At 51.2% G+C, this 115,343-nt stretch carries 102 protein-coding genes, 2 tRNA genes, 1 other RNA gene, 7 pseudogenes and 1 riboswitch (2 of these 113 running past the window's edge); of the genes and pseudogenes, 85 read left to right on the top strand and 27 right to left on the bottom strand.

Going from position 1 to position 115,343, the window contains the following annotated elements; genetic code table 11:
• A protein-coding gene (ltrA, locus tag LA360_RS29385) for a group II intron reverse transcriptase/maturase (protein WP_160116354.1) crosses the window boundary here: on the top strand, window positions 1-1,089 show its 3' portion. The gene continues 327 nt to the left of window position 1, outside the view; the window shows 1,089 of its 1,416 coding nt (coding positions 328-1,416); its start codon lies beyond the left edge, outside the window; the stop codon is at window positions 1,087-1,089.
• Window positions 1,090-1,112: 23 nt separating this feature from the next.
• Here the strand turns inward: ltrA (LA360_RS29385) and LA360_RS29380 are convergent, their stop codons facing one another.
• A complete protein-coding gene (locus tag LA360_RS29380; protein WP_146774920.1) occupies window positions 1,113-1,337 on the bottom strand; it encodes a hypothetical protein in 225 nt (74 codons plus the stop codon).
• Window positions 1,338-1,558: 221 nt separating this feature from the next.
• Here LA360_RS29380 and ltrA (LA360_RS29375) point away from each other — a divergent pair, with 221 nt between their 5' ends.
• Window positions 1,559-2,974, top strand: a complete 1,416-nt coding sequence (gene ltrA, locus LA360_RS29375) for a group II intron reverse transcriptase/maturase (RefSeq protein ID WP_112482477.1) — start codon at window positions 1,559-1,561, stop codon at window positions 2,972-2,974.
• Window positions 2,975-3,068: 94 nt separating this feature from the next.
• Here the strand turns inward: ltrA (LA360_RS29375) and LA360_RS29370 are convergent, their stop codons facing one another.
• On the bottom strand, window positions 3,069-3,665 hold the full coding sequence (locus LA360_RS29370) for a prolyl-tRNA synthetase associated domain-containing protein (RefSeq protein WP_022201768.1): 597 nt from the start codon (window positions 3,663-3,665) through the stop codon (window positions 3,069-3,071).
• Between the two features lie 322 nt (window positions 3,666-3,987).
• On the opposite strand from LA360_RS29370, the gene LA360_RS29365 reads away from it, so the two are divergent.
• Window positions 3,988-4,356, top strand: a complete 369-nt coding sequence (locus LA360_RS29365; protein WP_022201767.1) for a RidA family protein — start codon at window positions 3,988-3,990, stop codon at window positions 4,354-4,356.
• Between the two features lie 116 nt (window positions 4,357-4,472).
• On the opposite strand, the gene LA360_RS29360 is transcribed toward LA360_RS29365, so the two are convergent.
• Both LA360_RS29360 and LA360_RS29355 read right to left on the bottom strand, forming a co-directional pair.
• On the bottom strand, window positions 4,473-5,741 hold the full coding sequence (locus tag LA360_RS29360; RefSeq protein ID WP_057572943.1) for a collagen-like domain-containing protein: 1,269 nt from the start codon (window positions 5,739-5,741) through the stop codon (window positions 4,473-4,475).
• Window positions 5,742-5,762: 21 nt separating this feature from the next.
• Window positions 5,763-6,866 (bottom strand): glycosyltransferase family 2 protein, encoded by a 1,104-nt coding sequence (locus LA360_RS29355; RefSeq protein WP_002594053.1) that lies wholly within the window; start codon window positions 6,864-6,866, stop codon window positions 5,763-5,765.
• 168 nt (window positions 6,867-7,034) lie between these two features.
• On the opposite strand from LA360_RS29355, the gene LA360_RS29350 reads away from it, so the two are divergent.
• The 7 genes from LA360_RS29350 to LA360_RS29320 all read left to right on the top strand — a co-directional run bounded on the left by LA360_RS29350 (window position 7,035) and on the right by LA360_RS29320 (window position 14,381).
• Entirely contained in the window at window positions 7,035-7,997 is a 963-nt protein-coding gene (locus LA360_RS29350) for a hypothetical protein (RefSeq protein ID WP_057572941.1), read from the top strand.
• A gap of 84 nt (window positions 7,998-8,081) precedes the next feature.
• Window positions 8,082-9,353: a phosphopyruvate hydratase gene (eno, locus tag LA360_RS29345; protein WP_022201763.1), complete on the top strand. Its 1,272-nt coding sequence runs from the start codon at window positions 8,082-8,084 to the stop codon at window positions 9,351-9,353.
• A 207-nt stretch (window positions 9,354-9,560) separates the two neighbouring features.
• On the top strand, window positions 9,561-10,508 hold the full coding sequence (locus LA360_RS29340) for a type I phosphomannose isomerase catalytic subunit (RefSeq protein ID WP_022201762.1): 948 nt from the start codon (window positions 9,561-9,563) through the stop codon (window positions 10,506-10,508).
• Window positions 10,509-10,645: 137 nt separating this feature from the next.
• On the top strand, window positions 10,646-10,900 hold the full coding sequence (gene secG, locus LA360_RS29335) for a preprotein translocase subunit SecG (RefSeq protein ID WP_002584694.1): 255 nt from the start codon (window positions 10,646-10,648) through the stop codon (window positions 10,898-10,900).
• A gap of 151 nt (window positions 10,901-11,051) precedes the next feature.
• On the top strand, window positions 11,052-13,292 hold the full coding sequence (gene rnr / locus LA360_RS29330) for a ribonuclease R (protein WP_089775686.1): 2,241 nt from the start codon (window positions 11,052-11,054) through the stop codon (window positions 13,290-13,292).
• Window positions 13,293-13,313: 21 nt separating this feature from the next.
• A complete protein-coding gene (gene smpB / locus LA360_RS29325) occupies window positions 13,314-13,781 on the top strand; it encodes an SsrA-binding protein SmpB (protein WP_002569629.1) in 468 nt (155 codons plus the stop codon).
• 21 nt (window positions 13,782-13,802) lie between these two features.
• Window positions 13,803-14,381, top strand: coding sequence for an HD domain-containing protein (locus LA360_RS29320; RefSeq protein ID WP_089775684.1), 579 nt, complete (start codon window positions 13,803-13,805; stop codon window positions 14,379-14,381).
• 68 nt (window positions 14,382-14,449) lie between these two features.
• On the opposite strand, the gene LA360_RS29315 is transcribed toward LA360_RS29320, so the two are convergent.
• The 3 genes from LA360_RS29315 to LA360_RS29305 all read right to left on the bottom strand — a co-directional run bounded on the left by LA360_RS29315 (window position 14,450) and on the right by LA360_RS29305 (window position 15,600).
• Window positions 14,450-14,521: transfer RNA gene (locus LA360_RS29315), tRNA-Glu, on the bottom strand.
• Window positions 14,522-14,684: 163 nt separating this feature from the next.
• Window positions 14,685-14,756, bottom strand: a tRNA-Glu gene (locus tag LA360_RS29310).
• 364 nt (window positions 14,757-15,120) lie between these two features.
• Complete coding sequence (locus tag LA360_RS29305; RefSeq protein ID WP_022201759.1) at window positions 15,121-15,600, bottom strand: hypothetical protein; 480 nt, start codon at window positions 15,598-15,600, stop codon at window positions 15,121-15,123.
• A gap of 362 nt (window positions 15,601-15,962) precedes the next feature.
• Here LA360_RS29305 and LA360_RS29300 point away from each other — a divergent pair, with 362 nt between their 5' ends.
• A complete protein-coding gene (locus LA360_RS29300) occupies window positions 15,963-16,337 on the top strand; it encodes a desulfoferrodoxin family protein (RefSeq protein WP_002594055.1) in 375 nt (124 codons plus the stop codon).
• A gap of 977 nt (window positions 16,338-17,314) precedes the next feature.
• Here LA360_RS29300 and LA360_RS29295 read toward each other — a convergent pair.
• Together LA360_RS29295 and LA360_RS31755 are read right to left on the bottom strand one after the other, a co-directional pair.
• A complete protein-coding gene (locus LA360_RS29295) occupies window positions 17,315-17,713 on the bottom strand; it encodes a PaaI family thioesterase (protein ID WP_022201757.1) in 399 nt (132 codons plus the stop codon).
• A gap of 304 nt (window positions 17,714-18,017) precedes the next feature.
• Window positions 18,018-18,995, bottom strand: a pseudogene (locus tag LA360_RS31755) (IS110 family transposase).
• Between the two features lie 100 nt (window positions 18,996-19,095).
• On the opposite strand from LA360_RS31755, the gene LA360_RS29285 reads away from it, so the two are divergent.
• The 9 genes from LA360_RS29285 to LA360_RS29245 all read left to right on the top strand — a co-directional run bounded on the left by LA360_RS29285 (window position 19,096) and on the right by LA360_RS29245 (window position 28,943).
• On the top strand, window positions 19,096-20,280 hold the full coding sequence (locus LA360_RS29285) for an acyl-CoA dehydrogenase family protein (RefSeq protein ID WP_002584685.1): 1,185 nt from the start codon (window positions 19,096-19,098) through the stop codon (window positions 20,278-20,280).
• A gap of 115 nt (window positions 20,281-20,395) precedes the next feature.
• A complete protein-coding gene (locus tag LA360_RS29280) occupies window positions 20,396-21,625 on the top strand; it encodes a CaiB/BaiF CoA transferase family protein (protein WP_225537841.1) in 1,230 nt (409 codons plus the stop codon).
• A gap of 39 nt (window positions 21,626-21,664) precedes the next feature.
• On the top strand, window positions 21,665-22,807 hold the full coding sequence (locus tag LA360_RS29275; protein ID WP_089774838.1) for an acyl-CoA dehydrogenase family protein: 1,143 nt from the start codon (window positions 21,665-21,667) through the stop codon (window positions 22,805-22,807).
• Between the two features lie 28 nt (window positions 22,808-22,835).
• Window positions 22,836-23,624 (top strand): electron transfer flavoprotein subunit beta/FixA family protein, encoded by a 789-nt coding sequence (locus LA360_RS29270; protein ID WP_057572523.1) that lies wholly within the window; start codon window positions 22,836-22,838, stop codon window positions 23,622-23,624.
• Between the two features lie 25 nt (window positions 23,625-23,649).
• On the top strand, window positions 23,650-24,660 hold the full coding sequence (locus LA360_RS29265) for an electron transfer flavoprotein subunit alpha/FixB family protein (RefSeq protein WP_057572522.1): 1,011 nt from the start codon (window positions 23,650-23,652) through the stop codon (window positions 24,658-24,660).
• A gap of 91 nt (window positions 24,661-24,751) precedes the next feature.
• Window positions 24,752-26,482: an AMP-binding protein gene (locus LA360_RS29260; protein ID WP_057572521.1), complete on the top strand. Its 1,731-nt coding sequence runs from the start codon at window positions 24,752-24,754 to the stop codon at window positions 26,480-26,482.
• A gap of 7 nt (window positions 26,483-26,489) precedes the next feature.
• On the top strand, window positions 26,490-27,047 hold the full coding sequence (locus LA360_RS29255; protein ID WP_002584679.1) for a hypothetical protein: 558 nt from the start codon (window positions 26,490-26,492) through the stop codon (window positions 27,045-27,047).
• Between the two features lie 97 nt (window positions 27,048-27,144).
• Entirely contained in the window at window positions 27,145-27,624 is a 480-nt protein-coding gene (locus tag LA360_RS29250; RefSeq protein ID WP_057572525.1) for a hypothetical protein, read from the top strand.
• A gap of 17 nt (window positions 27,625-27,641) precedes the next feature.
• Complete coding sequence (locus LA360_RS29245; RefSeq protein ID WP_022201749.1) at window positions 27,642-28,943, top strand: GntP family permease; 1,302 nt, start codon at window positions 27,642-27,644, stop codon at window positions 28,941-28,943.
• 105 nt (window positions 28,944-29,048) lie between these two features.
• On the opposite strand, the gene LA360_RS29240 is transcribed toward LA360_RS29245, so the two are convergent.
• The gene (locus LA360_RS29240; RefSeq protein ID WP_022201748.1) at window positions 29,049-29,936 is read right to left on the bottom strand and encodes a LysR family transcriptional regulator; all 888 of its coding nucleotides are present in this window, start codon (window positions 29,934-29,936) and stop codon (window positions 29,049-29,051) included.
• A gap of 289 nt (window positions 29,937-30,225) precedes the next feature.
• Here LA360_RS29240 and LA360_RS29235 point away from each other — a divergent pair, with 289 nt between their 5' ends.
• Window positions 30,226-30,411: a hypothetical protein gene (locus tag LA360_RS29235; RefSeq protein WP_022201747.1), complete on the top strand. Its 186-nt coding sequence runs from the start codon at window positions 30,226-30,228 to the stop codon at window positions 30,409-30,411.
• 17 nt (window positions 30,412-30,428) lie between these two features.
• The gene (locus LA360_RS32230; RefSeq protein WP_089774836.1) at window positions 30,429-30,677 is read left to right on the top strand and encodes an RHS repeat domain-containing protein; all 249 of its coding nucleotides are present in this window, start codon (window positions 30,429-30,431) and stop codon (window positions 30,675-30,677) included.
• A 242-nt stretch (window positions 30,678-30,919) separates the two neighbouring features.
• Here the strand turns inward: LA360_RS32230 and ssrA are convergent.
• Window positions 30,920-31,259, bottom strand: a transfer-messenger RNA (tmRNA) gene (gene ssrA / locus LA360_RS29220).
• A gap of 318 nt (window positions 31,260-31,577) precedes the next feature.
• On the opposite strand from ssrA, the gene LA360_RS29215 reads away from it, so the two are divergent.
• The 11 genes from LA360_RS29215 (at window position 31,578) to LA360_RS29165 (ending at window position 39,713) form a co-directional block, all read left to right on the top strand.
• Window positions 31,578-32,357, top strand: a complete 780-nt coding sequence (locus tag LA360_RS29215) for an SIMPL domain-containing protein (protein ID WP_057572519.1) — start codon at window positions 31,578-31,580, stop codon at window positions 32,355-32,357.
• Window positions 32,358-32,968: 611 nt separating this feature from the next.
• The gene (locus LA360_RS29210; RefSeq protein WP_330411331.1) at window positions 32,969-33,856 is read left to right on the top strand and encodes a DUF6017 domain-containing protein; all 888 of its coding nucleotides are present in this window, start codon (window positions 32,969-32,971) and stop codon (window positions 33,854-33,856) included.
• A gap of 17 nt (window positions 33,857-33,873) precedes the next feature.
• Window positions 33,874-34,086, top strand: coding sequence for a DUF5348 domain-containing protein (locus LA360_RS29205; RefSeq protein WP_112482483.1), 213 nt, complete (start codon window positions 33,874-33,876; stop codon window positions 34,084-34,086).
• Between the two features lie 45 nt (window positions 34,087-34,131).
• Complete coding sequence (locus tag LA360_RS29200; protein WP_092367233.1) at window positions 34,132-34,608, top strand: PcfB family protein; 477 nt, start codon at window positions 34,132-34,134, stop codon at window positions 34,606-34,608.
• Window positions 34,605-36,410 carry a VirD4-like conjugal transfer protein, CD1115 family gene (locus LA360_RS29195; RefSeq protein ID WP_112482485.1) on the top strand — a complete coding sequence of 602 codons (1,806 nt, stop codon included), beginning with the start codon at window positions 34,605-34,607 and terminating at the stop codon, window positions 36,408-36,410. Before LA360_RS29200 ends, LA360_RS29195 begins: the two co-directional genes overlap by 4 nt.
• A gap of 64 nt (window positions 36,411-36,474) precedes the next feature.
• The gene (locus tag LA360_RS29190; protein ID WP_112482487.1) at window positions 36,475-36,615 is read left to right on the top strand and encodes a Maff2 family mobile element protein; all 141 of its coding nucleotides are present in this window, start codon (window positions 36,475-36,477) and stop codon (window positions 36,613-36,615) included.
• Window positions 36,616-36,692: 77 nt separating this feature from the next.
• Window positions 36,693-36,764, top strand: a riboswitch (Fluoride riboswitch).
• 48 nt (window positions 36,765-36,812) lie between these two features.
• A complete protein-coding gene (locus tag LA360_RS29185; protein ID WP_112482489.1) occupies window positions 36,813-38,018 on the top strand; it encodes a cation:proton antiporter in 1,206 nt (401 codons plus the stop codon).
• A 4-nt stretch (window positions 38,019-38,022) separates the two neighbouring features.
• Window positions 38,023-38,367, top strand: a complete 345-nt coding sequence (locus tag LA360_RS29180) for a hypothetical protein (RefSeq protein ID WP_146774959.1) — start codon at window positions 38,023-38,025, stop codon at window positions 38,365-38,367.
• A gap of 149 nt (window positions 38,368-38,516) precedes the next feature.
• Window positions 38,517-38,939 carry a sigma factor-like helix-turn-helix DNA-binding protein gene (locus tag LA360_RS29175; protein WP_112482491.1) on the top strand — a complete coding sequence of 141 codons (423 nt, stop codon included), beginning with the start codon at window positions 38,517-38,519 and terminating at the stop codon, window positions 38,937-38,939.
• Window positions 38,932-39,129, top strand: coding sequence for a helix-turn-helix domain-containing protein (locus tag LA360_RS29170; RefSeq protein ID WP_075704895.1), 198 nt, complete (start codon window positions 38,932-38,934; stop codon window positions 39,127-39,129). The genes LA360_RS29175 and LA360_RS29170 overlap by 8 nt, the downstream gene beginning before the upstream one ends.
• A 104-nt stretch (window positions 39,130-39,233) precedes the next feature.
• Window positions 39,234-39,713, top strand: a complete 480-nt coding sequence (locus LA360_RS29165; protein ID WP_075704894.1) for an MGMT family protein — start codon at window positions 39,234-39,236, stop codon at window positions 39,711-39,713.
• A gap of 44 nt (window positions 39,714-39,757) precedes the next feature.
• Here the strand turns inward: LA360_RS29165 and LA360_RS29160 are convergent, their stop codons facing one another.
• A complete protein-coding gene (locus LA360_RS29160; RefSeq protein ID WP_158024444.1) occupies window positions 39,758-39,988 on the bottom strand; it encodes a hypothetical protein in 231 nt (76 codons plus the stop codon).
• Between the two features lie 396 nt (window positions 39,989-40,384).
• Between LA360_RS29160 and LA360_RS29155 the strand changes: the two genes are divergently transcribed.
• The 22 genes and pseudogenes from LA360_RS29155 (at window position 40,385) to ltrA (LA360_RS29050) (ending at window position 65,253) form a co-directional block, all read left to right on the top strand.
• Window positions 40,385-40,783: a plasmid mobilization protein gene (locus tag LA360_RS29155; RefSeq protein WP_002584975.1), complete on the top strand. Its 399-nt coding sequence runs from the start codon at window positions 40,385-40,387 to the stop codon at window positions 40,781-40,783.
• Complete coding sequence (locus LA360_RS29150; protein WP_002584974.1) at window positions 40,755-42,380, top strand: relaxase/mobilization nuclease domain-containing protein; 1,626 nt, start codon at window positions 40,755-40,757, stop codon at window positions 42,378-42,380. The genes LA360_RS29155 and LA360_RS29150 overlap by 29 nt, the downstream gene beginning before the upstream one ends.
• On the top strand, window positions 42,370-42,756 hold the full coding sequence (locus LA360_RS29145; RefSeq protein WP_004452819.1) for a cysteine-rich VLP domain-containing protein: 387 nt from the start codon (window positions 42,370-42,372) through the stop codon (window positions 42,754-42,756). Before LA360_RS29150 ends, LA360_RS29145 begins: the two co-directional genes overlap by 11 nt.
• A gap of 112 nt (window positions 42,757-42,868) precedes the next feature.
• A complete protein-coding gene (locus LA360_RS29140; RefSeq protein WP_074754406.1) occupies window positions 42,869-43,621 on the top strand; it encodes a phage replisome organizer N-terminal domain-containing protein in 753 nt (250 codons plus the stop codon).
• Window positions 43,618-44,460, top strand: coding sequence for an ATP-binding protein (locus LA360_RS29135; RefSeq protein WP_074754404.1), 843 nt, complete (start codon window positions 43,618-43,620; stop codon window positions 44,458-44,460). Before LA360_RS29140 ends, LA360_RS29135 begins: the two co-directional genes overlap by 4 nt.
• Window positions 44,461-44,474: 14 nt before the next feature.
• Window positions 44,475-44,663, top strand: a complete 189-nt coding sequence (locus tag LA360_RS29130) for a transposon-encoded TnpW family protein (RefSeq protein ID WP_020995296.1) — start codon at window positions 44,475-44,477, stop codon at window positions 44,661-44,663.
• A gap of 111 nt (window positions 44,664-44,774) precedes the next feature.
• Window positions 44,775-46,394 (top strand): recombinase family protein, encoded by a 1,620-nt coding sequence (locus tag LA360_RS29125; RefSeq protein WP_074754402.1) that lies wholly within the window; start codon window positions 44,775-44,777, stop codon window positions 46,392-46,394.
• 20 nt (window positions 46,395-46,414) lie between these two features.
• Complete coding sequence (locus LA360_RS32075; RefSeq protein WP_112482493.1) at window positions 46,415-46,576, top strand: Maff2 family mobile element protein; 162 nt, start codon at window positions 46,415-46,417, stop codon at window positions 46,574-46,576.
• A 75-nt stretch (window positions 46,577-46,651) separates the two neighbouring features.
• On the top strand, window positions 46,652-47,515 hold the full coding sequence (locus tag LA360_RS29115; protein ID WP_112482495.1) for a VirB6/TrbL-like conjugal transfer protein, CD1112 family: 864 nt from the start codon (window positions 46,652-46,654) through the stop codon (window positions 47,513-47,515).
• Between the two features lie 32 nt (window positions 47,516-47,547).
• Window positions 47,548-48,090 (top strand): MT-A70 family methyltransferase, encoded by a 543-nt coding sequence (locus LA360_RS29110; protein WP_112482497.1) that lies wholly within the window; start codon window positions 47,548-47,550, stop codon window positions 48,088-48,090.
• 27 nt (window positions 48,091-48,117) lie between these two features.
• Window positions 48,118-48,567, top strand: a complete 450-nt coding sequence (locus LA360_RS29105) for a PrgI family protein (RefSeq protein ID WP_112482500.1) — start codon at window positions 48,118-48,120, stop codon at window positions 48,565-48,567.
• A complete protein-coding gene (locus tag LA360_RS29100) occupies window positions 48,464-50,875 on the top strand; it encodes a VirB4-like conjugal transfer ATPase, CD1110 family (RefSeq protein ID WP_174713928.1) in 2,412 nt (803 codons plus the stop codon). Before LA360_RS29105 ends, LA360_RS29100 begins: the two co-directional genes overlap by 104 nt.
• Window positions 50,876-50,906: 31 nt before the next feature.
• On the top strand, window positions 50,907-52,853 hold the full coding sequence (locus tag LA360_RS29095; protein ID WP_112482504.1) for a C40 family peptidase: 1,947 nt from the start codon (window positions 50,907-50,909) through the stop codon (window positions 52,851-52,853).
• A gap of 22 nt (window positions 52,854-52,875) precedes the next feature.
• Window positions 52,876-53,139 carry a DUF4315 family protein gene (locus LA360_RS29090; protein ID WP_112482506.1) on the top strand — a complete coding sequence of 88 codons (264 nt, stop codon included), beginning with the start codon at window positions 52,876-52,878 and terminating at the stop codon, window positions 53,137-53,139.
• On the top strand, window positions 53,129-53,905 hold the full coding sequence (locus tag LA360_RS29085) for a DUF4366 domain-containing protein (protein ID WP_112482508.1): 777 nt from the start codon (window positions 53,129-53,131) through the stop codon (window positions 53,903-53,905). Before LA360_RS29090 ends, LA360_RS29085 begins: the two co-directional genes overlap by 11 nt.
• A 2-nt stretch (window positions 53,906-53,907) precedes the next feature.
• A pseudogene (locus LA360_RS29080) lies at window positions 53,908-56,001 on the top strand (DNA topoisomerase 3).
• Window positions 56,002-56,211: 210 nt separating this feature from the next.
• A complete protein-coding gene (locus tag LA360_RS29075) occupies window positions 56,212-56,367 on the top strand; it encodes a hypothetical protein (RefSeq protein ID WP_006771531.1) in 156 nt (51 codons plus the stop codon).
• A gap of 10 nt (window positions 56,368-56,377) precedes the next feature.
• Window positions 56,378-57,142, top strand: coding sequence for a hypothetical protein (locus LA360_RS29070; RefSeq protein WP_166433711.1), 765 nt, complete (start codon window positions 56,378-56,380; stop codon window positions 57,140-57,142).
• A gap of 467 nt (window positions 57,143-57,609) precedes the next feature.
• Window positions 57,610-62,292 (top strand): LPD25 domain-containing protein, encoded by a 4,683-nt coding sequence (locus LA360_RS29065; protein ID WP_112482511.1) that lies wholly within the window; start codon window positions 57,610-57,612, stop codon window positions 62,290-62,292.
• Between the two features lie 40 nt (window positions 62,293-62,332).
• Window positions 62,333-63,229 (top strand): hypothetical protein, encoded by an 897-nt coding sequence (locus LA360_RS29060; protein ID WP_166433713.1) that lies wholly within the window; start codon window positions 62,333-62,335, stop codon window positions 63,227-63,229.
• A gap of 3 nt (window positions 63,230-63,232) precedes the next feature.
• Complete coding sequence (locus LA360_RS29055; protein ID WP_003525496.1) at window positions 63,233-63,433, top strand: transposon-transfer assisting family protein; 201 nt, start codon at window positions 63,233-63,235, stop codon at window positions 63,431-63,433.
• 539 nt (window positions 63,434-63,972) lie between these two features.
• Window positions 63,973-65,253 carry a group II intron reverse transcriptase/maturase gene (gene ltrA, locus LA360_RS29050; RefSeq protein WP_002578445.1) on the top strand — a complete coding sequence of 427 codons (1,281 nt, stop codon included), beginning with the start codon at window positions 63,973-63,975 and terminating at the stop codon, window positions 65,251-65,253.
• A 398-nt stretch (window positions 65,254-65,651) separates the two neighbouring features.
• Here the strand turns inward: ltrA (LA360_RS29050) and LA360_RS29045 are convergent, their stop codons facing one another.
• From LA360_RS29045 to LA360_RS29025, 5 genes are all read right to left on the bottom strand, one after another.
• On the bottom strand, window positions 65,652-65,984 hold the full coding sequence (locus LA360_RS29045) for a DUF6050 family protein (protein ID WP_003525494.1): 333 nt from the start codon (window positions 65,982-65,984) through the stop codon (window positions 65,652-65,654).
• A 69-nt stretch (window positions 65,985-66,053) separates the two neighbouring features.
• Entirely contained in the window at window positions 66,054-66,692 is a 639-nt protein-coding gene (locus LA360_RS29040; RefSeq protein WP_112482515.1) for a class I SAM-dependent methyltransferase, read from the bottom strand.
• A 281-nt stretch (window positions 66,693-66,973) separates the two neighbouring features.
• Complete coding sequence (locus LA360_RS29035) at window positions 66,974-67,327, bottom strand: cysteine-rich VLP domain-containing protein (RefSeq protein WP_025491689.1); 354 nt, start codon at window positions 67,325-67,327, stop codon at window positions 66,974-66,976.
• Window positions 67,324-68,658 carry a relaxase/mobilization nuclease domain-containing protein gene (locus LA360_RS29030; protein WP_025491688.1) on the bottom strand — a complete coding sequence of 445 codons (1,335 nt, stop codon included), beginning with the start codon at window positions 68,656-68,658 and terminating at the stop codon, window positions 67,324-67,326. The genes LA360_RS29035 and LA360_RS29030 overlap by 4 nt, the downstream gene beginning before the upstream one ends.
• Window positions 68,619-68,948 (bottom strand): plasmid mobilization protein, encoded by a 330-nt coding sequence (locus LA360_RS29025; RefSeq protein ID WP_025491687.1) that lies wholly within the window; start codon window positions 68,946-68,948, stop codon window positions 68,619-68,621. The genes LA360_RS29030 and LA360_RS29025 overlap by 40 nt, the downstream gene beginning before the upstream one ends.
• A 380-nt stretch (window positions 68,949-69,328) precedes the next feature.
• Between LA360_RS29025 and LA360_RS29020 the strand changes: the two genes are divergently transcribed.
• The 13 genes and pseudogenes from LA360_RS29020 (at window position 69,329) to LA360_RS28960 (ending at window position 82,253) form a co-directional block, all read left to right on the top strand.
• Window positions 69,329-70,165: a tyrosine-type recombinase/integrase gene (locus LA360_RS29020; RefSeq protein ID WP_112482518.1), complete on the top strand. Its 837-nt coding sequence runs from the start codon at window positions 69,329-69,331 to the stop codon at window positions 70,163-70,165.
• A 335-nt stretch (window positions 70,166-70,500) separates the two neighbouring features.
• Window positions 70,501-70,785, top strand: coding sequence for a hypothetical protein (locus tag LA360_RS29015; RefSeq protein ID WP_225537840.1), 285 nt, complete (start codon window positions 70,501-70,503; stop codon window positions 70,783-70,785).
• Window positions 70,782-73,490 (top strand): annotated as a pseudogene (locus LA360_RS30155) (right-handed parallel beta-helix repeat-containing protein); the annotation flags it as partial. The gene LA360_RS29015 and the pseudogene LA360_RS30155, both read left to right, overlap by 4 nt.
• Before the next feature lie 37 nt (window positions 73,491-73,527).
• Complete coding sequence (locus LA360_RS29005) at window positions 73,528-74,502, top strand: DUF7601 domain-containing protein (RefSeq protein ID WP_112482522.1); 975 nt, start codon at window positions 73,528-73,530, stop codon at window positions 74,500-74,502.
• A 104-nt stretch (window positions 74,503-74,606) separates the two neighbouring features.
• On the top strand, window positions 74,607-74,894 hold the full coding sequence (locus tag LA360_RS29000) for an HU family DNA-binding protein (RefSeq protein WP_112482524.1): 288 nt from the start codon (window positions 74,607-74,609) through the stop codon (window positions 74,892-74,894).
• Entirely contained in the window at window positions 74,878-75,678 is an 801-nt protein-coding gene (locus tag LA360_RS28995) for a class B sortase (protein WP_112482526.1), read from the top strand. The genes LA360_RS29000 and LA360_RS28995 overlap by 17 nt, the downstream gene beginning before the upstream one ends.
• A 155-nt stretch (window positions 75,679-75,833) precedes the next feature.
• Entirely contained in the window at window positions 75,834-76,808 is a 975-nt protein-coding gene (locus LA360_RS28990) for a hypothetical protein (protein WP_112482528.1), read from the top strand.
• A gap of 279 nt (window positions 76,809-77,087) precedes the next feature.
• Complete coding sequence (locus tag LA360_RS32225; RefSeq protein ID WP_330411310.1) at window positions 77,088-77,261, top strand: hypothetical protein; 174 nt, start codon at window positions 77,088-77,090, stop codon at window positions 77,259-77,261.
• Window positions 77,240-77,530: a sigma factor-like helix-turn-helix DNA-binding protein gene (locus LA360_RS28985; RefSeq protein WP_330411311.1), complete on the top strand. Its 291-nt coding sequence runs from the start codon at window positions 77,240-77,242 to the stop codon at window positions 77,528-77,530. Before LA360_RS32225 ends, LA360_RS28985 begins: the two co-directional genes overlap by 22 nt.
• On the top strand, window positions 77,527-77,766 hold the full coding sequence (locus LA360_RS28980) for a helix-turn-helix domain-containing protein (RefSeq protein ID WP_025491679.1): 240 nt from the start codon (window positions 77,527-77,529) through the stop codon (window positions 77,764-77,766). The genes LA360_RS28985 and LA360_RS28980 overlap by 4 nt, the downstream gene beginning before the upstream one ends.
• 428 nt (window positions 77,767-78,194) lie before the next feature.
• Window positions 78,195-78,398, top strand: a complete 204-nt coding sequence (locus LA360_RS28975) for an excisionase (protein ID WP_112482530.1) — start codon at window positions 78,195-78,197, stop codon at window positions 78,396-78,398.
• 79 nt (window positions 78,399-78,477) lie between these two features.
• Window positions 78,478-79,755 carry a tyrosine-type recombinase/integrase gene (locus LA360_RS28970; protein ID WP_112482532.1) on the top strand — a complete coding sequence of 426 codons (1,278 nt, stop codon included), beginning with the start codon at window positions 78,478-78,480 and terminating at the stop codon, window positions 79,753-79,755.
• 230 nt (window positions 79,756-79,985) lie between these two features.
• Window positions 79,986-82,253, top strand: a pseudogene (locus LA360_RS28960) (bifunctional diguanylate cyclase/phosphodiesterase).
• Window positions 82,254-82,459: 206 nt separating this feature from the next.
• Here the strand turns inward: LA360_RS28960 and LA360_RS28955 are convergent.
• The 6 genes from LA360_RS28955 to LA360_RS28930 form a co-directional block, all read right to left on the bottom strand.
• Window positions 82,460-83,806 carry a uracil-xanthine permease family protein gene (locus tag LA360_RS28955; RefSeq protein ID WP_022201743.1) on the bottom strand — a complete coding sequence of 449 codons (1,347 nt, stop codon included), beginning with the start codon at window positions 83,804-83,806 and terminating at the stop codon, window positions 82,460-82,462.
• 15 nt (window positions 83,807-83,821) lie between these two features.
• Window positions 83,822-84,772: a carbamate kinase gene (arcC, locus tag LA360_RS28950; protein WP_022201742.1), complete on the bottom strand. Its 951-nt coding sequence runs from the start codon at window positions 84,770-84,772 to the stop codon at window positions 83,822-83,824.
• A gap of 129 nt (window positions 84,773-84,901) precedes the next feature.
• Window positions 84,902-86,095 carry a knotted carbamoyltransferase YgeW gene (ygeW, locus tag LA360_RS28945; RefSeq protein WP_002584668.1) on the bottom strand — a complete coding sequence of 398 codons (1,194 nt, stop codon included), beginning with the start codon at window positions 86,093-86,095 and terminating at the stop codon, window positions 84,902-84,904.
• A 369-nt stretch (window positions 86,096-86,464) separates the two neighbouring features.
• Window positions 86,465-87,781, bottom strand: a complete 1,317-nt coding sequence (locus LA360_RS28940; RefSeq protein WP_002584667.1) for a YgeY family selenium metabolism-linked hydrolase — start codon at window positions 87,779-87,781, stop codon at window positions 86,465-86,467.
• Between the two features lie 57 nt (window positions 87,782-87,838).
• A complete protein-coding gene (gene dpaL / locus LA360_RS28935) occupies window positions 87,839-89,047 on the bottom strand; it encodes a diaminopropionate ammonia-lyase (protein WP_022201741.1) in 1,209 nt (402 codons plus the stop codon).
• 24 nt (window positions 89,048-89,071) lie between these two features.
• The gene (locus LA360_RS28930) at window positions 89,072-89,737 is read right to left on the bottom strand and encodes a helix-turn-helix transcriptional regulator (RefSeq protein WP_002584665.1); all 666 of its coding nucleotides are present in this window, start codon (window positions 89,735-89,737) and stop codon (window positions 89,072-89,074) included.
• Between the two features lie 273 nt (window positions 89,738-90,010).
• Here LA360_RS28930 and ssnA point away from each other — a divergent pair, with 273 nt between their 5' ends.
• From ssnA to LA360_RS28895, 7 genes are all read left to right on the top strand, one after another.
• Window positions 90,011-91,342 carry a putative aminohydrolase SsnA gene (ssnA, locus tag LA360_RS28925; RefSeq protein ID WP_022201740.1) on the top strand — a complete coding sequence of 444 codons (1,332 nt, stop codon included), beginning with the start codon at window positions 90,011-90,013 and terminating at the stop codon, window positions 91,340-91,342.
• A 180-nt stretch (window positions 91,343-91,522) separates the two neighbouring features.
• A complete protein-coding gene (gene ygfK / locus LA360_RS28920; RefSeq protein WP_022201739.1) occupies window positions 91,523-94,507 on the top strand; it encodes a putative selenate reductase subunit YgfK in 2,985 nt (994 codons plus the stop codon).
• 139 nt (window positions 94,508-94,646) lie between these two features.
• On the top strand, window positions 94,647-95,192 hold the full coding sequence (locus LA360_RS28915; protein ID WP_022201738.1) for a 4Fe-4S binding protein: 546 nt from the start codon (window positions 94,647-94,649) through the stop codon (window positions 95,190-95,192).
• A 16-nt stretch (window positions 95,193-95,208) separates the two neighbouring features.
• Window positions 95,209-97,791, top strand: coding sequence for a selenium-dependent xanthine dehydrogenase (gene xdh / locus LA360_RS28910; protein ID WP_089774833.1), 2,583 nt, complete (start codon window positions 95,209-95,211; stop codon window positions 97,789-97,791).
• A 73-nt stretch (window positions 97,792-97,864) separates the two neighbouring features.
• Complete coding sequence (locus LA360_RS28905; RefSeq protein ID WP_057572515.1) at window positions 97,865-98,440, top strand: GNAT family N-acetyltransferase; 576 nt, start codon at window positions 97,865-97,867, stop codon at window positions 98,438-98,440.
• Window positions 98,441-98,558: 118 nt separating this feature from the next.
• Complete coding sequence (gene hydA, locus LA360_RS28900; protein WP_022201736.1) at window positions 98,559-99,941, top strand: dihydropyrimidinase; 1,383 nt, start codon at window positions 98,559-98,561, stop codon at window positions 99,939-99,941.
• Between the two features lie 177 nt (window positions 99,942-100,118).
• Window positions 100,119-100,304: a hypothetical protein gene (locus tag LA360_RS28895; RefSeq protein ID WP_112482534.1), complete on the top strand. Its 186-nt coding sequence runs from the start codon at window positions 100,119-100,121 to the stop codon at window positions 100,302-100,304.
• A gap of 141 nt (window positions 100,305-100,445) precedes the next feature.
• On the opposite strand, the gene LA360_RS28890 is transcribed toward LA360_RS28895, so the two are convergent.
• Both LA360_RS28890 and LA360_RS28885 read right to left on the bottom strand, forming a co-directional pair.
• Complete coding sequence (locus LA360_RS28890) at window positions 100,446-100,625, bottom strand: hypothetical protein (protein ID WP_081031229.1); 180 nt, start codon at window positions 100,623-100,625, stop codon at window positions 100,446-100,448.
• Window positions 100,626-100,873: 248 nt separating this feature from the next.
• Entirely contained in the window at window positions 100,874-101,920 is a 1,047-nt protein-coding gene (locus tag LA360_RS28885) for a LacI family DNA-binding transcriptional regulator (protein WP_022201734.1), read from the bottom strand.
• 498 nt (window positions 101,921-102,418) lie between these two features.
• On the opposite strand from LA360_RS28885, the gene melB reads away from it, so the two are divergent.
• From melB to LA360_RS28870, 3 genes and pseudogenes are all read left to right on the top strand, one after another.
• Window positions 102,419-103,777, top strand: coding sequence for a melibiose:sodium transporter MelB (melB, locus tag LA360_RS28880; RefSeq protein ID WP_022201733.1), 1,359 nt, complete (start codon window positions 102,419-102,421; stop codon window positions 103,775-103,777).
• Between the two features lie 4 nt (window positions 103,778-103,781).
• Window positions 103,782-105,731 carry a beta-galactosidase gene (locus LA360_RS28875; protein ID WP_022201732.1) on the top strand — a complete coding sequence of 650 codons (1,950 nt, stop codon included), beginning with the start codon at window positions 103,782-103,784 and terminating at the stop codon, window positions 105,729-105,731.
• Window positions 105,732-105,961: 230 nt separating this feature from the next.
• Window positions 105,962-107,535, top strand: a pseudogene (locus LA360_RS28870) (IS1182 family transposase).
• A gap of 313 nt (window positions 107,536-107,848) precedes the next feature.
• Here LA360_RS28870 and LA360_RS32220 read toward each other — a convergent pair.
• Window positions 107,849-108,683: pseudogene (locus tag LA360_RS32220) on the bottom strand (IS91 family transposase); the annotation flags it as partial.
• 693 nt (window positions 108,684-109,376) lie between these two features.
• Between LA360_RS32220 and LA360_RS28860 the strand changes: the two are divergent.
• The 6 genes and pseudogenes from LA360_RS28860 to LA360_RS28845 all read left to right on the top strand — a co-directional run.
• Window positions 109,377-110,717, top strand: a complete 1,341-nt coding sequence (locus LA360_RS28860; RefSeq protein ID WP_022203323.1) for an ATP-binding protein — start codon at window positions 109,377-109,379, stop codon at window positions 110,715-110,717.
• Window positions 110,696-110,926: a type I restriction-modification system subunit M N-terminal domain-containing protein gene (locus tag LA360_RS32065; protein ID WP_081031224.1), complete on the top strand. Its 231-nt coding sequence runs from the start codon at window positions 110,696-110,698 to the stop codon at window positions 110,924-110,926. The genes LA360_RS28860 and LA360_RS32065 overlap by 22 nt, the downstream gene beginning before the upstream one ends.
• The gene (locus LA360_RS32060; RefSeq protein ID WP_081031225.1) at window positions 110,910-111,362 is read left to right on the top strand and encodes an N-6 DNA methylase; all 453 of its coding nucleotides are present in this window, start codon (window positions 110,910-110,912) and stop codon (window positions 111,360-111,362) included. The genes LA360_RS32065 and LA360_RS32060 overlap by 17 nt, the downstream gene beginning before the upstream one ends.
• On the top strand, window positions 111,359-111,724 hold the full coding sequence (locus tag LA360_RS32055) for an HsdM family class I SAM-dependent methyltransferase (RefSeq protein ID WP_330657260.1): 366 nt from the start codon (window positions 111,359-111,361) through the stop codon (window positions 111,722-111,724). Before LA360_RS32060 ends, LA360_RS32055 begins: the two co-directional genes overlap by 4 nt.
• Window positions 111,725-111,773: 49 nt before the next feature.
• Window positions 111,774-112,607 (top strand): restriction endonuclease subunit S, encoded by an 834-nt coding sequence (locus LA360_RS31740; RefSeq protein ID WP_243285757.1) that lies wholly within the window; start codon window positions 111,774-111,776, stop codon window positions 112,605-112,607.
• 333 nt (window positions 112,608-112,940) lie between these two features.
• A pseudogene (locus LA360_RS28845) lies at window positions 112,941-113,394 on the top strand (hypothetical protein); the annotation flags it as partial.
• 191 nt (window positions 113,395-113,585) lie between these two features.
• On the opposite strand, the gene LA360_RS28840 reads toward LA360_RS28845, so the two are convergent.
• The gene (locus LA360_RS28840; protein WP_022202786.1) at window positions 113,586-114,371 is read right to left on the bottom strand and encodes an IclR family transcriptional regulator; all 786 of its coding nucleotides are present in this window, start codon (window positions 114,369-114,371) and stop codon (window positions 113,586-113,588) included.
• Window positions 114,372-114,581: 210 nt separating this feature from the next.
• Between LA360_RS28840 and ilvD the strand changes: the two genes are divergently transcribed.
• Window positions 114,582-115,343, top strand: the 5' end (the start) of a protein-coding gene (gene ilvD, locus LA360_RS28835) for a dihydroxy-acid dehydratase (RefSeq protein ID WP_022202787.1). Its footprint extends 918 nt past the window's final position; 762 of the gene's 1,680 nt are visible here — the first part of the coding sequence; the start codon lies at window positions 114,582-114,584; its stop codon lies beyond the right edge, outside the window.

Genomic DNA, 115,343 nt, shown 5'->3' with positions numbered 1-115,343 from the left:
CCAGTCCGAAGGGTAGAAATACCCAAAGAGGAGAAAGGAAAAACAAGGAAACTGGGGATACCCACAGTGGTAGACAGGGTAATCCAACAGGCAATCGCACAGGAACTGACGCCCTTATATGAAGAACAGTTCTCTGACAACAGCATCGGATTCCGTCCCGGCAGAGGGGCGCATGACGCACTGGAAAGATGTAGGAAATATATCAACGAAGGATATGTCTACGTGGTCAGCATGGATTTACAATCCTACTTTGACACGGTGAACCACAGCAAGCTGATAGAGGTGCTGTCGAGGACGGTGAAGGACGGGAGGGTAATCTCGCTGATACACAAGTACCTGAAAGCCGGAGTAATGGAGGACGGAGGATTTCACGCAACGACCGAGGGCGTGCCGCAGGGAGGCCCGCTAAGTCCCTTATGTGGAAATGTCATGCTGAATGAGTTGGACAAGGAACTGGAGCGCAGGGGACACAAGTATGTGAGGTATGCGGATGACTGCCTGATTCTGTGCAAAAGCAGGAAAAGCGCAGAGAGGACAATGGAAAACATTGTGCCATTCATCACAGGAAAACTGTTTCTGAAAGTCAATCTTCAGAAAACGACAGTGAGCCACGTCAGCAAGATAAAATACCTGGGCTACGGCTTTTACCGGCATAAAGGGAAATGCCGCATGAGGATACACCCGAAGTCGGTGGCAAAAATGAAGAACCGGATACGGGAGCTGACAACCAGAGGGAACAAATGGAGCAATCAGGAGAGGGAAGAAAAACTCCGAAGCTATGCAAGGGGATGGATTAACTATTATCGATATGCAGACATGAAAAGCCTGATGGAACAGACGGATGAGTGGCTGCGCCACAGAATCCGAGCGGTGTACTGGAAACAATGGAAGAAGGTACGCACAAGATATAAAATGTTGCGGGCGTTACATTTACCAGAGTGGAAGGTGCATGAGATGGCGAACTGCCGAAAGGGAGTGTGGAGAGCGGCGGGAATGCTCAACTCGGCACTCACCAAAAGAATCATAGTGGACAGACTTGGTTATCCCGATATGACTGCCCACTATCTGAAAGTCCGAGTAAACTATTGAACCGCGTAGTACCGAACGGTACGCTACGTGGTGTGGAAGGGGAGGTTAAAATCTCCCCTATCCGATGTGCGCCCGGCGGGCGCACGTTCTAACGGGTGAAAGTCCCTGACCCGCCCGGCAGTGGGAAGGGTGCAGCCAATGGCAAGGGCGTCATCGTGAGGTGGGGTCTGAAGGAAGCCGGAGGCAAACCACTGGCCTGTAAAAGTTGTCCGGATAGGCTGTGAAGCGTGGATGAGGTTGCCTAACAAACTAAAGTCCAATAACTGCACGGAACGCCAGCAGTAAACGGGGCAGGTATAAGTGGGAAAGAACGTGTGAGTACCCGGGGAGGTTTCACGGACGTGAAAGTGGCGATAAAACATTCGCTGTCACGGAGTAAAGCTTGCCGTGAGAAGTCAGCAGAGGTCATAGTACCGGGCGGTCGCAAACGCACCGGGAAGGACTGAACAGTAGGAGGTGTCGTTACCAAATGGAAACCGGACATGGAATTAAGTACAGACAACTTCATATTGAGGACTACCTGCGAGAGATACCTGCGGAACAGGGAAGGGAAACAGGAGAGTACGCCCATGAAAGGATTACCGGGAACCCCGACACCAACACGGACTTTCGGACGGACAACCTGCTAGATACGATTCTTAGAAGCGACAATCTAAATGCCGCCTATAAGAAGGTCAAAACGAACAAAGGCGTTGGTGGGATTGACGGAATGCAGGTGGATGAACTTCTACCCTGCCTGAGAGAACACCAGTCCGAATTGGTCGAGCAGGTGAGGGAAGGCAAATACAAGCCAAACCCAGTCCGAAGGGTAGAAATACCCAAAGAGGAGAAAGGAAAAACAAGGAAACTGGGGATACCCACAGTGGTAGACAGGGTAATCCAACAGGCTATCGCACAGGAACTGACGCCCTTATATGAAGAACAGTTCTCTGACAACAGCATCGGATTCCGTCCCGGCAGAGGGGCGCATGACGCACTGGAAAGATGTAGGAAATATATCAACGAAGGATATGTCTACGTGGTCAGCATGGATTTACAATCCTACTTTGACACGGTGAACCACAGCAAGCTGATAGAGGTGCTGTCGAGGACGGTGAAGGACGGGAGGGTAATCTCGCTGATACACAAGTACCTGAAAGCCGGAGTAATGGAGGACGGAGGATTTCACGCAACGACCGAGGGCGTGCCGCAGGGAGGCCCGCTAAGTCCCTTATGTGGAAATGTCATGCTGAATGAGTTGGACAAGGAACTGGAGCGCAGGGGACACAAGTATGTGAGGTATGCGGATGACTGCCTGATTCTGTGCAAAAGCAGGAAAAGCGCAGAGAGGACGATGGAAAACATTGTGCCATTCATCACAGGAAAAGTGTTTCTGAAAGTCAATCTTCAGAAAACGACAGAGAGCCACGTCAGCAAGATAAAATACCTGGGCTACGGCTTTTACCGGCATAAAGGGAAATGCCGCATGAGGATACACCCGAAGTCGGTGGCAAAAATGAAGAACCGGATACGGGAGCTGACAACCAGAGGGAACAAATGGAGCAATCAGGAGAGGGAAGAAAAACTCCGAAGCTATGCAAGGGGATGGATTAACTATTATCGATATGCAGACATGAAAAGCCTGATGGAACAGACGGATGAGTGGCTGCGCCACAGAATCCGAGCGGTGTACTGGAAACAATGGAAGAAGGTACGCACAAGATATAAAATGTTGCGGGCGTTACATTTACCAGAGTGGAAGGTGCATGAGATGGCGAACTGCCGAAAGGGAGTGTGGAGAGCGGCGGGAATGCTCAACTCGGCACTCACCAAAAGAATCATAGTGGACAGACTTGGTTATCCCGATATGACTGCCCACTATCTGAAAGTCCGAGTAAACTATTGAACCGCGTAGTACCGAACGGTACGCTACGTGGTGTGGAAGGGGAGGTTAAAATCTCCCCTATCCGATGAAAGCTTTTACATGCTTCCCGCGTATATTATTCTGCATATGGCAAATCCACAACCGTGTGAGGATGGCCAAGGGCCGGAAGAATTTTTTCCATCAGGTCCGAGGTCCTGAACCTTAGGCTGGAAGTGTTGATGCATGGATGACACGCAAAATATTCGCCCTCCAGTATATCCTTGTCAATCAGAAGCCTGACGCGGTTTTCTCTGTCATTCATCAGACCCATGACTGAAACGGAGCCTGGAGTGATATCCAGGAAGGATTCCATAAATTCCGCTTCCCCAAAGGACAGGCGGGCGCTTCCAATCTGTTTGGACAGGACGGCTGTCTTGAACTTTTTATTGCCCGGCATGAGCAGCAGGTAAAAATCGGTTTTCTGGGCATTGCGCAGGAAAAGGTTTTTACAGATTTCCGTGCCCAGAAGCTGGTCTACCTCGCGGCAGGCTTCAATGGTGGGAAGGGCGTCGTGGTCCACACGGACATAAGGGACCTGGAGGGAATCCAGCAAATCGTAGGTGCGGATTTCCTTTTCCTCCCGTCCGGATGTGTCGGCGGGACGTCCCTCATAAAGAGTATGGTCAATATGGTATGCGGGAACAGACTCCCCTGTATCGTTAAGATTTGTCATTTCTATACCTCTGATTTATTGTTGGTGTGTTGGATGTGAATGCGATTAAAACATTTCAATTATAGCAAACGGGACGCGGAATGTCCATAGATGGGACGCCTGATTATGAATATACATGGGTTGGGATGAGGCTTATGAACGGCATTGCATAAAAATTATGGACAGGGTGATGCTGAACGGGTGTTTACAGGGTTTTAGGGATATATTGCCGTATCTGTATTGCATCGGCTGGCAATATCTGATATAATAAGGAACAGTTGAATGTGGACGCGATAACATTAAGGAGACATTTGTCCCAATTACAAATATGGAGGTATTTCAGATGAATATTCTTAGTACGGACAAAGCACCGGGTGCCATTGGGCCTTATTCCCAGGGATATGAGGTAAACGGGGTTGTTTATACATCAGGACAGATTCCCGTGAATCCGGCAGACGGAACCGTGGCAGAGGGAATCGCTGCCCAGGCCGAGCAGAGCTGCAAGAACGTGGGGGCAATCCTGGAGGCAGCCGGCACTGGATTTGACAGGGTGTTTAAGACCACTTGCTTCCTGGCCGATATGAATGACTTTGGCACGTTTAATGAGGTGTACGCAAAGTATTTCGTGTCCAAGCCTGCCAGAAGCTGCGTGGCTGTCAAGACCCTTCCAAAGGGCGTGCTCTGCGAGATTGAGGCAATTGCTGTCAAATAAATAGAGAGAGAAGCCGGGATATTTGGGGCATCTTCAATGATATAAGCGGATTGTGTAAGGCCGCCGGATGATTTCCGGCGGCCTTAACATTTCCGGTTAATAGATACTTCTGATGGTTATGCGGTGGTGCGGATATTGGTGCTGTCACCCAGACGAATAATAGTCAGGGATGCATTCTCAAAGGAGTATCCGGCATCTCTGGTTACAACCTTTAGGGTACCGGTGCCGGTTACCGGGAACGGCGCATTGATGGAAAGGGTTACCTCCTCATTGGAGGCAGTGAAGGTGTGGCGTGCCACTGCTCCGGTTATGGGGGTTTCGTTCAGCGTGAGCCGCACCGTGAGTGTAGATGGAATGGTGGTCCCTTCATCAATCAGGGCTGTGCCGGTGAAGAATGCCTGATAGATGCCGGTCTGGGTAATCGGCACATCGGGGGAACCGGCAGTATGGGTAATGGCGGTTCCGGACACCAGCGGGGTCTCATTGAAAATCAGGGCTCCGTTAGCCGAAGTGGGCTGGGTGATGGTATCTACTGTAGCCAGGACTTCCGGGGCTCCTCCACCTCCGGGTTTACCGCGGGGAATAACGAAGTCAAAGACGGCTTCTTCTGTGGTGCCTGAATTGGTTACAGTTGCCTCTGTGCCAGGATCGCATGTGGTTACGGTTCCTATGGTGATGGTGGCCGCGGCGCCAGTGGGTCCGGTCGGGCCCATTGGGCCGGTTACGCCGGCCAGTCCCTGAGGCCCTGTGGTGCCGGTGATGCCCTGAGGTCCCTGAGGCCCGGTGGTGCCGGTGATGCCGGTGATGCCCTGAGGCCCCTGAGGCCCTGTGGCGCCGGTGATGCCCTGAGGTCCCTGAGGACCTGTGGCGCCGGTGATGCCCTGAGGCCCCTGGATGCCCTGAGGCCCGGTTGCACCCTGAGGTCCCTGAGGCCCCTGGATGCCCTGAGGCCCGGCTGCACCCTGAGGTCCCTGTGGGCCCTGGCTTCCGGTGGCGCCTGTATTACCGGCTATGCCCTGAGGTCCTGGAAGTCCCATAGGTCCCTGAGGCCCCCGTGGCCCTGTCTCACCGGTGAGTCTCCTGGGTCTCATTGCCCCCTGAGCGCCTGTTGGTCCGGCTGGTCTCTGTGGTCCTCTGGGTCCCGGCCAGCCGCCGGGAAAACGGCCGTTACCTGGGCATCCGTTATCTGTCTGAGTCATGCGGTCGCCGCCACAGCCGTCGCAGCCCGGTAAATCATCTTCCGGAAATCTTCCTGAACCTGGGAAACAATTGCCGTCAGGGCAGCCGCCATTACCCGGAAAACCGTTGTTTCCGGGGTATCCACATGGTCTGCGTTGTTCTATATTATCATTTCGATTCATTCCGTTGGGAAAATTAAAATACATAATAACTTCTCCTAGACTTTTTTATTGTGCGGAGGACTGCCCCTCCGCCGGATGTTTCAATATGCGTTCAAAGTAGGTCTGGTTCTGCCTGACAGATGGGTGTTCAGGTTTAAGCTTTTGTGATTTCAGGTGATAATGCCATGCCCTGCGGTAGTCACCCAGACGGTCATAGCATACACACAGCTGAATGGCGGGCAGGAAACCATAACAGTCCTTCCGGACAAAGGCGCCTGTCTGTTCCGCGGGCTGGGACGATAATGCCTGGGTATACCAGTAAGCAGCCTCTTTGTATTTTTCGTCCATCATTTTCATCCGTCCCAGTTCACAGCAGGCTTCACCGCGGGGAGTGTCATATAAGAAACTCTTTAAAAGTGCTTCCATGGCTTTTTCCGTATGCCCTAGATGCTCCTCGCACAGAGCCAGATGGAGACAGGCATCTATCTTGTTTTCCACCCATCCCTCCGGTTCCTGCAGAAATGCCCTGAAAGCCCGTACAGCATCTTCATAGCGTTCATGGTAATACAGCTCTCTGGCGTAGTAGAACTGGTGTCTGGGTTCCAGAAGTTCTCCCTGGTTCAGCATGGTTTCGTATATCCTCAGGTTGCGGTCCTTATCCCCGGCGGCCTCCTTACGGTGCTGAATTTCAATATCAGTATAGAGGATGCTGCCGGCAGGGGTTACGGCTTCATGTACCCGGCCCTGCCACTGGAAGCCCTTGTGGTTCCTTAAGAGGCGCTCCCTGTAATAGGAAAAGGAGGTTCTTCCGTTTTCGTCGAAATCAGTGAGATATTTCATCATCACCACATCCACGGAAGGGTCCAGGTTTTCCTTCAATTTCATTAAACGGGCAGCCTGTTCGGGCTCCATCACATCGTCCGCGTCCATCCACATCCAGTAGTCCATCACCGCCTTTTGGCAGGCGGCGTTCCTGGCAGCGGCGAAATCATCCGTCCACGGAAAATCGTAGACCTCATCCGTATAGCGGGCCGCGATTTCCTTTGTCCGGTCCGTGGAACCGGTATCCACAATTACAATCTGATCAGCCACATTGGACATGGTCTTCAGGAGCCGTTCCAGAACAGCCTCCTCATTTTTTACAATCATACAAAGACTAATGGTTATCAAAAGCAATCCCCCTGTATATCTGTTTCATTATGGGCCGGATGTCCATTAACACCCCGGCATACTATACTATATGAAAATGGAACAAGTTTGGTGTACCGGAGGATGACAGAAGACGTTGACATGTGCTATAATAGGAAAACAGACGTAAGCGGGAAGGAGGAGGTTCAAATGAGGAAAAGAGGGGCGTATGCCGTGCTGGCGGGAGCGGCTCTGATTATGGCCTGCGCGCTGTCCTTTACAGCCTTTGCAAAAGAGGAAAGGACACCGGTGGGGAAAATTAAACTGAATTTCACATCGGGTATCCAGGCAGGAGAAAACGGAGGAAATGTGGACGTAACCCTGGAGGATGGGGAGTGTTCCATTGAGAGCGTGGACATTATAAATGAGGGTGACATCTGGGTAGGCGGGGATAAGCCAAAAGTAGAGATATGGCTTTCCGCCGACAGTGACTATTACTTTAAGAAATCGGGAAAGAGTGCGTTTTCATTTTCCGGCGATACGGTTAAGTATGTATCCAGTTCCACTAAGAATGATAAGGAAGAAATGGTCCTGGTGGTAAGGCTGGACAAGCTGGATGAGGATGATGAGGACCTGGATGTAAGCGGTCTGATGTGGGATGAAGATAACGGGGTGGCCCACTGGGACGATATGAGCCTGGCTAAGAATTATAAGGTCCGCCTGTGCCGGAGGGGAGGCAATTCCAATGAGGACGGCATCGGCGCCACCTATACGGTGAAGGAAAACAGCTACGATTTTTCCGGCAAGTTCCCAAAGGCAGGCACCTACTATTTTAAAGTCAGGGCCATGGATTCCAGGAACAACGCCGGCGACTGGCAGGAATCCCCATACATCGAGATTACGGAAGAGAACCTGACCAGGGTGAACGGCCAGTGGCTCAGGGATGATCGTGGCTGGTGGTACCAGAAGGGAGACGGCACGTACCCGTCAAACGGCTGGCTGAATATCAACTATAAGTGGTATTTTTTTGACCAGGAGGGATATATGAAGACCGGCTGGATATCCTGGGAGGATAAGCTGTATTACTGCGACCCGTCGGGAGCCATGCTGGTATCCACGGTTACACCGGATGGATTTACCGTGGGCGCGGACGGAGCCAGGCTTGGTCAATAAAAAGACGGATTTCCATACATATAATGTTAAAAAATGGCTATCCTTATATCAATGATAAGATTGATATGAGGAGGTCATTTTTTTATGGTAAACGAACTGGAGATAGAGGCGGTAACCGGCAGAGAGATACTGGATTCCAGGGGGAATCCCACGGTGGAGGTGGAAGTGTGCCTGACAGGAGGCGCCACCGGCAGGGCGGCTGTTCCCTCCGGCGCATCCACCGGCAAATTCGAGGCAGTGGAACTTCGGGACGGAGGGAAACGATACAACGGACTGGGAGTTAAGAGCGCTGTAGAGCATGTGAATACAGTGCTAAGCGAGGCGGTCCTCTTTGAAAGCGCGTTGGAACAGAGACATATAGACCGTCTGCTCCTGGAGGCGGATGGAACGGAGAATAAGGGAAAGCTGGGGGCCAATGCTATTCTGGGCGTGTCCATGGCTGTGGCCAGGGCTGCTGCCAATGGGCTTAGGATGCCTCTTTACAGGTATCTGGGAGGAATCCATGCATCCGCTCTCCCCATTCCCATGATGAACATTCTAAATGGAGGAAAACACGCGGACAACACAGTGGATTTGCAGGAATTCATGATTATGCCTTACGGGGCCTGCTGCTTTGCGGAGCGTCTGAGGATGTGCGCGGAGGTCTATCACACATTAAAGAAGCTTCTGAAGGAGGAGGGCTACAGCACCGGAGTGGGGGATGAGGGCGGTTTTGCGCCGGATCTTAAGGACTCCGAGGCAGTGCTTGAATTTCTGGTAAGGGCCATGGAAAAGAGCGGCCTGAAGCCGGGCACAGATATGAAGATTGCCATTGACGCGGCGTCCAGTGAGCTCTATGATGAAGCCAGCGGCATGTACCTGTTTCCGGGAGAAAGCCGTATGGCGGGAAAGGAAATCCGCCGCAGCGCGCGGGAAATGGTGGACTACTACCGCCGTCTTGTGGATGCGTTTCCCATCTGTTCCATAGAGGACGGACTCCAGGAGGAGGACTGGGAGGGATGGAAAATGCTCACCGGGGAGCTGGGAAGCCGTATCCAGCTGGTAGGGGATGATTTGTTCGTCACCAATACAAAGCGGCTGTCAAAGGGCATTGAGCTGGGGGCAGGCAATGCCATCCTGGTGAAGGTAAATCAGATAGGTACGCTGACAGAGAGCTTTGAGGCTATCGAGATGGCTAAGAGGGCCGGATTCGGCACCATTATATCCCACCGTTCCGGCGAGACAGAGGATTCCATCATTGCGGACATTGCAGTGGCAGTCAACGCGGGACAGATTAAGACCGGCGCGCCCTGCCGTTCTGACCGCGTGGCCAAATACAATCAGCTGCTGCGCATAGAGGAAAACCTGGAAGGTTAGAGCGTATTTAAAAAAGCATTACCGTTATCTGCCCGCCCCGCAGGGGCCTGCAATGGCAGGGGATGGGAGAGAGGATGGGGCCGGGCATTGCTTTGCTCGGAAAATCCCCTCCCTGTCCCATTTAATTCTTGACAACCGGAAAAAGCAGGGTATGATGTAAGAAGATGCATTGAATGCATCAAAAAGGGGAAAAATAAGGAGAGAGACATGAGGGAATTACTATTTATGGAACCTGTTTTTAAGGAGGCTATCTGGGGCGGCACCCGTCTTAAGGATGTGTTCGGTTACGATATCCCCAGCAGCCGCACGGGAGAGTGCTGGGCCATCAGCGCACACAAGAACGGAGATTGCCGTATTGCCGGCGGAACATGGAAAGGACAGAGCTTAAGCTCCCTGTGGGAGAGCCACCCTGAGTGGTTTGGGGCTGCGGCAGGCTGTCATAGGGAATTTCCATTGCTGGTAAAGATTATTGATGCCAGGAATGACTTAAGCATACAGGTCCATCCGGATAACGCATACGCCGCGGAGCATGAGAACGGCTCCCTGGGCAAGACCGAATGCTGGTATATCCTGGACTGTGACCCGGATGCCGCCATTGTGATTGGGCACCATGCTGGGAATAGGGATGAAGTTAAGCGGATGATAGAGGAAAAGCGCTGGAAGGATTTCATACGTGAAATTCCTGTCAGGAAGGGAGATTTTTTCCAGATTAATCCCGGATGCGTCCATGCCATAAAGGGCGGTACCCTGGTGCTTGAGACCCAGCAGAGCAGCGATATTACATACCGCGTCTACGATTACGACAGGCTGTCCGACGGAAAGCCCAGGCAGCTCCATATAAAAGAGAGCATTGATGTGATAGAAGCGCCCTTTAGGGAGGACCAAAACGCTTTGCCGGCAGTTGTGAAGGAGACGGACAGCGGTAGAAAAGTACATCTTGTGACCTGCGCTTACTATACCGCGGATAAGATAGACACCACAGGCCGTTACACGGAGAATTTTGGGGACAGCTTTGCAAATGTGAGCATCCTGGACGGTGAGGGAAGTGTAAACGGCATCCCGGTATCAAAGGGACAGCATTTCATCGTACCTGCCGGATTCGGGGATGTTATTTTTGAGGGCGCCCTTTCCATGATTTGTTCCCAGGCCGTTTAAATGGGGATTCCTGAATAAAGCTGCGGTATCTTTACGGTGTCCTGCCTATAAAAATATAGGAAAACGGGTTGTGTTTTAGGACAAAGTATGGTAAAATATTTTTGTTTGACTATAAGAAAATGAAGAGGTGCAGGCGGATGTCAGTAATACATGTTATTTTGTCAATCATATATGTAATTCTTGGTGTTGCAATATCAGTGGTTATCCTGATGCAGGAAGGTAAGTCCAACGGGCTGGGGAGCGCAATTGGCGGAATCTCCGCAGACAGTTACTGGAGTAAGAATAGAGGCCGTTCCATGGAAGGTGCGCTGGAGCATTTTACCAGGTATGGGGCCATTGCATTCATGCTCATTACCATTGCCCTGAACGTGATACTTAAGGTCATGGGGTAATTAAGATAACAGATAAGTGACGAAAACACCCTTGTATTCATATAAGGGTGTTTTATTTCATTCAGGCGTATTTTTGCCTGTTTTCGGACAGGCGGGACATTTTTGAGAAAGAGGTAATATGGAAAAAGAAATATTGGAACAGAAGGGAAAAATGCTGGAAGAGGTGATGAATGACAGGTCCTATGTGCCCATGAAGGCAAAGGAGCTGGCCATGCTTCTGGGCATCCCAAAATCACAGAGAGATGAACTGGCACAGGTACTGGATTATCTGGTGTCAGAGGGCAGAATCGGAATCTCAAAGAAAGGAAAATATGGAAAACCGGAGGTTTTTTCCGTTAACGGCATATTTTCAGGCCATCCCAAGGGTTTTGGATTTGTGACTGTGGAAGGCATGGGGCAGGATGTATTTATCCCTGAGGACAGGACAGGAGCGGCCCTTCACGGGGACCGGGTACAGATTGTGGTGGAATCCCAGGACCGGGGAGACGGCCGAAGGGCTGAAGGTTCTGTGCTTAAAGTGCTGGAGCATGCCAACAAAGAGGTGGTTGGGTATTACCAGAAAAGCAAGGGCTTCGGGTTTGTCATTCCGGATAACCAGAAGATTTCCAAGGATATTTTCATTCCCCAGGGCTGTGATATGGGAGCTGTCACCGGACATAAGGTGGTGGCGCGGGTTAAGGACTTTGGAGACGCGAACCATAAGCCGGAGGGAGTTGTGACCGAGATTCTGGGTCATGTCAATGATCCGGGAACAGACATACTGTCCATTGTGAGAGCCTATGGACTGCCGGAGGAGTTTCCGCCGGAGGTCATGGACGAGGTGGAAGGGTGCCCGGATGAGGTGGCTGTGCCCGGCCCGGCAAGGGATGAAGAAACCTGGGACGGACCTTACGGCATTGGGGACCTGACATCGCCGGCAGACTGGACCGGAGATTTGGCAGGCCGTCTGGATTTACGGGGGCTTCGCACGGTCACCATTGACGGAGAGGACGCCAAGGACCTGGACGATGCGGTAACTCTGTGCAGGGACGGACAGGGCGGGTATATCCTGGGAGTCCACATTGCGGATGTGGGCCACTATGTAAAAGAAGGCCGTCCCCTGGACAAGGAGGCGTTAAAGAGGGGAACCAGCGTCTATCTGGTGGACCGGGTGATTCCCATGCTGCCCCACAAGCTGTCCAATGGAATCTGCTCCCTCAATGCAGGCACGGACCGCCTGGCCTTAAGCTGCATCATGGAACTGGATGACCAGGGAAATGTGCTGGATCATAAAATCGCGGAGACAGTGATTCATGTGGACCGGCGTATGACGTATACGGCGGTGAATGCCATTGTCACGGACGAGGACGAGGCTGTTATGGCTGAGTATGAGGGTTTTGTGCCCATGTTCAGGCTGATGAAGGAGGTATCTGATATCCTCAGGGAAAAGCGGAGGAAAAGGGGAGCCATTGACTTTGACTTCCCGGAGAGCAAGATTATCCTGGACGCCCAGGGAAAGCCGCTGGAAATCAAGCCCTATGAGCGCAATGCCGCCACAAAAATCATAGAGGATTTCATGCTGGCAGCCAATGAGACAGTGGCGGAGGATTATTTCTGGCAGTCCCTGCCCTTCCTCTACAGGACCCATGACAATCCTGACCCGGAGAAGATGAAGCAGCTGGGGACCTTTATCCATAATTTTGGATATTTCATCCGTCTTCAGCAGGGGGAGATTCATCCGAAGGAATTACAGAAGCTTTTGGATAAGATAGAAGGTACTCCTGAGGAAGTGCTTCTTTCCAGGCTGACCCTGCGCTCCATGAAACAGGCTAAGTACACCACCCTGTGCTCCGGTCATTTCGGTCTGGCCGCCAGGTATTATACGCATTTTACCTCGCCCATCCGCAGATATCCGGACCTTCAGATTCACCGTATCATAAAGGAAAGTCTGAAGGGCGGACTGGGAAACAAGAGGGTCAGCCATTACGAAGCCATACTGCCGGGAGTGGCCATGCAGACTTCGGCCCTGGAGCGCCGTGCAGAGGAAGCGGAGCGTGAGACGGACAAGCTTAAAAAGTGCGAGTATATGTCCAGGTTCATCGGGCAGGAGTTTGACGGCGTCGTATCAGGCGTCACCAACTGGGGGCTGTATGTGGAGCTGCCTAACACGGTGGAGGGGCTGGTCCGCATAAGCGAGCTGAGGGACGATTATTATATATTTGATGAACAGCACTACGAACTGGTGGGTGAGATGACCAAGAAAACATTTAAGCTGGGTCAGACCATACGGGTCCAGGTGGTGTCTACGGACCGTCTGCTGAGAACAGTGGATTTCATCCTGCCCAGGGACTGGGACAGGAGCGCGGGCAAGGAAGCTTCCGTGCAGGGCTGTAAATCCCATATGCAATCATGACATGAAAGAAAGGGAAATACCATGGGGAAGGAAAGTATTAAACTGGTTGCGAACAATAAGAAGGCATACCATGATTATTTCATTGATGAGAAATACGAGGCGGGAATCGAGCTTTTTGGCACGGAGGTAAAATCCATTCGCATGGGAAAATGCAGCGTAAAGGAAGCCTTCGTGAAGATTGACAGGGGTGAGGTGTATGTGTGCGGTATGCACATCAGCCCTTACGAGAAGGGAAATATATTTAATAAAGACCCCCTGCGCGTCAGAAGGCTTCTGCTGCATAAATATGAAATCATGAAGCTGAACGGCAAGATTGCGGAGAAGGGCTATACCCTGGTGCCTCTCCAGGTATACTTTAAAGGAAGTCTGGTGAAGGTAGAGGTGGGCCTGGCCCGCGGTAAGAAGCTCTATGATAAGCGGGCGGACATTGCCAAGAAGGACCAGAGAAGGGAACTGGAAAAGGAGTTCAAGGTAAAAAATCTGTATTAGGGATTGGAGTGAGAAGGTATTATGAGGATTGGCAGGAATGAGCCCGGTGAAGTGGAGGAATACACAGATTTCATAAAGGAGGCTGAGGGCCTTAAGTCCACCCTGCGCACTGCCTGGACTGCTGAGGGACGGCAGGAGAGCACAGCGGAGCACTCCTGGCGGCTGGCTTTGTTTGCCGGGGTGATGTGCAGGGAATTTCCGGAACTGGACTGGGAGAAGGTGCTGATGATGTGTCTGGTTCACGACCTGGGGGAACGGTACAGCGGAGATATATCGGCAGCGCTGAGGCCGGACGCCGATGATAAGCTGAACCGGGAAAGAGAAGATATACAGCGGATATGCAGTTTTTTGCCAAAAGAAGGGGCAGGGGAGGTGTCCGGGCTGTGGGAGGAATACAGCCAGGGCATTACCCCGGAAGCCAGATTGGTAAAGGCCCTTGATAAGGCCGAAACCATTATCCAGCACAGCCAGGGAAGAAATCCGGCCGGGTTTGATTATGCGTTCAATCTGGACTACGGTAAGGAATACTTTGACCGGGATGAACGGCTGGAAGCCCTGCGCGGCCTGATTGATGCAGAGACAAGGAAGCGAATGGAATAACATTGAAGGAACGATAAAGAATAATGGAAAACAAAAAAAGCAAGCAGTTAAATCCGCTTGCTTTTTCATGACCTGACCGGGAATCGAACCCGGGTTTACGCCGTGAGAGGGCGTCGTCTTAGCCGCTTGACCATCAGGCCTTGTCTGCATATCTCAGCGACAGCTTGTTTATGATACCATAAAGTTTTTAGTTTGTCCAGTATTTTTTGAAAAATGTAATTCACTTCATTTAACTATTTCTTACAATGCTTTGGAATCAGCGGAAAAACAAAAAAGCAAGCAGTTAAATCCACTTGCTTTTCATGACCTGACCGGGAATCGAACCCGGGTTTACGCCGTGAGAGGGCGTCGTCTTAGCCGCTTGACCATCAGGCCTTATCTGTGCATCTCAGCGACAGCTTGTATATAATATCATATAAATTTCAGTTTGTCCAGTACTTTTAATAAAAAAGAAGAGAAAAAAGCAGAGAAACATTTTAGGGGGAATTGTTGGAAAAAAATGGGATAGCTAAAGACGGAAAAGTAAAATGACCAGTCGGGGAACTGGTCATTTTAGGAGAAGGTATTTCGTTTCTTATGGGGTGTAACAAAAACTATATAATGTATTGGGGGGGTTACGTTAATTATAATAGCATACGCTATCAAAAAAGTGTGCACAAAGTTTGCAGAATGAAAAAAAGTATTTTATGCATTCTTACAATGGTCTTGTGAAAATGAAAAAAAATGATTCCTTACAGGTCTATGAACACAGCACTATGACCCGGTTGGGAGCTGTCTGGGGCGGTATGCTCTTGGTTGTAGCCGCATAATATACCAGCAGAAAATGATTTGCCGGGAAACAGAAATAGGGCTGGCCGTTTAAGGTTGATAAAACTGTGGACTGATACAGGTTCAGCTTCAGCGATTGGTCAGAAGCAGTGAGGGTTTCATCAAACCAGGAAAGGTTTACATCCTCCTCTGGCCTGACTACGGCGATTAAAACAGCCTGGTATTGAGGCGGATAGATGAGGGGGACCGGCAGGGTGTTATCATAAAAAGCTGCAACACGCATACCTGGCATCAGGCGCATGGTGTCCACCACAAAGGTATCGTCGGAGAGAATCATGTTGACGGGCTGGCCCTCAACACTGAGGGTTATAACCTGGGTACAGCAATCCCCTTCCTGTGTGGAAATGTTGGTAATGACCCCGACTACGGGAGTCAGATTTTCATAGTTCATAAAAAATATCCTTTTTTAATTATCATATGCGGGGATATTAAAAAGAATCCAAAAAGGTGAACAAAAAAGGAGGAGGCCGGAAGGACTTCATCCCTCCGGCCGAGTATTATGAAAAAAAGTTTAATTAGCATTAGCTCTTTACATAAATTAGTATACCCGCAAAATGTGAGGAAAATTTTATGATTCTGTAACGGAATTATGAACAGAATGTGAGAAGTTTGTGAATAGACGGGCAGGGCAGATGGTCAGGCTGATTAAGGTCATTATTTCTGCTATGTTATTGTTAATTTTCCGCCATTGTCTTGCAGTAAGACAGAATTGTGATAAACTGAATTCAGACCATACATAAAAGGAGGTACAACATGAAATTTTATATTTGTAATCACTGTGGCAACATAATTGCCTATGTGAAGAGCAGCGGTGTCCCGGTTGTCTGTTGCGGGGAAAAGATGCAGGAACTGGTACCAAACACCACAGACGCAGCAGTTGAAAAGCATGTGCCTGTTATTCAGATAGATGGGGCTAAGGTCACTGTCACAGTAGGCTCTGCGGAGCACCCCATGATTCCGGAACATTACATCCAGTGGATTGCTCTGGCTACCAGGCAGGGAAATCAGAGAAAAGAGCTGGAGGCAGGACAGAAGCCGCAGGCAGAGTTCATGCTCTGTGAAGGAGATGAGGTAGAAGCCGCATACGCATATTGCAATCTGCATGGTTTGTGGAAAGCAGAACCTTAATCCGTCAGAACTGTCGGGAATGATATCTGGATGGTGCGCATCCGGCTGTCTGACGCAGTACTATGTAAGCGGACATAATCAAACGTAATCAGACATAAACAAACATAAATAAACATAATCAAACAGCGTTTTGGCCGATATGGTACGAAATGCTGTTTGTTTATATACACCCGGGCAGAGCGGCCAATGGAATCATTGGCTGCGGTGCCGGTAAAGTAAAATGACCAGACGGGGAACTGGTCATTTTAGGAGAAGGTATTTCTTTGTTGGGGTTAACAAAAACTATAATGTATTGGGGGATTTACAATATTCCCATCAATAAACCCTGCGCCGATTCCCTGGTGCGCCTTTAGCCTGCCGGCGTATGTTCCATTTGCCAGATAAGTAAGGGAGGGACAGAAAAAAATCAGGGATGCGGCTTCCAGGGTAAAATCCGCATTAAAGAAACAGGATCTGAATGCATTGGCGGATTTATGCAGCTTTCCACTGGCCATATCATACGCATCCGGTGAACTGGCTGAGCTCAAAAACAAATTTTCTTACAACTCTTTAGATGTGGATGACATGATGGGGGAAGAAATACTGTATGATGACACATATAATTGAGATAAAGGCAGTCAGGCCCATTAACATCAGGCGGTTGCCTTTCAGCAGGACGGTTCTTAAGATGGGATATGAGGTATTCCATGATGTGGTCCAATTGTTCCACGGCCTGTTCTGTTATTACGAGTTTATAATCCATATTTTTCATTCAGATCCGTCAGTGCGGTCCTTGCCTCCTGCGATCTGCTCTCCTCTATCTGTTTTTCTGATCGTTCTAGTGCTCCATCCGGCCAGAAACCATACTGCCAGCACTGCCTATTTTGCCTTCTGGCGTTGTCGTCAGTCAGCGGGGGAACCACTCCGCTTCCTTCCTCCGCCTTGCAGCCTGACAAAATATTCAGCACTGGCAGTATGGTTTCTAACTGGATGGAACACTAGATCGGCGCGATTAAAAACATCGTAAAGCTTGCGGATGCCACCAGCTTGCCAGCGTCGTTGGTGACAGTTACCTGATTGACCACGGTTTTCCGGCCCTTGTGTATGGCGTTGGATTCTATATAGATGGTTCCGGTATTAACCCCTCTTAAGAAATTGATGCTGCTGCATTCCGTGACATTGACGGTCTCGTAGGCGTAAGTAGACATTCCTGCCGCCGTGTCGCAGAGGGAGAATAAAAAACCGCCGTGAACATTTCCGTAAAGATTTAAGGCTTTCTGAGTAATTTCCACGGAGAGCTTTGCGTGGCCCGGAGAGACCTCAAGGAGCTTAGCGTTTTCTATGCCTCCGATCGGATGAATATGTCTTAGAATGCCGTCCATTATCTCTGATCTCATGGATGCATACCTCCTTCAGGCTATACTATATCATTACAATAATCCATTTACAACGGGAAAAAGGAATTATAGGTTTTAACTATCAATTAACGGAGTTATTGCGGACAGAGCCGATTGGATGTTTCCTTCGCAACAGGCTATAATAGATTTGTCAAGATTGTTAAAAAAATATTTAACAAGAATAAATAAGCCCGCTAATAAAAAGTCAAGCCTAAATTGATGGTTTTTCAAATTATTTAAGGAGGTGATTTATGGTATCACAATAAGACCGCCATTGTAGCCGGCCTCAAAAAATAATATGCGATTATTCGGATTTGGCCTGAGCGGCTATGCGCGCTTTTACTTTGCCGTGATAAATCCGAAGAAACTTGTTGGCACCGGCTGCCATATAGACAAGATATGGCTTGCCTTCAGACCGCTTCTTGTCAAGGAGCTGATACACCCGATCATCTGCCGGAGATTTCTGAAGCAGCGATGTCATAATCAGGAATAAGGTTTTTCGCAGCCGTGACGGTCCGCATTTTGATGCCGGATAACTTTTGGAACGGAAATAACCGGATTCATTGATTTCGGGATCCACTCCGGCAAAGGCAGTCAGTGCTTCCCGGTGGGTACAGTTCTTCCGGTTTACCGGACTGAAAGTTGTATCCGTTGCGTTTGCAGAACGCCTGGTAACGCTCCGTAAATGCTTTTAGGCCAATTTTACGGACGCAGTCCACATGCCAGAAAGCTTCCGCATAATCAGGCCATTTCTCGCTGCCGTCATCACGCGCAGGGCCGGAAAATAATGAGTTCACACCGGGATAGGTCATATCCAGAAGCGAGATCAGATTTGTCAGGGCAGCGACTTTCTGCTATGTAAAAAAGTCCATCTGTGAATTAAGGGTTTTAAGTTGTGTGCGGGTAGTATCCATAGTTGAATATTGCCGTAAAGAAGCCCGGTTGTCAAGAGCATAGCGGACAATTTTCCTGGAATCAGCAGGATCCGATTTACCTTCCGTAAGGTGTTGTTGCAAAAGTTCTTGATCAGGTGTGGATTCACGGCACTGCCAAAGATCCCGGCATCATGGAGGGAATGGAGGATTGGCTCGTGATACCGACCCGTGCATTCCATGACCACCCTGGTCTCGCCATCAAGGTGTTGTATGAACCTGGAAAGGTTATTTAAGGAACTGGAAGAGTGGACAACATCGAAAGGATTTTTAAGCACAGTACCGCCAGGCTGCAGGACTGAAACGGTACTTTTGCCTTTAGAAACATCAATACCGACTGCATTTAACATAGTAAGTGATCTTTCTACAACTTAAACAATGGAAAGGTTAGTGCTAACTGGCTGTTAGGTATCTAACCACCACAAAACCTATTATAGGAGGATATAACAAATGAGCAAGTTATCAAATGAGGAATTCCAGGCGTATTTAAAGCAGATCCGTGAGCTGGCAGAGGGTCCCCTTGAGGAAATCCAGAAGGAAGTGGAAGTAACCAATAAGTTTCCTCAGGAGTTCTACGACCTGGCAATCGAGAATGATTTATACCGTTGTTCCCTTCCAGAGGAGTACGGCGGATACGGATTGAATGAGCTGGAGATTTTACAGGTTCAGGAAGAGTTCTCCAGAGGACCGGGCGGAATGAGAATGCATCTTCACTATGCGATGGATTTAAACTGGAGAATCCTGGAGGATTACGGCAGTGAAGAAGTAAAGGCAGAATATATGCCTAAGTTCCAGAACAAGGAAGTATTTACCTGTTTTGCTCTGACAGAGGCGACCGGCGGTACCGGCGCTGACTTACATACTATGGCAGTGAAAGACGGCGATTCTTACGTATTAAACGGCGAGAAGACACTGATTTCCCATACCGACTGCTGCGAATTCGCTTACGTAATTGCAGTAACCAATCCGGAATCTGATAAGAATGACAGACTGTCTGCATTCTTCGTACCGTTAGACACTCCCGGATTTGAAGTTATCAACATGCCTCATATGATGGGATGCCGGGGAGCCGGCCATGGCGAGCTGAAATTCACAGACTGCCGCATCGACAAGAAATACCTTCTGGGCAAAGAGGGACAGGGACTGGAAATTGCAATGCACTCCTTATCCGTATCCCGTGCCCATATTGCTGCCAGCAACCTGGGAATGGCACAGAGAATGCTGGAACTGTCCTTACAGTATGCCGCTGACCGCGTAACCTTCGGAAAGCCAATCGGAACCCGTCAGGCGATCCGCTGCAAGATTGCCGATATGTCCATGATGGTACACGCTCTCCGCTGCATGGTTTACGATTTTGCAAAATCTTATATGGAGAATCCAACCGGCGAATATATCGAAGAAAAAGCTGCTATGTGTAAGCTGTACAGCATCGATACAACCAGAAGAGTCAGCGATGAAATGCTGGAGATCTTCGGCGGTGTCGGATACTTTGAAGACTGCAAGTACGGCCCGGTTGAGCGTCTCTACCGTGACTGCCGCGCCATGTGGTTAGAGGAAGGCGCTCCGACCGTACAGAGAATCACAATTTCCAGAAATACCATTAAACACGGCGCTCATATCGAATACGTTGTCTAAACCGTATTAATAGGTGTTCCGGGCAACCCGCTTTGAAAACGAAGATATCTGACACAAAAGGGTCATCAGGTTCACACTCCGGACCTGTGGGCCCTTTTCCATATATGGAGGGAAAATGATGAAACCATTAGAAGGCGTAAAAGTAGTGGATTTAACCACGTATCTGGCGGCTCCTACCACGGTTCGCGTACTTGGCGAATGGGGAGCCGACTGTATCAAGATCGAATCTCATAAAGGAGATCCTGCCAGGACTCAGGGCGCCGTGTTTAACATGCCGTTTACCGACGACGAGAACCTGGCTTTTGATGTGGCAAACTTAAATAAGAAATTTATCACTCTGAACCTGAAGACGGAAAAAGGTCTGGAGATTTGTTATAAGCTTCTGGAGGAAGCGGACGTATTTGTGACCAACACGAGAACGAAATCCTTAGTGAAGCTGGGACTGGACTACGATACCTTAAAGGAGAAGTTCCCGAAACTGATTTTCGCCCAGGTCCTGGGATACGGTGAAAAGGGACCGGAAAAGGATACAGCGGGCTTCGACGTGACCTGTTACATGGCGAGAGGCGGCGTGTTCGGAACCACGGTAAACCGCGGCGACGCCCCCATGATTCCTACCAACGGTTTTGGAGATTTCCAGGTTGCCATGTCTCTGGCATCCGGCATCTGCGCGGCCCTGTACCGCAGGGAGAAAACCGGCGAGGGAGACAAGGTTACCATCGGACTGCATCACGCGGCTGTCTATGCGCTGAGCACAGGCCTGATCTCCGCACAGTATGGAAATCAGTACCCTAAGAGCAGAAAAGAAGTTTCCAATCCATTTAACAATGTATTCCGCACCAGAGACAACAAATGGGTCTGCATCTGCTGTCCGGAATATGACCGCGACTATGAGAAGATGTTCACACTCCTTGGCTGTCCGGAAATGCTGGAAAAAGAGCAGTACCGTCACTGCGCGGATGTCAACAACAACCATCTGAATAAAGACGTGACCGATGTGCTGGATGGCGCCATTGCGAAGATCGACAGAGATGACTTGATGAAGATGTTAAAGGAAAATGATATGCCGTGTGAAGCCGCGTATGAGCCGCTCGATATCTATGAGGATGAGCAGGCGTGGGCCAACGATGTGCTGACAAAGATTCCTTATCCGTCAGGCGGAAAGATCATGCCGACCAACCCGGTAGGCTTCGCATCTCTGGGAAAGCCGGACTATGTGATCGGAGGAATGCAGGGCGCGCATACGGTGGAGATTATGAAGCATCTGGGATACAGTGATGAGCAGATTGAAGAGATCATTGCCTCCAAAGCCGCAGAAGGCGCAACAGGACTGAAACCTCTGTAATGAAAAACGAACAACCAGAAAGGGGAACGTGAAAATATCATGAGCTTACTTTACACCGAAGAACAGAAAGCGCTGCTTGCTCTGGTAAGGGAGATGGCAGAAAATGAAATAAAACCTCATGTAAAGGACGCGGACGAGAAAGGGGAGTGTCCGAGAGAGCTGTTTAAATGGGGATTTGATATGGGACTTCACATGCTGGAGATCCCGGAGGAATACGGCGGAACCGGTTTGAGCTATGAGACCACCGCCATGATTTTTGAGGAGCTGGCGAAGGTGGACGCGGGTTACGCCATCACCTTCGTAACCACGTTTGTGGCGCTTAGAAATGTAATCCTTGCAGGAACGAAGGAGCAGGGACAGTATTTTGCAGATAAGATTGCCCCCGGCCGGTTTGCCGGATTTGCCCTGACGGAGCCCAATGCCGGTTCCGACCCCGCGGCTATGCGCGCCACGGCGGTGAAGGACGGGGATGAATATATTTTAAATGGAACCAAGACCTTTATCACCAACGGCGCCCTGGCGGATGTCTTCGTGGGATTCTTTAAGACGGATCCGGCGGGGGGACACAGAGGCATATCTGCTTTCATCATTGATGCGGATGCGAAGGGCGTTACTGTGGGAGCCCATGAGAACAAGATGGGTCTTAGGCTTTCCAACACCACGGATTTGATTTTCGATAATGTCCGTGTGAAGGCTTCTTCTATGGTAGGACCTGAGGGCTCCGGGTTCAAGCTGGCTTTAAACGCTCTGAACTTATCCAGAGCCTTTGTGGCCACGTTGGCTGTGGGGATCATGCAGCGGGCGCTGGATGAATCTGTTAAGTATGCGAAGGAAAGAAAACAGTTTAATACTCCTATTATTAAATTCCAGATGGTACAGCAGATGCTGGCCGATATGGCAATTAAGATTGAAGCATCCCGATGCCTCGTCAATAACACCATGCGGATGATGGATCAGGGAATCATGGTGCAGAAGGAAGGCTCTATCTGTAAGACGTTTGTGTCCGACTGCACGCAGGAGGTCACCTCCAATGCAGTCCAGATATTTGGCGGATACGGCTACAGCAAAGAGTATCCGGTGGAAAAACTTATGAGAGACTGTAAAGTGTTCCAGATATTTGAGGGAGCCAACCAGATCCAGAGAATGACGATTGCTAACGTATTAAATAAGGAATATAAGTAAAACGCGTTCGTGACGAGGAGGAATGAAGATGAATATCGTTGTTTGTATAAAACAGGTTCCGGATACCACTGAGATCAAGATCGATCCGGTGAAAAATACGCTGATTCGTACCGGCGTGCCGAGTATCATGAACCCTTTTGATAAAAATGCGCTGGAAACCGGTCTTCAGTTGAAGGACCGTTACGGCGGAAAAGTGACCGTGATTTCCATGGGACCGCCTCAGGCGAAGGCGGTGCTCCGGGAAGCGCTGGCTATGGGAGCGGATGAGGCGTATCTGGTTACCGACCGCGCTTTTGGCGGTTCCGATACGTATGCTACCAGTTATATTCTGTCTCAGGCGATTAAGAAGCTGGGCGGGTTCGATGTAATCCTGGGCGGCAAACAGGCCATCGACGGAGATACGGGACAGACGGCTCCCAGCATTGCAGAGCATCTGGGGGCAGTCAGGTTGACGTATATTCTCAATATGGAAATCGAGGGCGGCAAGGTGGTCGCCAGACGCCAGGTGGAAGAGGGCATGGAGGTCATTGAGGCCAGCCTTCCGGTGCTGTGTACCGCGACTAAGGAGAGCAACAAACCCCGATACGCTACCATTAAAGGAGTGCTTAATTCCTTAAAAGCAGAGATCGGAGAGATCACTCTGGCGAGCCTGCCGGATTCCGATACCACCAAGATGGGCTTAAAGGGCTCCCCGACAAAGGTAAAAGCAACCTTTACCCCAAAGAGAAATGCAAACTGCATGAACATTGAAGGCAATAGCCCGGCGGAGACCGCAGGGACCCTGATTGACAGGCTGACAGAGGCAAAAGTACTTTAAGGACGGCAAAAGGAGGTCGCGAGAGATGAGTTTTGATACATGTAAGGACGTATGGGTATTTATCGAATGCTTCCAGGGTCAGCCCAAAAGCGTGGGCCTTGAGCTGCTTGGCCAGGGACGAAAGCTGGCGGACGGCTTAAAGCAGAAGTTATGCGCCGTGGTCATCGCAAAGGATGTGGATGAGGCGATGAAAGAGGCCGGAGAGTACGGCGCGGATAAGATATATGTGGTAAAGGGAGACGAATACGAGAATTACTCCGCTGACGCTTATGGAAATGTATTCTTGAAGCTCTGCGAAAAGTATGATCCCAATACGATTCTGGTGGGAGCAACCGTAAACGGCAGGGATTTGGGCTCTAAGATTGCAGTCAGCCTGCGTACGGGGCTGACCGCGGACTGTACGGCGCTGAGCGTCGATGAGGAGAGCGGAAATGTGGTCTGGGAACGGCCTGCATTTGGCGGAAATCTTTACGCACAGATCCTGTGCAGCGAGACAAGGCCGCAGATGGGAACCTGCAGACCTGGCGCGTTTAAGAAGCCGGAAAGGATTCCGAATAACAAGCCGGAGATCATCATGGAATCAATCCACACGCCGGAAAGCGAGATCAGGACTAAGGTAATTGATTTCATTAAAGCGTGTGAGGACAACGATATTCCGCTTCAGGACGCGGAGGTGATCGTATCCGGTGGCCGCGGCATGAAGAACGGAGAGAATTTCAAAGTCTTAAAGGAACTGGCAGACGTACTTGGCGGAACGGTCGGCTGCTCCAGAGCGGCGGTTGACTCCGGCTGGATGCCGCAGTCCAAACAGGTTGGGCAGACGGGAACCACGGTAACTCCGAAGATCTACTTCGCCTGCGCCATCTCCGGCGCTGTCCAGCATGTGGCGGGCATGAGCGGCTCCGGGACCATTGTGGCAATTAATAAGGACGATACGGCGCCGATCTTTGAGGTGGCGGATTACGGCATCGTAGGCGACGTGTTTGAGATTGTTCCGGCTCTTGTGAAGGAGTTAAAGGCAAGGCAGCAGGGATGATGAAAGTTTTCACAGGGCATAACCGCAGTACATGCGCTGAAGGCAGGCGTGGTCCGGCAGGATGCGCGCAAAAAGGTATAGGAGACGGGGCATGATTGATGAGATGAAGATCAATGCCATCCAGCGGGAAAAGTATCTTTCCAAAGGTTACTGGAAGGATATCACGCTGCTGGACTGTTGGAAAGAATCCGTGAAGAAGTATTCCGAACGGGAATATGTGGTGGATGACAGGGGGAATCGGTATACCTACCGGCAGATGGATGAGGCCGCGTCGAAAGTGGCGGCCTTTCTCCGGAAGCAGGGTGTTTTGCCGGGAGACGCGGTATCGTTCCAGCTCCCAATCTGGAGCGAGTTCGTGGTGGTGACTATCGCCTGCTTTATGACCGGGGCCGTAGCCCATCCCATCGCCATGTCCTATGAGGAAAAGGAACTGATACGGAGCATGAATTTAACGGAGTCAAAGGTTTACTTCGGACCCTCCTTTTTTCATAAGACGGATTATGCGAGCCGGATTCTGGCTGTGAGAGAACGCATTCCGTCGCTGTCCTGCGTCGTCATCGTGGGCGGTGAAAAGCCGGAGGCCGGCGGGGTATTGGCGTTTGAGGAAATTCTGGACCGATGGGATGCAAAGACTGGGCGGACGGATACGGAACATGCGGAGACGGACCAGAGGGAAACAGACCAGACAGAAACAGACCAGAGGGAAACAGATCAGACGGAAACAGACCGGACGGAGACAGAGAGCGGGCGGACAGGAGAGGATCTGGCGCTGATTCTCTGCACCTCAGGGACGACCAGCGGGACGAAGGGAGTACTGCTTACCCACAATAATATCCGTTACAGCGAGGAGGTATTTACCAGAGAACTGGGACTGACCTGTGAGGACATCATGTTTATGCCCGCGCCGTTAAACCACGCAACGGGCTTCCATCACGGGCTGATAACCCCCATGCTGATCGGGGCGAAGGTGGTGCTTCAGCAGAAGTACCGCTGCCGGGAGGCCATTGATCTGATGAACCGGGAGCGGTGCACCTTCTCCATGGGCGCTACGCCATTTATCTATGACATTCTCCGGGAACTGGAGAACGGCGGCGGAGAACTGCCGTTTCTGAAGCTTTACCTCTGCGGCGGCGCTCCGGTGCCGGGATATATGGTACAGAAGGCGTGGAGCTTCGGAATCCTGCTCTGTGAGGTCTACGGCTCGACGGAAAGCGTCCCCCACGTGTTTGTACGGCCCGATGAGGCGCTGGAATTAAACGGGACCACTTCCGGACGTCCGATGGAAGGCGTTGAAATCCGCGTCGTGGACGACGAGGGAAACGACGTGCCGCCGGGAGTACCGGGAGAAGAGCTTTCCAGAGGTCCCAATGTGTTTGTGGGATATTTAAAGGATAAGAAGATTACGGATGGCGCGCTGGATGACGACGGGTGGTTTCACAGCGGGGATCTGTGCGTAAGGGATGAAGCCGGCAATATTCACATTATTGGACGAAAGAAAGATATGATCGTCCGCGGCGGAGAGAATTTGAATTCCAACGAGATTAATGACTGGCTGGAAGGCTGCCCGGGAATGGGCGACCATACGGTGATCGGAATGCCGGATGACCGGCTGGGCGAGAGAATCTGCGCCTTTGCCGTGCCGCTGCCGGGATTTGAACATCTGAAGCTGGAGGACGTGACCGGCTGGCTCTGCCAGAACGGAGTCCCGAAACGGTTTTGGCCGGAGAGGCTGGAGCTGATCGACCGTATTCCCCACACGGGCAGCGGAAAGGTGAAAAAGTATCTGTTAAAAGAGGAACTGGAAAAAAGAATGAAGGGTTGATATCGCAATGATTGAGCAGAAATTTGGACCGAGAAGGTGCCGGGATACCCGAAAACCACGCGCGGATCAGTGTCCGGATGTTGTATTTTATCGCTGCAGAAGCTGTAACAGCTTATTTCCAGTTACCGGAGGCCAGGCGCTTTTAGAGAAGAAAATTCTCTGCTGCAATGAGGAAGCAGAGCGCCTGGCGCCAACGGATGCCCAAGGGGCAAAGGAGCTTTTGGAACTGAGCTACCAGATTACGGGCGGCTATAACGACAACGCCGTAAAGGTATCCTGGAAGACGAAAAGGCAGGAATGCGTTCCGCAGTGGATTTATCTGAAGACCTTCACCGGCGGTTATTTAAAATACGTGATGAAGGAAAAACGTTCCCCCATGGTATTTGCACTGGCAGATACGGATGCGTTCTGCTACTGTGATGAAGATCCCTGCCTGGAATGTGTGTTTCGCTGTAAAAGGGGTTTTGCGGTTTACGCATATTCTGAGGGAACGGGGCTTTTGGAAATGCCGTTGGACCGAATGACGGCCCACTGGCAGACACGAGAAAAGGAAACGGAAAAGTAGGGGGGAATACGTGAATCATGCCCAGCTTTTTAACAATAAGAAAACGCTGTGCTGGGCGGTAGTTCTCTCGGTGATTGTAAACTGGATTTTCCTGTAGATGAACGCCGTCAATCTGGCGGGAAACTACAGCGCGGTATACGATGGCTGGGCAAACGGAAAAGCCGTATATATAATTTTGGTGGTACAGAACGGCTGGGCGGGCGGCGCTGTCAAGGCTATTTCCCTGACGCCGCTTACCGTAGCAATCTTTTTCGCAGCAATCTCCACGGCGATCAACTATGCGCAGGGCTTTAACGACCGTGTTCTGAACGGGTATCAGAAAAGGACCGGGGAAGATCCGGAGGTTTCCAAAGCTAAACGCAACCGGCGGGGAGCTGTCCTTACCTTTGTCTATATCTGTCTTACCTGGGTGATTTCCCAGGCAGGGCTTACGGCACTGGTATCCAAGGGACTGACCGCGGCATCCTATATCAATTTATTCACCCCCATCCTTCCCACGGTGATGAATGTGATAATCGGATGGCCGGACGGAGCGTATGACAGCGGCAGGAAGGTGCAGGCCGGAACTGAAAAATAAATGATGGAGGTATTTTTATGTTAGCAACAGTGGGTCTTATTTTTGCCATTGCTCTCCTGGTGGTTATGATCATCAAGGGGATTGACATGATAACTGCTACCGTAATTACGGCGGTAATTATCTTATTAAGCAGTCAGCTCAGCCTGTCCGACGGTCTTCTTACCACATTCTCCGGCGGCGCCGGTGGTTTCGTAACTTCCTGGTTCCTGATTCTGGGTATGGGAGGCATCTTCGGACAACTGGTGCTGGAAACCGGGCTGGCAACGAAAATAGCCAAATGGCTGACACAGAAGCTGGGAGCTAAGATGGTTGGTCTGGTTATATTGATCTGTACTTTTTTTATCACACTTTTAGGCATCAATGGATATATCATGGTGTTTGTACTGTATCCGATCGCAGATAATCTGCTCCGTGAAAATAAGATGGACCGCAGGCTGCTTCCGTTCATGCTTCTGGGGGGCGGAGCTTCCGCCAATGGATTCATGTACACCCTGGATATCTGTAACGTACTGCCCAGCGGTTATCTGGGAACGTCTCTGGGATCGGCGCCTTTCTTATCGCTTGTGTTTACCGTAATCGTGGCTGTGTGCTACTTCGTATATTTCAACTATGCCCAGGCCCAGAGCCACAAAAAACATACGAATGAAGAACTGCTGGCCATGTATGCCGACTCCAATAAGATTATGAGCGATGAAGAACTTCCTGGTATCGGAATGTCGGTGCTTCCGTTCGTTGTAGTGTTTGGCATTGTAGTGGCTACCTCCAGCTGGGGAACCTCCACGAGTATCCTGTTTTCTTTGACCGTGGGCATTCTGCTGATTATAGCGACACAGTTTAAGCATATTGAAAATATTAAATCCTCCGCGAAAACGGGCGCAGGATCAGGACTGAATTCTATGCTGACGGTTGCGGCGGTTATGGGACTTTCCAAGGTGCTCAGTCTGTCGCCTGCGTTTAAAGAACTGCAGCAGGCCGTTTTGGCCATGAATATGCCGGTGTATTTAAAGGCTTATTTCGGAACCGCGGTACTGACTGGTCTGACCGGATCCGCAATCTCCGGCGAAACCATATTCCTGGAGAGCTTCGGCCAGGCGTTTGTGGATATGGGAGTCAATGTCCAGGCTCTTCACAGAATCGTGGCAGAGTCGGCCCTGATTTTAAATAAGCTGCCTAACTCCTCCGTGGCGATTCTTACAATGTCCATCTGCGGGTGTAGCTTAAAGGAGAGCTATAAGCACGTGATTCTGGGAACCATGATTCCAGCGGCTGTAGCGGGTCTGGTTATCGCTTTGATGGCTACCTTTGGTATTACATTTTAAGAATTGTGAGTATGGAAAAAGGAACCGTTCCTCTGGTTCAGAGAGCAGAGGACGGTTCCTTTTTTGCGTTTTGTGTGACAGCTATGCGGCAGGTGTGAAGGAATCTTACTCCGGCATATTTAAGCAATGGGCGACCATGAAGTTCGCAAAGGCTTCCACGGCTGAAGTGATGAAGTTTTTACTGCTGTATACCATATAAATCATGCGGGTATCTTTTGGAACATCAAGAAGCCGGACCTTGGAAAGATTACTGAACTGCCTCAAAAAGGGGGTATCTGCCACAATGGCCACTTTTGAGGAGTTGGAAATCCTGCCGGCAATGGAGATTTCGTCGTCATAGGAATAGACGGCCTCCACTCCTTTTTTTTTCAGCAGCTTGTGGACGACCTTGCCGATGGGGATTGTATCCCGGTAGGTGGTCAATCTGTAACCATTTAAGTCAGACAGATACATGGCGCCGCGGTCTGCCAGCGGATGGTTGTTCTGGACAATGGCGATTAGTTCCTGATAGGTGATGGGGACGAAGACCAGGTCGGGCATGTCGTCCACCATGGAACAGAAGCCGATGTCATATTTACCGCCGGAAACGCCCTGAGCCACCTCAATGGACATTCCATGATAGATATTAATCGTGGTTAGCGGATTCTTCTCGTGATAAAGCTCCAGCGCTTCCGGTAAAAAGTCACCTAACAGGGTGGGGATGCATCCGATATCGATAGAGCCGCTGATATGACCTGATTTCTCCTTGATCAGAGAGATGCCGTGCTCCAGGATACCTAAGGATTCGCTGACGTACTGGTAAAATTCTTTCCCGTATTTGGTAAGCTGGATATTACGCCCCTTTTTCTGGAAAAGGGATACCCCAAGTTCTTTTTCCAGGGATGCGATGGAATCGCTTAAGCTGGGCTGCGTAATATAAAGTGCCTTGGCTGCCTCCGTATAATGCTGGACTTCAGCCAGTTTTCGAAAATAGTATAGTTGTGGTAAGTTCATAATACACTCCAATAAATTGATATACTTATTATACAGGATGAACAAAGAAAATGCCAGTAAACAGCGAAAAAATTCCGGCTGTATTCTAATTACAGTCAGAAAATCTAATTTACATTTGTCCGAAAAATTACAATGGAGGTCAATTTATCACAATCTATTTCAGGAGACGATTTCCTATTCTGACCGCCATATGAGTCCACGCAATCTCTATCTGATCCGGCAGCCGGGACGCAGTCTGATGGTGGATACCTCTTTTCGGTTTGAACAGGATTAGGAGATACCGCGCGGTATGGTGGAGGCGCTTGGAGTGTCCTATAAGGATCTGGACGTGTTTATTACCCACGACCATCCGGACCATATGGGGCTGAACGTCTTCAACGGTCAATCCAAATGCCTCCAGGATCAGCCCTATGATACTATCCGATTTCTGACAGGGCCCTATCTTTATGTACGCCTCTCCAGAATATGGAAGTAACATCATCTATGCGTTGATTGCCACCGGGAATTTGCAATTACAAGCCTTGTTACAGGCGGGATGATACCGCTTTCAGAGGTAAAAGACGAGACATTTGCCAGCGGAATGCTGAGGCAGGGGACCTGGTATCCGCCACGAACCCGGCAGGTAATGAGCGCCGGTATGAGTACGATGACAGCCATGCCATGACGGCCTGGTACGATGAGAACGGGAACTGTATCACGAAGAACATGTATGATGACAAGCACCGCGTGGTGGTCCGGTAAAGAAGAACAAGTATTTAATGCGTATGACATCGAAGAATATCCAAAATCAGAAGCAGGGGATAGGTATGTGTAACAAGAATAATAATACCAAGACACAGCAGATAAATCGGGCTGCAATTCCAATGAAAACAGCCTAAAAAGTAATCAAAAAAGGTAATCAAAATCCTAAAAAGGTTATCAAGCATTTCTAAAAAGAAAATGCCGGAATTCCTTATAAAATAAGGAAAAACCGACATCATTCAGCATGGAGCTGAGGGGAATCGAACCCCTGTCCGAAAATCAATTCCCTGTTCTTCTACTATCATAGTCCTTTATTTGACATTCCCTCTGCCATCAGAGAAAGGACACCCGGATGGTTTCAGTAGCTTCATCATACGCCCATATGCTCAAAGCTTTGCATACGTCGTTTCCCACATAGTCGATGCCAGGGTCTTAAAGTGCGGGTGCTCTAAGTCTGACAGCTGCCATTAGGCAGCGATTGCTAATTCGTCGTTAGCGTTTATATTTATTTTTGCCATTTAACCCATCGCATGGGGATAGCTTCACCAGCTGCATGACCCCCGTCGAAACCAGTACAACCCCTGAATATTCAGTGCTGCGCTTATCTGGTATGCTAACGAAATCCCGCGCTCACTCTATATTAGCAGTTTCCGGCGCCGCTGTCAAGGGCAGTGACAAAATATAGACAGGCAGGATACGGAGATAGCGGAAAGTTATAGCAAGAGCAGCAGGCATTGCCAGAAATAAATTCGTAGAAACTTTGTAATGAAACATACCTCTATAATTAAGAGAAAAGAAATACCAGAATTCTCTCTTTCTGGTAGTATAAGGATAGGGCATATTAGTACGCCTGTATCATATGAATGGATTCCGATGAAAACAGAAAAGAGGGAGGCAATTATGAAACATTTTATGAAGAGGACAGTATACACAGCGGGTATCAGCGCGGCAGTGGCCGCCGCAGCCTTAGGGCTGGGCGGATGTGCGGCAGGGACGCAGATGCCGGACACGTTGAAGGTACAGAATGTAGATGCCGCAGAGAATGTGATTACGGTGACAGGGCGTGAGGAGGTAAAGGTGGTGCCGGACATGGCCCGGATTGAATATGCCGTCTATACCAGGGAGGATACGGCCGCTGCCTGCCAGGAGAAGAATGCCAGTGACCTGAACGCAGCCATTGAGACATTAAAGGGCCTGGGAGTGGAAGAAACTTCCATACAGACATCTTCCTATGGTCTGAGTCCTATCCGCAATTGGAATTCGGATAAACAGGAGATAATCGGATATGAGATGACGACCAATTTGACAGTATCCGACATACCTATTGACAATGCAGGAACCATCATCACAAAGTCAGTGGCCGCGGGAGTCAACGGTATTAATTCCGTCAGCTATTTTTCCAGCAGCTATGATGCCAGCTATCAGGAGGCGCTGAAGGGAGCCATGGCCGTGGCCCAGGCCAAAGCACAGGCTCTGGCGGAGGCCGGCGCAAAGACATTGGCCGGTGTGGTCCATGTGGAGGAATTCGGCTATCAGCCGGATACCAGATATGCTTCCTATAATTCGGGGGGTTCTGCCAAGATGTCAGCTGTGGCTTTGGAAGATGCAGGCGCTCCTGTAATGCCGGGCCAGGTCAGTGTGGAAGCCCAGGTGACGGTTTCATATGAGCTGAATGAGTAGGTTATATATAAACCGGCTGAATAGAAAACAAGTGAAATAACGCCTTGTGTATACCCCGGAAATTGTATCATATAGCAGCATGTGGTACTGTTTCTGGGGATATTTGTCATTGATATTTGTTCTAACAACTCTGATTGTCTCAAAAAAGCCCGGAAATACGAGCAAATCATGGGATAAGGACACCGAATTTACTACCCATTTACTACATTCGGAGGGAGCCTTGACACGCTGTCCTTTCCTATGAAGCCTACTATCCCAAACAGCGCACATCGAAAAATCGAATACAACACCGCAGATGGCGGCGTTCTCTTTTCCCTTTGGGGAGATCAGGACGCCGCTTTTTTGCGCCCAAATAGAGAAAGGAGCGACCGCCTATGTACTTTACTTCCGGCAGTGACCGGGCCTTTGAACAGCTCATGCAGACGAGGCCGGGCGCAGATCATTTTGACAGCGGCGAGGCCGGAGCGCCGCAGGACTGCGGCACTTGCCGCTTTTACCGCCCGCACTGGAAATATCAGTTTTGCATCTACGCAGAATGCCCTTACCAGCCGGGCAAGCTCACCGCCCTTGACGGCGCGGTGAAATTCCAAGTGAAAGGAGCTGATGACGAGATGGCAGTTTTTCGCGTGGAGAAAAACCAGGGCTACACGGTGATGTCCAACCACCACCTGCGGAACAAGGACTTGTCCCTGAAAGCCAAGGGCCTGCTGTCGCAAATGCTGTCCTTACCGGAGGATTGGGACTTTACGCTGAAAGGCTTATCCCTCATCAACCGGGAACAGATTGACGCGATCCGGGCGGCTGTCCAGGAGCTGGAACAGGCCGGGTATATCGTCCGTTCCCGTGAGAGAGACAGACAGGGGCGGCTTCGCGGGGCGGATTACATCATTTACGAGCATCCCCAGCCTGTGCCGGATTCACCTACATTGGAAAATCCAACATTGGATAATCCAACGCAGGAAAAGCCTACGCAGGAAAAACCAACGCAATTAAATAAAGATAAACAAACTAAAGACCCATTAACTACGGATGGATTAACTACCGATTCCATTCCTATCCTTTCCCCTCCCTCTCCTTTGGGGAAAACAGCGGCTGCGCCGCCGGAACGGAAAGGACCGGGAGCGAAGTCACAGAGCGCCGTAGCGGTTTATCGGGAAATTATCATGGACAACATCGAGTATTCCCATCTGGTGCAGAACACCCGACTTGACCGGGAGCTGTTGGATGAAATCGTGGACTTGCTGGTGGAAACCGTATGCAGCGCCCGAACGACTATCCGCATTGCCGGGGACGATTACCCCGCCGAGCTGGTGAAATCCAAGCTGATGAAGCTAAACAGTTCCCACATGGAGTTTGTCTTTGACTGTATCAGCAAAAACACCACGGAAATCCGAAATATCAAGAAATATCTGCTGGCGGCTCTGTTCAACGCCCCAAGCACCATCAACGGCTATTACACGGCACTGGTGGCCCACGATATGAACACCGGCAAAATCTGAAAAAGGAGGACAGCCCTATGAAACAGGGAACTTTGATTTTTGACGAGCAGGCAGACCGCTATGACATCCGTTTTGACCTTTCGGACTACTACGGCGGCCTGCACTGCGGAGAAATCTTTGATGTACTGGTAGGCGGCAGATGGAGGCCCACCCGCATAGAAATGGCTGACAACTGGTATCTGGTGGGTATCCGCACCGACGACCTCTCCGGCCTGCGGGTGCGGATCTAAGCTGTACTGCCTGCCTGCTTTGACTTTCCAAAGGAGGGATAGCAGTTGCAGGAAGAAATCGAACAGAAAACCATCGCATTAGCGGTTAAGACAGGCAAGCTCACCGGCCAGGTATTGCAGGCGGCCATGAAGAAATTTCTGGCTGCCCGTCAAACAGCCAAGAGTAACCCCCACCAAGGCAGACAGAGCTTGCGGCAGCTCAAAAAGGGCGGTTGCGCCCTGTCCAATATTGAAATCACCGATGCCAACATCGGACTGTTTCGGCCCTGCGCCAAGAAATACGGAATTGATTTCACCCTGCGGAAAGACCGCACCACCCATCCGCCCCGGTATATCGTGATTTTCAAATCCAAGCAGGCGGACAATCTGGAACAGGCGTTCAAGGAGTTCACGGCCAAGAAGCTCAAACAACAGGAACGCCCCTCCATCCGAAAGACCCTATCCGCCCTGAAACAAAAGGCTGCGGCCAAGACGCAGCAGCGGGCCAAGGAGAAAGTCAAGGAAAGGGGGCTGTCACGATGAAGCCGGAAATGAAAAAGCTGATAATCGCCAACCTGCCCTACCTGCTGTTTGTTTACCTGTTCGGCAAGCTGGGACAGACCTACCGGCTGGCGGCTGGGGCGGACTTGTCGGAAAAGCTGCTGCACCTTGCGGACGGCTTTTCTTTTGCCTTTGAAAGCGCCGCCCCCAGCTTCCACCTGTTCGATCTGGCGGTGGGTGTGGCCGGTGCGGTGGCATTGCGTCTGATGGTGTACTGCAAGAGCAAGAACGCCAAGAAATACCGCAAAGGCGTAGAATACGGCAGTGCCCGTTGGGGCGGCCCCAAAGATATCGCCCCGTACATCGACCCGGTGTTTGATAACAACATTCTCCTGACCCAGACGGAACGCCTCACCATGAACAACCGCCCCAAAGACCCCAAGACCGCCCGGAACAAAAACGTGCTGGTCATCGGAGGTTCCGGCAGCGGCAAGACACGATTTTTTGTGAAGCCGAACCTGATGCAGTGTACCTCTAAGCTCTATCCGGTTAGCTTCATTGTCACCGATCCGAAAGGGGGCCTGATCGGTGAGGTGGGCCAGCTCCTTGTGCGAAGCGGCTACCGGGTCAAAGTGCTGAATACCATCAATTTTTCCAAGAGTATGCGGTACAACCCATTCCGCTACATTCATTCGGAAAAAGACATCTTAAAACTGGTCAACACCCTGATTTGCAACACCAAGGGAGAGGGCGAAAAAAGCGCCGAAGATTTTTGGGTGAAGTCGGAACGTCTGTTGTATTCGGCCCTCATTGGCTACATCTGGTACGAAGCGCCGGACGATGAAATGAATTTCACGACGCTGCTTGAAATGATCAACGCAAGCGAAGCCCGCGAGGACGACCCGGAATTTCAATCCCCGGTAGACCAGATGTTTGAACGGCTGGAAGAAAAAGACCCGGAACACTTTGCGGTGCGCCAGTACAAAAAATTCCTGTTGTCGGCAGGCAAGACCCGCAGTTCCATTTTGATTAGCTGCGGGGCCAGATTAGCGCCATTTGACATCCGGGAAGTGCGAGAGCTGATGGAGGACGACGAGCTGGAGCTTGACACCATCGGGGATGAAAAAACGGCCCTGTTCCTCATTATGAGCGACACGGACGCGACCTTTAACTTCATTCTTGCCATGGTGCAGAGCCAGCTTATCAACCTCTTATGCGACCGGGCCGACGACAAATACGGCGGGCGGCTGCCCGTCCATGTGCGGATGATTCTGGACGAGTTTGCCAACATCGGCCAGATTCCCAACTTTGACAAGCTGATCGCCACTATCCGAAGCCGGGAAATCTCGGCTTCTATCATTTTGCAGAGCCAGTCACAGCTAAAGGCCATCTACAAGGATGCCGCGGAAATCATTTCCGACAACTGCGACTGTACGCTTTTCCTGAGTGGAAGAGGTAAAAACGCCAAGGAGATCGCGGATGTGCTGGGCAAGGAAACCATTGACAGCTATAACCAAAGCGAGAACCGGGGCGCGCAGACCTCCCACGGACTGAACTACCAAAAACTCGGAAAGGAGCTGATGAGCCAGGACGAAATCGCAACGATGGACGGAGGCAAGTGTATTTTGCAGGTACGCGGGGTGAGGCCGTTTTTCAGTGAGAAGTACGATATTACACGCCACCCCCGCTACAAATACCTCTCGGATGCCGACAAACAGAACACCTTTGATGTGGACAGGTACTTGTCATCCCTGCGCCGGAAAAAACGGCGCGTAGTGTCGGAGGATGAACCCTTTGACCTTTACGATATCGACCTGTCGGACGAAGATTTGGCCGCCCAGTGAAGCGGCTTTTTTCCTGTAATCAATCAAATTTGTTCGCCGGAAACCGGCAGAAAGTGAGGCATATATGGAATTTTTCAATAGTGCAGTGGATACGTTACAGACCATCGTTGTGGGCCTGGGCGGGGCGCTCTGTGTATGGGGCGGCGTCAATCTGTTGGAGGGATACGGGGCCGACAACCCCGCCAGCAATGCTCATGTGTCGTAAAGAAACACAGAAAAATTTGATAGACAGTCCTACTATATCCGTAAAAAAATGTTTACAAATGGAGCGCACAGAGTTATACTTGTTGTGGGAATGAAGTTCTCCCTTGGGAAACCTAAACCGCTTTTTAAGCTGATGACTTCTGCGATTTTTCGGACGCAGATGTTGTCAGCTTTTTTGCGTCCAAAGGAGGAATATTCATGTTAACATCGCTGGCTTTCATTTTTCTTGTCGGGTTGTCAATGGCTGCAATTTGCCAAAGGCTCAAATTGCCCCGCATTATCGGTATGTTAATTACAGGTATTGTGTTGGGACCCTATGTTCTTGACCTGCTCGACCCGTCTATCCTATCTATCTCCGCAGATTTGCGGCAAATGGCACTAATTATTATCTTGCTCAAGGCAGGGCTTTCTCTCAATCTGTCTGATTTGAAAAAAGTGGGACGGCCCGCAATTATGATGTCTTGCGTACCGGCAAGCTGCGAAATATTGGCCTTCGTTCTTTTTGCACCGTACATTTTAGGGATCACAAGAATAGAGGCTGCTGTCATGGGTGCAGTTCTCGGTGCGGTTTCTCCGGCAGTAGTTGTACCACGGATGGTACAGCTTATGGACACAAAATACGGAACCGACAAAAGTATCCCGCAGCTTATCATGGCTGGGGCATCCTGCGACGATATTTATGTGATTGTGCTGTTTTCAACTTTTGTCAGTATGGCACAGGGCGGCAGCGCCAATCTTATGGACTTCGTTAACATACCGGTTTCTATTATTTTGGGTATTGTTTTAGGGGCGATTACAGGATTTCTGCTCAGCATGTTTTTTGAAACGGCCTACGCACATAAGCATTATGTTCGGAACAGCATGAAAGTGATTGTTGTTTTGGGTGTATCATTCCTGCTCATGGCGATTGAAACTTGGTTAGAGGGTATCATATCGGTATCTGGACTGCTGGCTGTTGTGAGTATGGCATGTGTACTCAAAATAAAAAGCATTGCCTTTGTATCTAAGCGTTTGTCTGAAAAGTTTGGGAAACTTTGGCTGGCAGCAGAAGTACTGCTTTTTGTGCTGGTAGGTGCTGCTGTTGACATTCGCTATACCATGAATGCAGGGATTGCGGCGGTGTTGATGATTTTTATTGCCCTCGCTTTCCGGTCGGCAGGCGTTGCACTTTGCTTGATAAGAACGCCGTTAACAGTGAGAGAACGCCTTTTCTGTATGATTGCCTACCTTCCGAAAGCCACTGTCCAAGCAGCGATTGGTTCCGTTCCCCTTGCTATGGGACTACCTTGTGGCCAAATCGTTCTGTCTGTTGCTGTCCTTGCTATTCTAATTACAGCTCCTTTAGGTGCATTAGGAATGGATATAAGCTATAAGCGTCTGCTGAAAAGAGAGGGACGGTTGTGAAGGTATGAAGATATACCGAGAAAACTGCGGTACAGTTTTTTTGAAGGGGCAGCACAGTTGCATAATAGAAACAGTAGAAGGAATAAATGAAATATTTATCACCGTATCAGCGGGAAAACTTCGGCTTAATCATGGATGTTTTACTCCCGACGGAGGAACATGGCTTTCTGCCCCGGCTGGAGAAAGAAAAGCGCATTACAACTTAGAAGCTCCACAAAAATATCACATCATTGTCGATATTCAAAAATCATTTGGACGGTTGGATAGAATTAATATTGTAAATTTAAGGCTCTTAAAATCAGCCATGTTTCAATATGAAGTCGTTAAGCCTTGTTTTAACAGCAAATAGCAAAGCCAGCCGAGCCAGTCAACGGTCAAGATGAACGGCGCATACGCGCCGCCGTTGACAGCCCCGCCCGCCTTTGCTGGTAGGCAATCAAGGGGGCGACAGCAAGGAGTGCTGCCGCCCCGCACTATTATCAGAGAGGGGGAATTTCCATGACCGACCAGATAGCCTATCAAGAATATATCCAGCGCAGGTACAGCGCCTTTTGCAAGACTGTTATCCGCTGCGCCGCCCTGGACAAGATTTTGCAGCTTAAACGGCAATGGGAACGGCAAGTTTCCCTTGACTATCTGATGAACGAGAAGTTTGTCCAGTTTGCCGCGCCGGAGCCGGACGAGGAATACCCCTTTACCGTCTGCGGTCAGACCGTCCTGCTCTGCAACGCCGCCCTTGCCGCCGCGCTTTCTGTCCTGCCGGAACAGACGCAGGAAGAAATCCTGCGTTATTACTTTCTGCGCCAGCCGCAGCGAGTGATCGGCGCGCACATTGGCCGGTCACGCAGCACAGCGGGGCGGCATATCCAGCTTGCCTTGCAGCGGTTAAGGCAGCTCATGGAGGGAAACGACCATGAGTAAACTTCTCCCCTATGAAACAATCGTTAAAGCCCATGAGGGCGACCCGGACGCAATCGACACGGTTCTTTCCCACTACGCCGGATATATCCGCTACTTCTCCAAAATAAACGGACAGGTCAACTCCGAGGTGGAGGACTATGTGAAGCAGCGGCTCATTGCCGCGCTGTTCAAATTTCGCTTTGACCGTTGAGTTATATCCAATGTCAGACAAGAAAAAAATCAAGCTGATTTTCAAACCGTCTCATTGCATGGAATAATCTGCTCCACTATAATTAAGGCAGGAGGTGTTGAGAGATGGCGAATGAAGATAAAAAAGATTTTAATGCCATGCTACATGATAGCAAGGATATGCCTAAATTTCAGATTATTACCGACCAGAAAAGCATTGAGAAATATGGCGGAAGCAGAATGTATTTTGCCCCACCAATCGAATATGATAAAGTGATGAAACTAATTCCTTATGGCAAAGTAATCACTGTCGGAAAAATCCGTGAATATTTTGCTAAACTGAATGGAGCGGATTTCACAGAGCCTATTACAGCCGGGATTTTTGTATCTATTGCAGCATGGGCGAGTTACCAGCGTTCTGAAGATGAAACCCCGTATTGGCGAACCTTAAAGGCAAACGGGGAATTGAACGCAAAATATCCCGGCGGTGTAGAGGCACAAAAGGAAAAGTTGGAAGCGGAAGGCCACACAATTATTCAGAAAGGACGCACAAATATAAAGTATTTTGTAAAGGACTATGAAAGTATTCTTTTTGATTTGAGATGAGAAGTTTTTATTTGCTAAACGCGTTATCGTCATACCAGCCAGCCCTAAACTTTCAAAACTGAATACCAGCCGCCACCGGCGACCAGCGAAAGCAGTAAGTCTGAAAAAGATTTGCTGCTTTTTTTGTTGCCCGTTCTGGCTCCCGGCCATTTTGCCCCCTGCCGGTTGTAGTAGTAAATGAGGGGAGAAATTTTCCCGCCCGGATATTTGGCATTTTCAAAATCTCTCCGTTGTAGGAAGTGAAAGCAAAATTTTTCTGTCCCGCCGGTTGCCAAAATCCCCGTTCCCGGATTACTAAGGCAAAAGAAATTTTGAAAAATCTCTGTCCAGCGGGTAGCTGACGGCTTTTCAAATGTATCTTTAGCGGAAAAGAAAAATAGCGCAGCCAGCGGGTAGCAAAGCCCCTCTGCGGAGTAATATTGGCGAAAGAAAAAAGGCAGCGAACAGCGGGCTGAAAGCCCCGCCCTGTTCGCTCTATGTACGGAAAAGCCCGGACAGGGCCAGTCTGCGGCTTACTTAGAGCAAGTTTCTACCACGGTGCCAAAATCCGCAATTCTGCGGTTTTGCCCCTCGCGGGAAACTTGTTGGGGAGTGCCTTCCCCAAACCCTGCTATGCGGCTTGCGCCGCTTATCCCCGCCGCGCTCATGCGGCAAGAAAGGAGGTCACGACCATGCGAAAAAAATACAACACACCCCACCGCAGCCGCGTTGTGAAAACCCGGCTGACCGAAGATGAATACGCCGACTTCACAGCGCGGCTTGCGCCCTATGGTATCAGCCAGTCGGAATTTCTCCGGCAGGCGATCCGGCGTACCACCATACGCCCCGTACTCCATGTGTCGTCGGTCAATGACGAACTGCTCTCCGCTGTCGGGAAGCTCGCAGCCGAGTACGGCAGGATCGGCGGCAACCTCAACCAGATTGCCCGGTATCTGAACGAGTACGGCGCGCCCTATCATGCGTTGTCCGGCGAGGTACGCGCCGCCATAGCCGACCTTGCCGCCCTCAAGTATGAAGTCTTAAAGAAAGTAGGTGACGCGGTTGGCAACACTCAAACATATCAACTCTAAAAACGCCGACTACGGAGCCGCCGAACAATACCTGCTCTTTGAGCATGACGAATTTACCATGAAGCCCGTCCTTGATGAAACCGGCAGGCTTATCCCCCGCGAGGACTACCGGCTGTCTACGCTGAACTGCGGCGGGGAGGATTTTGCCGTTGCGTGTATGCGGGCCAATCTCCGCTATGAGAAAAACCAGCGGCGGGAAGATGTGAAAAGCCACCACTACATCATCAGCTTTGACCCGCGGGACGGGCCGGACAACGGCCTGACCGTAGACCGGGCGCAGGCGTTGGGGGAGCAATTCTGTAAAGAACATTTCCCCGGCCACCAAGCCCTTGTCTGCACCCACCCGGACGGGCATAACCACAGCGGCAACATTCATGTGCATATCGTCATAAACAGCCTGCGGATTGAGGAAGTGCCGTTCCTGCCCTACATGGACAGGCCAGCCGACACGAAAGCCGGCTGCAAGCACCGATGTACCGACGCTGCCCTGCGCTACTTCAAATCCGAAGTCATGGAGATGTGCCACCGGGAGGGGCTTTACCAAATCGACCTCTTGAACGGCAGCAAGAACCGCATCACCGACCGGGAGTATTGGGCGCAGAAAAAGGGACAAGCCGCGCTGGACAAGCAGAACGCCCCCATGATTGCCGATGGTATCACGCCCCGGCAGACCAAGTTTGAAACGAACAAGGAAAAGCTGCGGCAGACCATACGGAAAGCCCTTGCCACCGCCGCCAGCTTTGACGAGTTTTCCTCTCTGCTGCTGCGGGAGGGTGTGACCGTCAAGGAGAGCCGGGGGCGGCTGTCCTATCTCACGCCGGACAGGACAAAGCCCATCACCGCCCGGAAGCTGGGCGACGATTTTGACCGCACCGCCGTCCTTGCCGTTTTGGAGCAGAATGCCGCCAGAGCCATAGAAAAGGCCGCAGCCATACCTGAATACCCCTGGCAGGAGAAACGCGGCATACAGCCCGCAAAAGCCCCTCAAACCGCCCCCAAACAGGACGGAGTGCAGCGGCTTGTGGACATTGAGCAGAAAATGGCCGAGGGCAAAGGCCGGGGCTATGAACGCTGGGCGAAGATACACAATCTGAAGCAGGCCGCCAAAACGCTGTCCGTCTACCAGCAGTACGGCTTTACTTCCCCGGAGCAGTTAGAAGCCGCCGTTGATACCGCCTATGCGGAAATGCGCCAGACCAGCGGCGAACTGAAAGCACTGGAAACCAAGCTGCAAGGGAAAAAGGAGTTGCAGCGGCAGGTGTTGGCCTACGCCCAGACCAAGCCCGCCCGCGACGGGTTGAAAGCGCAGAAATCCGAGAAAGCCCGCGCCGCATACCGGCAGGCCCATGAGAGCGATTTTATCATAGCCGACGCAGCCGCCCGGTATTTCAAGGCGCATGGCATTACCAAGCTGCCCGCCCGGAAAGCGTTGCAGGCCGAGATCGAGCAGCTTATCTCCGAGAAAGACGGCCTGTATAACACCTATCACGAACAGAAGCAGCGGTTCAAGGAGTTGCAGACCGTCAAGCGGAATATCAACCAGATTTTGCGCCGGGACGAGCCGCACCGCAGAAAGGAGCAGAGCCATGAGCGATAACCTGCCCCGCATGGACTACCGCCAGCACCGGCGGGCGCGGCGGCTGGTACATGAGTGCTGTAACTACGACGAGGGGAACTGCCTGCTGTTAGACGACGGGGAGCCTTGCGTGTGCGTCCAGAGCATTTCCCTTTCCCTCATGTGCCGCTGGTTCCGTGTGGCTGTCCTGCCCCTTGACGGGGAGCTGTCCGCAGCCCTCTTATACCGGGGGAGCCGGAAACGGTGTGCCGTCTGCGGAGCGGCCTTTGTCCCCAAATCCAACCGGGGGAAATACTGCCCCGACTGCGCCGGGCGCATGAAGAAAATCCGCGCCGCCGAGAGAAAGCGGAAACAAAGGCAGAGATGTCACGCTTTAGAGCCTTTCAAACCCGCATAAATCAAGGCTTTTTTCGTGGGTGTCAAAGGGTACGCGATACATTTATCCTTTTCCCCCGGAAACGGCGTTCTAAATGCGTACAAACACCCCAAATCCACCCAAAGGAGGAACCATGTCAGACAACCGAAAATACTACTACCTCAAGCTGAAAGAGAATTACTTTGACGAGGACGCCATTGTGCTGCTGGAAAGTATGCAGGACGGTATCCTCTATTCCAACATCCTCTTGAAACTGTACCTGAAATCGCTGAAAAACGGCGGGAAGTTGCAGCTTGATGAAAATATCCCCTACACCGCGCAGATGATTGCCACCATTACCCGTCAGCAAGTCGGCACCGTAGAACGGGCCTTGCAGATTTTTATGAAGCTGGGGCTTGTGGAGCCGTTACAGAACGGCGCACTGTATATGAGCAACATTGAACTACTGATCGGCCAATCCTCTACCGAGGGGGAGCGAAAACGGCGGGCAAGGCTGGCTTTGCAGGAGCAGAAAGCCTTGCCAAAGGCCGGGGCGGACAAATGTCCACCATATCAAGCGGACATTTGTCCGCCAGAGATAGAGATAGAGAAAGAGATAGAAAAAGAGAGAGAGCGAGAGTTAGATACGGGACAACCCGCCCGCGCCGCCTATGGCCGGTATGAAAATGTTTTTCTTTCGCAATCGGAACTGGACGGGCTGAAAGCAGACCTGCCCGGCAAATGGGACTATTACATTGACCGGCTATCCTGCCATATCGCGTCCAGCGGCAAGCGATACAAGAGCCATGCCGCCACCATCTACAAATGGGCGCAGGAGGACGCAACTAAGAAAGCCCCGAAAAAGGGCATACCAGACTACTCATGCAAGGAGGGCGAGAGTTTATGAAGAACGAAATCAACGCTGTTTTGGAGAATATGACGGCCACCACCCCGGAGCCGGAGGACTACACCGGCGAGGACGGTTTGCTGTACTGCGGCAAGTGCCGCAAGCCGAAAGAAGCCTATTTTGCGCCGGATAAGGCCGCTATCTTCGGGCGCGACCGCCACCCGGCAGAGTGCGACTGCCAGAAAACCGCCCGCGAGGAACGGGAAGCCGCCGAAAAGCGGCGCAGGCACCTTGACACCGTGGAAGAACTGAAACGCCGGGGCTTTACCGACCCCGCCATGCGGGACTGGACTTTCGAGAATGACAACGGCAGGAACCCGCAGGCCGGGCTTGCCCGCCGGTATGTGGAGCATTGGGAGGATATGCGGACAGACAATATCGGCTGCCTGTTCTGGGGCGGCGTAGGAACCGGGAAAAGCTACCTTGCGGGCTGTATCGCAAACGCCCTCATGGAGAAAGAAATCCCCGTCCACATGACGAACTTTGCCCTGATCCTCAATGACCTTGCCGCCAGCTTTGAGGGGCGCAACGAGTACATTTCCCGCCTTTGCCGCTATCCGCTGCTGATCCTTGACGACTTTGGCATGGAACGCGGCACCGACTACGGGCTGGAACAGGTTTTCAATGTGATTGACAGCCGTTACCGCAGCGGCAAGCCGCTGATCGTCACGACCAACCTCACGCTGGACGACCTGCGAAACCCGGAGGACACCGCCCATTCCCGGATTTATGACCGGCTGCTTTCCATGTGCGTCCCGGTACGCTTTACCGGCGACAACTTCCGGCAGGAAACCGCCAAGCGGAAAATGGAGAGCATGAAGAAACTGATTACCGACTGAAAGGAGTATTGCCTATGGCAGATAACAAGCAGCACGACACCCGCACCGCCCGCCGCCCCGACTGCGTGACGGAAATCCGCATGGGCAATTCCGTCCTTGTCGTGTCCGGCTATTTCAAGAAAGATACCACGACCACCGCCGCCGACAAAATGGCGCGGGTACTGGAAGCGGAAGCCGCTGCTACGCAAAAACCGGCAATTTGACCGACTGTAAAGAAGCAAATTTAACGCTTTTGCCGCTGTACAGCCCCCGCTGTTCCGTGGTACAATGAAACCACGGAATAGTGGGGCTGGCTGTCGGAAACGGAGGATTTTATGTTAAGACAAGCCACCCAAAACCTCATTACCGCCCTTTATCCGAGATTGTCCCATGAGGACGAGCTGCAAGGCGAGAGTAATTCCATATCGAACCAAAAAAGGATACTCGAAACCTACGCAAAACAGAACGGCTTTACCAATCTGCGCTGGTACACCGACGACGGTTATTCCGGCGCGAACTTCCAGCGGCCCGGATTTCAAGCCATGCTTGCGGACATTGAAGCCGGGAAAGTTGGTACGGTCATTGTCAAGGACATGAGCCGGTTAGGGCGAAACTACTTGCAGGTAGGGTTTTACACGGAAATGCTGTTCCCTCAAAAGGGCGTGCGTTTTATCGCTGTCAACGACAATGTGGACAGCGCAAACGGCGGCATGGACAATGATTTTACCCCTCTGCGAAATCTGTTCAACGAATGGCTGGTGAGAGATACGAGCAAGAAAATCAAGGCAGTTAAAAGAGCAAAAGGCATGAGCGGCAAGCCCGTTACCAGCAAGCCGGTGTATGGCTACCTCATGGACGAGGACGAGAACTATATCGTTGACGAGGAAACCGCGCCGGTTGTCCAGCAGATTTACCAGCTTTGCCTTGCGGGGAACGGCCCGACCAAGATTGCCCGTATGCTGACGGAACAGCAAATCCCCACGCCGGGGACGCTGGAATACCGCAGGACAGGCAGCACACGCCGCTACCACCCCGGCTATGAGTGTAAATGGGCGACGAACACCGTCGTTCATATCCTCGAAAACCGGGAGTACACCGGCTGTCTGGTAAACTTCAAGACGGAAAAGCCCTCTTACAAGACCAAGCACAGCGTAGAAAATCCCATTGAGAAGCAGGCCATTTTTGAGAACCACCATGAGCCGATTATTGACACGGAAACATGGGAGCGTGTGCAGGAGTTACGCAAGCAGCGCAAACGCCCGAACCGCTATGACGAAGTGGGGCTGTTCTCTGGTATGCTGTTCTGCGCCGACTGCGGCCATGTGATGTACCAGCAGCGGTATCAGAACAAGAACCGCAAGCAGGACTGTTACATCTGCGGCAGCTACAAGAAGCGCACCCGCGACTGTACGGCGCACTTTATCCGCACCGACCTGCTGACCGCCGGTGTCCTCTCCAATCTCCGGCAAGTGACGGAGTATGCTGCCAGGCACGAGAGCCGTTTTGTAAAGCTGCTGATCCAGCAGAACGAAATCGGCGGCAAGAGAAAGACCGCCGCAGCCACCAAGCAGCTTGAACAGGCGCAGGAGCGGATTGCCGAAGTGAGCCGCATTATCAAGCGGCTGTATGAGGACAATGTGAACGGCAAAATCAGCGACGAGCGTTTCATGGAACTGTCGGCAGACTATGAGCAGGAGCAGCGGGAACTGAAAGACCGCACCGCCGCATTGCAGGCGGAACTGGACAAGTCGCAGGCGGCCACCGTTAACGCCGAGAAATTCATGGGGATTGTCCGCAAGCACCTTGCCTTTGAGGAATTGACACCCACCCTCTTGCGGGAAATGATTGAGAAAATCGTCGTGCATGAGTGCAGCTATGACGAGAACGGCACCCGCAGGCAGGACATTGAGATTTATTACAGCTTTGTCGGCAAAATTGACTTGCCCGAAGCCTAACGCCCGACCTATCCGACACAATGGCCAAGTGCCGGATAGGAACGGCAAAATTTTTTACACTTCTATTACTTCTTTATCGCACATCAGCAAAGAGCCAGGGCATCAAGCAGCTTGTCGCGGGCGGAGGCGTTGCCCTCATTGGTATGACCCTTGTCCCGCTGCTGTCCGGACTGCTGGGATAATCGTTTTATTTACCTGCAAGCAATACGCCGCGCCCTCCTGCTGTTTGGAGGGCGCGGGAAAGGAGGGATACGCACATGATTGATGATTTAATCGGGGAATGGATCAAAGGCATCCTGATTGACGGAATCAAAGGAAACCTGTCCGGTCTTTTCAGTACCGTGAATACCAAGGTCGGGGAAATCGCGTCGGATGTGGGCAGCACGCCGCAGGACTGGAACGGCGGCATTTTCTCCATGCTGCAAACCCTGTCCGAAACGGTCATTGTCCCCATTGCGGCGGCCATTCTCGCCCTGGTGATGTGCTATGAGCTGATTGAAATGATCGTGGAAAAGAACAACATGCACGACTTTGATACGTCCCTGTTCTTCCGCTGGATGTTTAAGAGCGCCTTTGCCATCCTCATTGTGACAAACACATGGAATATCGTCATGGGCGTCTTTGACGCCACCCAGGCCGTCGTGAACCAAAGCGCCGGTGTCATCATCGGGGAAACCAGCATTGACTTTGATACCCTGATTCCGGATCTGGAAACCCGGCTGGAAGCCATGGACATCGGCCCTCTGTTGGGCTTGTGGTTTCAGACCCTGGTTGTGGGGCTTACGATGCACGCTTTATCCATCTGCATTTTCCTTGTCACCTACGGGAGAATGATTGAAATATACGCCGTGACCGCGCTGGGGCCGATTCCCCTTGCCACGCTGGGCAATTCGGAGTGGCGCGGCATGGGCCAGAACTACTTGAAATCCCTGTTGGCGCTGGGCTTCCAAGCGTTCCTGATTATGGTTGTTGTCGGCATCTATGCGGTGCTGATTCAGGACATCGGCACGATGGAGGACATTTCCGGTGCGATCTGGGGCTGTATGGGCTACACGGTGCTGCTGTGCTTCTGCCTGTTCAAGACGGGAAGCATCAGTAAAGCAGTGTTTACCGCCCACTGACCTTACATTTTTTACGCAGGAGGGAAATATTTATCGAGGAACCGCAGAAATATCACATCATATACGCCGATCCGCCGTGGCGGTATGAATGTAAACGAACAGGGGCGGCGGAGCATCACTATCCCACCATGAGCATTGACGAGCTATGCGCCCTGCCGGTTAAGAGGCTGGCGGAAAAAGACTGCCTGCTGTTTTTGTGGGCCACGTTCCCGCAGCTTCCAGAGGCATTGCAGCTCATTAAGGCATGGGGCTTCACGTTCAAAACGGTGGCCTTTGTCTGGCTGAAACGGAACAGGAAAAGTCCCACATGGTTCTATGGGCTGGGCTACTGGACGAGAGGCAACGCGGAAATCTGCCTGCTTGCCAAACGGGGCAAGCCCAAACGCCACAGTGCCGGTGTCCATCAGTTTATTATCTCCCCGATAGAGGAACATAGCAAAAAGCCGGACGTGACCCGTGACAAGATCGTGGAACTGGCGGGCGATCTCTCCCGCGTGGAGCTGTTTGCCAGACAGAAAATGCCAGGATGGGATGTGTGGGGCAACGAGGTAACAAGCGACCTGACCCTGACTTGATTTTTGAAAGAAACGAGGTGATGATATTTGGCTTATGTCACTGTCCCCAAGGATTTTACCAAGGTGAAATCCAAGGTGGTATTCGGGCTGACGAAACGCCAGCTCATTTGTTTTGGCGGTGCGCTGCTGGTCGGCGTCCCGCTTTTCTTGTTGATCCGGGGCTGCATCCCCACCAGCGCGGCGGCGCTCCTTATGGTGTTTGCCATGCTTCCGGGCTTTCTGCTGGCGCTGTATGAGCGCCACGGCCAGCCCCTTGAAGTGGTGGTATGGCAGATCATCCAGTGCTGCTTTATCCAGCCCAAGGAGCGCCCCTACCAGACCAACAACGCTTACACTGCCCTTGTGCGGCAATTCCAGATGGAACAGGAGGTAAATGCCATTGTTCAAAAAGCAAAGAAACGAAACAAGTGCAAAAGCGCCGTTCAAACTCACCCGCGCAGAAAAGAAAGAGATTCAGGCCGTCATCCGCAGGTATAAGGGCGACGGAAAGCCCCACTCCGCACAGGAGAGTATCCCCTACGAGGCCATGTATCCAGATGGGGTTTGCCGTCTGACGCCCCGCAGGTTTTCCAAGTGCATCGAGTTTTCAGACATCAGCTATCAGCTTGCCCAGGCGGACACCAAGGCGGCCATCTTTGAAAGCCTGTGCGACCTTTACAACTATCTGGATGCCTCTATCCACATCCAGTTTTCCTTTCTCAACCACAAGATTGACCCCAGGCAGTACGCCAAGAGCCTTGAAATCCGGGCGCAGGGGGATGATTTTGACGACATTCGCACGGAGTATTCCGCCATCTTAAAAGACCAGCTTGTAAGTGGGAACAACGGACTGGTCAAGCGGAAGTTTCTTACCTACACCATCGAGGCGGACAGCCTGAAACTGGCCCGCGCAAGGCTGCGCCGTATTGAAACCGACCTGTTGGGCTATTTCAAGAGCATGGGGGCCGTGGCGTGGGGGCTGGACGCAACGGCCCGGCTGGAAGTCATGCACCGCATGTTCCACCCGGACGGGGAGCCGTTTTCCTTCGATTGGAAGTGGCTGGCTTCCTCCGGCCTCTCCACCAAGGATTTTATCGCCCCGTCGTCGTTCCGTTTCGGGAACGCCCGGATGTTCGGGCTGGGCGGCAAGTACGGGGCCGTGAGCTTCTTAAATATCCTGTCCCCGGAGCTGTCGGATGAAATGCTGGCAGACTTCCTCAATGCGGAAAACGGCATTGTGGTGAACCTCCATGTGCAGGTCATCGACCAGAGCGAGGCCATAAAGACGGTGAAGCGCAAGATTACCGACCTTGACGCCATGAAGATTCAGGAGCAGAAACGGGCCGTCCGCAGCGGTTACGACATGGATATACTCCCCAGCGATCTTGCCACCTACGGGCAGGACGCCAAGGAGCTGCTAAAGACCCTGCAAAGCCGGAATGAACGGATGTTTCAGCTCACCTTTCTTGTTCTCAATACAGCCGATACCCGGCAGGCGCTGGAAAACGATGTGTTTTGGGCCGCAGGCGTAGCGCAGAAATACAACTGTTCCCTTGTCCGGCTGGACTACCAGCAGGAGCAAGGCCTTATGAGCAGCCTCCCATTAGGGGCCAGCCATATCCAGATTGAGCGTTCTTTGACGACTTCCAGCGTGGCCGTGTTCGTCCCCTTTGTGACGCAGGAGCTGTTCCAGGATGAAGAGGCCATGTATTACGGCATCAACGCCAAGACCGGCAACATGATTATGCTGGACAGAAAGCGGGCGCGCTGCCCCAACGGTTTGAAGCTGGGTACGCCGGGAAGCGGCAAGTCCATGAGCTGCAAATCCGAAATTTTGAGTGTGTTCCTGTGTACGCCGGATGACGTGTATGTATGTGATCCAGAGGCCGAGTATTATCCCCTTGTAAAACGGCTGCATGGACAGGTGGTGAAGCTGTCACCCACCAGCAAATCCTATGTGAACCCGCTGGACATCAACTTAAATTACAGCGAGGATGAAAGCCCGCTGGCCCTAAAATCGGACTTTGTTTTATCGTTTTGTGAACTGGTGATGGGCGGCAAGAACGGGCTGGACGCCATCGAAAAGACGGTCATTGACCGGGCGGTGCAGGTGACCTACCGGCCCTATCTGGCAGACCCCAAACCGGAGAATATGCCCATCCTGTCCGACCTGCACAAAGCCCTGTTAGACCAGCATATCCCGGAGGCCGACCGGGTGGCCCAGGCCCTTGACCTGTATGTGAACGGCAGCTTAAACGTGTTTAACCACCGTACCAATGTGGACATTGAAAGCCGGATTGTGGCCTTTGACATCAAGGAGCTGGGCAAGCAGCTAAAGAAAATCGGGATGCTGATCGTCCAAGACCAGATTTGGGGCCGAGTGACGCAAAACCGCAGCCAGGGCAAGGCGACGTGGTTCTTTTGTGATGAATTTCATCTGCTGTTGCGGGAGGAACAGACAGCGGCCTTTTCCTGCGAGATTTGGAAGCGTTTCAGGAAATGGGGCGGCATCCCGACAGGTGCCACGCAGAACGTCAAGGATCTGTTGTTATCGCCGGAGATTGAAAATATTTTGGAAAATTCGGACTTCATCTGCCTGCTCAACCAGGCGTCAGGCGACCGGCGCATCCTTGCGGAGCGATTGAACCTATCTCCACAGCAATTACGGTATGTGGAAAATTCTGAACCCGGCGAGGGGCTTTTGATTTATGAAAATGTTGTTCTGCCCTTTAAGAACCCCATCCCAAAGCACACCCAGCTTTACCAGATCATGACCACCCGCTTAGGCGAGGGGGCCACGGTATGAGGTGCGGGGCCGCAAAAGGAGGTGACGCGCCATGAAGCCCTTAAAACCCCGTGATAAGGTGACGCAGCGCATGACCCGCGCCGGGCTTACACTGGACAACCAGACCACCGGCGAGAGCATGAACATTTCCAGCCGAGAGGCCGAACCGGAATACACGGCCAAATCGGGCGGCACAGCGGAAAAGGCGCTGGAACGAGCTGTGGACATCCGCGACCGGCATAAGGCAAAGCAGGCGGCCCGGCATGGGGAACGTATTGCAAAGGAGGCCAGCGGCCCGGCCTCCCGTCCGCAATTTACCGCCGAGGAACGGGCCTCCCCGGAGCTGGCCCCGTATATCAGGCAAGCGGAGAAACGGGCTGACCGGCTGGATGCTGCAAAAAGCGCTCTCCCCAAAAAGCGCGTGATTGCCAAGGCAACCGTCTACGACGAGACCAAGGGAAAGGCCAGAAGTAAACTTCACTTTGAAAAAGTGGAGAAACATCCGCCAAGGCTCAAACCCAATCCGGCCAGCCGCCCGGTGCAGGAGGCGGGGCTATATCTCCACGGGAAAATCCATGAGGTGGAGCAGGAAAATGTGGGTGTGGAGGGCGGTCATAAGGCGGAAGAACTGGCCGAGCGCCAAGCGGGCAAGGCGCTGAGAAATGCCAGACGGCGGCATAAGCTGAAACCCTACCGGGCCGCAGCCAAGGCGGAACGAAAATCCATGGCCGCCAATGCCGAGTTTGTGTATCAAAAATCCCTGCGGGACAACCCGGAACTGGCGCAGGCGGTGAGTAATCCCATTTCCCGCCTCTGGCAGAAACGGCACATCAAACGGGAATACGCCAAGGCCGCACGGGCTGCGGGCCGGGGCACGGCAGGCAGTGCAAAGACCACCGCATCAGCCGCCAGGAAAGCCGCAGAGAAAGGAAAACAGGCCGCGTCCCTTGTGGCCCGTCACTGGAAAGGGGCGCTGCTGATCGGCGGCGTGGGCTTGCTTCTCATGCTGATTATGGGCGGCCTGCAATCCTGTACCGCCATGTTTGGCAGCGCCGGGACGGGGCTTGCGGCCACCTCCTATCTGTCCGAGGACAGCGATATGCTGGGGGCCGAGGCTTCCTACGCCGGGATGGAAGCTGATTTACAGTACGAACTTGACCACTACGAAACTCTCCATCCCGGCCATGACGAGTACCGTTTTGAACTGGACGAGATCGGCCATGACCCCTATGTGCTGACCTCTATCCTTTCCGCGCTCCACGGCGGAGTGTTTACGCTGGACGAGGTGCAGGGCGATCTTGCCATGCTCTTTGAGCAGCAATACACCCTGACCGAGCGCGTGGAGGTGGAGATCCGCTATCGGACGGTTACGCACACAGACAGCGACGGCAACGAATACGAGGAAGAAGTGCCGTATCGCTATTCTATCTGCTATGTGACACTGAAAAATGCGGATTTGTCCCACCTGCCAGTCTATCTCATGAACGAGAAACAACTGAGCCTGTACGCGGCCTATATGCAGACATTGGGCAACCGGCCAGACCTCTTTCCAAGCGGCAGCTATCCCCACGCCTCCACCGTCAAGGAGCCGACCTACTATGAGATTCCGCCGGAGGCGCTAAAGGATGAAGCCTTTGCGGCCATGATTGCGGAGGCGGAAAAGTATGTGGGCTTTCCCTATGTCTGGGGCGGCAACTCCCCCAGCACCAGCTTTGATTGTTCCGGCTTTATTAGCTGGGTACTCAATCACAGCGGATGGAGCGTCGGGCGGCAGACGGCGCAGGGACTTTATAACCTCTGTACCCCCGTTACAGCGGGGCAAGCCAAGCCCGGCGATTTGGTGTTTTTTGTCGGCACCTACGATACCCCCGGCGTTTCCCATGTGGGGCTGTATGTGGGCAATTCGGTGATGCTGCACTGTGGAAATCCGATCAGTTACACGAACTTAAATTCAAGTTACTGGCAATCCCATCTATTTTGTTACGGGCGTCTACCCTGACGCCAGAAAGGAGTTTTAGATTATGGCAGTAAATAAACTTGACCGTATTGAAAAGGACATTGAGAAAACCAAGGACAAGATTGCGGCGCTGCAAAAGCAGCTTCGAGAGCTGGAAGCGGCGAAAACCGAACAGGAAAACTTGCAGATCATCCAGCTTGTGCGGGGCCTGCACATGACGCCCCAGGAATTTACCGCCTTTGTCCGGGATGGCGCGTTGCAGGCACCCCTGGCCCCACAGCCGGATTTTGAGCAGGACGAACAGGAGGAAACCGCCGATGAAGAATAAAGCCATTCGCATGTTCACCGCAACACTGGCCGCTGTGCTTTGCATGGCGGCTTTTTCCGTCACCGCCTATGCTGGAGGCGTTGACCCTGATCCGCAGCCATTGCCGGAGGAAACGGAGGAACCCACCACCGGGGGGATTGAGATGGAGCCGGAGGACGTCCCCGTCACACCCAAGGGAAATGCGGCTCTGGTGGATGATTTTTTCGGGGATAAGCAGCTTATCACCGTCACCACCAAGGCCGGAAATTACTTCTATATCCTGATTGACCGTGCCAACGAGGACAAGGAAACCTCCGTGCATTTCCTGAACCAAGTGGACGACGCCGACCTGCAAGCGTTGTTGGAGGATGGCGAACAGGAGCCGCAAGCCTGCACCTGCACGGAAAAATGCGAGGCCGGAGCCGTCAACACATCCTGCTCGGTTTGTGAAAATAACCTGACCGCCTGCACCGGGCCGGAGCCGGAACATGATGACGAGGAAAAACCGATAGCTCCGGAGAAAGAAAACGGCGGCATGGGCGGCCTTTTGGTGTCCTTTGTGGTGGTGCTGCTGGGCGGCGGCGCAGCCCTCTACTTCCTGAAATTCAAAAAGGAAAAAGCCGACGCCACGGGCAATGACGATCTGGCCGAGTATGACTTTGGAGAGGACGAGGACGACGAGGACGAACCGTCCCCGGAGATGGACGACGACACCGGCGAGGTGGAGGCCAGACCGTTAGACGACGATTTGCTGGATGAAGATGAACCGAAAAAGGAGGATGAATAATTATGGCTTCACATATTCTTGTAATTGCAGAGAAACCAAGCGTGGCCCGCAGCATTGCGGGCGTGATCGGCGCGAACAAGAAACAGGACGGCTACTTTGAGGGAAACGGCTATCTGGTGAGCTGGTGTATCGGCCATCTGGTTTCCCTTGCCGACGCCGGGGCCTATGATGAGAGTTTCAAGAAGTGGCGCTATGATGACCTGCCGATTCTGCCGCAGGAATGGCAGTACATCATCCCGGACGAGAAGAAAAAGCAGTTTGAAGTCCTGCGTTCCCTGATGGAGCGTCCCGATGTTACCGGCCTTGTGTGCGCCACTGATGCCGGGCGCGAGGGGGAGCTCATTTTCCGTTTCGTCTACCAGATGGCGGGCTGCAAAAAGCCGTTCAAACGGCTTTGGATTTCCAGCATGGAGGACGCGGCCATTAAGGACGGCTTTGCCCACCTAAAACCAGGAACCGACTATGACAACCTGTATCAATCGGCCCTTTGCCGGGCGCAGGCGGATTGGCTGGTGGGGATAAACGCCACAAGGCTTTTCTCCATCCTCTACCACAAGACCCTGACCGTGGGCCGGGTGCAGACGCCGACCCTTAAAATGCTGGTTGACCGGGAGGCCAAAATCAGCGGCTTCAAGAAAGAGAAATACCACGTTGTCCATATCGCAGCGGGCGGCATAGAGGCGGCCAGCAGTCGCATTTCCAACCCCGAAGAAGCGGACAGCCTGAAAGCGGCTTGTGCCGGGGCGCAGGCCGTTTGCGTTTCCGTGGCGAGGGAGAAAAAGACGGAGCAGCCACCCCGCCTCTATGACCTTACCACCTTGCAGCGGGAGGCCAACCGGCTCTTTGGCTTTACCGCCAAGCAGACCCTTGATTACGCCCAACAGCTCTATGAAAAGAAGCTGCTGACCTATCCCCGCACCGACAGCCAGTATTTGACCGATGATATGCAGCCCACTGCGGAAAGCATCGTTTCGAGCCTCTGGCCGCTGCTTCCCTTTGTGGCGGGGCTGGATATTTCCCCGCAGTTTAGCCGGGTGCTGAACAGCAAAAAGGTGAGCGACCACCACGCTATCATCCCTACGATGGAGTTTGTGCAGAAAGGCTTTGACGAGCTGGCCGAGGGCGAAAAGAAACTGCTGTCCCTTGTGTGCTGCAAGCTGCTGTGCGCCGTGGCCGCGCCCCATGTGTATGAGGCCGTCACCGCCACATTCACCTGCGCCGGGAATGAATTTACCGCCAAGGGCAAAACTATCCTGACGCCGGGATGGAAAGAGATTGACCGGCGCTTTAAGGCTTCCTTTCAGACCGATGCCGACGAGAACGTGCCGGAGCTTGCGCGGGAGCTGCCGGAGCTGGCCGAGGGCCAGACCTTTGACAAAGTGGAGGCTAACGCCACCGAGCATTTCACTACGCCGCCCAAGCCCTACACCGAAGATACGCTTTTGTCCGCTATGGAACGGGCCGGGGCCGAGGATATGCCGGAGGATGCCGAGCGCCAAGGTTTGGGAACCCCGGCAACCCGCGCTTCCATTCTGGAAAAGCTGGTGCAGATGGGCTTTGTGGAACGCAAAGGCAAACAGCTACTTCCCACCAAGGACGGTCGCAACCTTGTATGCGTCCTGCCGGATGTGCTGACCTCTCCCCAACTCACCGCCGATTGGGAAACCAAGCTGACGGCCATTGCCAAAGGCGAGGCCGACCCGGAGGGCTTCATGCAGGGCATTGCAGAAATGACAAGGGGCCTGATCGTGGGCTACTCCTAGATCAGCGAGGACGCGCAGAAGTTGTTTCAGACCGAGCGTGTGGTTATCGGCAAATGTCCGCGCTGCGGCGAAAGCGTCTACGAGGGAAAAAAGAACTACTATTGCGGAAACCGGGCCTGCCAGTTTGTCATGTGGAAGAATGACCGCTTTTTTGAGGAACGGGGCAAGGCGTTCACGCCAAAAATCGCCGCCGCGCTCCTTAAAGACGGAAAGGCAAAGGTAAAGGGCCTGCGTTCCATGAAAACCGGCAAGACCTATGACGGCACGGTGCTTTTGGCCGATACTGGCGGCAAATATGTGAACTACCGCGTGGAACAAAGGGGCAAAAACTAAAGAAAAGCAAGCATAGGGAGTGTAGCCACACACCCGGAAAAATCCCTGTCCCGGCCATTCTGCCGGGTCGGGGATTTTCTCTTTGGGGAAGCCCCAATCCCCTGTATGACGGATGCTCTGGTAGGACTAATTTCATTCAGATTTACTTTTCAAAATCGGATAGCCCTGCTATACTATGCGTAAAGAGCATATCATGCAAGGGAGGCACCAATGAAACAACCAGATAAAAAACAACGTTTTCATGGTATGGCTGCGATTGGGATGGGGCTTGGCCTGCTGTTCGGGATTTTATGGGAGAACCTCCCGCTTGGACTTTTGATGGGAGCGTCATTGGCTGGCTTTGGAAATATGACAACGAAAAGGTAGGTGGATGATTATGAACGGACAGATGTATCAGATATGCTCCATAGTGGCAGCCGCCAGAAGGGCATTAAAAAACCGCAGCTCGATTTGTTACATACCCGCAGACTATGAGAACCCCTCACAATTTCTGTGTTTGACGGGGAGTGGAGGCTTACCATATACCGCTCACGATGTATCACAATGGTATGAATATCTCAAAGAGCAACATTTGACAGATATTCAACTCTATTGCCCTACTTCTGTCAGAGATCGCAGCCTGTTAGGGTTTTCCAATACGACCCAGGCAAGTATAGTGTGTTTTTTTAAGGGAAATCGAATGACCTATTTTATTGCTGATTGGAAGTTTGATTCCAAAGAGCGAAAGTGGAATGTCCTCTATACGGAACATCCATGGAATGACCCGCCGAAAGCATGGCCACGTTTTGAAAATAACACGCAAGCGTTCCGAAGTGTCTTGCACGATATTCAGGACTTGGCGCACCGGCTTGGATTTGAAGGCTTTGCAAACATCTTTTATCAAGCAGGAACGATTTTGGACGGCGGCAAGGAATATCCCGATAAAGCATATGGCCTTTCACTGCCGCCACTACCGAACGATCACTTGCGTGTGTTTGAGGCAGCCAGCCGAGCGGATGTATTTGGAGCGATGGGATCATGGAATGATTCGCCTCCGTGGGCAGCGCACGAAAAAGGATTGGAGCAGGAGTATGAAACACTGTCTGCGGAACTGTTGAAACAAATCCGGTTTGGATTATTATATGCCATCAATGAATGGTAGTCCGTCTGCTCTATGCGGATGTCCTACTTGTTGGAAGCGTTCAGCTTGTCAAAATAAACCGGATCGATTAGGCTGAATGAGGTGAGATAATGTATACGAACAGCAGAGAAAACGAAGTACGATTACTGAAACAGTTATGGGCAGGGCTTCCAACCATGTGTCCCAAATGCCGCCAAGCGGAATTAGTGCATCTTCATAAGAAAGCGAAAAAGAGTAATATAGATTGGAAGTGCCCTGCCTGCGGAGAAATTTACCGCACCATAAACATGCTGACGGAGTTACCAGATTCTTAAAAGTCCGTATGACCTTAGACTTGAAATATCGACACACATTTAAAACAAAGGGCGTGTAGGCCCTCTTATTCACAATTAAATACCAGCCGCCCATGGGCGGCATCACCCAGCAGGAAATCTTTCAAAGGTTTCCTGCTTTTCTTATGCCATTATTTAGAAAGGAAGTGAAACTAAATGTCTTATAGCTCTTACGACTACGACAACTTAGAAACTGCCGACACCATGAAAATTGAGCGCCGGATTTACTTTGAAAGCGGCAAGTCCGATCTGTCCGAGCTTGTGAAGCTCCCCCTTGCGGAGCTTCTTTCCCTGCGGGCGGAAAGCGCCGCCGCAGAACAGGAAGTGTTTGACCGTTTGAAAACGCAGGCCGCCGCATGGGAGGAACAGGCCGGAAAGACCCTGCTTCTGGACAAAGCCCTGGAATATGCCCGGACACTTCCCGTCACCCACACTGCCAACCAGTGGGAGCAGCCGGATCATTACCGGCATATCCGCAGCAACATGGTTTATCAGATGTATTATTCCATTTCCGAGAACACCCGGTACGACAGGGCCGCCCAAGCCTCCGTCTCTTATTCCTGGACATTAAGCTGGAGCCTGCGCACCAACGCGCCGGGCACCTATCGGCAGGCCCGGATCGCCGGACAGGATCGGAAAGTCTTTGCCAGCCGGGAAGCACTGGACAAATATCTGAATGGCCGTATCAAGGCCCACGCCCATTACTTTACGGAAATCTCACCGGCCATCCCCAAGGAATACGCCGACTGTTTCAAGGTCAACGGCTGCCTGCTTCCCGGCTACACCATCGAGGGGGAGGAACCGGCAAAAGCCGCAGCACTTCCCACACAGGAGGAAGCCGCACAGCCGCCGCAGACCGCAGCCACCCCGGAAAGGAGGGAACCTGTGAACGAAGTATTTTCCATTTTTCTTGATAACCGCGCTGAGGCGCAGACCGGCGGGCCGCATGGCTACTGGCTTTCCCTGCCGACTTCCGCCGAACAGGTACAGGAAGCCCTAAAGGAAATCCATATCACCGCCGACAACCAGCAGGACTTGTTTATTGGCGGCTTTTCCGCCCCGGATGGGCAACCGCTGGAACTGCCTGAGGAATTGATACAGGCTGCCAGTGTGGACGAACTGAACTTCCTTGCCGTGCAGCTTCAAAAGCTGGACGATGTGGAACGTTCACAGTTAAACGCCATCATGCAGTCCCCAGAGAAATTTCAGACCATTGGACAGGTCACTGACTATGCCGAAAACACCGATTGCTTTACCCTCATTGACGCCAAAGACTACTGCACCTTAGGGGATTACTACTTGAATCATTCGGGCTTGATGGTGATTCCCGATGCATGGAAACCGGCCATTGATACCGAACGGTTAGGCCAGTTTATCGCCCAGGAGGAACAAGGCGCATTCACCGAGTACGGCTACCTTCTGCGAGCTGGGGAGGAATGGCAGCGCGTCCATGAGGGCCAGCCAGTGCCGGAGGAATACCGGGTGATGGCCTATCCTGCGTCGGAAATCTTGCGGGAGGAAAGCAAAGTGCAGCCGGAGGCGGCAGCGCCCGCAAAGTCCCCGCAGCCTGTCACCCCCATTCTCTTAAACGGCCAGAACAGCGCCGAGCGCATGAAAGAGATCACCGACCGGCTGGAAACCGGCATACAGGAGCTTTTCGAGAGTGAACGCTACAAAGCCTATCTCACCACCATGTCCAAGTTCCACAGTTACAGCTTCAACAACACCCTCCTGATCGCCATGCAGGGCGGACAGCTTGTGGCGGGCTACAACAAGTGGCGGGACGATTTTCACCGCAATGTGAAGAAAGGCGAAAAGGCCATCAAGATACTGGCCCCGGCCCCGTTCAAGGCGAAAAAAGAAGTGCAAAAGCTGGACGCACAGGGCAGGCCGGTGATGGGAAAAGACGGAAAGCCTGTTACCGAAGTACAGGAAATACAGGTTCCGGCCTTTAAGATCGTTTCCGTCTTTGATGTGAGCCAGACCGAGGGGGAACCGCTGCCCTCTATCGGCGTGGAAGAACTGACCGGCAGCGTGGAACGCTACGGGGAATTTTTCAAGGCACTGGAACAGATCTCCCCGGTTCCCATTGGTTTTGAGGACATTCCGGGCGGTTCCCACGGCTACTACCACCTGACGGAAAAGCGGATCGCCATTCAGGAGGGCATGAGCGAATTACAGACCCTAAAGACGGCCATCCACGAGATCGCCCATTCCAAGCTCCACGCCATCGACCCGGAAGCCCCGGCCATAGAGCAGGCCGACCGCCCCGACAGCCGCACCCGCGAGGTGCAGGCTGAAAGCGTGGCCTATGCCGTCTGCCAGCACTACGGGCTGGACACCTCCGATTATTCCTTTGGCTATGTGGCCGGTTGGAGTTCCGGCAAGGACTTGAAAGAGCTGAAAGCCTCCCTTGAAACCATCCGGGCCACCGCCCATGAACTGATTAGCACCATTGACGGCCACCTTGCCCAGCTTCAGCAACAGCGGCAGACCCAGCAGGAACAGCCGCAGGCCGCACCACTGGAACAGGCCGCCGAGCAGCCAGACCCGGACAGTGTATTTTCCAAGCTGTCCCCGGAGCAACAGCAGGAAATGACCGACAGCGTAAAAGCCATGCTGCAAACCCTCATTGAAGCGGATTTGAAATCCACCGGCGAAGTGTCGCAGGGAACCAAGGAGGCGGCGCAGGCGCAGGGCTTTACCATTGCCGGGGATGGAACGCTGGAACAGGCAGAAGTCCCGCAGGAGGCCGCCTACCGTCTGGAAAACGGCGATTACCTGTATATCCAGACATCGGAAACCGGCTATGATTACACACTGTATGACCCCGACTACAAAGAACTGGACGGAGGCCAGCTTGACAACCCCGACCTGTCCCTTGTGGAAGCTGGAAAAGAAATCCTTGCCATCCATGAGCGACCGGATAGGACGATGGAACCCTTGACCGGCGACGCTCTGGCCGGTTTTCTGGAAGCCGCTGAACAGGCCAACGCCATTCCCCAGCCGCAGGCGTGGAACGGGATCGACGGCCTTTTGAATGGAAAGCCGTTCATGCCGGAGGCGTCCCCGGCGGACCGGGCCGCCGCCCTGATCGAGCTGGCGGAGAAAAACGCCCCGCGTTTGGGCAGCGAGGAACGGCAGTTGATCGTGGCCTATGCCGAGGCCATGGATGATACCGAAAAGGCGATTGGGCTTATCAACCGCCTGTGTGAACAGGGCTATGAAATGCAGCACGGTCACATGGATGATTTTATGAAAAGCCAGATTGAAAGCGAGATTGCCGTTGCAAGGGCAGAACAGACAATCGCCCATGACCCGGCAGCGGAGCCGATTGTTACGATTCTTTGGAGTGAAAGCCCCCATTTAAAAGACGGCCAACAAATGCCGTTGCACGAGGCCGAGGCCGTTTTCGGGGCGCTGGACAGTTCCAAACGCTTGGAACGGGAACATCCAGACCACGCGGGGAGCTGGTACGATAAAACCAAGTTCCGCATTGATTTTACGATGCAGGGCCAGCCGGACAACTACGAGGGGCGGCAGGATTTTGGCGACGGCGATGGTTCCCTGATCGAGCATATCCAAGGTTATCACGAATACTACGCGCAGGATGAAAGCTGGAAAAACCATGTGCTGCACCACGAGGGGCCGGAGGCATGGGAGGCAGACAAGGCCCAGCGGGAAATGCTTCTCAATGAGTTTATCCCTTATATGAAGCAGCACTGTACCCTTTCCCGTATGGAACAGGAAGCCCAGCGCCTTTTACAATCCGGCGATTCCCTCCCGCCAGAGCAGACCGCCTATTTGAACGCCCTTGTAGACTATGTAACGGAGTGCCGCCCACTTCTCAATCAAGGCCAGTATCAGTTGCCGGAGCCGCCGCAGCTTTCCGACTTTGATAAGAACTTGCAGGATTACAAGGAGCTGGTACAGGCCGAGGTCGCACAGGAGGCCGGGGCCGCCGGTTTGACGGTGGAGGAATATATTGCTTCTGGTTCCGATGCCCCGGCGCAGCCTAACTTTTCCATCTACCAGGTACCGCGCGGCCCGGAGGGGCGCGACTTCCGCTACCGTTCCTATGAGGGCTTGCAGGCGGACGGGCTTTCCGTAGACAGGAAAAATTACCAGCTTGTCTACACAGCCCCGTTGGATCAGAACACCTCTCTGGACGAGATTTACCATCGCTTCAATATGGAACATCCCACTGATTACACGGGACGTTCTCTCTCTCTGGGGGATATTGTGGTATTCCGGCAGGACGGGAAACAGACTGCCTACTATGTGGATAGCGTCGGTTATCGGGAGGTGCCGGAATTTTTCAAGGAGCAGGGACAGCCGCTTACCCCCGACAAACTGGAAACGGGCGAAACCGTTAAAACGCCGAGGGGGACTTTCTATGTAACCGCCATGAGCCGGGAACAGATGGAGGCCGCCGGGTATGGATTCCACCACCAGTCGGAGGACGGCAGGTATCTCATTATGGCAAACGGCACAAGGGCCTTTGCTATCCCCGCCCAGCAGGAAAGTCATATCAAGACGGCGGAGATGTCCACCGAGCAGAACTACAACATGATTGACGGTATACTGAACAACGCCCCGTCTATGGAAGAACTGGAAGCCAGAGCAAAAGCCGGAGAACAGGTTTCCCTTTCGGATGTCGCTGCGGCAGTGAAAGCAGAGAGACAAACAGAAAAACAGGCCCACAAGAATGCTAAGGCCAACCATAGCACGAAAAAGCCCTCCATCCGGGCGCAGCTTGCGGCGGCTAAAAAGGAACAGAAGAAACAGTCCCCGGCGCGGGAGAAGTCAAAGGATATGGAGGTGGGAGGCCGTGAATAAGTTTGAGAATGTGGATGTTCTGGCCGCGCTGGAACAGATCATGCGCCAGAATACCGCCTTTTATCAGGATGATTTTGAGATTGACAAAGACATGCTCCGTAAGGCCGCCGCCAGTGATAAGGCCGAAGATAAAACCCTGCTGTGGATGTCGCGCCCCTCCGGGACGTACTGTTTCCGGGAACGTGACGTATTCTTGAAGGACACCTGGCAATACAACACATGGAAATTTAATGGGGAGCAGACCCGCGACCATGTTCTTGCCTACGCCGTGGAGCTGACCGGCAAAGTGGGCGGGAAAATCCGTGGAACTCTCTATGAGCTGGACTACCAGCAGCATTTCCGGCACGTTATAGCCGAGGCGGTAAAAGCGGACAATCTCATTTTGCATTATGAAAAGGGCGACAAGGAGCAGCCCGCCGCGCAGTATTTTAACGGGAGCCCTGACCCCAAGTTGGGGGCGTTCCTGCGGTATGAGGCCAAGCCCAACGAGCCGGAAAACCTGCGTGAAGTGCTGCGGCAGGAGCAGAGAAGCCGGGAGCCGCTTGCCCCCGGCGACTTCAAAAGCCACGTCGCTGTCCTGCGGAATGGACTGATTATGAGGGAGGCCCGGCGCATAGTGGCAGGAATGAAAGAGCTGTCCGCCCCCAACAGCCCAAACAAGACACATTTCATGGTGGAGCTGTCCCCATACTTTGTGCAGATCGCGTCCAGCAAGGACACTGACCGCCTCTTTTCCATGCTGCCTTATAAATCCCTGTGCTTTACCGGCATGAGAGATCGGCATGGGCTGTATGCGGTGATACACAAGGACGAAAACCGGGAGAAAGAGGTGCGGAGGCCCCGTGCCTCCATCCGCAGACAGCTTTCCGAAACGAAACAGGCTAGTGCCCCGAAAAAGGCCCCGCCCCACACCAAGAAAAACGAATTGGAGGTATGAGGAATGTATTTCACCGTAGAAGAAGAAAACATGATTGGTATGTATCATAAGAGTGACCGGCGCAGGACAGCGGGAGCAATCCAGGCCGTTCTGCCAGAGGTGAACGAGGATATGGCGGCGCTGGCCCGTCAGTCCCTTGATAAGCTGGAGGCCATGAGCGACGCCGCCTTTGAGGCGCAGCGGTTCTATTTCACAGGCGAATAACCCAAGCAGGCAAAAGCGCCGGGCGCGGGGGCTATATAGCCCTTGCGTCCGGCGCTTTTGTTTGCCCAGCATGGGCGTTTTCTAATGGGTGAAAGTCCCAAGTGCGCGTAGGCAACAACGAAGCACATAGCCGAACAGCAAGGGTGTCCGCCGTGAGACGGAATCTGAAAGAAGCTGTAAGCAAACCTCTGACCTGACGGACAGGAACCGCATATAAGGCTCGGAAATACGGATAAGGTGGCAAAAGGCACTGAAGTCCAAAAGGTTGCCGGAAGTACGAGTAAATGCGGCAGGTACATGGAGGAAAAGAACACGCACCTTAACTGGGGAGGTCTCACAGGCGGTCTCATTAGCCGTAGTAACAACGAATTGTGAGAAGTCAGCAGAAGCCATAGTAGTGAGGAAGTTCCTGTAATGGGGACGGAGCGAAGGGCTGAACAATCAATCAGTTGAAGTACGTTCCACTTCGTAGCCGGAGCATACGCCTGTCGATGACTTCAAAGGCGGCAAAGGCAAAAGGGGCAGAAAGGAAACAACGCATGGACACAAGCAGTCTCATGGAGCAGATATTAAGCAGGGATAATCTAAATGCGGCGTATCTGCAAGTCGTAAGGAATAAAGGAGCGGCAGGCGTGGACGGGATGACCGTTGAAGAACTTGGCGCATATCTTTCGGAAAACGGCGAAAACATTAAGGAACAGTTGCGGACGAGGAAGTATAAGCCGAAGCCAGTCCGCAGGGTGGAGATACCCAAACCCGATGGTGGTACAAGAAATCTTGGAGTGCCAACAGCAGTAGACCGCTTTGTACAGCAGGCGGTGGCACAGGTGCTTACCCCGATATTTGAGGAGCAGTTTCACGACCACAGCTATGGATTCAGACCCAAGCGGTGTGCACAGCAGGCAGTCCTTAAAGCATTGGAAATGATGAATGACGGACACAACTGGATAGTGGATATCGACCTAGCGAAATTCTTTGACACAGTAGACCATGACAAGCTGATGACGATTTTCGGACGGACAATAAAGGACGGAGATGTCATATCGGTGGTAAGAAAGATTCTGGTCAGCGGCGTAATGATTGATGATGAGTATGAAGATACGGTAGTCGGCACACCGCAGGGTGGAAATATCTCGCCGCTGTTAGCAAATATCATGTTAAATGAGCTGGACAAAGAACTGGAAGCAAGGAGGCTGGATTTCGTCCGGTATGCAGATGACCTTATTATAATGGTCGGGAGCAGACAGGCGGCAGAGCGGGTAATGAAGAGCGTGGCTCGGTTTATAGAGGAAAAGCTTGGACTGAAAGTGAACGCGGAAAAGAGCAGGGTTGATAAACCAAAGGGCATTAAGTATCTGGGGTTTGGATTTTACTATGACTCATTTGCCAAAGGGTACAAAGCCAGACCACACCCGAAAGCGGCAGCAAAGTTCAAGGCGCAGATGAAGAAATATACAAGCAGGAGCTGGGGAGTGGGCAATGGTTATAAAATTGGGAAACTCAACCGGCTTATCCGAGGGTGGATAAATTATTTCAAAATCGGAAGCATGAAAAGGCTGTGCGCAAAAATGGACGGACAGATTCGGTATCGACTGCGCATGTGCATATGGAAACACTGGAAAACGCCAAAGAACAGGGAAAAGAATCTTATCAAACTTGGTCTGCCGCCAAATGCGGCACATGGCATTTCATATGCCAAAGGATATGCCAGAGTGTGCAGAAGCTGGAATCTCCACATTTGTATCAGTAAAGAGAGACTAGCTAAGTTTGGTCTTGTATCCATGGAAGACTACTACGCCGAAAAGGCTGTTACATGTTAAGTTGATTGAACCGCCGTATACCGAACGGTACGTACGGTGGTGTGAGAGGTCGGAAGGCGAAATAATCGCCTTCCTCCTACTCGATTTTCGCGTGTCATACCAATCCATCCCGTTTTGATACATCAAACGTGACCGTTTGCAGCAGTGCAGGGATTATTCGCTTTGGCTGCTCTTTCGTTTCAACCTTCCCGATATACAGGCTGCGGCAGAATCAGGCAAACAAGGAGAAAGAAGCTACGCTGCCATTTGTAGAAAAAGTAACCTCTGATTCCGGGGGGAATGATAATAACACGCAGATATACTCCCGACTAAGAAAAAATCCCCCATATTTCAGGGCTTTTCCCCGTTGCTTTTTCTACGTATTCCCTGACATTTTAGAACTCAACCAGAAATCCAACTCAATTTGTGAGCAATCGGTAAATGGTAAGAGGAATATACCATACAGCAACCACCAGACGCCAGGTCAGGATGACCCCGCCGATCAGGCCGCCTATTATAAAGTTCACCGCAATAATACCAACCGAACCGCCTAAGTCATATCCATGGGGAACCAGCCAGACAAACATCCTCCGAATCCCAAAGGGAATCCCGCAACAGAGCCAGACATAAAAATATTCCGTTTCGCCGTTTTTGGTAAAAACAGACTTGAAGATCAAAAACAGAAACAGTGCGATTACCAAGGTCAAAACAGTATGTTTCAAAAAATCTTTCCAAATCTCTCCGCGTGTCATTCTATCCCTCCATCCTATGTTGTAAGTAAGAAATCTCTATAAATCCGAATTTTGAATCGGCGATTCCTCTTACCGTGCTTTCTCCGCCAGGAGACAAATCCAGTGTTGTTTCCGATTTACATGTGCGGCTATCTGGGAAAAGCCTGCATCTTTTAAGTATTGTGTCAACCGCTCCTGCGTAAAAATACGCATTCCATCGATGATACCAGCCCATTTTTCGTCTTTTGTGTTCCTACCATCCGATTCATTCACAATCATAAATGTGCCACCCGGTTTCAGTACCCGCCAGACTTCTTGAAAGCTCTCCACTGGCCCCGGCCAGAAATAGACCGTTTCAAAGGCAGTGATCACATCAAATGTCGCCGCTTCAAAGGGAAGGCGGGACACATCCCCCTGCACAACGTTACATCTCCCAGCCTGCACCTCATTCCGATTGAATTGCTTTGTTTTGTCGCAAGCGACCTTGGAATAATCCAGGGCTGTCACTCTTGCCTCCGGAAACCGTTTTAAAAGTTCTGCGGTATTGCGTCCTCCACCACATCCGAAATCCGCCAGCATAGAATGAGCTACCCCCGGTACATCTGGAAAATAGGAAAGGCCCCAATCGGAAACAGCGGCATGCCCTTGATTCATACCGTTGACCATCAATTTCCCCATCCAACCGTTCGGCTTTCGGGTGTTGTTAAAAAACTGTTTGAGAATCCCCATGGAATAACCTCCTTGCTCTTACTAAGTTCGCATTAACTAACTGATTTTATTATATAGAAACTCCATCGAAAAATCTACTGATTTTTCAAGGATATATGATTGTGGGGAAAGCCATAGGAAAAAGAAACAGAATGGCAACGCAGAAATGAGAGCGGGATATCGGTATCACCTTGTAGAAAAAGTAAATGCCGCTTCCAGGAGAAAAGGTAGTAACATAGTACCCACCCCTCTGACCAAAGGAAAAAGCCCTGATATTTCAGGGCCTTTTCCCATTACTTTTTCTACGCATGCTCCCGGTGTTTCCTTGCCCACAGCTTCTTGCTCTGGCGCTTGCGTTTCTTGGCACAGTCTGGACAGTAGAGGCAGTTTGGACGTCTGGGAGAAAACAGTGCCCCGCATTCCCGGCAACGCCGCGCTTGGCTTCGCTCCATCAGTTCGGCATAAAGTGTCGCGTCCAGCGGGAGGACGGCAGCCTGAAACCATCGGCACAGCACGGAATAGGAAATGCTCTGCACACAGACACATTCCTCGCCATCGTCCAGCAGGAGGCAGTTTCCGTCACAGTAATTACAACACTCATGCGTGAGCCGCCGGGCCTTGCGGTACTGGCGGTAATTCATTCTCGGTATGTTCATAGCTCCTGTATCTGCTCCTTTCCCGGCGTCACCCGCAAAATGCTGTCCACATTCTGCTTGATAATGCCGTATTCTTTCAGCTCTTTCTTTACCTCGTTATACTGTTCTGACAGCCGTTCCCGTTCTCCGTCCAGCTTTTTATACTCGGCTTTGAGCGCATACAGATTGGGGAGCTTCTTCATCCCGGCCTCTTTGAGCGCCCTCGCCGCAGCTTCATACAAAATAAGCTGGCTCTCATGCTCTCGCCGGAACGCGGCCTTGTCTTTGGCCCTGTGGTATTCCAGCGCCACGGGCCTGGTCTGCTTGTAGGTGGAAATCTGCTTTATCAGCAGAGCCATTTCTCCAAGGCGGCACTCCACTGCTTTCAGGGCAGCGGCGGCTTCGTCGTTGGCTGTGCTGATCTCGTCCAGCCTGCTTTCCAAGCCCTCGTAGCTCTCAATCTGGTGTTCCGTCAGGAAGTTTAAGGCTTTGGCGGCCTGCTTCAAGTTGTAGAGCTTCGCCCACCGCGCATAGCCCGCCGATTGCTGCGCCTTGATATTGTTTTCAATCTCAATACGCAAGGAAATTCCCTGTTCCACTTTACGCTTCGGCCCTCTGTCCACAGCCAGCCCCTTGATACGCCGGGTAATGGCTTCTTCGGTGTAGTCCACCCCCAAGGTTTTGCAGCGGGTAAAGCGTTCCTGTCCGGGGGAGCGGAATGAAATGAATTTCCCGCGTTTCATCTCGTAGCCCTGCGCCTCCATGAGCCGCAGGAAACTGTCAAAATCTCTGGCCTGCGGGATGGCCGCGTCAATGGCGGTTTTCAGCTTTGCTTTCCAGCTCTTGCCCTTGCGCTGGGCGTCCCATTCGGCATAGCTCTTTCCCTTGTCCTTGCCCGGCATCACCACGGACAGGCCGTGTTCCCTGCACAGCCGGTCATTGGTGCGCCGGATATAGGCATAGCTCTGGCGGTTGGAAATATACTTGCGCTGGTTTGCCATATCCACCGCGCAGAAAATGATGTGGTTATGCAGATGGCCCTTGTCTATGTGGGTGGTTATCACATAGGGATATTTCCCGCCAAGCACTTCATCCGCAAGCTGCCGTCCGATTTCGTGGGCCTGCTCCGGCGTGGTTTCGCTCGGCTCAAAGGCTTGTATCAGGTGGTGGGCCAGATTGTTGCCTTTCTTGAACGCCTGATCTAACAACATTTGAAACTCAATATCCGCCGTTTCATACGAACAGCCATAGGAGGAAACGAATAGCTTTTCATCGGTCTTGTCCGGGTTCTCGATGTAGTCCAGCGCCTTTTTCAGCGTTGACTTGATAGGATGGATCTTTGTAACTGCCATATCTGGGCCAGCGCTCCCTTGATGTCCTCCACGTCCTGCGCGTACACAGTCCCGGTACTGTTGATACGCCTTGCGATTTGGTTGACGTTGACGCCGATTTTTTGAAGCTCTGCGGTCTGCGCCCGGATGTCGCTGGTATCCACTTGGACAACATAGCCGTCAATCAGCATTTTCCGGGCGTAGGCAGAAAAATTCCTTGTGCCGATCTGGGCCATCTTCTCTTGAATGAGCGTCCTTTCCTCCGGCGTCACGGGGACGCGCAGCACAAACTTCCGTTTTCGGTTTGCCATTTTCTCACCTTCCTTCATTCAGGGGTTTGGGGACTTCCCCAAGATACAAACGGGAAGCCGTTTGCCGGGAGTGTAGCCACACTCCCTATGCTTGCTGCTGTTTTTCTTTTCCTCCACTCCTAATACTCCGAAAAGCCCTCAAACTACCCGCAAACTATCAACTTTGTTGCAAAAAACGCAAAAAAATAAGAGGCCCTTGGCCTCCATACAACAAATGACAAACGAATGCCGAATACGTTTGATGCAGTCGCTTGACAGTCCCGCGTCCACGGCACATCGTTAAACATACTCGTTCTTTTGTTTTGCCTTTACAGGGAATACGGTATAAAAGATTCTGTCATACTACTTTTATATCATCAAATAAGCAGAGGTGAAACGAAATGGAACACAATTACAATGAAATCCTGCGGGACTACCGCACCTATTTGGCCGAACATGAAAAATCTCACGCAACCATACAAAAGTATGTCCGTGAGCTGCTTTGGTTCCTTTCATTTTTACAGGGAGAAGAACTAACAAAAGCAAAGGTTCTGGAATACCGGGAACAACTGCAACAGAAACACCATGCCCGCACCGTAAACGCCAAGCTGTCCGCCATTCATTCCTATCTGGACTACCTGGGACTGGCGGCCTGCAAGGTGCGGTTTTTAAAAATCCAGCACACGGTATTTGTGGACGACAGCCGGGATTTGACCGAAGCGGAATACCACCGCCTGTTAGACGCTGCCAAACGGAAAAAGGACAGCCGCCTGTATCATGTGATGCTTGCTATCTGCGCCACCGGAATCCGGGTCAGTGAGCTTTCGTTCCTGACCGTTGAGGCGTTGCAAAAAGGGAAAGCGGAAATCCGCATGAAAGGCAAAACCAGAACCATTCTCTTGACAAAGGAACTGTGCCGGAAATTAAATGCCTATGCCAAAGAAAAAGGCATCCGAACGGGGTATCTGTTCTGTACCCACACCGGAAAGCCCTTAGACCGAAGCAATATCTGTCATGATATGAAAAAGCTGTGCCGGGCGGCAAGGGTAAATCCCCAAAAGGTCTTTCCCCACAATCTGCGCCACCTGTTTGCAAAATGCTACTATGCCATCAAAAAGAATCTGGCGTATCTGGCGGATATTTTAGGGCACGCCTCCGTGGACACTACGCGGATTTATGTCGCGATGGGCACACGGGAACATGAGCGAACCTTACAGCGGATGCGCCTGATCTCATAGCACCACGGAATAATGATTCTGTGGTTCCATGGCCTCCTTGCTCAGTTACAAGTAGAACTGATTAGCTTTATTATAGATAGTTTAGCCTTGATTTTCAAGCACTTGTTACATATCAAATGTAAAAATAAATACGAAAAATAGACCTGCACCCGGATAAATGTGCGCAGGTCTGGTTTTCATGCCTATCAGAACTTCCTTTTCCAGTGCCGAGATGCTATTCAGCCGTTGGAAACAGAGAGAAATACCACAGAATCATTATTCTGGGGTAATGAAAGCCATTCAGCACAAAGGATAGGCGGTTCAGATTCCCGTTGAAACGGCAGGAGGTGAATGGAGTGGAAGAAAGATGTCCGATAGAATTGTTGGAGTGCTTGGCCCAAAAAGCCGGATGTGGGTATCTTTCCGATTTGCGGTATCTCAGCCCATGGGAGCAATTCCATCTGACGATGGAACTGGTGCAGATTCCTGCGGAAGCATTTTCGCTGAAATCCTGGAATGACGCCTTGGCTTATCTGGCTGGCCTTGCCCCGGAAGCGACTGTATTCGATGCAAAAGAACGATTGATTTGGCAGCTATCGGAACATTCCAGCATTTTGCACCGTCATCTGAGCCAGGAATGAAACGGAGCGGAAAGGGCGGTCTATTCATCCATGGTGATCCAATCATAAGAGAAAGAGAGGAAAAAGTCATGAAAAAGCGCGCAATATCGTTAGTTCTGTGCCTGATGATGGTCGTGACGCTGTTTGGCAATGGGATACCCGTCTATGCAGCAAACGAATTAGAGCCACCCATCGTCGCCACAGAAGAAACGAGCCAGGATGCCCAGGAGGAATCCGAGGCAGAGGGCAGTCCAGCCGTGGAAGCCTCTGAGGCCGCACATGGGGAAGATACAAACGCGGCAGGCGAGGCAAGCTCAGAGGTCGCGGGAACATCTGAGACGGACGAAACGACGGAGGACGAAACGACGGAAGCCACGGACGCAGAGGAAACGGCTGGGGCAGAAGAAGGGACCGAGAATAAACCGCCCGAAGCCGCAGATACAGAAGAAAGTGCAACAGTAAATACACCGGAGACGACGGAAGAAGCTGTTGCAGAAGAAAAGCCGGACGTTGCTACCCCTGCTGAGGCAGATAATGGCCTAGTCACAGTACCCAATGAAGATGGATTGACTTTGCAGGAGATTATTAATGCGGCAGAGGACAATACACTCACAACTATTGAGATTACAGAGGATATCGAACTAGAGAGCTGCTTATTAATCCCTGCCAATAAAGATATAAAGATTCAATCATCGGATGAAGAACAATACACGATTGAAGCCCCTGGCGGACTGATTGCGCTTTTCCAAAACCTGATTTCGGTTGAAGAAGGAGCCCACCTCACCTTTGAAAATGTAAGGATTTTATCTTCGCGCCAGGGCACGAGGGGACCGGTTCTTTTAGTGAATGGTGAGGTTACCCTTGGCGAGGATGCAATCATTACAACAAATAGTAATGAAAAGCAGTTTGCCAGTGCTGTGAAAGTAGATGGTGAAGATGCAATACTAACCATTGCCGGAGGAACCATTTCTGATTTTTCGTTTACAGGTAGTGGTGGAGCAGTTTTTGTGGAAAATGGGACGCTCAACATAACCAGTGGGACGATTGAGAATTGCAGTGCTCACTTAGGTGGCGCCGTTGCTGTTGAAAAGCAAGGAACCGTTATCATGAGCGGTGGTCAGATCAAGGAATGTAAAGCAGATGAATCTGGCGGCGGTATTTATCTTGCGCCAACAGGCAGTACATTTGACATGTCCGGCGGAGAAATTACCTCCTGTGATGCCTGGTGGGCTGGTGGGGCTATAGCTGATGATGGAGGTAACAGTGTTAGCATAAGCGGTGGGCATATTTCTAAAAATAATTCCATAAATGGTGCCGGTGTATACGTCGGCAATCTCAGCACTTTCCATATGTCCGATGGAGCCATTGTATCCAACCACTCGAACGCATCCGGTGGGGGGCTGCATCTAATGGGTGCTACGGGCGAAATGACTGGAGGAACAATTTCGTACAATACGGCAGATTCTCAAGGAGGAGGCATTGTCTTATTTCAGGATAAAGCTGATGGTAACCTGACGATTACGGCCGGTACAATTAGTCATAACACTGCAAATGGTATAGATTTAGGCGGTGTAATTCATTATGCGGGCGGTGGAATCTATGTTGATGAGGGGTGTGCCCTTCATCTATATAATGTTGCCATTGCCAATAATGAGGCAGTTAATAACCCCACCCGGCAGGGCCGGGGCGGCGGCTTTGCGGCATGCCCGACAGCAAAGGTAGAAATTCATTTGAATCAGGGAGCGATTATTTACCAGAACAGGGATCAGTCTGGTTTTGCAGATGAAGTCTACGTACAGGAGCGGGGAGCAAATCAGAATATACCTTTCATTTCTCAATATTACTTAGGAGGCGGAAAGTACGATTGGACAGATGCAAAGGGTAACACGATAGACGTTTATCAATCGGTGCAAACCTATCGAGACGATCCAAACCAAAATATCACTTTGTTTAACGACCTGACTGACAAAGATCCTGGAGTGAAGGACGCTCTAGAGGAAGTAAAGGTACATATCGCCGAAAATAAAGGATTGTACGGAGGGGGTATTGCAACAAACGGTACGGTAATTATCGGTACAGAAACAGAAGAACCAGCAACAGGCGACTTGACCGTTTCAAAGGCTGTATCCGGTGATGGAGCAGATTCCAATAAGCCGTTTTCCTTTACTATTTCTGCAACTTATAAACCGTTCAAAGCAATCAACGGAACCTATGGAGATATGAAATTTATTGACGGGGTTGCTAATTTTACTCTGAAAGACAAGGAAAGTAAAACTGCTTCTGGGCTTCCCGCTGGAACGGTATACACCGTAACAGAAAATGACAACGACGATTATACTGTAACTAAGGCAAATTCTGAGGGCACGATTCAGCAAGATACAACTGTGACGGCCTCGTTTGAAAATCGGAAGGAAATGCCTCCCTGTCCCTGTGGAGAGGGGGAGTTAACAGTGGCAAAAACAGTGACTGGCTCTGGCGGTGACCTTAATAAGGAGTTCACTTTTACTGTGACGCTGGATAAAAAGAACCTTAGTGGCCAGTATGGAGATATGACATTCGCTAATGGAGTTGCCACCTTTACTTTGAAGCACGGGCAGAGCAAGACAGCCAAAAGGCTTCCCGCAGGCGCGTCCTATACGGTCGAGGAAACCGGCAGTGATGGCTATATTGTGAGCAAGACCAATGCAGCAGGCACCATCCAGACGGGCAGCACTGCCACAGTAGCCTTTGAAAACTACAAGGAAAGACCTGGAAGCGGCACGGATGCCCCCCCCCAATCCTCCTGTAGACCCGCCTACGGAAAAGACCGGGAATTTAGCAGTAACAAAGACGGTAAGCGGCTCTCGCGGAGACCAGAACAAAGATTTTACCTTTACGGTTACGCTGGATAAAAAAGACCTGAACGGCAAGTACGGCGATATGAGCTTTACGGGCGGCGTTGCTACCTTCACCTTGAAGCATGGGCAGAGCAAGACGGCCAATGGACTTCCGGCAGGCGTGTCCTATACGGTAGAGGAAAGCGACAACAGCGGCTATACCGTTACCAAGACCAACGCAACAGGCCCCATCCAGACGGGCAGCACCGCCACAGCATCCTTTGAAAACTATAAGGGCAGCTCCGGCGGCTCCGGTGGTTCTGGTGGAAGTTCTGGCGGCAATGGCGGCGGAAGCAGCAGCCATACACCGCAGCCCGCCCGCGTGAACCTGACCGCCACAAAGACCATGGATGGATTGATTCCTACGGGCAGCGGCTTTACCTTCTTCCTGGATGATGCCAACGGCCAGCGGTTGCAGGTGAAGAACAATCAGGGTGGAAATATCACCTTTGATACTTTGACGTTCAACAAAACCGGCACCTATGTCTATTACCTCACGGAGCAGACCGGCAATGACAAGAATATCAACTATGATACGGCTTCCTACAAAGTAACCGTCACCGTGACCTGTCCCTATGATTATGCGGCCAGCGTGTCCTACGAAAAGAATGGGCAGGCATACAACAGCGTACCGGCTTTTGCCAACACCACAAAGCAGGCCGCTCCTGCACCAACGCCTACGCAGACACCGTCTGTTGTTGCACCGGCTCGTCCTCTGGACAATGTTCCAAAGACCGAGGACAGCAGCAATCTCGCCCTCTGGGGTATTCTGGCGGCAGCCTCCCTCCTGAGCCTGACTGTGCTTCTTGCAGGGACTAAGACGCGCAAAGTCAGATTCCAAGGCAAAGAGCATCAGAGCTGACGCAGGGAACAATACCAATGTGTTTGTGGATGGGGTTCATGCTTCGGCATGAGCCCCATTCCTTTTATTTATCTTTTTAAACTACGCAAAGGAGAACGAAAGATATGTTAAACAAAAAGGAATTTGCCGTACTGATCGCACAGAGAACCGGAAGCAGCCACAAGGAAGCCAAAGCATTTCTGGATGCCTTTTGCGCGGAGCTGGGAGACGCCCTGGCGGCTGGGGAAACCGTGCAGCTTACCGGCACCGGCATCTTTACCGTGCGGGAAACTCCTGCCCATACCGGGTTTAATCCTATGACAAAGCAGCCGATTGCGGTAGCGGCCAAAAAGTCTCCTGTGTTTAAGGCCGGAAAACATTTGAAAGAGAAAGTCAATGAAACGCAGGACTAAGCCCGGAAAACGGCCATGGTATGTGATACTTGGAATGCTTTCCAGCAGTGTGCTTCTGGTTGTGTCCCTGTTCATGCTGGGTTCTTCTCTGCTGGACCTGGCGGAATCCCAGGCGGCCTTTGAAGCGCTGGCCGCCCGTGTGGAGGGCGAAACCAAGAACTTCAAAGCTCCCACTGTCCAAGCCGCCCCAACGCCTGATGAAACCACTGCTGTTCTCTCTCCCTATGGGGCGCTAAAGGATGAAAACAGTGATTTCTTTGGCTGGGTAAAGATCGAGGGAACGAAAGTGGACTATCCGGTGATGTATACACCCCAGGAGCCGGAATACTATCTGCGCCGGGCCTTTGATAAGAGCGATTCCATCAGCGGCGTTCCATTCCTGGACGGAAGCTACATTGAGGGAGGGAACCACTATCTGGTCTACGGCCACAACATGAAAAACGGCACCATGTTCCATGCCTTGTTAGACTATGCAAAACCGGAGTTTTGGAAGGAGCATCCCACCATTGCCTTTGACACCCTGCAAGAGGATGGAACCTATACGGTGATCGGGGCGTTCTATTCCAGAGTGTACTACCAGGACGAAACGGGCGTATTTCGTTTCTATTCCTACCCGGATCTGAGTGACCCAGAGCTGTTTCAGGAATACGTGGGCCATGTGGAAGCAGCTTCGCTTTACGACACCGGAGAAACCGCAGCATACGGGGACACGCTGCTGACCCTGGTGACGTGCAGCTATCACACCGAAAACGGACGGTTTGTCGTGGTGGCGCGGAAAAGCTAGGAAAATCAACAAAAGCAGTCATATTTTTTGAGTTTCATTTTTTGGTGCCTTATACTGTAAGAAGGAGAAATAAGAGGATGAAGAACAAAAGCAAGGAATTATTTGTAGCTCTGGCTAGGGAAACAGGGCTTCGGTTCAGCTAGGAACACGGGGCCTTGTGGGGAGAACTGCAAGGCTACCCGGTTGTGATCTATCTTCCCAACGAAAACTATCCAAACATATTTCAGGCTGTGTTTGGAGGCACCCTGCATGGCGGAACGATGGATAAGCAGGATACAAAAGAGTTGCGCAAGTCAGTGAAGGGAATTACCCGTGTGGAGGCGACCGCCACAAGCGTTTCGGTCGTGTTCCGAGCGTCCAATGCCGGGGCTGCCGCATTGATTTTAAATACAATGGCAAACGGCTTGCGGCAAAAAGGCTTTACACGGGGCTGTCAGCATTGTGGGAAGGATGTTCCCACCGTGGGCGCGAATGTGGCGGGTGCCTATCTGTCCCTGTGTGACGAATGCTTTGGGACGCTGCGGGGGCAAATGGAAGTTTCCCACGGCCAGTATCAGGCCCGCAGAGAAAGTGTTGCAGCCGGAATTGTAGGCGCATTGTTGGGTTCTCTGGTGGGTGCGGCTGCTATTGTCCTTGTCAGCCGCCTTGGCTATGTTGCTTCTGTAACAGGGCTGGTCATGGCGGCATGTACCCTGCTGGGTTATGAGAAATTGGGCGGGAAATTAACCAAAAAAGGCGTCGTAATCTGTTCTGTGATTATGCTGGCAATGACGTATGTTGCAAACCAAATGGATTGGGCCATTCTCATTATGCAGGAGTTCGGTGTCATCTTTTTCGAGGCGTACCAGTCTATATCGGTTCTGCTGGACTATGAAGCCATCGAAGCAAGTGTTTATTGGGGCAATCTGGCCTTGGTTTATGTCTCCCTGCTGTTTGGGGCCGTGCCCATGGTCATCAGTAAGCTGCGCAATCAAGCCGTCAAGGACACAATCAGCCGGATGGATCAAAAAACCACACGGCTGTTTAACCAAGTGGTTGCTGGCAGCCTCCTTCACGCTGATTCCGTTGGCGGTTTTAGGAGGGAGCTGTCATGTGTAACACAGGAGATCGACCAACGGAAACGGAAGTAGAACCGTTAAAAAAAGACATCCCCCGGCCAGTGGAATATATGGCCGGAACCATGCCGTATACCATGCAATAAAAATCATACTGTTGTTACATTCGCCCGGAGGGTTTATGCCCTTCCGGGCGAATTTTGTTGTTTCCTGCGTCCCGTGCCACCGGCCACACATTTTTTCAAAAAATGTTGCAAAAAGTGGTGTTTAGCGGGTAGCTGGCGGCTTTTCAAAAGTAACTTTGGCGGAAAGGGAGAGAACCACCGAAATCACCCACAGAAAGGGGGTGAGAAGATGGATACGATCCCCCGCAATAACTTTATCCTGCGGCACCGCTATGACGCATTTTGCAAGGCGGTACTCCGCAATGAGGCCAAAGATTATCTGCGCGAGATGGGACAGCAGCGCGACCGTGAAAAGTCGCTGGACGCCCTGACACAGCAGGATTGGACAAGCTCTCCACGGTAGATTATTACCCCAGCGACAGCTACGTTTTTTCGTCGCATGGATATGATTTGCTCATTGACAACGAGCTTGTAGCCGAGGCATTCGCCAGCCTGCCACAACAAGAACAAAGCATTTTGATTTTGCACTGTGTTTTGGATTTGGCAGACGGAGAAATCGGAAGCCTCATGGGAATGTCCCGCAGCGCCGTACAGCGCCACAGGACAAGCACCCTGAAACAGTTGCGTTTGAAATTGATGGCGCTCATGCCAGAGGGAGGAAAACGCGGATGAAGGAACCCACATTCAACGGCAGAAAACTTCTGCCCCTTTCGGTGATGGAAGCTGCCCACGCTGGGGACGCAATGGCTATGGAACAAGTGCTACGGTACTATGCAGGCTACATAAACAAGCTCTGCACCCGCACCTTGTACGACAGCAACGGCATCCCTTATGTGTGCGTGGACGAGTATATGAAGCACCGTTTGGAACTCAAGCTCATCCATTCCATCATCGTTGCTTTGAAGTAACGGCCCGGCCACGGTAACGGAAATGTTTTCTAACTCCCTTTCCGCATTTCCGCCGACCTGGTGGCTGATGGATGCACCTTGACAAATACGCCCGCAGGACAATGGCGGTGCGTCATAGGGCATACGGACACATTCTGTCTGTACCGAGCCGGACGGCGGGTGCGCCATGATGCTGGTTTCTGCGAAAACAGCGGAGCGACCACCACCCAGCCGCCACATAGGCGTGGCTGCTTATGGGCGACGACGTGCAGGCAGGACAATGATACTCCCTTACAGCCACAGTCCGAGCGTTAAAAGCGTCGCAGGCAATGGGTATGGCCGTGTGAGAACCACGCGGGGGTGAAAGTCCCGTGGAGCTGGGCCGCCAGCCGTCCGTGTTTTGCCTATAGTTACAAGAATCCTTTTTTTGAACATAAGGAGGCAAGATTATGAGTAATAACGATGTGCCTATTTGGGAAAAATATACGCTTACCATTGAGGAAGCGTCGAAATATTTTCGCATTGGAGAAAACAAGCTGCGGCGGCTTGCCGAGGAAAACCCATCCGCTGGCTGGGTGATTTTGAACGGCGACCGCATCCAGATCAAACGGCAAAAGTTTGAAAAAATCATTGATTCTCTGGACACAATCTAGTGAAAAAGAGCCTTGACTATGCTATAATACCCTTAGAGTGTGTCAAGGCTCTTTCCGTCATGGAAAGGAGCATGACGAAATGTCAAAAAAAGAACGAGATGAAAAAAGACGGGACAGCAAAGGCCGCCTTTTGAAATCTGGAGAGAGCCAGCGAACAGACGGAAGATACACCTACAAATATACGGATGCCTTTGGAGAACCGAAGTTTGTGTACTCATGGAAGTTAGTCCCCACGGACAAAATCCCTGCCGGAAAACGCTCGGATCTTTCCCTGCGTGAGAAAATCAAGCAGATACAAAAAGACCTTGACGATGGGATTGACACCATCGGCAAGAAAATGACCGTGTGCCAGCTCTATGAAAAGTACATCCGGCAGAGGGGCAATGTGAAGCGGGGAACCCATAAGAGCCGCCAGCAGTTAATGAAACTTCTGTCCGAGGATAAAATCGGAGGGGCCAGCATCGACAGCGTAAAGCTGTCTGACGCCAAAGAATGGGCTTTACGTATGCAGGAAAAGGGTGTGGCCTATCACACCATCTGCAACGGCAAGCGTTCCCTGAAAGCCATTTTTTACATGGCCGTACAGGACGATTGCCTCCGCAAGAACCCCTTTGACTTCCAGATCAATGAGGTTATCAACGACGATACCGTACCAAAGGTGCCGCTTACCCCTGAACAGGAAAAGGAGCTTTTGGACTTCATGCAGAGTGACCCCGTTTATGCCAAGTATTATGACGAGGTATTGATCCTGCTGGAAACCGGGCTTCGTGTTTCCGAACTCTGCGGCCTGACACCTGCCGACCTGAATTTTGAAAAGCGCTTTGTGAATGTAGACCACCAGCTTTTGAGAAGCACCGAGGACGGCTACTACATCGAAGCGCCAAAGACCGACAGCGGCTATCGTCAAGTGCCTATGAGCGCAGCCGCCTACAAGGCATTTCAGCGCGTGCTGCACGGGCGAAAGAACGGCAAAGGCGTTGTGGTGGACGGATATAAGGGCTTCCTGTTCTTAAACCGGGACGGGCTGCCGAAAGCGGCTGTCCACTATGATGCCATGTTTCAGGGCCTTGCCAAGAAGTTCAACAAATGCCATAAGGAACCGCTGCCGGAGGTCATGACGCCGCACACCATGCGGCATACATTCTGTACCAGAATGGCAAACGCAGGCATGAACCCCAAGGCATTGCAGTACATTATGGGGCATGCCAATATCGTTATGACGTTGAACTATTATGCCCACGCCACATCCCATTCCGCACAGGAGGAAATGGAACGGCTGCAAGCCCAGGCACAGACCACCGCAGCAGTCCATGCGCAGCCTGCGTCAGAGAGCGCCCAGGAGGCCCAAGCCGCATAGGATACGCAAAATATGTACTACTGTTTGTACTACGTTTGAGAGCGGAAACATGAGGGGTAATAAGAATGTTTGTGAGGTTCTTCCGATAGGAAAAGTGCCGGAAAAGCCCGAAGTTACGGGCTATACCGGCATATAAGAAATCCTAAAGAGATAATTGGAAATCTATTAAATGATTGTTCTAAATATATTATTATTATTTTAGAGTCCAAATAAGACAGGGGTACTATGAGATGACATCTGCAGATGGCAGAGGAAAGAGCCGCAGGGATACGCTGCTTCCTATCATACTTTGTTTATGTTTTATAGCCAGAAGCATTATTTTTCTTGTTCAGATGATTCTGAAAAGCCAGAAAGAGAACGTAGCATACCTGTATGATGCTGCCAATCAAACCAGGACATCCATTTTAAAACAGATTGAGGGAGACTGGCAGACGCTGGAGGGACTGGCTGTAAGTCTTAGGGAGCTGGCAACGCTGGATGAGAGCCAGATCATGACCATATTAAAAGATATAAATAAGGAAAATGCCTTTATCCGTATGGGATACGCGGATATTAACGGTAATGCCCGTATGGTGGAATATGGAAGGTAATGCCCAATAGGTTAATCTGAAAGGAATGGAATTTTTTGAGCGGGCTTTACAGGGCGGAAAAAGCATATCCAACACATTTGCGGACCAACAGGATGCAAGTGGATATATAAACTATTTTGGCGTCAGAATCAACGACAGCAGCGGCGATGTCAGAGGCATACTCTGTGCGGTCCATTCGGCTGCCGTACTGAGGGAAATCATTGATGCACCGGTTCTTAAAGGGGCTGGTTACTCCAATATCCTGGATGTAAACGGCAATTATGTGCTTAAGACCATTAAGACATATGAGGGAGACATCCTTCCTGATAATAAAGCGAGGATTGCAGAGGCCATAGGAGGCACGGGCAGGGGCAGGGGGGATTTCGTGCTTACGGACAGGCAGGGAATCAGGCAGATACTGGTGATCCTTCCCATTATTGAGGGACAGTGGTATCAGGTGAGTATGGTTCCTGTGGATGTGCTGCGTTCCAGTTATATTCAGACAGCATGGGGCATCATGCTCATCATTGTGGTGGCCTGCGGTTTGTTTATATGGCTGATGAGCAGACAGCGGAAGATGGCTGTGAATAACCAGAGGATGCTGATGAAACTGGCTTACAGTGATTCTCTTACAGGCCTGCGCAATTTCGCGGGCTTTAAGCGTGAAGCGGAGATATTTCTGAACCGTCCTGAGCTCACCCGTTCGGAGCTCACCGCATATGTGCTCTGGTATGGCGATTTAAGGAACTTCAGGCTGATTAATGATGTGCTGGGGTATGAGGAGGGTGACAGGCTTCTCAGGCTGGTGGCAGAGTTTCTAAGGACGGTGGAAGGCCCTGACTGTATCAGCTGCCGCATAGCGGCTGATAGCTTTGCCGGTATTACCCGGTGTGTGGATACGCGGGTACTGGACAGAGGTCTGTGCCAGATTAAGGAATATATGAGAAACTCGGGCATGGATGAACAGCCCTTCATGGAGATTCCTGTGGGCGTTTACCGGTTCCGGCCGGGTGATGGGAAGCAGTCTCTGGATGTGCTGGTGAACTATGCCAATATGGCCCATAAGATTGCAAAGGAAAGACCGGAAAGCTCCTACGTGTTCTATGACGACAGCATCCGCAGGCGTATGTTAGAGGATTCCGCCCTGGAGGCTGAGGCAGAGGCAGCCATGGCAGATGATGAGTTCAAGCTCTATATGCAGCCTAAGATAGATATTCAGAACGGTAACAGGATTACCGGGGCAGAGGTGCTGGCCCGCTGGCTCAGTCCGGGCAGGGGGATGATACTGCCGGGAAATTTCATTCCGTTATTTGAAAAAAGCGAGCTTATTGTGAAACTGGACCGCTATATGTTTGAACATGCATGCCGTTGGTACAGGATTCACCTGGAACGGGGCGGGAGTCCTGTGAGCCTGGCGGTCAACGTTTCAAAAGCCGGTCTGTTCCAGAATGATTTTGTGGATTTTTATACGGATATCAAGGATAAATATTCTGTACCGGACGGCGTCCTGGAGCTGGAGTTTACGGAGAGTATACTGGCTGCTGACACGGAATTATTTGCAGAGCTGGTGGTCAATCTTAATGCGCGCGGGTTTATCTGTTCTCTGGATGATTTTGGTTCGGGTTACAGTTCCCTTAACCTGTTAAAGAATCTGCCAATCGATGTGCTGAAGCTGGATATCCTATTCTTCCACAAGAGCTGGGATATCCGGCGCGAACGCATTGTCGTGTCCAATGTTATCAATATGGCCAGGGAGCTGAATATAAAGACCATTGCAGAGGGCGTGGAGGATATGGACACCGTTGAATTCCTCAGAAAGGCGGCTGCAATGTGATCCAGGGATATGTTTTCGCAAAGCCCATGCCTCAGGAGGATTTTGAACATCTGCTGATGGAAAATCAGGATGGGCCTTTTGGGGGCGGGGATTAGATAGAAGGTTATAGTGTCAGGAATTGCTGTGTCTGTGCCGGAACAGGAGATTGTGTTGATATTTTAAATATGGCAATTACACAATTAAATAGATATAGTGAAAACTATATTTAAGAAGTTATACTTCTTCATCCACCGCAATCCGAAAAACGGACCGCCCCTCCAGGGACAGTCCGTTTTCCATCTACACCATTACAATAATAGGATTAATTCTTTTCAGCCTTTCCGGCATCCTTCGGAAGTGTGACATTCAACAGGATAGCCACCAGGGTAGCGATGACAACCGGAGATTTTCCGAAGATTGTGGTAACCCATGTGGGGAATGCGGACAGGGAGGCGGATGCCTGTGACACGCCCATTCCCAGGGCAGCCGCAAGCCCCACGATGGAGGTATTGCGGTAGTTCATATCTTCCGTCATGACCAGTTTCATGCCGGTCATGGCAATGGAAGCGAATACAGATACAGTCGCGCCGCCTAAGACCGCATAGGGAATGGTGGTCAGCAGGGCGGAGAATTTGGGGAACAGTCCGGCAACCAGTATAATCAGCGCGGAGAGTCCTAAGGTCACACGGTTGACAACCTTGGTGGTAGCCACGATACCTACGTTCTGGCTGTAGGTGGCAGTGGGCAGACATCCCAGGAATGCACCTATGATGTTTGAGAAGCCATAGCCCAGGATAGCGCCGTGAAGCTCATTTGTGGTGGGCTCGCGGTCAAGGCCTCCTGCCGTGGTTGCAGAGAAGTCACCGATGGCCTGCACGGAGTTGATGACAAACAGCAGTCCCAGGGCCACGCAGGCAGACGCCTCAAAGCTGATGCCGAAATGCATGACCTGGGGAAGCTGGAACATGCCGGATTCAGCCACATTGCCGAAGCTTACCATGCCAAAGAACATGGAGAAGATATAGCCTGCAATCATGCCTATAAGGATGGACGCCAGTTTCAGGAATCCCTTGGCAAAATGGTTCAGCACAGTGACTATCACCAGAGTGAAGATGGCAACCACCCAGTTCTGCCATGCGCCGTAGGTGGGCTGGCCCGCGCCGCCTGCCATGTAGTTGATGGCAGTGGGGTAGAGGGACAGACCGATGGTGAACACAACCGTGCCTGCAATCAGAGGCGGGAAGAACTTTCGTATTTTCTTGATGGTAAGGCCTACGAGAATGGCGCAGACGCCGCCTGCAATCTGTGCTCCCAGTATGGCCGGGATGCCGGACTGCTCCGCAATGGCCTGCATACTGGGGACGTAGGCAAAGCTTACGCCCAGGATAACAGGAAGGCCGGAGCCCAGATGGAAACCGTTCTTATTGCCTAAGGGGAAGAGCTGCAGCAGGGTGGCCAGGGCGGATACCACCAGGGAAGCCTGAATCAGCAAAACCCGGTCTGCCGTGTCAATGCCTGCTGCTCCGGAAATTATGATGGCCGGCGTTACACAGCCCACAATCATGGCTACTACGTGCTGCAGGGCCAGGGGAATTGCCTGGCTCATTTTTGGCACACCATCCAAATCAAACAGGGATGCGCGCTGTTTCACTGTATTGTCTGTATTCATATTTCATTGCCTCCTTTACGCTAAATGGATATGAGTACCGGTTTTGCCCTGGATACCGTCTTTTGCTTTTTCCAACAGCGTAATGAGAGCAGTGCGTCCTGGTTTTGATTCAGCAAATTTAACAGCAGCCTGAACTTTGGGAAGCATGGAACCAGGGGCAAAATGTCCCTCTTTGATATACTGTCTTGCTTCTTCTGTGTCCAGGTCATCCAGCCACTTTTCTTCCGGCTTTCCGAAGTTAATAGCAACCTTTTCAACTGCAGTGAGAATAATCAGGAAATCAGCGTTCAGATTCTCAGCTAACAGTTCACTTGCGAAGTCCTTGTCGATTACGGCGCTTGCGCCCTTTAAGTGGTTTCCCTGACGGGTAACCGGGATACCGCCGCCGCCGCAGGCGATTACCAGCTGTCCTGAGTCTACCAGGGAGCGGATAGCGCCGATTTCAACGATTTCAGCAGGCTTTGGAGATGCCACCACGCGGCGGAAACCCCGTCCGGAATCCTCCTTCATGATGTAACCATACTTTTCTTCGGCAATCCTGGCCTGTTCTTCTGTCATGAAATGGCCGATTGGCTTGGAAGGAGCTTCAAACGCAGGATCGTCTGCATCCACACGGACCTGTGTAATCATGGTTGCAACCGGAATATCATACATTTCACGGTTATAGAGTTCCTCTCTTAATGCGTTCTGCAGGTCGTAGCCGATATAGGCCTGGCTCATGGCCACACAGACGGAGAGCGGGGTGTTGGGCTGGTTTGCGTCCTCGCGGCTCAGCGCGGCCATTGCATTGTTGATCATGCCCACCTGAGGGCCGTTTCCGTGGGCTACGATAACCTCGCAGCCTTCCTCGATAAGGTCTACGATGGCCTTGGCTGTAATCTTGACAGCTTTCATCTGCTCAGGAAGGGTATTGCCCAGTGCATTGCCGCCAAGGGCGATGACAATACGTTTTTTCTTGTTTTCCATAGTGATTTTCCCCTTTATAGGGCAGGATATGAGGGTATCCCGCCAAGTTTTTGCATAATTTGAGACAAAAAGGGCTGCAGGACTCAGTCCGGCAGCCCTTACATTGTATTACATGGTAAGATGAATGATTTATTTGAATACCCTGGGAGTTCCTTTTTCTTCCAGCCTCTTTAAAACGTCAGCCGGGTCAGCGAACTTAGCCAGCATAATCATGGCGGCGATAACATATGGCTTGTAGCTTGCTTCTTTGTACAGAGGATCGCGGTAGCGGTCAAATACAGTTGCCTCAACCTCGCCGTCCTTGCAGCTTACATCGTTGATGTCAGCAGGTAAGCAGTGCAGGTACAGAGCCTTGCCGTCCTTGGTGGTCTTCATCAGTTCCTCAGTACAGCACCAGTCTTTGTGCTCTGCGTTCTGAGCAAGAAGTTCTTTCTCCAGAGCCTTGATGCCCTCGTGGTCGCCTTCTGCGTACAGGTTGGTTCTCTTTTCCATAGCTGCAAATGGAGCCCAGCTCTTTGGATATACGATGTCGGCATCCTTGAACGCGTCAGCCATGTCATGGGATACACGGAAGGAACCGCCGGTCTTTTCAGCGTTCTTTCTGGCAACTTCCTCAACCTCCGGCATGATTTCATAGCCTTCCGGATGAGCCAGAACAACTTCCATACCCATACGTGTCATCAGGCCCACAACACCCTGAGGAACGGAGAGAGGCTTGCCGTAGGAAGGAGAGTAAGCCCATGTCATGGCTAACTTCTTGCCCTTTAAGTTCTCTACGCCGCCGAACTCATGGATGATGTGCAGCATATCAGCCATACACTGTGTCGGGTGGTCGATGTCACACTGTAAGTTAACCAGGGTTGGCTTCTGCTCCAGAATGCCGTCCTTGTGGCCCTGTGTAACAGCGTCAACAACTTCGTGCATGTAAGCATTGCCCTTGCCGATGTACATGTCATCGCGGATACCGATAACGTCAGCCATGAAGGAAATCATGTTAGCTGTCTCACGAACCGTCTCGCCGTGAGCAACCTGGCTCTTACCCTCGTCCAAATCCTGAACTTCCAGACCTAACAGGTTGCAGGCAGAAGCAAAGGAGAAACGTGTACGGGTGGAGTTGTCACGGAATAAGGAGATGCCAAGGCCGCTCTCAAATACCTTTGTGGAGATGTTGTTCTCTCTCATGAAGCGGAGAGCGTCAGCAACGGTCCATACAGCTTCCAGTTCCTCGTCTGTCTTTTCCCAGGTCAGGAAGAAATCGTTCTCGTACATTTCCTTGAAGTTGAGGCTGTTTAACTTATCAATGTAATCCTGTAATGTTTTCATTTGATTGACTCCTTTAATATGTTTAATTTTTAATTTGGGTATCGTTGTTGGAAGTTACAAAATAAAAGGGATATCCGTTCCTTCATGAATGTAAGTGGGCCTGAGCCGTTCCGGCGGCCTTCAGCATAAGCCGCCGAAACCAAACAGGTCATTTGGACTTCATGGAAAACGGCATACGAATGAGCAGTGCGAAAAATAGGGCGTATGCCCTATGCTTCCCGGCCGCCCCTCAGGCCAAAAGGATGGCACCGGAACCAGCGGGCCGCGCCACAACTGAATGGCAGCCGGGAAAACACCCTGCGGACAATAAACGAATGAAAGCAATTACCTGTAGCAATATTACATGCAGTAAAATTACATGCAGTATAATTACTTGCAGTAAACGCTGGGCAGAGCAGCATAAACAGCTGCGCAGGTAACTAAATCCTGCTTCCAGGTAATCTCGTTGGGAGCATGAGCCTGGGCCTCAGCGCCGGGACCAAAACCGATGCAAGGAATGCCGTTGCGTCCCATGATGGAAACGCCGTTGGTGGAGAAGGTCCACTTATCGGTAAGAGGACGTGCCTTTCTCATCTCTACCGTAGCGTGGGCACCGATACGCTCGTCGCCGAACAGATTCTTATAAGCTTCTTCCAGGGACTTGGTAACTTTGTGGTCCTCCGGGATAACCCAGGTTGGGAAGTAGCACTCGATTGGATATGTAAGGCCCTTATAGGAAGGACGGGAATACTCATACATGGATACGGTAACATCATCGCCATACTTCTTAACTGCGGGAAGGGCGCGAATCTCGTCTAAGCAGCTCTCCCAGGTCTCGCCTGCTGTCATGCGGCGGTCAAGGGATATGGAACAGGAGTCGGCAACCGCGCAGCGGCTTGGAGATGTGAAGAAAATCTCGGAAACAGTAACAGTGCCGCGGCCTAAGAAGTTGGCTTCCTTATACTCGGGATTGTACTTCTCGTCTAACATCTTCACAAGGCCCTTAACTTCCTTGTCGTCAGCTGCATCATTCTCGTTCAGCGCACGTACATCCTGAAGGATGTCAGCCATCTTATAGATAGCGTTGTCGCCGCGTTCAGGAGCGGAACCATGGCAGGAAACGCCCTTTACGTCAACACGGATTTCCATACGGCCTCTCTGTCCGCGGTAGATGCCGCCGTCGGTAGGCTCTGTGGATACTACGAAATCAGGACGAATCTTGTCTTCGTTGATGATGTACTGCCAGCACAGACCGTCGCAGTCCTCTTCCTGAACGGTTCCGGTTACCAGAACCGTATACTTGTCGCTTAACATTCCTAAATCCTTCATGATTTTAGCGCCGTATACAGCAGATACGATACCGCCGCACTGGTCAGACACGCCGCGGCCGCCAATCTCAGTGTCATTCTCATAGCCCTCGTAAGGATCGAAGTTCCAGTTGTTCTTGTTGCCGATGCCAACTGTGTCGATGTGGGCGTCAAAGCCGATGAGGGTTTCGCCGGTTCCCATGTATCCCAGAACATTGCCCATGGGATCGATTTCCACCTTGTTAAATCCCAGCTTTGTCATTTCTTCAGCGATACGGTCAATGTGTGCCTTCTCGTCACAGCTCTCGCCAGGGAACTTAACGATGTCGCGTAAGAACTTGGTCATGTCTTTCTCATAGTTCTTTGCTGCTTCTTTGATTTTTGCGTAATCCAGATTCATTTCTTCATTTCCTCCATTATACATTGATATTTGTTTTGGGTGTGATACAGGTGATTGTTATTTATCCAGACCTTTCCATACAATGTTCTTGTAACGGTCAGGGTCAGTGTCGCCTTCAGTGGAGAAGAGCAGTACTCTGGAATTCTCATCCAGGCCAATGTCCTTCCTCAGGTCAGCATATTCATCCATGGACATGATGGCTGCCAGCGCGCCGAATGGAGCTGCGCCGGATTCTCCGGAGGTAACAGGCGCGTCGCCCTTGATAGGAGCGCCCAGCATACGCATACCGTTTGCGGCTGCCCAGTCAGGAGCAGCGATGAATACTTTCACATGATTCTTTAAGATATCCCATGAAATGGTGTTGGGCTCGCCGCATGCAAGGCCGGCCATAATGGTTTCCATGTCGCCGTCCACGATGCGGATTTGTCCGTCGCCCGCAGCAGCGCCCTTGTACAGGCAGGCGGCTGCCTCGGCTTCCACAACTACGAAAGCAGGAGGATTATCAGCATAGAGATTGGAGAAGTAGCCTACCACAGCGCCTGCCAGTGAACCAACGCCTGCCTGGACAAAGATGTGGGTGGGACGTTCGCAGCCGTATTCCTTTAACTGCTCCCCGGCCTCCATGGCCATGGTTCCGTAACCCTGCATAATCCAGGATGGAATTTCCTCGTATCCGTCCCAGGCCGTATCCTGTACCATGACGCCTCTTGGCGTTTCGTCGGCTTCCTTGGCTGCCAGACGTACGCAGTCATCGTAGTTCATCTCCTGGATGTCTACCTGAGCGCCTTCCTTGGCGATGTTTTCCAGACGTGTCTGGGTGGAACCCTTAGGCATATGTACCACTGCCTTCTGTCCCAGACGGTTGGCTGCCCAAGCAACGCCGCGTCCGTGGTTGCCGTCTGTGGCGGTGAAGAAGGTAGCCTGGCCGAATTCTTCTCTTAACTGGTCAGAAGTGAGGACTGAGTAGGGAAGTTCGGATACGTCCCTGCCTGTTTCCTTGGCAATGTAGCGGGCCATGGAGAAGGAACCGCCCAGAACCTTGAATGCGTTGAGGCCAAAACGGTAGGACTCATCTTTTAAGTAGATTTCCTTTACTCCCAGGTAAGCTGCCATGTGGTCCAGCTTGGTGAGTGGTGTTTTGGTGTACTGGGGGAAGCTTTCGTGGAATGTCCTTGCCTTTGCAATCTCCTCCAGTCCCATAATCGGCAGGTTCTTGTCATCTGTCTTAGGCATATGATTGACCGCCCATAGAATCTTCTGATCCATCTTACATAATCCTCCTTATTATCATCACGCTTTTTTATCATCCGACTTGCGGCTGTTTACATCAATGTAGCTGTACAAAGTAAATTTGGAGATTCCGAAGTACTTGGAAACCTTGTCCCCTGATTTTGTTATAAGAAAGGCGCCTGCATCGTTTAAGAACTGGATGGCAGTGACCTTTTCCTCCTTGTTCATCAGGGCGGCCGGTTTGCCGATAAGAGCCACCGACTGTTCAATCAGGGTGTCTAACAGGTCGTTGACGTTGTGGACAATCTGTTCGGGCTGCTGCTTCACGTCCCCTTGGGGTTCGGTGTCGATGAGAGCTTTAATGGAACGGTCCACGGTCATCAGGCCTGTTATGTCGTAATTGATGGAGAGAAGATAGTCAATGGAATCTCCTTCCTCATTACGAATGTAGATGGTGCTGGACTTCAGTATCTTGCCGTTGGATGTACGGGTCAGGTATCCAAGATGGTCTTTTAAAGAAGCCGGATCCTTGTGAAGGGTTTCCAGGACTACTTTTGAAGGTCCGTCCCCCTCCTGGCGGTTTGTCACATGACCGTTGTTGATGTGCACAATGGAATGTTCCAGGTCGTGCTTCTTCAGGTCGTGTATGACAATCTCACAGTCAGGTCCGAACTGTCTCGCAAGGCCATCAGCAAGCTGTTTCAGTAAATCTAGTGTGTATGACATGGCTTAACCTCCTTTTCCTCGGACTCTTCAAATCTGGTGACTTTGTACAATAAACATTTCGCAAAGTTGTGATGCGTTGTTTATGATTCCATCATAGCACAAAAAAAAGGAATTGCAAGAGGTTTTTACAAAAAAATTTTGAATATCTAAAAAATTTTGCATTTTCTGCTTGCAAATGGATTTGTATGGTGTTAGTATAGGGGTACAGGAAGTCCTGTTCTATCTTATTAAAGTTTATGAATTAAAGTTTATGAAATGTAAAGGAGAGAGGTTATGTTAGTGATTGGGAACGGTCGCCTGGTTACCAGAGACCCAGAACAGCCATTTTTTGAAAATGGGGCAGTGGCAATGGACGGTACCACAATAAAGAAGGTGGGCACACTGGAAGAGATTAAGAAAGAGTTCCATGATGCCGAATATGTGGACGCAAAGGGGGGCGTCATCATGCCGGCCTTCATCAACACCCACGAGCACATCTACAGTGCCATGGCAAGAGGTCTTTCTATTAAAGGTTATGATCCAAAGGGTTTTCTGGATATCCTGGACGGCATGTGGTGGACCATTGACCGCCATCTGACGGGTGAGCAGACCCGCCAGAGCGCCAGGGCCACTTACCTGGATTCCATTAAGAACGGAGTCACCACTGTATTTGACCACCACGCAAGCTTTGGGGAGATAAAGGATTCCCTGTTTGCCATTGAGGACGCCGCAAAGGAGATGAGCGTCAGAACCTGTCTCTGCTATGAGATATCCGACAGGGACGGTATGGATAAGGCAAGGGCGGCTGTTATGGAGAACGCTTCCTGGATCAAACATGCCCTGGCAGACGATACGGACATGATTGCGGGAATGATGGGGATGCACGCCCAGTTCACCATCTCGGATGAGACCATGGAGCTGGCAGCAGCCAACAAGCCGGCTGAGGTGGGATACCACATCCATGTGGCGGAGGGAATCGAGGATCTGCACGACTGCCTTAAGAAGTACGGCAAGAGAATCGTGGATCGTCTGATGGACTGCAATATCCTTGGGGAAAAGACCCTGCTGGCCCACTGCATTTACGTAAATCCTCATGAGATGCAGCTGATTAAGGATACGGATACAATGGTGGTACATAACCCTGAGTCCAACATGGGCAACGCATGCGGATGCCCGCCAACCATGGAAATCGTGCACAGAGGAATTCTCACCGGTCTGGGAACAGACGGCTATACCCACGATATGACAGAATCCTTTAAGGTGGCCAATGTTCTTCACAAACATCACCTCTGTGATGCCAATGCAGCCTGGGGCGAGGTTCCTCAGATGCTCTTTGAGGGCAACGCGAAGATTGCAAACCGCTATTTTAAGAAGCAGTTAGGCGTACTGAAGGAAGGCGCTGCCGCTGACGTGATTGTCACTGACTACATCCCGCTGACTCCTATGGATGCATCCAATATCAACGGCCACATCCTGTTCGGCATGACGGGAAGAAGCGTGGTGACCACGGTATGTAACGGCAAGGTTCTGATGAAGAACAGGGAGCTTGTGGGACTGGATGAGGAGAAGATCCTTTACGAGGTAAGGGAAGAGGCAAAGAAGCTGGCCCATTCCATCAACGGTTAACGGCCAAAACAGACACAATGTATAATTTATAAGTGATATCCGATTGCAGGGCGGCGGGATTTCGGCACCTCGGGACGACTGAGTCTCCCGGGCGGCTGAGCCGGATGGAGAGCCTGCGGACTATGTCCGCAGTATCCGGTGCTGGGACCTGGTCTGGTTATAAAGGAGGATAAGAATAATATGAGCGACATTATGACCCCGATTCCATTTGGAAAACTGATGAACTGGATCCTTGAAGAGAACAAGAAGGGAGCTGTATTCGGCATCAAGAGGCCATTCATTGCGGACCCGGACAAAACCTATGAGATTTTTGGCCGTAAGCTGGAGACTCCCTTCGGGCCGGCAGCAGGCCCCCATACCCAGCTGACCCAGAATATCGTGGCTTCCTACGTGGCAGGCAGCCGTTTCTTCGAGCTTAAGACCGTACAGAAGCTGGACGGTGAGGACCTTCCCGTATCCAAGCCATGTATCAAGGCAGACGACGAGTGCTATAACTGCGAGTGGTCCACAGAGCTCTATGTGCCCCAGGCATTTGACGAGTATGTAAAGGCGTGGTTTGCATGTAAGGTGCTGGCCAGGGAATACGGCCTGGGAAGTCCCGACGGCTTCCAGTTCAACATGTCCGTGGGATATGACCTGGACGGAATCAAGACAGAGAAGATTGACCGTTTCATTGAGGGCATGAAGGATGCCTCTGAAACCGCCATTTTCAAAGAGTGCAGGCAGTGGCTGCTTGACAATCTGGACAGGTTTGAGAAGGTGTCCAGGGAGGATGTGGAAGCCATTTCTCCCAATGTATGCAATTGCGCAACCCTTTCCACCCTTCACGGATGTCCTCCCCAGGAGATTGAGCGTATCGCCAGATACCTGATTGAGGAGAAGAAGGTACATACATTCATCAAATGTAATCCCACCCTGCTTGGATATGAGTATGCAAGGAAGATCATGGATGATATGGGATATGATTACGTTGCCTTTGGCGATTTCCACTTTAAGGACGATTTACAGTACCGGGATGCGGTTCCCATGCTCCAGAGGCTCCAGGCCCTGGCGGACGAGAAGGGTCTGGAATTCGGCGTGAAGATCACCAACACCTTCCCGGTAGACGTAAAACAGAACGAGCTTCCCAGCGAGGAGATGTATATGTCCGGCAAGTCCCTTTATCCGCTGTCCATGTCCGTTGCCAAAATGCTGGCCGAGGACTTTGGAGGGAAGCTGCGCATTTCCTATTCCGGCGGCGCTGACTTCTTTAACATCGCGGATATCGTGGATGCAGGCATCTGGCCGGTGACCATGGCCACCACCATGTTAAAGCCGGGCGGCTATGAGAGACTGGAGCAAATTGGACAGCTGTTTGCGGCCAGAGAAGCCGCTGCCTTTGAGGGCGTGGATGCTGCCAAGGCAGCCGGCCTTGTGGAGGCTGTAAAGTCCGACAAGCATCATGTAAAGGCAGTAAAGCCCCTTCCTTCCAGGAAAATCAATAAGCCGGTTCCGCTGACGGATTGTTTCATCGCCCCCTGCCAGGAAGGATGCCCTATCCATCAGGATATCACCAGATATCTGCAGCTGGCGGGAGCAGGTGAGTTTGAGCAGGCCCTGGAGGTCATTCTCAATAAGAATCCTCTTCCCTTCATCACAGGTACCATCTGCGCCCATAACTGTATGAGCAAGTGTACCAGAAACTTCTACGAGTCCCCGGTGGATATCCGCAGGACCAAGCTGGAGGCGGCAGAGGGCGGCTTCCGGGCAGTTATGGCAAAACTCAAAGCGCCGGAGATTACCTCTGATAAGAAGGCGGCCGTAGTGGGCGGCGGCCCGGCCGGACTGGCGGCAGCTTATTTCCTGGCCAGGGGCGGTGTGAAGGTGACCCTGTTTGAGAAGGAAGAGAAGATGGGCGGCGTTGTCCGCAATGTGATTCCGGGTTTCCGTATCAGCGACAGCGCCATTGACAATGACGTGAAGCTGGTGGCAGCCATGGGCGTGGAGATGGTGAACGGCAGGGAAATCACGGATATAGAGGAACTTAAGAAGGATTACGATTATGTTGTCCTGGCCGTAGGCGCGTCCGAGCAGGGAATTCTTAAGCTGGAGACAGGGGATACCATGAATGCCCTGGATTTCCTGGCCCGGTTCAAGGCAACGGACGGCAAGGTGGAATTAGGCAGAAACGTGGTTGTTATCGGCGGCGGCAACACGGCCATGGATACAGCCAGGGCTGCCAAGAGAAACGCCGGCGTGGAGAAGGTTTCCCTGGTATACAGAAGAACCAGACGCTACATGCCTGCTGACGAGGAAGAACTGGTTATGGCTGTGGAGGACGGCGTGGAATTCGCTGAACTCTTAGCTCCCGTGAAGCTGGAAAATGGCGTCCTGTACTGTAAGAGAATGGTACTGGGAGATATCGACGCAAGCGGACGCCGCGGCGTGGTGGAGACTGACCAGGTAGTGGAAGTGCCTGCCGACACCGTAATTGCCGCTGTTGGCGAGAAGGTACCGGGCGCATTCTACGAGAACTGCGGCATTGTTCTGGACAGCAGAAGACGTCCCCAGGTGAACCAGGAGACACTGGAGACTTCTGTGAAGGGTGTCTATGTTGCCGGCGACGGCCTGTACGGTCCTGCCACGGTAGTGGAAGGAATCAGGGACGGCAAGATGGCAGCAGAAGCCATCATCGGAAAGGCCCTGGCAGAGGACCTGTTTAAGCTCTCGGACGCAGAAGCCATCTATGAGCGCAAGGGCAGGCTGGCCGAGGAAAATGCTCATGTCATCGACAGCACCCGCTGCTTATCCTGCAACAGCTACTGCGAGAACTGTGTTGAGGTATGCCCCAACAGAGCGAATATCTCCCTGGTGGTTCCGGGCATGGAGAAGCATCAGATCATCCATGTGGACTATATGTGTAATGAGTGCGGCAACTGCAAGAGCTTCTGTCCATGGGACAGCGCTCCCTATCTTGACAAATTCACCCTGTTTGCCAACGAGGCCGACATGGCTGACAGCAAGAACCAGGGCTTCACGGTACTGGATGCCGCCGCCGGTGTATGCAGGGTAAGGCTTCAGGGCAAGGTCATGGATTACACAGCCGGTTCCGCAAACGCAGATGTGCCGGACGGCATCCGGAAAATCATCCAGACAGTCATTAACGACTATTCATATATGCTGTAGATAGTGTCTGAACTGTTATAATGTGTGCGAATTGCCGTACAAAGGAGTCCTCAATGAAAATGTGGGGACTCCTTTAGCAAAGGCTTGTTAAAAAAGTAACGTTATTCTTTTGTGAGAATAATGAAAGGAGAAGAATAAAATGGCACAAAAGCGCAATAAAAAAGTAGCTGTGGTGCAATGCCTGGGGGGCTGTCATGCAGAGGCAGTTATTCCGCGTGAGGGCCTGACCGGGGATTGCAGGCAGATCTTGGCAGACCATCCGGACGGCATACTGAAATGTAAATGGGGATGTCTGGGCATGGGAAGCTGCGTGACGGCCTGTAAGATGGACGCCATTCATATAAATGGCCTTGGGATTGCGGATGTGGACCGGGGCAAATGTGTGGGCTGCGGCCTGTGCGTGAAAGCCTGTCCCCAGGGCCTGATACGCATTACCACGCCGGAATATCCGGTTTATCCGGCATGTATGAACCAGGATGTGGGAGCCCGGACAAGGAAGGATTGCTCGGTGGGCTGTATTGCCTGCGGCATCTGTGTAAAGAACTGTCCGGCGGATGCCGTCAGGATAGAGAATAACCACGCGGTAATCGATGAAGCAAAGTGTATCGCCTGCGGTATGTGTGCAGTCAAATGTCCAAGAGGAATCATACTGGATGCCGACGGCATTTTCACAGTAAAGGCGTAGAGGCAGGAGGCATAAAATGGGAGAGAACTTTTGTTTTACAGTAAATGGAGTGGAACGCTGCACCAGCGAGGATAAACCGCTTCTGCGCTATCTGAGGGATGACCTTCACCTTCATTCTGTCAAAGACGGGTGCAGCGAAGGCGCCTGCGGTACATGTACAATCGTAGTGGACGGAAAGGCCGTCAAGTCCTGTGTCCTGACAACCAGGCGGGCAGTGGGCAAAAACATCATTACCACGGAGGGGTTAAGCGACGCGGAAAAGGAAGCCTTTGTGTACGCCTTTGGAGCAATGGGATCCGTGCAGTGCGGATTCTGTACGCCGGGCATGGTGATGGCCGGAAAGGCGCTGATTGACCGCGTCCCGGACCCCACTGAGGAGGAAATCAAGGTAGCGCTAAAGGGAAATATCTGCCGCTGTACAGGATATAAGAAGATTATCGAAGGCATCCAGCTGACGGCAGCCATCCTGAGAGGCGACGCCCGGATTGAGGAGTCCCTGGAAAAGGGAGACGAGTACGGCGTGGGCAAGCGCGCCTTCCGCCTGGATGTGCGGGAAAAGGTGCTGGGCTACGGCGAGTACCCGGATGACGTGGTGATGGAGGGAATGGTATATGCTTCGGCTGTACGCTCACGGTATCCGCGGGCGCGGGTTCTGGATATCAACTACGAGAAAGCGGCGGCGCTTCCTGGCGTGCTGGCTGTGCTTACGGCCGAGGATGTCCCCAATAACAAGGTAGGCCATCTCCAGCAGGACTGGGACGTAATGATTGCAAAGGGAGATATCACCCGGTGCGTGGGCGATGCTATCTGTCTGGTGGTTGCCGAGTCCAGAGACATCCTTGAGAAGGCAAAGAGGATGGTAAAGATTGATTATGAGGAGCTGAAACCCGTGTGCTCTGTCCAGGAAGCCATGGCAGAGGACGCGCCCAAGGTACACGAGAAGGGAAACCTGTGCCAGAGCCGTCATGTTACCAGGGGGAATGCAAAGAAGGCTCTGGAGAATTCCAGGTATGTGGTGACCCAGACTTACCGCACGCCCTTTACCGAACACGCTTTCCTGGAACCGGAATGCGCGGTGGCCTTTCCTTACAAGGACGGCGTGAAGGTATATTCCACAGACCAGGGCGTCTACGATACCAGGAAGGAAATATCCATCATGCTGGGCTGGGATCCGGACCGGGTGGTTGTGGAAAACAAGCTGGTGGGCGGCGGCTTCGGCGGCAAGGAGGATGTATCCACACAGCACATAGCAGCCCTGGCAGCCCTCAAGGTGCAGAGGCCGGTAAAGGTGGTATTCTCCAGACAGGAATCCTTAAGCTTCCATCCAAAGCGCCATGCAATGGAGGGCACGTTTACCCTGGGATGCGACGAGAACGGTATCTTTACCGGACTGGATTGTGAGATTTATTTTGATACAGGGGCCTATGCGTCACTGTGCGGCCCCGTGCTTGAGAGGGCGTGTACCCACTCTGTTGGGCCTTACTGCTACCAAAACACGGATATCCGCGGTTTCGGCTATTATACCAATAATCCGCCCGCGGGCGCGTTCCGCGGATTCGGTGTGTGCCAGAGTGAATTTGCCCTGGAGTCCAACATCAACCTTTTAGCGGAGAAGGTGGGGATTTCCCCATGGGAAATCCGCTACCGCAATGCCATTGAACCGGGCAAGGTGCTTCCAAACGGGCAGATTGCGGACTGCTCCACAGCCCTTAAGGAAACCCTTCTGGCTGTAAAGGATGCCTATGAGAGCAATCCGGGCAGAGCCGGAATCGCCTGCGCCATGAAGAACGCGGGCGTGGGCGTGGGACTTCCCGACAAAGGCCGGGCAAAGCTGGCTGTCCACGACGGAAAGATTGAGTTATACAGCGCTGCCTCCGATATCGGACAGGGATGCGCCACTGTATTCGTACAGATGGTTTCCGAGGCAACCGGCCTTGGAAAGGAACTGATCAGGAATATGGGGGCCAATTCCGAGGTGGCGCCTGATTCAGGAACCACATCCGGTTCCCGCCAGACCCTGATTACAGGCGAGGCTATCAGGATGGCTGCCGCTGATTTGAATGAGGCATTGCAGGAAGCGGGAGGGGACTTAAGCCAGCTGGAAGGCCGTGAGTTCTTTGCGGAATTCTTTGACCCCACGGATAAGCTGGGGGCGGATGTGCCCAATCCAAAGAGCCATGTGGCTTACGGATTTGCAACCCATGTGGTGGTGTTAGACGACGACGGCAGGGTAAAGGAAGTGTATGCTGCCCATGACTCCGGAAAGGTAGTGAACCCCATTTCCATACAGGGGCAGATTGAGGGTGGCGTTCTCATGGGACTGGGCTATGCCCTGACCGAGGACTTCCCGTTAAAGAATGGCGTTCCCCAGGCTAAATACGGCACCCTGGGACTCATGCGCTCCACCCAGATTCCTGATATCCATGCAATCTATGTGGAGAAGGAAGAGCTGCTGCCCTTTGCGTACGGCGCAAAGGGAATCGGGGAGATAGCCACCATACCGACCGCCCCGGCGGCACAGGGAGCTTATTACGCAAAGGACCATATTCTGCGGACAGCGCTTCCCATGGATGACACTTATTATTCAAAGAAGAGGTAAAAATAACATTGGAAATGAACAGCGAAAGGCAGTCCATCTGCTTTTCGCTTGTTCCGCATGAGGAGACGATATTATGGACAACAACCTTGAAGGGACAGGGCATGAAATGGAGCACGGAATGGAGCATGAAATGGAGCACGGAATGGGACATAGAATGACGAATAAGGCCGTTGAATTCCGGTTTGCAGAACCTCAGGACGTAAACCTGATTCTCAGGTTCATAAAAGAGCTGGCTGATTACGAGGGAATGCTGGACCAGGTGGTGGCTACAGAGGAGCTGCTGAATCAGTGGCTGTTTGAAAAGGAAAAAGCAGAGGTGATTCTGGGGATGAAGGATGGGGAGGCAGTTGGATTTGCGCTGTTCTTCCATAATTTCTCCACATTCCTGGGCAGGTCCGGCATTTATCTGGAGGACTTGTATGTGCGTCCGGAGTACCGGGGCCAGGGCTTCGGAACCGCCTTTTTGAACCGGCTGGCAGCCATTGCGGTGGAGCGGGGCTGCGGACGTCTGGAGTGGTGGTGCCTGGACTGGAATAAGCCAAGCATTGACTTTTATCTGGGAATGGGCGCCCAGGCCATGAGTGACTGGACCGTGTACCGGATTGACGGGGAACGGCTGAAGGCCATGGCAGTTACTGCTCAAGGGTAACACGTCCGAAGGCCATGGCAGTTACTGCTCAAGGGTAACACGTCTGAAAGCCATGGCAGAAGGAGAGCAAGCTGGGAAATATATTTATATTGACAGACGGAACAGGAGAGTGATGGATATGAAGCAGGTATTAAAAGGCGGAATTGTTGTTGGCGGAAGCGGCAGTTTCAAGGCAGATGTGCTCATTGACGGGGAAAAGGTGGCGGCAGTGGGAACCGGGGAGGAAATCGGGCATCTGGCAGACAAGGATACCCGGGTTGTGGATGTGGAAGGCTGCCTTCTCTTTCCGGGATTTATTGATGCGCACACCCATTTTGACCTCCATGTGGCGGGAACTGTCACGGCAGATGATTTTGCCACGGGAACCAAGGCGGCTGTCAGGGGCGGCACCACCACCATCGTGGACTTCGGAACACAGTACACAGGGGAGAGCCTGGCTGACGGCCTCAGGAACTGGCATGAAAGAGCGGACGGCAGGTGCTCCTGCGATTACGGATTCCACATGTCCATATCGGACTGGAACCCATCGGTCAGCAGGGAATTGGACGACATGATGGAAGAGGGAATCACCTCATTTAAGCTGTACATGACATACGATACCCAGGTGGACGATAAAACCATCTTTGAAATTCTGCGCAGGCTTAAGGAGGTGGGAGGAATCACCGGTGTTCACTGTGAGAACAGCGGCATGATAGCTGCCCTGCAGGCAGAGGCAAAGGCTGCCGGAAGGATGGGCGTGGAAAGCCACCCGGCCACCCGACCCGCTGCCGCAGAGGCGGAGGCCATAGACAGGCTGCTCAGGCTGGCGGAAGTGGCGGATATCCCTGTGATTGTGGTGCACCTTACCTGCCGGGAGGGCTGCGACGTCATTATGGAGGCCAGGAGAAGGGGCCAGAAGGTATACGCGGAGACCTGCCCCCAGTATCTGCTTATGGATGACAGCCTGTACGGGCTTACGGGCATGGAAGGGGCAAAATATGTGTGCGCGCCTCCTTTGAGGAAACCGGAGGATTCCCAGCGCCTGTGGAGGGCTCTGGCGGACGGGACCATCCAGACCGTGTCCACGGACCACTGCAGCTTTACCACAGCGCAGAAGGCGCTGGGGAAGGATGACTTTACAAAGATTCCGGGAGGAATGCCGGGGGTAGAGACAAGGGGTACGCTGCTCTTCACCTACGGCGTGGACGCGGGAAGGATTACCAGGGAAAGGATGTGCCAGCTTCTGTCGGAAAATCCCGCCAAGCTCTATGGAATGTACCCCGAAAAGGGAGTCATTGCCCCTGGAAGCGACGCGGATATCGTTGTCATGCGTACCGGTGTAGAGGATACGGTCACGGCAGCGGACCAGGTGCAGAATGTGGACTACGCCCCCTTTGAGGGAAGGAAGCTGACGGCACGTATAGAGAGCGTGTTCCTGCGCGGCACCCAGGTGGTGAAGGACCATCAGGTGGTGGTTGAAAAGGCCGGGAGGTTTGTGAAGCGCGGGAAGTATGCGCTGTAGGCAGCATAACACCATTGATAGTCTGTAAGACCACTGGATCTGCATTCCATAATCAGGCGGTATTGTCATCGACAGAAACAGGTTTAGCCCACATAAATTCATCCTCCATCCATAATGTAGTAAAATGCTTGCATCTCTAACAACTATTATGAAAGAAAAGTCAGATGTTGTCACTCCGTGGGTTTATTTTGCGCTTACGAATATGCTTCTCTTCTGGCAGAGAAAAAAGAGAAGTATGAAGAATTTAAAGAGGCCAGGAAAGCAATGGTTGAATACCAGACAGCAAAGGATAACGTTGACCGGATTTTAGGCGTTGTACCATTGGAAAAAGAACTGGAAAAAAAGAAAGAATTCCATCGCTGACCACAAAAAATCCCATGCCGGGCAGAGTGTCCTGGCATGGGATTTTTTTGTGATAAAACAGCCTTTTTTGTAAATGCTACTGTGACCCTCCGTTTACATAGAAACCCGTAAGGGAATCCCTGCTTCGGACTCGGATATACATTAGGTAAGGATAGTAATAAAATGCAGAAATAACCGCCCCAGCGTCACCGCCGATGTGCTGGCCAGCAGGGGAAGCGCCTCATTGATGAACACCAGGTGCGTTTTGTCCTGGAGCACGAAATGCTGGGAGGTGACGCCGTATAGCTGGAAAATATACCAGGAGGAGATACAGTTCGCCATGGAGGACATCAGCGGGGGAATTTGCCGAAATCTGCCCTTTGCGATGACGGGACTGTGCCTTGTGCTCCTGTTTTCCTGTCCGGTAACACTGGCGGTGCGAAGGGCATTGGCAAATGTATCTGCGAAGAGTTTGAAGAACAGAGAGCAAAAGTGTGTGTCATCGACCTGTTGGACAACCCCTCCCCTGGCTGGATCGACGTAGGGTATTACTGATTGTGACGCTCCACCTAATGCCAAGTTCATTCGGATCATAGTTCAGATGGTGGACTATCAGTTGGGGCAGGGGCAACACTTCCTCGGGACACCAGTTCGCAAGGAACCACAATTCGCTTGCCCCGGACATTCCCCTGCCAGAGAAGCTGCATACAGAAGGCAGCAGCCCGAATATTTTCACGCATGAACAGTTCAATAGAAGTGAGAGGAGGATCAGAATACTCCGACAATACGGTGTTATTAAAGGTGACGATGCTGATATCCTCGGGCACCCGCAGCCCCCGTTCCCGCAGAGCCATCATGGCTCCTGGTGCAATGGAGTCGCTGGCAATAAACATCGCTTCGGGCGGCCGGCCATACGTTTCCAAAAAGTTCCGCATAGCGGCATAGCCGCTTTTTGCGTTCATTTCACAGTCCAACACCAGCGATGGGTCATAACTGTCCCGGTTAGCCTGACTGGCCCGGTAATAGTAAAAACGGGGGTCCATCGTCAGCTCTTTGTGGTCGCCGAAGGTGTTGACGCCGCCCAGATAGGCAATCAGTTGATGGCCGTTTATCCGCAGATGCTTCAGTGCCAGCTGGACTGCCAGATGATAGTTGGGTAAAATACTATAATACCGCATAGGCTCCGGATCCGAGTCCAAAAAAACGATGTTGTCCGTATACTCGTGGAAGCTGGCCACTTCTTTCTGTGTGAAGCGCCCTATGGCAAACAAGCCATCCAGAGGCGCCTGATCCCGCCGGACAAAACGACGCCGCTCATCCCGGTAGAGGGGGACTGTAATCCACTGCCGGGAGAAGCATTCCTCATCCAGGATATTTTTCAGGGCAAGGTAGTAGATATCCTCCCGCAGCTCCTCCATATCAAACATTTGCACAACGCCGATCCGCTTCTCCTGCTCTGTTGGAGCTGACGATGCGGTCCGGAGTGTGTTTTTTTTATAGCCCAGGGATTCTGTGATACGCATAACTCGTTCTCGCGTCTCACCAGTGACGCACAAGGTTGGATCCTGATTCAAAATACGGGAGACCGTACCCTGGGCTACACCGGCAATTTGAGCAATATCCTTCAAGGTGGTCATCGTGTCTCACTCCTTGTCTTTACAGCTAATTATTTACTTTATTTTACTGCTTTTTTACAAAAAGTCAAGTGCGGAGCGGCCAACCGGATTGCAGTCGGTTTATTACTCCGGCAATTAGATAATCGTACTTTTCCAAAATGATGATGCCCGGAAACGCTGAAATTTCAATAGTTCTCATGCCGGAGTTTGCGATTTTTTAATTGCCAGAGTAATAAGAACAAGTCCTGATAGTATTGGGGGGGTTGACAGCAGAAATTTCAAGATCAAGAGAACGTTCTTCCTACATGGCCTGGCTTTAGATGTCAAAAATACACCCTAATTTTTGTGCACTTTTCACGAAAGTAAAATATTTAGTAAAATATATTTGTATAATCTATTGACTTTTAGTAAATATTGGAGTAAAGTTTACCTGCACTTCAAAGAACGACTTTTCACGGGAGGGCCCACCGTAAAAAGAGCGCTTGGCGAAAAAATACTATAAATTTATGGAGGTAAGTTATGCAGCAGCTGGAAAAACTGTCTTGGCGCTCAAAGCTCAGCTTTGGCGTCGGTGCCTTTGGCAAGGACCTGGTCTATGCTTTGGTTGGCAACCTGTTCATGTTCTATCTGACCGATGTGCGCTTTGTCGCTCCCGCCTTTGTGGGCACCCTGTTTATGGTGGCCCGAATCTGGGACGCTTTTAACGACCCCTTTATGGGCATGGTGGTGGACAATACCCGGAGCAAATGGGGCAAATTCCGCCCCTGGATCATGATCGGCACTGTACTTAACGCCATTGTCCTGGCCCTGATGTTCTGGAACGTAGACTTTGAGGGCAACACCTTCCTGGCCTTCTGCGCTGTACTGTACATTCTGTGGGGCATGACCTATACCATTGATGATATCCCCTACTGGTCCATGGTTCCCGCCCTGACGGACGATGAAAATGAGCGCAGTCAGGTGTCCGCGATCCCCCGTCTGTTCGCCTCTTTTGCTTGGCTGATCGTAGGTTCCTTCGGCTTAAAAATTATCGACACGGCTGGCGGCGGCGACCGTAAAATTGGTTTTGCCTATTTCGCCATGATGGTCAGTGTGATTTTTGTTGTATGTTCCGCCATCACTGTGATAAACTGCAAAGAGAAAGTTGTCACGAAGAGCGCGGAGAAAACCACTGCCAAGGGCATGCTGCATGTCCTCATCGCCAACGACCAGGTGAAGGTCATTCTGGGCATTGCGCTGTTCTTCAATTTTTCCTATCAGTTGTCCAACTCCTTTTCCCTGTACTACTTCAGCTACGCGATTGGCATTGAGGCTCTGTACCCCGTTTACACTGGCGTGGCCGGTATTGCCCAGATGGCCGCTCAGTTCACATTCCCCATGGTTACCAAGTTCATTGGCCGCGGAAAGGCGTTCTTCCTGGCTTGCTTCCTGCCGGTGGCCGGCTTCCTGCTGCTGTTCGTTGTGGGCATCGTCGCTCCCTCCAGCATCGCCGCTGTGGGCGTCTCCTCCGCGGTGGTTAACTACGGCATCGGCTTTATGCTGGTCTTTATTACGGTCATGCTGGCCGACGTGGTGGATTACGGCGAGTACTCCCTGGGCACTCGGAACGAGTCGATCCTGTTTTCCATGCAGACCTTCATTGTGAAATTCGCCGGCGCGTTCTCCGGTTTCGTCAGCGGCATCGGCCTGACTCTCATCGGCTGGAAAGCAGGCGTTACGCCCGGCGCGGGCACCATCATGGGCCTGAAGGTTATTATGATCATTATCCCCGCGATTCTGTCCGCTCTGTGCTATGTGTTCTATAAGAGCGGCTACAAGCTGACGGGTGAGTTCTACAATAAGATGGTCCGCGAGCTGCGGGCAAGAAAGGAGCAGTAAACACATGTGGTTAGGAGTTGACTACTACCCTGAGCAGTGGGACCCCGCCCTGATGGAGGCTGACATGGACACCATCCGGGAAATGGGCGGAAATGTGATCCGGATCGCTGAGTTTTCCTGGCATCTGATGGAGAAGGTTGAGGGGCAATATGACTTCTCCTTCTTTGACGGCGTCATCGCCAAGGCCAAAGAAAAGGGTCTGAAGGTGATCATGGGCACACCCACCGCTACCATCCCTGCCTGGCTGGCGAAAAAGCACCCCAGTATTCTCTCTCAATTTGAGAACGGACAGAAGCGGACGTTCGGCGGACGTCACGTCTACTGCTTTAACAGCCCGGAGATGTATGAGTATTCTGAGAAAATCATTCGCGCCCTTGTGGGCCATTACAGAGGTGAAAAGCAGATTGTGGCCTGGCAGATTGACAACGAGATCGGCCACGAAGGGAGCGATTTGTGCTGGTGTCCCCAATGCCAAAAGGCGTTTCAGAGTTTCCTGAGCGAAAAATTTGGGGGAGACATTGACAAGCTGAACGATACTTATGGCACCACCTTCTGGTCTCAGGAGTACAACAGCTTTGAAGAAATTCCTCTCCCCGCTGAGACCATCACCACTCACAACCCTGCCCTGCGGCTGGACTGGGAACGGTTCCGAAGTCTGAGCATTTGCCGTTTCATGGACTTCCAGGCCCACCTGGTCCATGAGGTGGATCCCCAAGCTGTGGTCATGCACGATTTCCCCGGCGGCGGCCTGGATAAGCATGTGGACTACTCCCAGGTGGCCAAGAGCCTGGATGTCGTAGCTTACAACAATTACCCCGTCTGGGGTGGGCAGAAGGTGCCGATTCCTCCCCACGAGATCGCCTTTGGTCTGGACTATATCCGGGGTCTGAGCAGAAAGAACTTCTGGATCACCGAGGCCATTATGGGTGCCCAGGGCCACGATGTTACCGGTTTCCTTCCCCGGCCCAACCAGGCAAAGATGTGGTCTTACCAGGGCATGGCCCATGGATGCAACTCCATGATGTACTTCCGCTACCGGGGAGCTACCAAGGGGGCCGAGCAGTTCTGCTACGGTGTGTTGGATGCGGACAATGTGAAGGGGCGGAAATTCTACGAGGTCCAGAGCTTCTTCCGGGATATCAGCCAATATGCCCAGGCCATGGACGCCCCCATTCACAGTGACGTGGCCATCGTCTATGACTATGACTCCCTGGCCAGCTTCCGTATTCAGCGCCAGAGTATTCTGCTGGATTGCGCAGGGGAGATGAAAAAGCTGTATAAGGCCTTTTATGATGGCAATATCCCGGTGGACGTTATCCCGGCAGAGGCAGATTTGTCTGGCTACAAGGTTGTCTTACTGCCCCAGCTGATTATTACGAAGCCGGAGTTCCGGACTAAGGCGGAAGCTTTCGTCCAGAATGGCGGCACCCTGGTCCTCACCTATCGGAATGCGGTGAAAGATGCCGATAACAATATCCCCGTCGGTGAAATTGTCCCCGTAGGCTACACTGGGCTGACCGGGGTAACGGTTACAGAAACCGAGAGTCTTCAGGACCTGAACGCCTTCCCTGTGGAAGGCCAGGGAGCATTCGCCGGCAGCCAGGGCTTCGGCGGTATCTTCCGGGACATGTTGGAAGCCCGGGATGCTGAGGTGCTATATCGCTACGCGGACACCTTCTACACCAAATTTGCCGCTGTCACTCGGAGAAAACAGGGCGCGGGAACAGTGTACTACCTTGGCTGTGCCTTAGATGAGGGTACCACTGCCAAGCTAATGGGTACCATATTGGCCGACAACCAGATTGAGACAACTCCCTCCGAGGACGGGGTAGAGATTATGATCCGGGGTAGTGCGGAGCAGAAGGTTCGCATGCTCATCAACCATAATGACCACGAGGTACATTTCCAGAATAAGACACTGCCTCCTTTCGGTTGCACAGTGGAGCTGCTTTAAGCCTTACACATAGCAGGAACGCTTGTTTTGAGTTCGCCACAGAGCCTGATCCAGCATGAAAGCCCTATCGATTTTCACTCAGCATGTCTGGAATAAGTATAACCCTCAATTTGATTTCCATTACTAAATGCTCATAAAAGGGGCTGTGAAAAAAGCCCCTTAACAAAAAAAGAACATTTTCAGGTTTTACCCTGGAAACGTTCTTTTTTTGTTGGTATAATTTATCTGTCATGAAAAATAATACCATGTCTTATTATAGTCCAAAGCAGGGAAGATTTCCAGTATTTCTTGCAGATAGTCTGGATATCTGCGATCCGGTATTGGTATTTGACCAGATCATGGAGGAGATCGGAATAGAACAGTATCTCAGGCCGGAACCATTATACCGTATGGCAGGCCGGGATATAATCGGGTCAATATGCTTAAAACAATCTTATTCGGCTTTATGGACACAGGATACGCAAGTTTAAGGGAATTGGAGGACCGGTGCAGAACCAATATCCGTTATATGTACCTGATGGATTACGAAACACCCGGTTACCGCTCCTTCGGATACTTTATTAATAATGAAATCGACGGAAAGGCCGAAGATATTTTCCGTGCCGTTATGGAGTATATCCGAAAAAAAGACGCCGTGGATCTGGAACATCTTTATATAGACGGCTCAAAATTTGAGGCAAATGCGAACAAATACAGCTGGGTATGGAAAAAAGCAACGGAGAAATCCAGATACCGGCTGTTTGCGAAAATCACACAGCTGCTGGATCAGATCAATGAGGACCTGGCCTATACCGGACTGAAGGTTGAGACGAACACAGAATATACTCCGCAGGGTCTGGAGATGATTCTTGGACGATACGCTTTTCAGTGCCGGATCGACGAGGAGGCGTTCGTCCACGGCAGAGGCCATCGCAAGAGCAGGGAGCAGAGATATTACGAGAAGCTGAAAGAATACACACAAAAGCTGAAAGAATATGTGAAAAAGATCCGGATCTGCGGCCCGGAACGCAACAGCTATTCCAAAGCGGACCATGATGCCACGTTTATGCGGATGAAAAAGGACTACATGGGAAACGACCAGCTGCTCCCGGCATATAACATTCAGATTGGGGCAGCGGATGAATATATAGCGGTCATCGATGTGAAGCAGTACCGGTCGGATATGGACTGCTTTGTGCCGCTGATGGAGAAATTCAGGGAGCTGTATGGATTTTATCCGAAATATCCGGTAGCTGATGCGGGATACGGTTCGTACAACAATTATATTTATTGTCAGGAACACGGGATGGAAAAGTACATGAAATTCCCGATGTACAAAAAAGAGACAAAAGAGAAAGAATATCATGAGAATCCGTTCCGTGCGGTGAACTTTAAGCCGGGTCCGGATGGGACCCTGATATGTCCATGGGGAAAGAAGTTCCGTTTTGCATACAGGAAAGCGGTGAAAGGGAACCGGTATGGACGTCAGGAAGAATACTATACGTGTGAGGACTGCGGCGGATGTCCGTATAAGGAACAATGTAAAAAGCCAGACAAGAACCGGATGGTGTGTGTGAACCGGGAGCTGAGCTGTATGTACCAGGAAGTAGTGGAAAACCTGGAAAGTATCCATGGAGCACTGCTGCGGATGAACCGTTCAATCCAGGCGGAAGGGACATTTGGAATCATAAAGTATGACCGATGGTACAAACGTGTGGTAAGAAGAAAGCTAAAGCGAGTGAGTTTGGAAATATATTTGGTCTCCATAGGGCATAATCTCTATAAATTCAGAAACAAAAGGAAAAGAGCTGCCATTGCGGCATAAAGAAGGAAGGCCCGCTTTTCATGGGGGTAAGGGGGAGGTATATGCTTTTTTAGGGAAGTAACAGACCTCCGGATCAAAAAGTGAGGGGGCTGTGGGAAATAGAGTCCGTCTACTCTATTTTTTCACAGCCCCCATTTGTTCCTTTTCAGGAAACTTCGCAAATCGGCCAAGATAGTGTATAATAGACTTGAAATAAAAAATGGCATAGCAAAAAAGCGAAGATGTAACTTCGCCATGACGTTGCCTATGTAGTTTTTTGTTTTTGGTTTAGGCTGCACTATCTGACGGTAGAGAAAGAATAAGGCGTATGGAGCTATCCATATCCCATAGCCTTTCGATAGCGTTCAAACAGTGCAGTTTTTTTGTGGTAAACTTCTAAAACCAACATAGAAGTGCCACACTCCGGGCATCTGAGCGGATCATAGCCAAGAGCCAGAAGGATTGAATTACGCCAATCCAGAAGCCTGGAAAGATAACGCTGCTTCTGAGGGGATAAACATTTCCGGAGATTTTTTTCCTGTTTATGGTGCTTTGCATAAATCCCATAGCAGCGGACCATTTTAAAGTGTCTGTCAGGGATATGTACAATCAGGCGTTTGATAAAGTCAATGGCGGGGATGCATTCGGTCACAGTTTCATGGTCCTCATGGCGCTGATAGTGGATGTCACAGAAGTCCCATCATAGGCATCAATCCTGGAAGTGGCAATGACGGGCCGGCCCAGATATCTGCTGATATATTTAATAGTGATATCAGGGGAGCGCGGATTGGGTTTGGCCCTGACATAAAACCCATCGGGATGGTCTTTGTAAATCTGGTTTTTAAGTTTCTTAAAAGACGGTCCAAGTTTAAGGGAGAGCTGCTCCAAAAGGACTTTACGGACAGGCGCAGGAAGCGATAATCAAAGTGAGTATGAGGGCGCCAGGCAGTGAAGTTACCAGCCCCGCCTTGGGAAATCAGGGCATGGATGTGAGGATTCCATTTCAAATCCCTCCCGAAGGTATGCGGGACGCAGATAAAGCCAGAATTAAAGTTTTTGGACTTGTTAAGCTTGAAGAACATACGCAGGATGACATCCCTGACCGAATGAAACAGGCAGTTAAGAAGGGAATGGTCCTTAAGAAAAAAGATGCGGAGTTCTTCAGGAATGAGTTTTAAAGCCAGGGATGCCATTACATTCATGAATCTGGAATAGTCTGCTTTGGAGTAGGAACAGGCATAATAAAAAGCAGTCAGTGACTTTTGGGTGATGCCAGACAAAAAATGTCGGTAGAGGGAACGGATGGAATCCGCCGACTCCATGGCAAGTATGGATAAAGCCAGTAGAAATAAAGTCTCCGCGGCAGGGGAAGAAAACGTTTTAAATATAGATGGAAAAATATTGTTGAAGTCTACCAAACAGGTTCTTTTCGTTGTATAATGAGTTTGTCGTACAGGGTCACTTTCCTTTGTATATTTTGTTGGCAAACTAATTATACACCAAAGTGTCCTGTACGATATTTTTTTCTTAAAAGTTGTAAAGTCGTATATTATGTATAGTCCCATGCCAATTACCCAAGGGAAAGCTGGATTGCTTATGATGAATTTTTTGCCAAATTCTCGAAAAAAGCAGACGGGACTTTGTTGTATATGGGAAGAGAGGCTGTTTAAAACTAATATAACGGTGATAAATGAGAGTTTTATATTTCCGAGATGCCGCTCCCTTCCTAGAAAAATGTGATAGAAGTCCCTAAAATCTCAATAACTTTGTGATTTTGGTTGTAATTTCAAAACGATTAGCATATAATAAAAATATGATTTGGAACCACGAAAACTCCAATAAAAGTGTGAAGGAGTGTATCTATGGAACGATTGATTTTGAATAAGCTGCTGGATTGGAAGAATTCACCCTACCGCAAGCCTCTGATATTAAAAGGCGTGCGCCAGGTGGGCAAGACCTGGATTCTTAAAGAATTTGGCAGACGCTATTATGAAAATACCGCCTATTTTAACTTTGATGAAAATGAGGAATATAAGCAGTTCTTTGAAACCACCAAGGATGTAGATCGGATTTTGCAGAATCTGATGCTGGCCAGCGGTCAGAAGATTATACCGGAAAAGACACTCATCATCTTCGATGAGGTACAGGACTGCCCCAAGGTCATCAACTCCATGAAGTATTTCTGCGAGAATGCGCCGCAGTATCACATTGCCTGTGCCGGTTCTCTGTTGGGAATTGCCCTGGCGAAACCTTCGTCTTTCCCTGTGGGCAAGGTCAACTTCATGCAGATCGATCCTATGACCTTTATAGAGTTCCTGCTCGCCAACGGTGATGAGAATTTGGCGAAGTATTTGGAGACTGTTGACACCATTGAGCCGATCCCCGATGCTTTCTTTAATCCTCTTTATGAAAAACTCAAGATGTACTATGTGACCGGCGGTATGCCCGAATCCGTTCTGATGTGGACGGAGGCACGGGATGTAGCTGCCATGCAGGAAGCCCTGTCCGGGATCATTGGCACCTACGAGCGGGATTTTGCCAAGCATCCCAATATCAGTGAGTTCCCGAAGATCTCTATGATTTGGAAATCCATACCGTCTCAGCTGGCAAGAGAAAACAAGAAGTTTATCTACAAAGTTGTCAAAGAGGGCGCAAGAGCCCGTGAATACGAAGATGCCCTGCAGTGGCTGGTAGATTCCCGTCTGGTGCACAAAATCTACCGCAGCTCCGCTCCCGGCCTGCCTGTGGCTGCCTACGATGACCTTTCTGCCTTTAAGATTTATCTGGTGGATGTGGGTCTACTCCGCCGTCTGGCGCAGCTGGCTCCTACAGCCTTTGGTGAAGGCAACCGCCTGTTCACGGAATTCAAAGGCGCTCTTACCGAGGACTTTGTGCTTCAGACCTTAATCACGCAGTTTGAAGTGATTCCCCGATACTGGAGCCAGAACAATCCTCCTTACGAGGTAGATTTCCTCATTCAGAGAGAAAATGACATTTTCCCTGTAGAGGTCAAATCCGAGACCAACACCACCAGCAAGAGTCTCAAGAAATTCAAGGAGTTGTTCCCAGATCAAGTGAAGCTCCGTGTACGGTTCTCTCTGGATAATCTGAAGATGGACGATGATGTACTGAATATTCCACTGTTCATGGCAGACCATGCAGATCGGTTGATTGGGCTGGCATTGGAGCAGAAAAACAAGTAAAAAACAATTGGGACACCATATGGACTGGAGGTATTACCAGTCCCATTACTGTTCTGGAGCAAATCACCTATTTGATGTTTATGAAGCTGTTGGATGACAATCAGCTGAAAGCGGAGGCTAATGCCAATCTGCTGGGTGTTCCGCAGAAAAGCAAGGTGTTCCAGGATTTGTGTGATCAGCGAGAGCCCCCGTGTGGAAACAGAATATAAAAACCTTCGCTGGAATGTGTTTCACAACTTTGAACCTGGCCAGATGCTGACCAATATCCAAACCTATGTGTTTCTCATCAGAACCATCGGTGAAGGCAAGGATACTGCTTTCAGCCGCTATATGAAAGACACTGTGTTTCTGATCCCTACGGCAAAGGTGCTTGCCAAGGTTGTTGATGGCATTGATGCCATGGATATGAACAACAAGGATATTATGGGCGATGTTTACGAGTACCTTCTCGGTAAAATTGCCGCTGCCGGTGAAAACGGCCAGTTCCGTACACACCGGCACATCATCAATATGATGGTGGCGCTGATGAAGCCCGCTCTCAAGGACTCCATTCAGCGCAGCCTATATCAGCGAGAATCAGAAAAAGGAACTGATGAAGACCGACAATATGCGTTACTTCAAGTCCGGTCTGCTCTCCGGCTTTGATACCGACCAGTCCAGGCTGCGGATTAGCTATGAATATGATGCTCCACGGCGTTGAGGATCCGCACATCACCTATCAGGACTCCCTTTCCGGCGAGAACACCGAGCGTGACCAGTATTCCCTTATCATGGCAAACCCGCCATTTACCGGCAGTGTATTCCAAGAGGAAATCAGTAAGGATCTGCTGGCACTGTGCAAAACCAGAAAGACAGAATTGCTCTTTGTAGCGCTATTCACTAAGATGCTGAAAGTGGGCGGTCGCTGCGCTTGTATTGTTCCCGATGGCGTTCTCTTTGGTTCCTCTAAGGCGCGTCAGGCGATCCGCCGTGAGTTGGTGGAGAGGATGTCTGGTTCTATGACATGAAGGCAGACGGCTACAGTCTGGACGATAAGCGTTCTGTATATCAGGGAGAATGACATTTCGGATATTATTGCAAGGTTTAATAATCGTAATGCGCACTGAACAGAGCTTCTTTGTGCCGAAACAGGAAATCGTAGATAATGGATATGACTTGTCCATAAACAAGTATAAAAAGACGGAGTATGTGACGGTAGAGTACCCCTCTACGGCAGAAATTCTGGACAAATTGGATACCTTGGAAACTGAGATCCAGAAGAGGTTGATAGAACTGAGGGGGGATGCTATGATAATTAAACTCGGATCTGTCATTACAGAGTATTCTGAACGCAACAAAAACGGAGAAAACATCCCAGTTAACAGTGTAACGAATGAGCAGGGATTTTGCACCGGATATTTCAGCAAAGAAGTGGCGAGCAAAGATAAGACTACATACAAAATTGGGCCTCGGGGCTTCTTTGCATATAACCCCTCCAGAATCAACGTGGGTTCTGTCGATTGGCAAAGTTGTGAGGATAGAGTTATAGTCAGTCCGCTATATGTAGTGTTCGATGTCAGTGAAAGAATTATAAGGTCATATACAACTGGCAGTGTGCGGGACAACCTCAAGTTTTCTATTTTGAGTGAGTTTCCGATAAGCCTCCCCCCGATAAATGAACAGCGAAGAATTGCTGCTACTCTGGATAAAGTGGAAGAGACTATAGCCTTACGGCAAGAGGAATTGACAACGCTGAACCACAAAATATCTGCGCCTTTCTGGATATTGCAATCGGCTATATTTGTTCTATTTTCGCAGAACCATCAACAGTACCATCTATATGTATCTTGGGATATGTCGTTCTTGCAACGGTGGTCATTCTTATATTGGAATTTGCGGCATCATATGTAATAGCAAAAATAGAATACCCGAAGGATTTTCGGGTTTCAGAAGAATATGTGGATATTAAAAATGGACAATTAGTGATGCAGCAGATAGAAGACGATTCCTAAACCAACTGGATTCGAGGTGTTTTGATGGACTTTGTGATGTCCACGATGCGCTTAAAAGCATGGTCGTTCCCATACCGTTTCGGAATGGTATGCTGATGCCCACTACATTGGGGGTGGCTGCATCGGGAGATAGCGGTATGGCGGTTAAGCAAGCATTCAGCATTCTGAACCGCTTGCGGCTCTGGGAAATTGAGCTGAAAAAGAATGAAGAAGATATTCGCAAGGGGAATTCCTGCAGGCGGTGCAGGAGAACACCCGAAACTTTTACTGGACGGGGAAGATCACGACGAAGGCGGGAGTGGAGTATCCGTTCACCTATGACGATATCGTGAAGGGGAGCGGGTATGTCACGGCGCAGTGCTGCGGCAGTTCGGAAGATCGAGCTGGGGACGGTGTATGCCGCCGAGATGGGTATTTATTTGTACTCTAAGATCGACCGGTACACGCTGAAGGACGCGAAGGTGGAACTGTCCTACCACCTGCAGCTTGCGGACGGCTCTTATGAGGAAGTGCCGGTGGGCATTTTCGAGGTCTGCGAGGCGAACCGGACAGTGAACTGCCTGGAGCTGAAAGCCTATGACTATATGCTCCGGTTTGACAGGAGCTTCAACGGCTTTGAGACGGTGGGCAAAGCCTATGCCTTTCTGGAACTGTGCTGTCTGGCCTGTGATGTAGAGCTGGCGAATGGTCCATGATTTCTATCGTCAACGGGTTGATATCTGAAAAGAAGATTCTGGACGACACCAGAAGCGAACTGCCTTACGAGCAGCTTTCTCGGGTGGTCGCCTGCCTTGAGGCGGGCAGTGGGAAAGGACCTGATTTTATATCCTGCTGTTCATGGTAGCCGGGCATTCGATACACCTCTGTATTCTACATTTCATAGGTTGACATCAGGAAGCTGATAATTATAGATCTGCCATGACATTGCTGCGGCAGCAGCCTGCATGTCGTGGATCAGATCTGTACTATGTAATTTGTCCAGAATTCTGCCGGTTGCTCCGGATATACTGATGGCAAAGCCAGGATCTTCAAAACCTTTAAAAACAGGGAAACCCACACATGTGAGACCAATTTCAATTTCTTCGTTATCCATAGAATATCCGCGCTCCCGGCTTAGCTTCAGCTCGTTTAATAGCGCTTCTCTCCGGGTGATTGTATTGTATGTCTTTGCCTTGAGGGGGAAGGAAAGGATTTGGTCAATTTGTGCTTCTGTTTTGTAAGACAAAAGGCATTTGCCTACGCCGGTACAATACATGTAGTTTTTAACACCCATTTGAGTGTTGATAAAAATAGATGAGTCCGATTCTACTTTATCCAGGTAAATGACGCTGTTATCGGACTGTACTGCACTGTGTACCGTTTCATGATATTTGTGAGAGAGCTGTTCAAGAAAAGGATGTGCAATCCGTATCAGGACATTATTCATTTTAAGCGCATTGGTGAGACACAATATCTTAGGCCCAAGGCAGTACCTTTGATTATCTTCGTTCTGTAAAAGATAGCCCAGTGCCGCAAGACTGTTCACAAGGCCAAAGGTGGTACTTTTATTTAATTCCAACTTCTCGGAAATGTCCTTTAAGCTTAATTCTACCACACTGTTCTGAAAAAGTTCCAAAATGGACATGGCGCGCTCTAAAGATTGGATGATTTTTGTTGTTGCCATAATATACCTCCTGTTATCTAAATAGTAATTTATCATCTTAAGCAGAATAATTCAACCGTTTTATTTTTTAACTTATACAACATGTACAAAAATGATTTGTAATTTTGTGTTTAATTGTCATTGACGTAATTATAAAAACAATATACTATTACAATATAGAATAAAGTTCTATAATATAGAACAAAAAACATCTTTATAAGGAGGATATGCATGGAATTTAGAAGCAATGAAATTATGCATGGTGAGGATAGTCCCTTTTACCGCTCTCTCTTTAAGTCTATGGGGTATTCTGATTATGAACTGGATCACAAGCCGCTTATAGGTATTTCCAATACATGGAATACCTGCGTTCCTGGACATTTTAATCTGAATCAGGTGAATGAGTTTGTAAAAAAGGGAATTTACAGTGCGGGGGGAACTGCGGTAGAGTTCGGAACAATTGGCTGCTGTGATGGAGTGGCGCAGGGGCATATAGGCATGAATTATATTCTTCCATCAAGGGAAATTATCTGTAATTCCATTGAGGTTATGGTGCAGGCCCACCGGCTTGATGGCATTGTTCTTCTGGCTTCCTGCGATAAAATAGTTCCCGGTATGCTTATGGCTGCGGCGCGTCTGGATATTCCGGCTATTGTATGCGTTGGCGGTCCCATGCTGGGGGGAATCGAATTTGATGGCAGGAAATCAGACCTGACATCCATTGATGAGGCAAAGGGCATGACCCGTTCCGGGAAGATTACAGAGGAAGAATACCGCGCACTTGAGAATACGGCATGTCCGGGGTGTGGGTCCTGCTCATTCCTGGGCACTGCAAATTCCATGTGCTGTGTGTCGGAAGCAATGGGTATGAGCCTGCCTGGAAGCGCCCTGATACCGGCTCCTTATGGGGAACGCCTGAAGTCTTCTTTTGAATCCGGACGCGCTATTGTGAAACTGGTAATGAACAACATTACGGCAAGAAAGGTTATCACA

Source organism: Enterocloster clostridioformis (genome assembly GCF_020297485.1).
In the GTDB taxonomy this organism is placed as follows: domain Bacteria; phylum Bacillota; class Clostridia; order Lachnospirales; family Lachnospiraceae; genus Enterocloster; species Enterocloster clostridioformis.
The sequence above is the reverse complement of the archived record's forward strand: the minus strand, read 5'-3'. Positions and strand labels throughout refer to the sequence as shown.

Bases quoted from the DNA above. Each gene is read 5' to 3' on its own strand.
- LA360_RS29180 (WP_146774959.1), top strand. From the start codon at position 38,023: ATGAAGATATACCGAGAAAACTGCGGTACAGTTTTTTTGAAGGGGCAG.
- LA360_RS29210 (WP_330411331.1), top strand. From the start codon at position 32,969: ATGGCAGTTTTTCGCGTGGAGAAAAACCAGGGCTACACGGTGATGTCC.
- LA360_RS29055 (WP_003525496.1), top strand. From the start codon at position 63,233: ATGTATTTCACCGTAGAAGAAGAAAACATGATTGGTATGTATCATAAG.
- LA360_RS28995 (WP_112482526.1), top strand. From the start codon at position 74,878: ATGAAACGCAGGACTAAGCCCGGAAAACGGCCATGGTATGTGATACTT.
- LA360_RS29240 (WP_022201748.1), bottom strand. From the start codon at position 29,936: ATGAACTTACCACAACTATACTATTTTCGAAAACTGGCTGAAGTCCAG.
- LA360_RS28875 (WP_022201732.1), top strand. From the start codon at position 103,782: ATGTGGTTAGGAGTTGACTACTACCCTGAGCAGTGGGACCCCGCCCTG.
- LA360_RS29235 (WP_022201747.1), top strand. From the start codon at position 30,226: ATGGTGGAGGCGCTTGGAGTGTCCTATAAGGATCTGGACGTGTTTATT.
- LA360_RS29205 (WP_112482483.1), top strand. From the start codon at position 33,874: ATGAAACAGGGAACTTTGATTTTTGACGAGCAGGCAGACCGCTATGAC.
- xdh (WP_089774833.1), top strand. From the start codon at position 95,209: ATGGGAGAGAACTTTTGTTTTACAGTAAATGGAGTGGAACGCTGCACC.
- LA360_RS29250 (WP_057572525.1), top strand. From the start codon at position 27,145: ATGAACGCCGTCAATCTGGCGGGAAACTACAGCGCGGTATACGATGGC.
- LA360_RS29370 (WP_022201768.1), bottom strand. From the start codon at position 3,665: ATGACAAATCTTAACGATACAGGGGAGTCTGTTCCCGCATACCATATT.
- LA360_RS29085 (WP_112482508.1), top strand. From the start codon at position 53,129: ATGAAGAATAAAGCCATTCGCATGTTCACCGCAACACTGGCCGCTGTG.
- LA360_RS29095 (WP_112482504.1), top strand. From the start codon at position 50,907: ATGAAGCCCTTAAAACCCCGTGATAAGGTGACGCAGCGCATGACCCGC.
- LA360_RS29005 (WP_112482522.1), top strand. From the start codon at position 73,528: ATGCCCCCCCCCAATCCTCCTGTAGACCCGCCTACGGAAAAGACCGGG.
- LA360_RS28930 (WP_002584665.1), bottom strand. From the start codon at position 89,737: ATGTCATACACACTAGATTTACTGAAACAGCTTGCTGATGGCCTTGCG.
- LA360_RS29270 (WP_057572523.1), top strand. From the start codon at position 22,836: ATGAATATCGTTGTTTGTATAAAACAGGTTCCGGATACCACTGAGATC.
- LA360_RS28840 (WP_022202786.1), bottom strand. From the start codon at position 114,371: ATGGCAACAACAAAAATCATCCAATCTTTAGAGCGCGCCATGTCCATT.
- LA360_RS29115 (WP_112482495.1), top strand. From the start codon at position 46,652: ATGATTGATGATTTAATCGGGGAATGGATCAAAGGCATCCTGATTGAC.
- LA360_RS28890 (WP_081031229.1), bottom strand. From the start codon at position 100,625: ATGGCGAACTGTATCTCCTCCTGGTATATTTTCCAGCTATACGGCGTC.
- LA360_RS32225 (WP_330411310.1), top strand. From the start codon at position 77,088: ATGGATACGATCCCCCGCAATAACTTTATCCTGCGGCACCGCTATGAC.
- ltrA (WP_112482477.1), top strand. From the start codon at position 1,559: ATGGAAACCGGACATGGAATTAAGTACAGACAACTTCATATTGAGGAC.
- LA360_RS28905 (WP_057572515.1), top strand. From the start codon at position 97,865: ATGGACAACAACCTTGAAGGGACAGGGCATGAAATGGAGCACGGAATG.
- LA360_RS29340 (WP_022201762.1), top strand. From the start codon at position 9,561: ATGAGGGAATTACTATTTATGGAACCTGTTTTTAAGGAGGCTATCTGG.
- ltrA (WP_002578445.1), top strand. From the start codon at position 63,973: ATGGACACAAGCAGTCTCATGGAGCAGATATTAAGCAGGGATAATCTA.
- LA360_RS29320 (WP_089775684.1), top strand. From the start codon at position 13,803: ATGAGGATTGGCAGGAATGAGCCCGGTGAAGTGGAGGAATACACAGAT.
- arcC (WP_022201742.1), bottom strand. From the start codon at position 84,772: ATGGAAAACAAGAAAAAACGTATTGTCATCGCCCTTGGCGGCAATGCA.
- eno (WP_022201763.1), top strand. From the start codon at position 8,082: ATGGTAAACGAACTGGAGATAGAGGCGGTAACCGGCAGAGAGATACTG.
- LA360_RS29285 (WP_002584685.1), top strand. From the start codon at position 19,096: ATGAGCAAGTTATCAAATGAGGAATTCCAGGCGTATTTAAAGCAGATC.
- LA360_RS29185 (WP_112482489.1), top strand. From the start codon at position 36,813: ATGTTAACATCGCTGGCTTTCATTTTTCTTGTCGGGTTGTCAATGGCT.
- LA360_RS29040 (WP_112482515.1), bottom strand. From the start codon at position 66,692: ATGGGGATTCTCAAACAGTTTTTTAACAACACCCGAAAGCCGAACGGT.
- LA360_RS29260 (WP_057572521.1), top strand. From the start codon at position 24,752: ATGATTGATGAGATGAAGATCAATGCCATCCAGCGGGAAAAGTATCTT.
- LA360_RS29130 (WP_020995296.1), top strand. From the start codon at position 44,475: ATGGCAGATAACAAGCAGCACGACACCCGCACCGCCCGCCGCCCCGAC.
- LA360_RS29100 (WP_174713928.1), top strand. From the start codon at position 48,464: ATGCCATTGTTCAAAAAGCAAAGAAACGAAACAAGTGCAAAAGCGCCG.
- LA360_RS29295 (WP_022201757.1), bottom strand. From the start codon at position 17,713: ATGAGATCAGAGATAATGGACGGCATTCTAAGACATATTCATCCGATC.
- LA360_RS29045 (WP_003525494.1), bottom strand. From the start codon at position 65,984: ATGACACGCGGAGAGATTTGGAAAGATTTTTTGAAACATACTGTTTTG.
- LA360_RS29075 (WP_006771531.1), top strand. From the start codon at position 56,212: ATGAAACAACCAGATAAAAAACAACGTTTTCATGGTATGGCTGCGATT.
- LA360_RS29265 (WP_057572522.1), top strand. From the start codon at position 23,650: ATGAGTTTTGATACATGTAAGGACGTATGGGTATTTATCGAATGCTTC.
- LA360_RS29280 (WP_225537841.1), top strand. From the start codon at position 20,396: ATGATGAAACCATTAGAAGGCGTAAAAGTAGTGGATTTAACCACGTAT.
- LA360_RS29060 (WP_166433713.1), top strand. From the start codon at position 62,333: ATGCGCCAGAATACCGCCTTTTATCAGGATGATTTTGAGATTGACAAA.
- LA360_RS29025 (WP_025491687.1), bottom strand. From the start codon at position 68,948: ATGGCAAACCGAAAACGGAAGTTTGTGCTGCGCGTCCCCGTGACGCCG.
- smpB (WP_002569629.1), top strand. From the start codon at position 13,314: ATGGGGAAGGAAAGTATTAAACTGGTTGCGAACAATAAGAAGGCATAC.
- LA360_RS29275 (WP_089774838.1), top strand. From the start codon at position 21,665: ATGAGCTTACTTTACACCGAAGAACAGAAAGCGCTGCTTGCTCTGGTA.
- LA360_RS29305 (WP_022201759.1), bottom strand. From the start codon at position 15,600: ATGAACTATGAAAATCTGACTCCCGTAGTCGGGGTCATTACCAACATT.
- LA360_RS29255 (WP_002584679.1), top strand. From the start codon at position 26,490: ATGATTGAGCAGAAATTTGGACCGAGAAGGTGCCGGGATACCCGAAAA.
- LA360_RS28970 (WP_112482532.1), top strand. From the start codon at position 78,478: ATGTCAAAAAAAGAACGAGATGAAAAAAGACGGGACAGCAAAGGCCGC.
- LA360_RS28975 (WP_112482530.1), top strand. From the start codon at position 78,195: ATGAGTAATAACGATGTGCCTATTTGGGAAAAATATACGCTTACCATT.
- ygfK (WP_022201739.1), top strand. From the start codon at position 91,523: ATGAGCGACATTATGACCCCGATTCCATTTGGAAAACTGATGAACTGG.
- LA360_RS32075 (WP_112482493.1), top strand. From the start codon at position 46,415: ATGGCCAAGTGCCGGATAGGAACGGCAAAATTTTTTACACTTCTATTA.
- dpaL (WP_022201741.1), bottom strand. From the start codon at position 89,047: ATGGATCAGAAGATTCTATGGGCGGTCAATCATATGCCTAAGACAGAT.
- LA360_RS29140 (WP_074754406.1), top strand. From the start codon at position 42,869: ATGTCAGACAACCGAAAATACTACTACCTCAAGCTGAAAGAGAATTAC.
- LA360_RS29000 (WP_112482524.1), top strand. From the start codon at position 74,607: ATGTTAAACAAAAAGGAATTTGCCGTACTGATCGCACAGAGAACCGGA.
- LA360_RS29190 (WP_112482487.1), top strand. From the start codon at position 36,475: ATGGAATTTTTCAATAGTGCAGTGGATACGTTACAGACCATCGTTGTG.
- LA360_RS29365 (WP_022201767.1), top strand. From the start codon at position 3,988: ATGAATATTCTTAGTACGGACAAAGCACCGGGTGCCATTGGGCCTTAT.
- LA360_RS29175 (WP_112482491.1), top strand. From the start codon at position 38,517: ATGACCGACCAGATAGCCTATCAAGAATATATCCAGCGCAGGTACAGC.
- LA360_RS29360 (WP_057572943.1), bottom strand. From the start codon at position 5,741: ATGTATTTTAATTTTCCCAACGGAATGAATCGAAATGATAATATAGAA.
- LA360_RS29090 (WP_112482506.1), top strand. From the start codon at position 52,876: ATGGCAGTAAATAAACTTGACCGTATTGAAAAGGACATTGAGAAAACC.
- LA360_RS29125 (WP_074754402.1), top strand. From the start codon at position 44,775: ATGTTAAGACAAGCCACCCAAAACCTCATTACCGCCCTTTATCCGAGA.
- LA360_RS28860 (WP_022203323.1), top strand. From the start codon at position 109,377: ATGGAACGATTGATTTTGAATAAGCTGCTGGATTGGAAGAATTCACCC.
- LA360_RS29020 (WP_112482518.1), top strand. From the start codon at position 69,329: ATGGAACACAATTACAATGAAATCCTGCGGGACTACCGCACCTATTTG.
- ssnA (WP_022201740.1), top strand. From the start codon at position 90,011: ATGTTAGTGATTGGGAACGGTCGCCTGGTTACCAGAGACCCAGAACAG.
- LA360_RS29070 (WP_166433711.1), top strand. From the start codon at position 56,378: ATGAACGGACAGATGTATCAGATATGCTCCATAGTGGCAGCCGCCAGA.
- LA360_RS29170 (WP_075704895.1), top strand. From the start codon at position 38,932: ATGAGTAAACTTCTCCCCTATGAAACAATCGTTAAAGCCCATGAGGGC.
- LA360_RS29195 (WP_112482485.1), top strand. From the start codon at position 34,605: ATGAAGCCGGAAATGAAAAAGCTGATAATCGCCAACCTGCCCTACCTG.
- LA360_RS29030 (WP_025491688.1), bottom strand. From the start codon at position 68,658: ATGGCAGTTACAAAGATCCATCCTATCAAGTCAACGCTGAAAAAGGCG.
- LA360_RS29165 (WP_075704894.1), top strand. From the start codon at position 39,234: ATGGCGAATGAAGATAAAAAAGATTTTAATGCCATGCTACATGATAGC.
- LA360_RS29035 (WP_025491689.1), bottom strand. From the start codon at position 67,327: ATGAACATACCGAGAATGAATTACCGCCAGTACCGCAAGGCCCGGCGG.
- melB (WP_022201733.1), top strand. From the start codon at position 102,419: ATGCAGCAGCTGGAAAAACTGTCTTGGCGCTCAAAGCTCAGCTTTGGC.
- LA360_RS29350 (WP_057572941.1), top strand. From the start codon at position 7,035: ATGAGGAAAAGAGGGGCGTATGCCGTGCTGGCGGGAGCGGCTCTGATT.
- LA360_RS29215 (WP_057572519.1), top strand. From the start codon at position 31,578: ATGAAACATTTTATGAAGAGGACAGTATACACAGCGGGTATCAGCGCG.
- LA360_RS29065 (WP_112482511.1), top strand. From the start codon at position 57,610: ATGTCTTATAGCTCTTACGACTACGACAACTTAGAAACTGCCGACACC.
- LA360_RS31740 (WP_243285757.1), top strand. From the start codon at position 111,774: ATGACATTTCGGATATTATTGCAAGGTTTAATAATCGTAATGCGCACT.
- LA360_RS28885 (WP_022201734.1), bottom strand. From the start codon at position 101,920: ATGACCACCTTGAAGGATATTGCTCAAATTGCCGGTGTAGCCCAGGGT.
- LA360_RS29135 (WP_074754404.1), top strand. From the start codon at position 43,618: ATGAAGAACGAAATCAACGCTGTTTTGGAGAATATGACGGCCACCACC.
- LA360_RS28980 (WP_025491679.1), top strand. From the start codon at position 77,527: ATGAAGGAACCCACATTCAACGGCAGAAAACTTCTGCCCCTTTCGGTG.
- rnr (WP_089775686.1), top strand. From the start codon at position 11,052: ATGCTGGAAGAGGTGATGAATGACAGGTCCTATGTGCCCATGAAGGCA.
- ygeW (WP_002584668.1), bottom strand. From the start codon at position 86,095: ATGAAAACATTACAGGATTACATTGATAAGTTAAACAGCCTCAACTTC.
- LA360_RS29300 (WP_002594055.1), top strand. From the start codon at position 15,963: ATGAAATTTTATATTTGTAATCACTGTGGCAACATAATTGCCTATGTG.
- LA360_RS28955 (WP_022201743.1), bottom strand. From the start codon at position 83,806: ATGAATACAGACAATACAGTGAAACAGCGCGCATCCCTGTTTGATTTG.
- LA360_RS28915 (WP_022201738.1), top strand. From the start codon at position 94,647: ATGGCACAAAAGCGCAATAAAAAAGTAGCTGTGGTGCAATGCCTGGGG.
- LA360_RS29145 (WP_004452819.1), top strand. From the start codon at position 42,370: ATGAGCGATAACCTGCCCCGCATGGACTACCGCCAGCACCGGCGGGCG.
- LA360_RS29155 (WP_002584975.1), top strand. From the start codon at position 40,385: ATGCGAAAAAAATACAACACACCCCACCGCAGCCGCGTTGTGAAAACC.
- secG (WP_002584694.1), top strand. From the start codon at position 10,646: ATGTCAGTAATACATGTTATTTTGTCAATCATATATGTAATTCTTGGT.
- hydA (WP_022201736.1), top strand. From the start codon at position 98,559: ATGAAGCAGGTATTAAAAGGCGGAATTGTTGTTGGCGGAAGCGGCAGT.
- LA360_RS28940 (WP_002584667.1), bottom strand. From the start codon at position 87,781: ATGAATCTGGATTACGCAAAAATCAAAGAAGCAGCAAAGAACTATGAG.
- LA360_RS29245 (WP_022201749.1), top strand. From the start codon at position 27,642: ATGTTAGCAACAGTGGGTCTTATTTTTGCCATTGCTCTCCTGGTGGTT.